This window comes from Paenibacillus sp. FW126-R14 (genome assembly GCF_058789495.1).
Genome location: NZ_JBYTBS010000006.1, coordinates 115,344 through 225,511 on the forward strand (window position 1 = coordinate 115,344; position 110,168 = coordinate 225,511).

89 protein-coding genes, 1 other RNA gene and 1 pseudogene are annotated in these 110,168 nt (G+C 49.2%); 10 read left to right on the forward strand and 81 right to left on the reverse strand.

Annotated features, from left to right (window positions below):
* Window positions 1-32: 32 nt before the first annotated feature.
* The 9 genes from AC3WRW_RS06270 to AC3WRW_RS06310 form a co-directional block, all read right to left on the reverse strand.
* Window positions 33-716 (reverse strand): TerC family protein, encoded by a 684-nt coding sequence (locus AC3WRW_RS06270; RefSeq protein ID WP_492545487.1) that lies wholly within the window; start codon window positions 714-716, stop codon window positions 33-35.
* A 17-nt stretch (window positions 717-733) separates the two neighbouring features.
* Window positions 734-1,942, reverse strand: coding sequence for a tRNA uracil 4-sulfurtransferase ThiI (gene thiI, locus AC3WRW_RS06275; protein ID WP_492545488.1), 1,209 nt, complete (start codon window positions 1,940-1,942; stop codon window positions 734-736).
* Window positions 1,939-3,165 carry a cysteine desulfurase family protein gene (locus AC3WRW_RS06280; RefSeq protein WP_492545489.1) on the reverse strand — a complete coding sequence of 409 codons (1,227 nt, stop codon included), beginning with the start codon at window positions 3,163-3,165 and terminating at the stop codon, window positions 1,939-1,941. Before AC3WRW_RS06280 ends, thiI begins: the two co-directional genes overlap by 4 nt.
* A gap of 116 nt (window positions 3,166-3,281) precedes the next feature.
* Entirely contained in the window at window positions 3,282-3,977 is a 696-nt protein-coding gene (locus AC3WRW_RS06285) for a lytic transglycosylase domain-containing protein (protein ID WP_492545490.1), read from the reverse strand.
* 151 nt (window positions 3,978-4,128) lie between these two features.
* Window positions 4,129-5,421, reverse strand: coding sequence for a hemolysin family protein (locus AC3WRW_RS06290; RefSeq protein ID WP_492545491.1), 1,293 nt, complete (start codon window positions 5,419-5,421; stop codon window positions 4,129-4,131).
* 388 nt (window positions 5,422-5,809) lie between these two features.
* A complete protein-coding gene (locus AC3WRW_RS06295) occupies window positions 5,810-6,244 on the reverse strand; it encodes a hypothetical protein (protein WP_492545492.1) in 435 nt (144 codons plus the stop codon).
* A 2-nt stretch (window positions 6,245-6,246) separates the two neighbouring features.
* Window positions 6,247-6,462, reverse strand: a complete 216-nt coding sequence (locus AC3WRW_RS06300; RefSeq protein WP_492545493.1) for a DUF1540 domain-containing protein — start codon at window positions 6,460-6,462, stop codon at window positions 6,247-6,249.
* Between the two features lie 47 nt (window positions 6,463-6,509).
* On the reverse strand, window positions 6,510-7,604 hold the full coding sequence (locus tag AC3WRW_RS06305) for a glycoside hydrolase family 15 protein (protein ID WP_492545494.1): 1,095 nt from the start codon (window positions 7,602-7,604) through the stop codon (window positions 6,510-6,512).
* Window positions 7,605-7,682: 78 nt separating this feature from the next.
* Window positions 7,683-8,183, reverse strand: coding sequence for a YpuI family protein (locus AC3WRW_RS06310; RefSeq protein ID WP_171686248.1), 501 nt, complete (start codon window positions 8,181-8,183; stop codon window positions 7,683-7,685).
* Window positions 8,184-8,354: 171 nt separating this feature from the next.
* Here AC3WRW_RS06310 and AC3WRW_RS06315 point away from each other — a divergent pair, with 171 nt between their 5' ends.
* Window positions 8,355-10,289, forward strand: a complete 1,935-nt coding sequence (locus AC3WRW_RS06315) for a S8 family peptidase (RefSeq protein ID WP_492545495.1) — start codon at window positions 8,355-8,357, stop codon at window positions 10,287-10,289.
* A 101-nt stretch (window positions 10,290-10,390) separates the two neighbouring features.
* Here the strand turns inward: AC3WRW_RS06315 and rnpB are convergent.
* The 4 genes from rnpB to AC3WRW_RS06335 all read right to left on the reverse strand — a co-directional run bounded on the left by rnpB (window position 10,391) and on the right by AC3WRW_RS06335 (window position 13,279).
* Window positions 10,391-10,808, reverse strand: an RNA gene (gene rnpB, locus AC3WRW_RS06320) — RNase P RNA component class A.
* Window positions 10,809-10,889: 81 nt separating this feature from the next.
* On the reverse strand, window positions 10,890-11,999 hold the full coding sequence (locus AC3WRW_RS06325) for a Nif3-like dinuclear metal center hexameric protein (protein ID WP_492545496.1): 1,110 nt from the start codon (window positions 11,997-11,999) through the stop codon (window positions 10,890-10,892).
* A complete protein-coding gene (locus AC3WRW_RS06330) occupies window positions 11,975-12,739 on the reverse strand; it encodes a tRNA (adenine(22)-N(1))-methyltransferase (protein WP_492545497.1) in 765 nt (254 codons plus the stop codon). The genes AC3WRW_RS06325 and AC3WRW_RS06330 overlap by 25 nt, the downstream gene beginning before the upstream one ends.
* Window positions 12,740-12,742: 3 nt before the next feature.
* Window positions 12,743-13,279 carry a hypothetical protein gene (locus AC3WRW_RS06335; protein ID WP_492545498.1) on the reverse strand — a complete coding sequence of 179 codons (537 nt, stop codon included), beginning with the start codon at window positions 13,277-13,279 and terminating at the stop codon, window positions 12,743-12,745.
* A gap of 7 nt (window positions 13,280-13,286) precedes the next feature.
* On the opposite strand from AC3WRW_RS06335, the gene AC3WRW_RS06340 reads away from it, so the two are divergent.
* A complete protein-coding gene (locus AC3WRW_RS06340) occupies window positions 13,287-13,499 on the forward strand; it encodes a hypothetical protein (RefSeq protein WP_492545499.1) in 213 nt (70 codons plus the stop codon).
* A gap of 186 nt (window positions 13,500-13,685) precedes the next feature.
* Here AC3WRW_RS06340 and rpoD read toward each other — a convergent pair whose 3' ends face one another.
* From rpoD to rsgA, 21 genes are all read right to left on the reverse strand, one after another.
* Window positions 13,686-14,801, reverse strand: coding sequence for an RNA polymerase sigma factor RpoD (rpoD, locus tag AC3WRW_RS06345; RefSeq protein WP_127451881.1), 1,116 nt, complete (start codon window positions 14,799-14,801; stop codon window positions 13,686-13,688).
* A 37-nt stretch (window positions 14,802-14,838) separates the two neighbouring features.
* Window positions 14,839-16,686, reverse strand: coding sequence for a DNA primase (dnaG, locus tag AC3WRW_RS06350; protein ID WP_492545500.1), 1,848 nt, complete (start codon window positions 16,684-16,686; stop codon window positions 14,839-14,841).
* Between the two features lie 49 nt (window positions 16,687-16,735).
* Entirely contained in the window at window positions 16,736-17,200 is a 465-nt protein-coding gene (locus AC3WRW_RS06355) for a YaiI/YqxD family protein (protein WP_492545501.1), read from the reverse strand.
* A 93-nt stretch (window positions 17,201-17,293) separates the two neighbouring features.
* Complete coding sequence (locus AC3WRW_RS06360; protein ID WP_492545502.1) at window positions 17,294-18,109, reverse strand: pyruvate, water dikinase regulatory protein; 816 nt, start codon at window positions 18,107-18,109, stop codon at window positions 17,294-17,296.
* 183 nt (window positions 18,110-18,292) lie between these two features.
* On the reverse strand, window positions 18,293-19,042 hold the full coding sequence (gene recO, locus AC3WRW_RS06365; RefSeq protein WP_492545503.1) for a DNA repair protein RecO: 750 nt from the start codon (window positions 19,040-19,042) through the stop codon (window positions 18,293-18,295).
* Window positions 19,043-19,088: 46 nt separating this feature from the next.
* Window positions 19,089-19,241, reverse strand: a complete 153-nt coding sequence (locus AC3WRW_RS06370) for a YqzL family protein (RefSeq protein WP_171686257.1) — start codon at window positions 19,239-19,241, stop codon at window positions 19,089-19,091.
* Between the two features lie 96 nt (window positions 19,242-19,337).
* Window positions 19,338-20,237: a GTPase Era gene (era, locus tag AC3WRW_RS06375; RefSeq protein WP_492545504.1), complete on the reverse strand. Its 900-nt coding sequence runs from the start codon at window positions 20,235-20,237 to the stop codon at window positions 19,338-19,340.
* Between the two features lie 6 nt (window positions 20,238-20,243).
* On the reverse strand, window positions 20,244-20,657 hold the full coding sequence (cdd, locus tag AC3WRW_RS06380) for a cytidine deaminase (protein WP_492545505.1): 414 nt from the start codon (window positions 20,655-20,657) through the stop codon (window positions 20,244-20,246).
* Between the two features lie 34 nt (window positions 20,658-20,691).
* Window positions 20,692-21,396, reverse strand: a complete 705-nt coding sequence (locus tag AC3WRW_RS06385) for a diacylglycerol kinase (RefSeq protein WP_492545506.1) — start codon at window positions 21,394-21,396, stop codon at window positions 20,692-20,694.
* Window positions 21,396-21,923, reverse strand: coding sequence for an rRNA maturation RNase YbeY (ybeY, locus tag AC3WRW_RS06390; RefSeq protein ID WP_492545571.1), 528 nt, complete (start codon window positions 21,921-21,923; stop codon window positions 21,396-21,398). Before ybeY ends, AC3WRW_RS06385 begins: the two co-directional genes overlap by 1 nt.
* A gap of 33 nt (window positions 21,924-21,956) precedes the next feature.
* Entirely contained in the window at window positions 21,957-24,185 is a 2,229-nt protein-coding gene (locus AC3WRW_RS06395; protein ID WP_492545507.1) for an HD family phosphohydrolase, read from the reverse strand.
* A gap of 40 nt (window positions 24,186-24,225) precedes the next feature.
* Window positions 24,226-25,191, reverse strand: coding sequence for a PhoH family protein (locus AC3WRW_RS06400; protein ID WP_492545508.1), 966 nt, complete (start codon window positions 25,189-25,191; stop codon window positions 24,226-24,228).
* A gap of 6 nt (window positions 25,192-25,197) precedes the next feature.
* Complete coding sequence (gene yqfD / locus AC3WRW_RS06405) at window positions 25,198-26,391, reverse strand: sporulation protein YqfD (protein WP_492545509.1); 1,194 nt, start codon at window positions 26,389-26,391, stop codon at window positions 25,198-25,200.
* Between the two features lie 36 nt (window positions 26,392-26,427).
* On the reverse strand, window positions 26,428-26,706 hold the full coding sequence (gene yqfC / locus AC3WRW_RS06410; RefSeq protein ID WP_492545510.1) for a sporulation protein YqfC: 279 nt from the start codon (window positions 26,704-26,706) through the stop codon (window positions 26,428-26,430).
* A gap of 159 nt (window positions 26,707-26,865) precedes the next feature.
* Window positions 26,866-27,324 (reverse strand): YqfB family membrane protein, encoded by a 459-nt coding sequence (locus AC3WRW_RS06415; protein ID WP_492545511.1) that lies wholly within the window; start codon window positions 27,322-27,324, stop codon window positions 26,866-26,868.
* 16 nt (window positions 27,325-27,340) lie between these two features.
* On the reverse strand, window positions 27,341-28,333 hold the full coding sequence (floA, locus tag AC3WRW_RS06420) for a flotillin-like protein FloA (protein ID WP_492545512.1): 993 nt from the start codon (window positions 28,331-28,333) through the stop codon (window positions 27,341-27,343).
* Between the two features lie 12 nt (window positions 28,334-28,345).
* Entirely contained in the window at window positions 28,346-29,008 is a 663-nt protein-coding gene (locus AC3WRW_RS06425; RefSeq protein WP_492545513.1) for an NfeD family protein, read from the reverse strand.
* A gap of 137 nt (window positions 29,009-29,145) precedes the next feature.
* Complete coding sequence (locus AC3WRW_RS06430) at window positions 29,146-29,589, reverse strand: GatB/YqeY domain-containing protein (protein WP_492545514.1); 444 nt, start codon at window positions 29,587-29,589, stop codon at window positions 29,146-29,148.
* 8 nt (window positions 29,590-29,597) lie between these two features.
* Window positions 29,598-29,771, reverse strand: a complete 174-nt coding sequence (gene rpsU / locus AC3WRW_RS06435; RefSeq protein WP_029195880.1) for a 30S ribosomal protein S21 — start codon at window positions 29,769-29,771, stop codon at window positions 29,598-29,600.
* Between the two features lie 115 nt (window positions 29,772-29,886).
* Window positions 29,887-30,273, reverse strand: a complete 387-nt coding sequence (locus tag AC3WRW_RS06440; RefSeq protein ID WP_492545515.1) for a histidine triad nucleotide-binding protein — start codon at window positions 30,271-30,273, stop codon at window positions 29,887-29,889.
* Between the two features lie 126 nt (window positions 30,274-30,399).
* Window positions 30,400-31,461 (reverse strand): ribosome small subunit-dependent GTPase A, encoded by a 1,062-nt coding sequence (gene rsgA, locus AC3WRW_RS06445; RefSeq protein ID WP_492545516.1) that lies wholly within the window; start codon window positions 31,459-31,461, stop codon window positions 30,400-30,402.
* Between the two features lie 191 nt (window positions 31,462-31,652).
* Between rsgA and AC3WRW_RS06450 the strand changes: the two genes are divergently transcribed.
* Window positions 31,653-33,575 carry an FAD-dependent oxidoreductase gene (locus AC3WRW_RS06450; RefSeq protein WP_492545517.1) on the forward strand — a complete coding sequence of 641 codons (1,923 nt, stop codon included), beginning with the start codon at window positions 31,653-31,655 and terminating at the stop codon, window positions 33,573-33,575.
* A 72-nt stretch (window positions 33,576-33,647) separates the two neighbouring features.
* Here AC3WRW_RS06450 and AC3WRW_RS06455 read toward each other — a convergent pair whose 3' ends face one another.
* The 16 genes from AC3WRW_RS06455 to AC3WRW_RS06530 all read right to left on the reverse strand — a co-directional run bounded on the left by AC3WRW_RS06455 (window position 33,648) and on the right by AC3WRW_RS06530 (window position 69,107).
* Window positions 33,648-37,493, reverse strand: a complete 3,846-nt coding sequence (locus tag AC3WRW_RS06455; protein WP_492545518.1) for a TIM-barrel domain-containing protein — start codon at window positions 37,491-37,493, stop codon at window positions 33,648-33,650.
* Window positions 37,494-37,547: 54 nt separating this feature from the next.
* Window positions 37,548-40,823, reverse strand: coding sequence for a TIM-barrel domain-containing protein (locus AC3WRW_RS06460; RefSeq protein WP_492545519.1), 3,276 nt, complete (start codon window positions 40,821-40,823; stop codon window positions 37,548-37,550).
* Between the two features lie 166 nt (window positions 40,824-40,989).
* Entirely contained in the window at window positions 40,990-41,610 is a 621-nt protein-coding gene (locus tag AC3WRW_RS06465) for a thioesterase II family protein (RefSeq protein ID WP_492545520.1), read from the reverse strand.
* Window positions 41,607-45,317 (reverse strand): glycoside hydrolase family 31 protein, encoded by a 3,711-nt coding sequence (locus AC3WRW_RS06470; protein WP_492545521.1) that lies wholly within the window; start codon window positions 45,315-45,317, stop codon window positions 41,607-41,609. Before AC3WRW_RS06470 ends, AC3WRW_RS06465 begins: the two co-directional genes overlap by 4 nt.
* Window positions 45,318-45,410: 93 nt before the next feature.
* Window positions 45,411-46,760: an ABC transporter substrate-binding protein gene (locus tag AC3WRW_RS06475; protein WP_492545522.1), complete on the reverse strand. Its 1,350-nt coding sequence runs from the start codon at window positions 46,758-46,760 to the stop codon at window positions 45,411-45,413.
* Window positions 46,761-46,848: 88 nt separating this feature from the next.
* A complete protein-coding gene (locus tag AC3WRW_RS06480) occupies window positions 46,849-47,679 on the reverse strand; it encodes a carbohydrate ABC transporter permease (protein ID WP_492545523.1) in 831 nt (276 codons plus the stop codon).
* The gene (locus AC3WRW_RS06485; protein WP_492545524.1) at window positions 47,669-48,553 is read right to left on the reverse strand and encodes a carbohydrate ABC transporter permease; all 885 of its coding nucleotides are present in this window, start codon (window positions 48,551-48,553) and stop codon (window positions 47,669-47,671) included. The genes AC3WRW_RS06480 and AC3WRW_RS06485 overlap by 11 nt, the downstream gene beginning before the upstream one ends.
* 33 nt (window positions 48,554-48,586) lie before the next feature.
* Complete coding sequence (locus AC3WRW_RS06490; protein ID WP_492545525.1) at window positions 48,587-49,612, reverse strand: LacI family DNA-binding transcriptional regulator; 1,026 nt, start codon at window positions 49,610-49,612, stop codon at window positions 48,587-48,589.
* 477 nt (window positions 49,613-50,089) lie between these two features.
* Window positions 50,090-52,036 (reverse strand): stalk domain-containing protein, encoded by a 1,947-nt coding sequence (locus tag AC3WRW_RS06495; protein ID WP_492545526.1) that lies wholly within the window; start codon window positions 52,034-52,036, stop codon window positions 50,090-50,092.
* A 150-nt stretch (window positions 52,037-52,186) separates the two neighbouring features.
* Window positions 52,187-53,236, reverse strand: a complete 1,050-nt coding sequence (locus tag AC3WRW_RS06500) for a chymotrypsin family serine protease (protein ID WP_492545527.1) — start codon at window positions 53,234-53,236, stop codon at window positions 52,187-52,189.
* A 194-nt stretch (window positions 53,237-53,430) separates the two neighbouring features.
* Entirely contained in the window at window positions 53,431-56,904 is a 3,474-nt protein-coding gene (locus AC3WRW_RS06505; protein ID WP_492545528.1) for an SbcC/MukB-like Walker B domain-containing protein, read from the reverse strand.
* A gap of 60 nt (window positions 56,905-56,964) precedes the next feature.
* Complete coding sequence (locus tag AC3WRW_RS06510; RefSeq protein ID WP_492545529.1) at window positions 56,965-58,146, reverse strand: exonuclease SbcCD subunit D; 1,182 nt, start codon at window positions 58,144-58,146, stop codon at window positions 56,965-56,967.
* A gap of 15 nt (window positions 58,147-58,161) precedes the next feature.
* A complete protein-coding gene (addA, locus tag AC3WRW_RS06515; protein WP_492545530.1) occupies window positions 58,162-62,133 on the reverse strand; it encodes a helicase-exonuclease AddAB subunit AddA in 3,972 nt (1,323 codons plus the stop codon).
* Between the two features lie 25 nt (window positions 62,134-62,158).
* Window positions 62,159-65,686, reverse strand: coding sequence for a helicase-exonuclease AddAB subunit AddB (gene addB / locus AC3WRW_RS06520; protein WP_492545531.1), 3,528 nt, complete (start codon window positions 65,684-65,686; stop codon window positions 62,159-62,161).
* 180 nt (window positions 65,687-65,866) lie between these two features.
* The gene (locus tag AC3WRW_RS06525; RefSeq protein ID WP_492545532.1) at window positions 65,867-66,985 is read right to left on the reverse strand and encodes a citrate synthase; all 1,119 of its coding nucleotides are present in this window, start codon (window positions 66,983-66,985) and stop codon (window positions 65,867-65,869) included.
* A 748-nt stretch (window positions 66,986-67,733) separates the two neighbouring features.
* Complete coding sequence (locus tag AC3WRW_RS06530; protein WP_492545533.1) at window positions 67,734-69,107, reverse strand: class I SAM-dependent rRNA methyltransferase; 1,374 nt, start codon at window positions 69,105-69,107, stop codon at window positions 67,734-67,736.
* 124 nt (window positions 69,108-69,231) lie between these two features.
* Between AC3WRW_RS06530 and AC3WRW_RS06535 the strand changes: the two genes are divergently transcribed.
* Complete coding sequence (locus AC3WRW_RS06535; protein WP_492545534.1) at window positions 69,232-70,230, forward strand: Na/Pi cotransporter family protein; 999 nt, start codon at window positions 69,232-69,234, stop codon at window positions 70,228-70,230.
* Window positions 70,231-70,326: 96 nt separating this feature from the next.
* Here the strand turns inward: AC3WRW_RS06535 and mtaB are convergent, their stop codons facing one another.
* The 4 genes from mtaB to prmA form a co-directional block, all read right to left on the reverse strand.
* The gene (gene mtaB, locus AC3WRW_RS06540; RefSeq protein ID WP_492545535.1) at window positions 70,327-71,667 is read right to left on the reverse strand and encodes a tRNA (N(6)-L-threonylcarbamoyladenosine(37)-C(2))-methylthiotransferase MtaB; all 1,341 of its coding nucleotides are present in this window, start codon (window positions 71,665-71,667) and stop codon (window positions 70,327-70,329) included.
* A 5-nt stretch (window positions 71,668-71,672) separates the two neighbouring features.
* Window positions 71,673-72,440: a 16S rRNA (uracil(1498)-N(3))-methyltransferase gene (locus AC3WRW_RS06545; protein ID WP_492545536.1), complete on the reverse strand. Its 768-nt coding sequence runs from the start codon at window positions 72,438-72,440 to the stop codon at window positions 71,673-71,675.
* 124 nt (window positions 72,441-72,564) lie between these two features.
* Entirely contained in the window at window positions 72,565-73,236 is a 672-nt protein-coding gene (locus AC3WRW_RS06550; protein WP_492545537.1) for a site-2 protease family protein, read from the reverse strand.
* Window positions 73,237-73,246: 10 nt separating this feature from the next.
* Window positions 73,247-74,221: a 50S ribosomal protein L11 methyltransferase gene (prmA, locus tag AC3WRW_RS06555; protein WP_492545538.1), complete on the reverse strand. Its 975-nt coding sequence runs from the start codon at window positions 74,219-74,221 to the stop codon at window positions 73,247-73,249.
* Between the two features lie 235 nt (window positions 74,222-74,456).
* Here prmA and AC3WRW_RS06560 point away from each other — a divergent pair, with 235 nt between their 5' ends.
* Window positions 74,457-75,263: a glycerophosphodiester phosphodiesterase gene (locus tag AC3WRW_RS06560; RefSeq protein WP_492545539.1), complete on the forward strand. Its 807-nt coding sequence runs from the start codon at window positions 74,457-74,459 to the stop codon at window positions 75,261-75,263.
* A 66-nt stretch (window positions 75,264-75,329) separates the two neighbouring features.
* On the opposite strand, the gene AC3WRW_RS06565 is transcribed toward AC3WRW_RS06560, so the two are convergent.
* The 20 genes from AC3WRW_RS06565 to gpr form a co-directional block, all read right to left on the reverse strand.
* Window positions 75,330-75,605: a hypothetical protein gene (locus AC3WRW_RS06565; protein ID WP_492545540.1), complete on the reverse strand. Its 276-nt coding sequence runs from the start codon at window positions 75,603-75,605 to the stop codon at window positions 75,330-75,332.
* A gap of 1 nt (window position 75,606) precedes the next feature.
* A complete protein-coding gene (locus AC3WRW_RS06570) occupies window positions 75,607-75,756 on the reverse strand; it encodes a YfhD family protein (protein ID WP_492545541.1) in 150 nt (49 codons plus the stop codon).
* Window positions 75,757-75,835: 79 nt separating this feature from the next.
* The gene (locus AC3WRW_RS06575) at window positions 75,836-76,633 is read right to left on the reverse strand and encodes a hypothetical protein (RefSeq protein WP_492545542.1); all 798 of its coding nucleotides are present in this window, start codon (window positions 76,631-76,633) and stop codon (window positions 75,836-75,838) included.
* Window positions 76,634-76,650: 17 nt separating this feature from the next.
* The gene (locus AC3WRW_RS06580; protein WP_492545543.1) at window positions 76,651-77,865 is read right to left on the reverse strand and encodes an ABC transporter permease; all 1,215 of its coding nucleotides are present in this window, start codon (window positions 77,863-77,865) and stop codon (window positions 76,651-76,653) included.
* Window positions 77,862-78,539 (reverse strand): ABC transporter ATP-binding protein, encoded by a 678-nt coding sequence (locus AC3WRW_RS06585; protein WP_492545544.1) that lies wholly within the window; start codon window positions 78,537-78,539, stop codon window positions 77,862-77,864. The genes AC3WRW_RS06580 and AC3WRW_RS06585 overlap by 4 nt, the downstream gene beginning before the upstream one ends.
* Window positions 78,540-78,623: 84 nt before the next feature.
* Entirely contained in the window at window positions 78,624-80,354 is a 1,731-nt protein-coding gene (locus tag AC3WRW_RS06590; RefSeq protein ID WP_492545545.1) for an alkaline phosphatase, read from the reverse strand.
* Window positions 80,355-80,596: 242 nt separating this feature from the next.
* Window positions 80,597-81,712, reverse strand: coding sequence for a molecular chaperone DnaJ (gene dnaJ / locus AC3WRW_RS06595; RefSeq protein WP_492545546.1), 1,116 nt, complete (start codon window positions 81,710-81,712; stop codon window positions 80,597-80,599).
* Between the two features lie 110 nt (window positions 81,713-81,822).
* Window positions 81,823-83,664, reverse strand: a complete 1,842-nt coding sequence (dnaK, locus tag AC3WRW_RS06600) for a molecular chaperone DnaK (protein ID WP_492545547.1) — start codon at window positions 83,662-83,664, stop codon at window positions 81,823-81,825.
* Window positions 83,665-83,732: 68 nt separating this feature from the next.
* Window positions 83,733-84,308 carry a nucleotide exchange factor GrpE gene (gene grpE, locus AC3WRW_RS06605; protein ID WP_492545548.1) on the reverse strand — a complete coding sequence of 192 codons (576 nt, stop codon included), beginning with the start codon at window positions 84,306-84,308 and terminating at the stop codon, window positions 83,733-83,735.
* A gap of 60 nt (window positions 84,309-84,368) precedes the next feature.
* Window positions 84,369-85,910, reverse strand: coding sequence for a TCP-1/cpn60 chaperonin family protein (locus AC3WRW_RS06610; RefSeq protein WP_492545549.1), 1,542 nt, complete (start codon window positions 85,908-85,910; stop codon window positions 84,369-84,371).
* Window positions 85,907-86,935: a heat-inducible transcriptional repressor HrcA gene (hrcA, locus tag AC3WRW_RS06615; RefSeq protein WP_492545550.1), complete on the reverse strand. Its 1,029-nt coding sequence runs from the start codon at window positions 86,933-86,935 to the stop codon at window positions 85,907-85,909. Before hrcA ends, AC3WRW_RS06610 begins: the two co-directional genes overlap by 4 nt.
* A gap of 112 nt (window positions 86,936-87,047) precedes the next feature.
* A complete protein-coding gene (locus tag AC3WRW_RS06620; RefSeq protein WP_492545551.1) occupies window positions 87,048-87,521 on the reverse strand; it encodes an N-acetyltransferase in 474 nt (157 codons plus the stop codon).
* A gap of 159 nt (window positions 87,522-87,680) precedes the next feature.
* The gene (hemW, locus tag AC3WRW_RS06625; RefSeq protein WP_492545552.1) at window positions 87,681-88,832 is read right to left on the reverse strand and encodes a radical SAM family heme chaperone HemW; all 1,152 of its coding nucleotides are present in this window, start codon (window positions 88,830-88,832) and stop codon (window positions 87,681-87,683) included.
* 81 nt (window positions 88,833-88,913) lie between these two features.
* Window positions 88,914-90,728 (reverse strand): translation elongation factor 4, encoded by a 1,815-nt coding sequence (gene lepA / locus AC3WRW_RS06630; protein ID WP_492545553.1) that lies wholly within the window; start codon window positions 90,726-90,728, stop codon window positions 88,914-88,916.
* 75 nt (window positions 90,729-90,803) lie between these two features.
* Window positions 90,804-91,199 carry a DUF3679 domain-containing protein gene (locus tag AC3WRW_RS06635; RefSeq protein WP_492545554.1) on the reverse strand — a complete coding sequence of 132 codons (396 nt, stop codon included), beginning with the start codon at window positions 91,197-91,199 and terminating at the stop codon, window positions 90,804-90,806.
* A gap of 24 nt (window positions 91,200-91,223) precedes the next feature.
* Window positions 91,224-92,459: a stage II sporulation protein P gene (gene spoIIP / locus AC3WRW_RS06640; RefSeq protein ID WP_492545555.1), complete on the reverse strand. Its 1,236-nt coding sequence runs from the start codon at window positions 92,457-92,459 to the stop codon at window positions 91,224-91,226.
* 306 nt (window positions 92,460-92,765) lie between these two features.
* Window positions 92,766-92,921, reverse strand: a complete 156-nt coding sequence (locus AC3WRW_RS06645; RefSeq protein WP_492545556.1) for a hypothetical protein — start codon at window positions 92,919-92,921, stop codon at window positions 92,766-92,768.
* Window positions 92,905-93,891: a TIR domain-containing protein gene (locus AC3WRW_RS06650; protein WP_492545557.1), complete on the reverse strand. Its 987-nt coding sequence runs from the start codon at window positions 93,889-93,891 to the stop codon at window positions 92,905-92,907. Before AC3WRW_RS06650 ends, AC3WRW_RS06645 begins: the two co-directional genes overlap by 17 nt.
* Complete coding sequence (locus AC3WRW_RS06655; protein WP_492545558.1) at window positions 93,888-94,361, reverse strand: TIR domain-containing protein; 474 nt, start codon at window positions 94,359-94,361, stop codon at window positions 93,888-93,890. The genes AC3WRW_RS06650 and AC3WRW_RS06655 overlap by 4 nt, the downstream gene beginning before the upstream one ends.
* Window positions 94,362-94,495: 134 nt before the next feature.
* Window positions 94,496-95,494 carry a GPR endopeptidase gene (gene gpr / locus AC3WRW_RS06660; protein ID WP_492545559.1) on the reverse strand — a complete coding sequence of 333 codons (999 nt, stop codon included), beginning with the start codon at window positions 95,492-95,494 and terminating at the stop codon, window positions 94,496-94,498.
* 196 nt (window positions 95,495-95,690) lie between these two features.
* Here gpr and rpsT point away from each other — a divergent pair, with 196 nt between their 5' ends.
* A complete protein-coding gene (gene rpsT, locus AC3WRW_RS06665) occupies window positions 95,691-95,942 on the forward strand; it encodes a 30S ribosomal protein S20 (RefSeq protein ID WP_145657043.1) in 252 nt (83 codons plus the stop codon).
* A gap of 70 nt (window positions 95,943-96,012) precedes the next feature.
* Here the strand turns inward: rpsT and holA are convergent, their stop codons facing one another.
* The 3 genes from holA to AC3WRW_RS06680 all read right to left on the reverse strand — a co-directional run bounded on the left by holA (window position 96,013) and on the right by AC3WRW_RS06680 (window position 99,040).
* Window positions 96,013-97,032: a DNA polymerase III subunit delta gene (gene holA, locus AC3WRW_RS06670; RefSeq protein ID WP_492545560.1), complete on the reverse strand. Its 1,020-nt coding sequence runs from the start codon at window positions 97,030-97,032 to the stop codon at window positions 96,013-96,015.
* A 215-nt stretch (window positions 97,033-97,247) separates the two neighbouring features.
* Window positions 97,248-98,495, reverse strand: coding sequence for an anti-sigma factor (locus tag AC3WRW_RS06675; RefSeq protein ID WP_492545561.1), 1,248 nt, complete (start codon window positions 98,493-98,495; stop codon window positions 97,248-97,250).
* Window positions 98,492-99,040: an RNA polymerase sigma factor gene (locus AC3WRW_RS06680; protein ID WP_171686313.1), complete on the reverse strand. Its 549-nt coding sequence runs from the start codon at window positions 99,038-99,040 to the stop codon at window positions 98,492-98,494. Before AC3WRW_RS06680 ends, AC3WRW_RS06675 begins: the two co-directional genes overlap by 4 nt.
* A 383-nt stretch (window positions 99,041-99,423) precedes the next feature.
* Here AC3WRW_RS06680 and AC3WRW_RS06685 point away from each other — a divergent pair, with 383 nt between their 5' ends.
* From AC3WRW_RS06685 to AC3WRW_RS06700, 4 genes are read left to right on the forward strand one after another with little or no spacing between them, the layout of a single operon-like run.
* On the forward strand, window positions 99,424-100,947 hold the full coding sequence (locus AC3WRW_RS06685; RefSeq protein WP_492545572.1) for a spore germination protein: 1,524 nt from the start codon (window positions 99,424-99,426) through the stop codon (window positions 100,945-100,947).
* Window positions 100,944-102,053, forward strand: a complete 1,110-nt coding sequence (locus tag AC3WRW_RS06690) for a GerAB/ArcD/ProY family transporter (RefSeq protein WP_492545562.1) — start codon at window positions 100,944-100,946, stop codon at window positions 102,051-102,053. The genes AC3WRW_RS06685 and AC3WRW_RS06690 overlap by 4 nt, the downstream gene beginning before the upstream one ends.
* A complete protein-coding gene (locus AC3WRW_RS06695; RefSeq protein WP_492545563.1) occupies window positions 102,043-103,233 on the forward strand; it encodes a Ger(x)C family spore germination protein in 1,191 nt (396 codons plus the stop codon). The genes AC3WRW_RS06690 and AC3WRW_RS06695 overlap by 11 nt, the downstream gene beginning before the upstream one ends.
* A gap of 7 nt (window positions 103,234-103,240) precedes the next feature.
* A complete protein-coding gene (locus AC3WRW_RS06700) occupies window positions 103,241-103,426 on the forward strand; it encodes a hypothetical protein (protein WP_492545564.1) in 186 nt (61 codons plus the stop codon).
* On the opposite strand, the pseudogene AC3WRW_RS06705 reads toward AC3WRW_RS06700, so the two are convergent.
* The 4 genes and pseudogenes from AC3WRW_RS06705 to AC3WRW_RS06720 form a co-directional block, all read right to left on the reverse strand.
* A pseudogene (locus tag AC3WRW_RS06705) lies at window positions 103,423-105,084 on the reverse strand (DNA internalization-related competence protein ComEC/Rec2); the annotation flags it as partial. The gene AC3WRW_RS06700 and the pseudogene AC3WRW_RS06705 sit on opposite strands and share 4 nt — an antisense overlap.
* 233 nt (window positions 105,085-105,317) lie before the next feature.
* A complete protein-coding gene (locus AC3WRW_RS06710; RefSeq protein ID WP_492545565.1) occupies window positions 105,318-106,274 on the reverse strand; it encodes a TniB family NTP-binding protein in 957 nt (318 codons plus the stop codon).
* On the reverse strand, window positions 106,267-108,222 hold the full coding sequence (locus tag AC3WRW_RS06715) for a transposase (protein WP_492545566.1): 1,956 nt from the start codon (window positions 108,220-108,222) through the stop codon (window positions 106,267-106,269). Before AC3WRW_RS06715 ends, AC3WRW_RS06710 begins: the two co-directional genes overlap by 8 nt.
* Window positions 108,204-110,054, reverse strand: coding sequence for a TniQ family protein (locus AC3WRW_RS06720; RefSeq protein WP_492545567.1), 1,851 nt, complete (start codon window positions 110,052-110,054; stop codon window positions 108,204-108,206). Before AC3WRW_RS06720 ends, AC3WRW_RS06715 begins: the two co-directional genes overlap by 19 nt.
* Window positions 110,055-110,168 lie beyond the last annotated feature (114 nt).

Genomic DNA, 110,168 nt, shown 5'->3' on the forward strand with positions numbered 1-110,168 from the left:
AATACTTCCAGCTTGGCGGTTTTCCCTTTTCTCTATTCGTTTCTTGTTGTTTTTAATTGCAATAATCGCAGCCATTTAACGGACAAACCGATCGCAATGACGAGCGCGGATGCCACAATCGGGATCCAAACATGCAAAAATTCATAATCGTGAAGGAACCAATCAATCATCTTCTCGTCTTTTACAAACATTTCTCCAGCCGTATAGCTGAGTATGCCTGCTCCCAATAAGACAAGAATGGGATACTTGTGAAGCAAATTCATGACAAGCGTGCTTCCCCAAATAATGATCGGGATACTGAGGCCGATCCCTAGAATAATTACCGTATTATTGCCATTGCCTTTGGCTGCGATGGCCAGCACATTGTCCAAACTCATGACGAAATCCGCCACGATGATCGTCCAGATGGCTTTGCCAAGCGTCGAAGCTTCCTTCACATTCGCATGGCTGTCATCATCCGTCAGCAGTTTGATGGCAATCCAGAATAATAAAATGGATCCGCCGGCTTGAATATAGGGGATATCGAGCAGCGTAACCGCCACTAACGTCAGCACAAGCCGCAGGGCAATGGCTCCGAATGCCCCCCACCATACGGCAAGCTTTCGTTGTTCCACGGGGAGATTTTTGCTGGCGAGCGCAATAACAACCGCATTATCGCCGCTAAGCACAATGTTGATCAACATAATTTGCAAAAACAAAATGAGCGCATCCATCATGCTCAACAACCTCCCGGTTAGAAGAAATGCTGATCGGCCACCTTTTTCATTTGTCCATGAACGATTTCAATCGTTTCCGTCTGTTCCACGGCTTTCCGGATTAAATCGGGCAAAAAGTCCATGCCGTTCTCGAGTCTCTCGACCATATTCAAGTTCGGATTCGTGCTTGGGGATGGAGGAAGAAATAGGGAACAGCAGTCCTCATACGGCAAAATAGAAATCGGGAACGTGCCGATCGTTTCGGCAATGCGTATAATTTCTTGCTTGTCCATCATCATAAGCGGCTGCAAAATCGGCAAGGATACTACGCGCCCAATCACATTCAGGCTTGGCAGCGTTTGACTCGCCACTTGACCTAAGCTTTCGCCGGTTACTAAGGCGCTTAAACCTTCACGGTCGGCGATCTGCTCCGCTATGCGATACATCGCCCTGCGAATCAGCGTGACTAATAAATTATCCTTATATTCGCGGTGAATCGAAGTCTGTACATCCGTAAACGGTACGAGATGCAGCTTGATGGAGTCCGTATACCCTGAAAGCTGGTGAGCCAGATCCATGACTTTATCCTTCGCGCGTTCGCTTGTATATGGATAACTGTGAAAGTGAATCGCTTCGAGGGTAAGTCCTTTGCGCATGCCTAACCAACCTGCAACCGGACTGTCAATTCCTCCTGAGAGCATCAACAGCGCCTTGCCGCTCGTGCCCGCCGGGAATCCCCCCGCTCCCTCAATGACTTCCGCATACAAGAGGACTTGGTCTTCACGTATTTCGACGCGCAGCTCCACTTCCGGATTGCGGACATCCACTTGCAGACCAGGACACGCTTCCAGGATGCAGCCTCCGATAAGATAATTCATTTGCTGCGAATCGAGCGGAAATGATTTATTGACTCTGCGGACGTTCACCTTAAACGTCTTTGGCTGCTTGGGGAGGTTTTGCACGATGCGCAGCGCAGTTTCTTTAATGGCTTCTGCCTCCATCGGAGCCTGATAAGCCGGACTAAACGACGCCAGTCCAAAAACGCGTTGTAAAGCTGCCGAAGCCTCCTCATACGCGGCTCCCCCTAGCTCCACATATACGCGTCCATATTCCGGAATATACCTCAAATCGGGAAATGCCCCTAAAACTTTACGAATCTGCGTAATCACGCTGTGCTCAAAACGTTTGCGATTCCTGCCTTTGAGCGTCAATTCGCCAAAACGCAATATTAAACAATCCGGTTTCATCTTTGCTTCCCCCTTTTAATTGACGATTTGCTTGCCATGGGTGAGAGTTCTCTCACGACCTCCCTCAGCGCGTGCAAAAATCGTTCCATATCTTCGATCTCCAGCTCATCCGAAAAGCTGACTCTGAGTCCGCTCACCGCCTGCTCGCGCGTGCACCCTAAAGCCAGCATCACTTCGCTTGGGTCCGTTGCGTCAGAAGCACAGGCAGATTTCGTTGAAATGTACATCTGTCTTTGTTCCAAGGCGTGAACGACGACCTCCGCTTTCATCCCGGTAAAAGCAAAATGGACGATGTGAGGCGCCATTTCTTCATGGCGTTCGGATCCCATGAGCGTAAGCTCCTGAATCGCTGCAATGCCGTCTGCCAGATATCGTCTAAGCCGATATTTATGCTCCAGCTTCGCTGCCAAATTGTGCATTGAAATCCGCAGCGCTTTGGCCATTCCGACGATAAGCGGAACGTTTTCCGTACCGGAGCGCAGGCCGTCTTCTTGTCCGCCCCCAACGAGCAGAGGCTTCAACTGTACGCCGTCTCTGCGGTACAGAAAGCCGGCGCCCTTAGGACCGCGGAACTTATGCGCCGATACGCTGCAAAGATCAACTCCCCATTCCTTAGGGGAAAATGGAAGCTTTGCCACCCCTTGCACGGCGTCTACATGAAACAGCGCTTTTGGATATTTGGCAAGCAGCCGGCCAACCGCTTGAATAGGCTGTATCGTGCCTACTTCATTATTTACATACATTACACTGACAAGGATCGTATCTTCGCACAAAGCCTCTTGCAGTGTTTCCAATTCCAAACAACCCTTTGGATTCACAGGCAAATAGGTGACGCGAAAGCCTTCACGCTCCAGCCCGAGAAAAACCTCTTTCACCGAGGGATGTTCGATTTGTGTTGTAATGAGGTGCTTGCCCCGATTCTGATAGGCATAGGCAGTGCCGCGGATGGCCAGATTGTTGCTTTCCGTTCCGCCGGACGTACAGATAATATTGGCAGGCTGAACGCCTAAAGCTCCAGCTATCACTTCTTTAGCGCTATGCAGCAGTCTTTCCGCTTGGACACCCAAACCATGGATCGAGGATGGGTTCCCATAGTGCGTTCTCATTACTTCAGCTATTGTGTCAATGACTTCATCATAAGGCGGTGTGGTCGCCGCGCAGTCCAAATATAGCATGTTCTTGCTGATTCCCCTTTTTCCACGCCCTGCTGTCGCGCTACTCATAATCATTTCCTTCCATCATTAAAGCCTAAAACAGGGCATAACTCAAGCTTGCACTGAAACGCAAAAAGCCGATCCCCGCATGATTCATGCGAAAATCAGCTCCTTGAAATCGTCACCTACAGTGAAAATTTCACCTTATGACCTAAAACCTGGGAGACATACGCTTGTGTTTCCTTAGGCAATAAATGTAGTTTGTTAGATAAATCTTGATCGTTCTTGATGCCTAAGCGGTCAACGCGTCCAGGCCCTGCATTGTATGCCGCTAGAGCAACGCCTTCGTTACCGTTGTACTTCTGAAGCAAACTACTTAGGAAGTGCGTGCCTGCATCCACATTTTGCCGCGGATCAAACGGATTCGTCACGCCATAGCCTTGCCCGGTTCCGTCCATGAGCTGCATCAAGCCTTTGGCGCCCGCTGGAGACACCGCCTGATGGTTAAAGCTGGATTCTTGTTGAATGACCGCTTTCACCAACGACTGATCTACCCCGTACTTAGCGCTAGCCTCTTGAATCAAGCTGTCAAACTGTGCTGCGGAAGCAGATTGATTCCACGTTTGGAGAGGCGTGTAGCCTTTATTCAAAGCGGCCAAGGAGCTTGGAACGCTATTCGCCGTTAGATTGCTCAAAGACTGAGCGTCAAGACCGGCTCCGGAAGCCTGTCCCATCAACGTGTTCAATATGGAGCTGAAGTCGCTGGAATCGTCCGTACTTGCCGAATCCGTATCCCCGGATAACAAACTTATTTTGTTCATCAGCTGAAGCTGCAGCAGCTCCTTCAGAACTCTAGGATCAATGCTGTTCGTACTATTCATCCGTCAGACCTCGTTTCCTATCATCATCGTTGCTTATATTGTACACGTTTTGTGCCCTGGCGACCATCCTAAATTTGTATAATCACGAAAAACGACACAAAGGGCCGCCCCATATGTCATAGTAATGACTGGGACAGCCCCTCATTCACTTTCAAGAGATATTCTGCTGCAAAATCTCGTCTTGTTCCGTCATTTTTCTAACGATCAGTCGCGAAATTCGCAAATGGTCCGTTTCTTCCACGATGAACAAAAACTCGTCATTATAGCTGACCTGCTGGTTTTTGCTTGGCGGAATCTCCGTTTGGGAGTATATCCAGCCGCCAATCGTATCATAGTCGTCGGACTCGATATCCAGCCCGAAATATTCATTCACTTCATCGATCAAAAGCAGACCGTCAATGGAATACGTATATTCATCCTTAATCTCAATCGTTGGCCGTTCTTCGTCAAACTCATCTTGAATCTCGCCTACGATTTCTTCCATGATATCTTCCAAAGTCACAAGTCCCGAGGTGCCGCCGTACTCATCGATAAGGAGGGCCATTTGGCTCTTCCTTTTCTGCATCATTTTAAGCAAATCGCTAATATGAATGGAATCCGGCACCGTCGTGATCGGGCGAATAATTTTCTTGATTCCTTTCAGGTTGGCATCCGGCTTAAGCAAATCCTTGATATGGACGAAGCCAATGATATTGTCTTTGTCCGGATCGCAGACCGGATAGCGCGTACGCATTTCTTTTATCGCAATCGCCAGATTTTCCGAAAAGGAAAGCCCTGCATACAAACATTCCATCTCGGTTCTTGGAATCATAATCTCCCGAGCTGTCGTCTCGGCAAATCCGAATATATTATCAACAAGCGTTAGCTCTGTGTTATCTATAAATCCATTTTTGTGGCTTTCTTTCATGAGGACTCGAATTTCATCCTCGGTGTGCGCCGATTCATGCTCAGTCGTCGGTTCGATGCCGGCGCGGCGGAGCATCCAGTTCGATATTCCGTTTAACAACCAAATAAAAGGGTACATGATTTTGTAAAATAAGACCATAGGGCCTGCAGAAAGCAATGTAATCTGCTCGGCTTTACGAATGGCATACGTTTTGGGGAACTGCTCACCCAATGTAATATGCAAAGTAGTCATCAAAGAAAAGGCAATAATAAAGGTAATCGTGTGGAACACCGAATCTGGTAAATGCAGCGGAGCGAATAGCGGTTCCAAAATTTTAGCGAACGTCGGCTCCCCGACATAACCAAGTCCCAACGAAGTAAGTGTAATCCCGAGCTGACAAGCACCTAAGTACGCATCGAGATTGTTCATGATTCCTTGTGCAAATTTCGCATTACGGCGGCCTTCCCCCACAAGCGAATCAATTCGACTACCTCTTACTTTAACCATCGCGAATTCAGCTGCGACAAAAAAACCATTTAACAACACCAGTCCAAACATTAACAGAAAACTGATTAACGTTTCGGGCAAAGGATCTTCCAATACCTTACCTATCCCCTGTCAAGCGCGGCATCCGCACCAAGGAGAGTAGGTACACCTCCCTTAATTTTGATTTAACTTGAAATATCACTTTTCATTATATAATAATACTGTAATCATTCAAAGGTGCGAATATGTCTCTTGAAGCCAAATAGTACGAGCAAACGGGAGTATAGGGTCCAAAATGATGCCATAATCAGATGAAACACGCTAATTATCCTGCATTAACACGAATTTCCCCGTTTTTTTCTGAGAAAAAAAGAAACAAGGCTGTCCCAGTCATTTGTATGACTTGTGGGACAACCTTCGGTACAGGCATGCTTTTGTAGTTAAATAGACGGGAGCTTGCTTAAGAAAAAGGAACAAGTAAAAAATAGGCGGCGACGGCAATAAAGCCAAGCACGACTGACCAGGTCCCAATTCCTTTGTTACCCATGAAGAATGCAATGACCCCAAGCACAATACCCGATATGCCAAGCAGCACCGGCCATACAAAGAGCGAAGCCAATGCGACGAACAAGGCCATATACCCTACTGCCTTATTGCGTGTAACAGCTTCAACTAATTCATCGATCTCCTCATCCCCGACATCCGATTGGGAGACCGATCTCTGTACATCTGCGCTTTTCACTTGATAAGGCTCGGCATAATTGATTCTCCGCGAGGGCGCTGTGATCTCAGCTGCATATTCTTCCTTGTGGTTCAGACCGCTTTCCTTCCGAAGCTGTTCCAGTTGAAACCGCTCCTGAGTGGCTTTATCCAAATTGCCTCCATGCTGGCGCATGTTTACTGTTTCTTCTTTGCTGTAAAGGTGTGGCAGCAAGTGTTCGCGGCTTTGCTCGCTGCATCTTGATGATCGGTATCGAATGATTCCCCGGCAAACTCTTCCTTGTAATTGGCATTTGCATGCTGATCGACTTCAATCATAATCGTTCCTGCGTTGCAGTTGTTACCTTGCGTCCAATATTCGCAGTTGGCAACTGAACATTTAACATCTGGCATCGTCATCACCCCACTAACAATTTGCCCGCTAACGGGGGAAGCTATGCTCAGTCTAAGCTGTCAGAAAGCACCAAGAACATGGCATGAGACCAAAGCAGCGGCAGCGCAGGCTCCCCACATTTGGCCAACCATTCCGTGTAGGCGGAAGGCTCTCTAAGCTGATCAGGGACTTGTTCGGGAAGCCGTCCAAGCTCATCAGCTTTGCTTATGATCCATTCCAGGCAGCGCTGTGCCTCCTGACGGTTCCCCAGCTCTTTCTGATACCATCCGTACCAGGCCGTTAACAACAGCCATTCTCCGCCGCCATAATAGCGGTCTTCCACATAGCGCTGGATTCCCTCATGCTTCAGATCATTTTCGATTTTTTCTACCGTTTTCAACATGACAGGATCGTGAACCTCGCACACGCCAAACGGCAGTGCCAGCCAAAGCAAACTTGCATCTATGCCATTTAAGACTGGCTTCCAAATCTCATCTATACATTGGACTGATTTCACGAACCGGCCTTCATAGACGCAATGACGGAGGATGAAGTCCTTAACCATAGACGCCTTTTCAAGCAGCTGCGGACGCTGTTCCAGTTCGCCAAGCGCATGCAAACCGCCATAGACGCAAGCAAGCGTTGCAGAATGAACATAATCGGGAAACTCTTCCCAGCAATCAAAGTTCGGATAATGCCAGAACGTCATCAAATAATCGACGGTGATCTCAATGCTTTCCCGCAGCTCTTTCAATAGTGCTCTGTTGCCGGTGATTTTTATATGCTCTGTCAATCCCCAAAGCCAAGCCCCATAACCATCCAATTGAAAATGGCCCCATTCGGATACATCGTCCCGGCCATCCAAATGATAGCGCGTTCCCAGAAATTCTGAACGGTCGATCCACTCCTTGTTCGCATGCTTATGCAGGAGAATATCGACACGAGAACGTTTGTTCGGAAGCACTCCGGCAACCCATTTATAAAATAAGGCTGCGCTCTCGTTTTGCCCGACACGATCCATCGCATTAGCGATAAACGTGCCGTCGCGCAGCCAACTGTAGGCATACGGCGGGAAAAGTGGGGATGCTATGTAACCTCCGCGGGGATGCTGATTGCTTCTAATTATCGAAATGGAGAGATTGATCAATTGTTCACGCTGCATGCACCATGTCCCCTTTGAAAAGAAAAGAGATGCGCTGAAAAACGCATCCCTTCTATCTTTTGTCATTTGGCACTACAATTATACTTTTTCGCCTTGCATACGGCGCTGCGTGATGTAATCTGTCTCATAGTAAGCCAGATCTTCGCGAAGCTCTTCAAAAACTTTGGACAGCTCAATCGTTAGGTCACGTACCTCGCGGGAAGGTTTCTTGCGGAAACGGATGGCATCTTGTCCCGTATAAGCATAACGGCCATCCTCGGAATAGCACTCGTTCTTAGGATAGAAAAATGTATTCACGCAAGTATGATATACTTCATACAAAACTTTTTCTGAAAAATCAACATTAAAAGTAGGACGTCTCAAGCTAACGCCCAATTTCTCATAAGCCACTTCACAAAAAACTAAAAGATGACGGGTATCTTGGAGATAACCACGATAAAATTCATCCATAGCTGGATCATTCTCTGCATTGAGTTGTGAAAGCGAATGTTGATTCAGAAACAGTTCCATTTTGGCAATTGTTTCTTTTAACTTTGTGCGTGTTGAATCACAAATATTTTTTACATTAAAAACAGCCATTTATGATGACCTCCTCTAATTGCGCTATTCCTATCCTACCATAAATTAGCCTGAAAAGGTATATGTAAAACTCCCTATTCCATGCATAAAAGATTCCCTCAAATCTCACTCTAATCTAAGATACTTCGTTTGCCATTAAAAGAGGGATTCGAGTAAGAAGGAGGGCTATGGATGTGGCGTTATTTATCTTCTATTAGTCTAGTTGTAGGTTTAGGTATCATTCTTTTTCCGCACCACTCAACGAATGAGAATAAACCGGGTCCGGAAGTGTACAGCGCGAAGTACGAAACGGATCAAAAGCTTTCTTTGCTGCAGCAGGATGTTGCCCTAACGGATGATTTATGCCGGACGCAATGCTCGGTTGATTATGCGAAAATGATCTCTCAAATCGAAAGCGGCGAATCCGCGGCCAAAGTTCTTGGGGATATGAAAACCCATCATGAAAAAATGGACATCCTGGTTTGGTCAAAAAACAGCCAGCCTATCGATCAAGGCGTAAAAGCCGGAGAAATACCCGCAGCTTACAAAGATCAGGCGAGCACTTATTTGCAAGAAGCTAAAGCTGCGGCAGAAGCCGGCAAGCATTATCAATCTCCTAAATTCGGCGCCGCTCAGCATGTTTATTTTGTTCAAGGCACGCCTTCAACAGATCGAAGTTCTTCGCTCATCGGCGTTATCCACCAAGATATTTTGCATCAAGTGACAGATCACCAGATGAAAAATTTGCGTCTCGAACCGTATCCTAGCGAACACCGCTGGAAAGTCGAATCCGTAGATACGGATACTTTGAAGGACAAAGTCGTTGATCATCCGGAAGACAATCAGGGAACCAGCCATTACCATCAGAATGAGGTCGTCGTGAAGTTCAAGCAGGACCCGACAGAAGCTCAGTTGGCACAAATCAAATCGGAAATCAAAGCCACTACGATGCAAAAACTCGGCTATACGTACGTATTTCGTACCGAAAGCATGGAAGCAAAAGCTTTAATGGCTTATTTTAAAAAATGGGACGTTGCCTATGTGGAGCCTCACTTCCTGTATTTAACCAATGATTACTACGATGATCAGGATAATGAAGCTGACTCAAGCGATTCAAGCGACTATATGGGCACGACATCAAGCTCCAATGAGGCGGCGAGCATCGGGCCAAATTTCAAACCAAATGATAATTTGTACGGCAAGTATCAATGGAATCTGCCGCTGATTGAAACCGAAAAAGGCTGGCAGGTGAACAGAGGAAACAAAGATGTGATTGTGGGCGTCGTTGACACCGGCGTGGACTTGAAGCATCCGGATCTTCAAGGCCAACTGCTGCCCGGGTATAATGTGATTAGCGGGGACGATAAGCCTCAGGACGATGTCGGTCATGGAACTCACGTGGCAGGTGTTATTGCCGCCTTAGTGAACAATAATTTAGGCGTTGCCGGAATGACCTGGTATAACAAAGTGCTGCCTGTTAAAGTATTGGATCAAACCGGAGCCGGCAGCACATATTCCGTTGCACAAGGCATCATTTGGGCTACGGACCATGGCGCTAAAGTCATCAATTTGAGCTTGGGGAATTATGCGGATTCCGGTTTTCTGCACGATGCCATTAAATATGCTTTCGACAAAGACGTGGCGCTGATCGCCGCGAGCGGCAACGACAACACGGATAGACCGGGCTACCCGGCCGCTTATCCGGAAGTATTCGCTGTTGCTGCCAGCGATTCGAAGAATAACAAAGCTCCCTTCTCCAATTATGGAGACTATATCGATGTAACGGCACCTGGCGTCAGCATTGCCAGTACGTATCCAAACAATCAATACGCGGCTTTATCCGGCACTTCGATGGCAAGCCCGCATGTGACGGCATTGGCTGCACTTATCCGCTCTACGAACCCGAATTTGAAAAATAAGGACGTCTATCAAATTATGAGGGATACGGCGCAGGATATCGGCGAGAAAGGTCATGACAAATATTTCGGCTACGGTCTGATCGATGTCGTGAAAGCTGTTCAAAAAGCGGAAGAAAAAACGAGCATGGGCTTTGAATGGCCTCAACGCTGGTTTCGTCAGATGAGCCTTGTTTCCAATAAATATGCCTCAGTCGCGTTAGGCAAATAACAAACAGGCTGCCCATAGGTTTCCATACCTGGGGCAGCCTGTTTTGTTGCTCTGAAAATTAAATACCCGCAAGGCCGAAGCCTTGCGGGTAACCGACAGTAATGGAAAGTTTGCCGTAAGCCGGGTTCTGTACTTCCGGTGGTCGTAACGGGCGTCTGTCCCCTGCCACCATTGAAGCGACAATCATCTATCTAGGCCATACATTGCTGCACAGCTCAAGCGACCAACCCGAACGCGTCTCAGGCGAAGACTGCCGTCTCGAAGACGGCTAGCGTTCCTCTAGGTCTTGCTCCAAGTGGGGTTTACCAGGATCTATGTCACCATAGAACCTCGTGGTCTCTTACACCACGGTTCCACCCTTGCCTGATCTCATCCGAAGATGAGCCATCGGCGGTCCATTTCTGTGGCCCTATCCTTCAACTCGCGTTGACTGGACGTTATCCAGCACCCTGCCTTATGGAGCCCGGACTTTCCTCTCGCTGTGGCTTACCCACAGCCAGCGATTGTCTGTCAAACTTTCCGACGCATAGGATAGTATACTAGGAATGCCTTCGAAATACAACTGTTGTTCGTTTCCTCAGCTGCCATTAGCCAAAAATACTACAGGAACTGGAAAGGTTCCGTATTCACTTCGGATGCCAGCACCTCTGTATCCGATTTGCTCAATTGCGCGGCGAGGTAGTCGGCCACGCCGCGCTTCATGACCTTCTCGACGTTATGCCCGACGTCGATGAGCGCAAGCCCTGCCGCCAGCGCATCGTGCGCGGTGTGGTAATCAATGTCGCCGGTGACCAGCACATCGGCGCCGGCAAACATGGCGTGCCGCATGTAGCGGCCGCCGGAACCCCCCAACACGGCCACCTTGCGGATGGACCGTGACAGATCGCCGACGACGCGCACCATCGGCACGTCGAACGCCGTCTTCGCGAGCTCCGTCAGCTCGCGGAGCGTCATCGGCGCGGGCAGCTTGCCTGCGCGCCCGAGACCGAACACTCTACCCTTGAGATCCATCGGGTAGAGGTCATAGGCCACCTCCTCATAGGGGTGGGCCTTCAGCATGGCCTGAACCGCCTTGCGCTGAACGCTGGCGGTTACGATCGTCTCTACGCGTACTTCCTGTACGCGTTCAAGCTTGCCCGCTTCCCCGATATACGGGTGCGTCCCTTCCTGCGGAAGGAACGTCCCCGTTCCGGGAATGTTGAAGGAGCAGTGGCTGTACTGCCCGATCCACCCCGCTCCCGCGGTGAAGAGGGCATCCAGCACAGCCTGGTGGTGCGTCTCAGGGACGAAGACGACCAGCTTCTGCAGCTTCTCCGTATGCACATCCTCCAGATGAGTGAGCTCCGTTAGGCCAAGGGCGTCAGCCATCATATCGTTGACTCCGCCTTCCGCCACATCCAAATTCGTGTGAGCGATATAAACGGCAATATCGTGCTTGATTAACTTTTCATACAAACGGCCCGCAGGCGTATCGGTTTGAAGATGAGCAAGCGGTCTGAAAATGATCGCATGATGAGCAATAATCAAATTGGCGTCCAAACGAATCGCTTCTTCAACAACGTCATCGTTGACATCCAGGGCAACAAGCACCTTCCGAATCTCCTGCTGCAAGGAGCCGAGCTGCAAGCCAATTTTGTCATCAGGCATCGCATAATGCTTGGGTGCCAGCTGTTCGAACAGCTGAATTACGGTTTGACCTTTTGCAAACAAGCGATGACCTCCTTTATTTCCTTCATTTCTTGCGCTATTTGCGCTGCCTTGGCCGCAGAGGCTTCGGCAGAGGAAAGTTTTAATTGACCTTCAATCATCGCCAATTTCTTTAATTCGCTTTCCCACTTGACAAACCATACTTCCGGAGCTTCCTCCACCAAGTAAGGACCCATCTGCAGCAAGCGCTCATTCGTTACCGTAACTCCTCCCGGCAGCACACGCTCGGCGTACAACGCTTCCTGAGAATTCTTATCTTCGGCAGTTCCCGCTGTCGCCGTCAAGATCTCATAAATCTTGCCGTCTTCTTCCAAAATCGCTTCCGCGTCTAGCTTCCAACCTTCCGCGAGCAGCCATCTGCGAACGTGATCTTCACCGACATTGGGCTGTAAAATCAGATGCGTGACACCTTCAAGCTTGCCTTTTCCCGCTTCCAAAATGCTCGCCATCAAGCTTCCGCCCATACCGGCAATCGTAATCACATTCACTTCTCCCGGTTCAATGACCGCCAGGCCGTCACCGGATCTTACGCTTATTTTTTGAGACAAACCGCATTCAAGCACTTGACGTGTTGCCGCTTCAAAAGGACCCGGATTGACTTCGCCGGCCACGGCAAACACAATTACGCCCTGTTGTGCCAGGTAAGTCGGCAGCAAGGCATGATCGGACCCAATATCCGCCAGCTTTGATCCCGCAGGTACACGCTCTGCGATCATTTGCAATCTTTTCGATAATTTTACCATCTGTTAAACGACCCACTCTACCCATTTTTTTCGCAGCATGAAAAACGCCGCGCCCGCCAGAAGCAATTTTCCTGTAAACGATAATTGTATGACGCGGGAACTCATATCGACATCCGTCAGGAATGTCATCGCTTCAGGAGCAAACCAAACAAGACTGCCGACCAGCAGCATAACGCCGGCCACTTGCTTATTCGTATGATGCGCAAGCCAAGCAATCCATATAAGTACAATACTAACCGGAATCCAGCTAATTTCAAGTGAGAACCAGCCCGGGCTCTGGAACTTTTGCAAGAGCAGCCAACCGTATGTTCCCACTAAGCCAAACCAACCGCATAACTGAAAAATGGCCATCCGGCCCGCTACGCCGTTTATCATCCATACTATACTACAGAAAGCCAAATAACCAATATACGTGTAGGAAGAACTCACTTCGTACAGATCCATTAAATACAGTCCAAGCAGCAGCAGAGTCAAAGAAGACACACCGCAAAGCAAGTAAGAAATGACGGGGGATTTGCTATATTGACGATAGGCAAACACATAACAAATGACGACAAAAAGCGTGGAAATTCCAATTTGCATTGGCATTCCAAAAGAGTTAAAATTAAGAGCAGATAAGGCCAGAGCGGCTATTACCGCCAAGATCATCAACCATATTTTCCAAGAACTGTTTGCGATTGAAGATGCGGAAACCCCCATGATGGAAGCAGGTTTGGGTGTGGTTTCATCCATATACAAATTCATTAGAAAATCACAATAATGCTCAGGAAGCAATTTGCTTCGCCGCCAGTGATCGATTTCCCTTACAATTACTTTTCGTTTTTCAGTATCCATGTCATCGCTCACCTTCCTACTACTTTATCGGTGATTTCATGCTTTTGTTTTAGTCATACTTTTCAACATAACAAAAGACCCCGCCGAAACTGGCAGGGCCCTCTCACAGCGCTTATTCCAAGAAATCCTTCAATCGTTTACTGCGGCTAGGGTGTCTCAGCTTACGCAAAGCTTTGGCCTCAATTTGACGAATCCGCTCGCGCGTAACGCCGAAAACTTTGCCTACTTCTTCAAGCGTGCGCGTACGGCCATCATCCAGACCAAATCGCAAACGAAGGACATTCTCTTCTCTTTCCGTCAACGTATCCAATACGTCCTCAAGCTGTTCTTTCAGAAGCTCGTATGCCGCAGCATCCGCAGGTGCAAGCGCTTCTTGATCTTCGATGAAGTCACCCAAATGCGAATCGTCTTCTTCACCGATCGGTGTTTCCAAGGAAACAGGCTCTTGTGCGATTTTCATGATTTCACGCACTTTATCCGTGCTCAAATCCATTTCTTTCGCAATTTCTTCCGGAGTGGGTTCGCGCCCAAGCTCTTGCAGCAATTGACGGGAAACACGAATCAATTTGTTAATCGTTTCGACCATATGTACAGGGATACGAATCGTTCTCGCTTGGTCTGCGATCGCGCGTGTAATCGCTTGGCGAATCCACCAAGTTGCATACGTGGAGAACTTGTAACCTTTGGTGTGGTCGAATTTCTCAACCGCTTTAATGAGTCCCATATTCCCTTCTTGGATTAAATCCAAGAACAACATGCCGCGTCCTACATACCTTTTGGCAATACTCACGACGAGTCTAAGGTTCGCTTCCGCCAAGCGCCGCTTCGCCTCTTCGTCCCCATTCTCAATCCGTTTGGCTAAGCCCACTTCATCTTCCGCAGAAAGAAGCGGCACACGACCGATTTCCTTCAAATACATCCGAACTGGATCATTAATCTTAATCCCCGGCGGTAAGGCCAGATCATCATCGAAGTTAAATTCATCGCGATCATTTTCTTCAGGATTCATGGAATCGTCGTCCGATTCATTGCCTACATCGATCCCTTGCTCTGAAAGCTGCTCAAAAAACTCATCGATTTGCTCAGGATCCTGATCGAAGGGAGCTAATTTTTCCATAATATCCTTGTAAGTAAGTGAGGACCGCTTTTTCCCTTGCTCAATGAGCTGGTCTTTCACCTGGTCCAAGGTCAACTCTGTCTCTAGTTCTGTACGCTGATCATTCGCCATAGTACGGACTCCCTCCTCCCTAGTCAATTTAGTAGCTCTACGTTGACTTTAATCGTTTTTCTAGGGCGATAATTTCAATTGCAATTTGTGCTGCTCGAAGATGGTCCCCCGCGCGCTCGGCGCGAACTCGTTCTTCTTTCTTGCGTTCAATTTCTTCTTGCATCGGAACTTTACGAATTTGGCGAATATAGTCGTCAATCACTTGTTCGTTCATTCCATGACCGGCTCCCATCATCACGATGGAACTGGCCAAGCTCTCCAGCTGTTCGTCTTGCAGCATGGCAATGTATCGGCTTGCATCCGGCTCAGCATTCTGAGCGTAGTAAGCATATAAATAAGCAGCTAAGACTGCGTGAGCTTCAACGTTGAATTGATCTCCCAACTGTTCTTCCACATGTGCGCATACATCGCGGTCATGCATCATAACAGCCAAAATCAATCGTTCAGCATTGTGATAAGCTGGCAAAAGCGAAGGCGTTTTCTTGCGTGTTCGTTCCGCTGTTCTCCCATTATTCATAACATTATTCCACAGAATTGGTTTATTATCCCCATCCGGTCGGTTTTTTTCCGATTGCAGCAAGATTTCATGAAGGTCTAACTTCATGGCCTCATAGGAGGAATCAGGGAATTCAGATGCCAATTGTTTCAAGTAATGTTCTCGTTCCATAGGAGACTGAAGATCACTAATTAGCTTCACAGCGGACTGCAGATAACGAAGTCTGTCACCGTCCTCATGCAACTTAAAATTTTTACGAATGTACAAAAGCTTATATTTCATCGATGGTACGGCAGGTTCAATGATCTCCCGTACGAATCGGTCAAAACCATAATTTTTCACATAATCGTCCGGGTCCTTGCCATCCGGCAGCATCGCTACGGTAACTCGGCTTCCCGTCTCTTCGAGAATCGGAATGCTTTTGAAAGCAGCCGATTGTCCGGCGTTGTCCCCGTCATAACATAGGACGATTTGATCAGCGTTGCGGTTCAGCAGAGCCGCGTGCTCTTTGGTAAGTGCAGTCCCCATCGTAGCGACCCCGTTGCTGATTCCTGCTTCCCAAGCTTTAATAACATCTACGTAGCCTTCAAAAAGGACCGCTTGCTGCAGTTTTCGCATATTGGGTCTTGCCAAATGAAGATTATACATCGTCCTGCTTTTATTAAAAAGAATTGATTCCGGACTATTTAAATACTTGGGCTGAGCATCGCCCATCGATCTCCCGCCGAAAGCAATGACTTTACCCGCGGCATCGCAGATCGGGAACATGATGCGTTCTCTGAACTTATCCACGTAGCCGGTTCCTTCATGTCTAGCCGATAATAAACCGCCTTTTTCCATGAGGGGCAAATCGAACTCGCGTTTCACCAGCTGCTGAACCAATGTATCCCACATGGCCGGGGCATAACCGATTTGGAACGTATCGATCAGCTTATCCGAAATGCCTCTTGAGGCTAAATATCCTTTAGCCACTTTGCCTTGCTCTGTGTTGCCTAAAATATAATGATAAAGCTTAGCTGCAAAATCATAAGCTTTCAACAGCGCTGCTTTCTCTTGCTGCTGCTCGTTCTGCTCTTCGGTCGCTTCCTCCCACGTAATGGGGATATCCGCTTCTTCCGCAAGCTTGGTCACGGCTTCTGAGAAACTAAGGCCTTCAATTTCCATCACGAAACGAATTAAATTTCCGCCGACATTACAGCCGAAGCAACGATAAATTTGTTTTTCGGGCGTGACGGTGAACGAAGGGCTTTTCTCGGAATGGAAAGGACACAGCCCCTTCATATAATGCCCTTGTTTGCTCAAATGTACATGCCTGCCAATCACATCAACGATGTCATGGCGCTTCAGTACAGCCTCAATGACCTCTTCAGGTATGCGTCCGTACCTCATGTTATTTCCACCCACAATTCAGGTCGCTTTTCCGACTAAGTACTATTCGCTACTCGTTTTCGTTTTCCTGCAAATTTCTTAAAAGTTTTGTCAAACCGTGTAGAAAATTTTTGCGATCCTCGTCTGTAAAAGGTTTTGGCCCTTTCGAATGCTTGCCGGATCTGCGCATTTTCGCTGAGGTATGACGACGATCCAATAAAAAATCAATCGAACTGTCCGTATATTCCTGCCCCCGATTGGTCAAACAAAACGAGCCTTTCGCTAACCCGAGCGCAGCGAGACCGAAATCTTGCGTCACCAAAATATCGCCTTGCTTGATCTGATTGGCGATATACAGATCGACGGACTGATCGGACCGATCCACTTGAATGACCTTAACTCCCGGGTTCTCCTTCATCCGATGGTCGAAAGAAGCAACCAGAACAACTTGTACACCAAATTGCCTTCCTGCCTGCTCGATCTCGGCTTTCACGGGACAAGCGTCGGCATCGACGATAATACTTCTGGCACTCATTTCCGTTCAGCCCACGCCCTTTTTGACGAAATCTCACCGTACTATTATATACGATGAACTTCTAAAAAATCCTGCAAGAATAAACATAAAACCTTACTGAACCCGCTCGATATGATCCATAACCAGACTTGCTGTTTCCTCTACGGCACGGTTCGAGACATCGAAGATCACGCAACCGATTTTGCTCATAATTTTGTCAGCAAAAGCCAGTTCTATTTTAATACGTTCTACATTCGCATAGGTTGCATTTTCTGCAAGACCAAGTGTACGAAGCCGTTCTTGCCGAATGACATTCAATTTATCCGGGTCGATCCTGAGCCCGATAATTTTATCTTTCGGAACCGTGTAAATCGCAGCGGGAGGCTGCATTTCCGGCACTAGCGGCACATTCGCCACTTTAAACCTTTTGTGCGCCAAGTACATGGATAACGGAGTTTTGGACGTGCGGGACACCCCGAGAAGAATAATGTCTGCCTTCTGAATACCGCTAAAATCCCGGCCATCATCATATTTAACGGCGAATTCAACCGCTTCGACTTTTTTAAAATAATCCTCATCCAGCGGATGAATCATCCCCGGCTGTCTGCGGGGTTCTTGGTGCAGCGCTTGCCCCAAGGTGTTCACAACCGGTCCGAGCAGATCGATGTGCGGGATATTGTGCTCTTGCGCTTTGGCGATAAGATCGTCCCGCAGCTCGGGTATGACCAAAGTGAAGACAACAATACCGCCATGAATGCGAATAGCATTGATCACTTTATCGATGCCTTCAATATCATGGATGAACGGAGCTCTTACAATCTCCACGGGAACAGGATGAAATTGCATCGCTGCAGCGCGTACAACCGACTCTCCTGTTTCCCCGACAGAGTCAGAAACGACATAAACCCGAGTAGGTAATGGATGATCCATTTTCCCATAGCCCCTTTCAACCTGTTCAGCAGGGACGAGGCCCTACATTAGCATTTGTATGTAAAGTAGTTTAGAACAGAACGTAAGCATAAAAAAACTCACCGATATGCGGTCAGCACAAAGGCGAGGTGATTTCCACCACATCATATCAAAGCCAACATCACATGTCAAATAAGGCCAAAATTATATATTGTACTTTTCCATTTGTTCGATAAAGTCTCTCGATTTCCATTTTACGCCAATATGTATATCCATATAAGTTCGCATACATGTCTTTAGCTGCGCTTTCGTTTCATCTTTAACCTGAACGGCGCCAAGTCTGCGCATATCCATGCGCGGGAACAGTTTGAGCAGTTTCAGAGCGCCTTCTCCAATCCCGATCGCTGCAGGATCTTTGTAGCGGCACCGATGGCATAACGTCCCTCCCATGGCAGGGCTAAAGCTGGTGATACCCGCAGTTTCTCCGCAAGAAACGCAACCATTCGTAACGGGCAAATAACCGGCCAATTCAAACATTTTCATTTCATAGAGGTGAACGACGATTTGCATGTCCTTGCCTTCTTCGATGGCCATTAAACCCGCTCGCAACTGTTCGAACAGATAAGTGCTGCCTTCTTCATCGCCAAGCATGCGGTCCGTCATTTCGGCCAAGTACGACGCATGCGCAGACATATGCAAATCTTCCCGCAAAGCGTGATGGGCTTCGATAATTTCCGCAGAATTCAAAGATCCCATTTGACCGCGCTGTTTGAAAAAAACAAAATCGCCGTACGTAAAAAGCTGCGTAACGGCGGCATGTCTGCTTTTCACTTTTTTCGCACCCCGAGCCATAACGCCAACTTTGCCCAGCTCGGGGGTGAACAAACTAATGATTTTATTCCCCTCTCCGTAATCCATACTACGGAGTACAATCCCCTGTACACTGCGCAGCAAATGATTTCCCCCATGTAGGCCGCTCAGGGCTTACGACTTCTTTCTTTTACATCGTCAGACCCTCGAGCGGCTCTTCATTACTTTGATCCTCTTCCTGTACATCCGTGTCCATGCCGGGCCCATCGGTTACTTGTTTGTACAAAAGGTAGGCATCTACATCACCGGTCTTTGAAAAATACGTCCACGAAAAGTCTTTCATGTTCAGCATCCTCCCCATCGAACGTGATGTTCATAGGATGTGCAGAGAACGCTTCTCTATGCGGAAATTTATTGGAACACTTAGGTAAAAACCGGATTAATCGTGGCGGAAGCCAAGATCTTTCAGCACTCTGTCTTGATTTCTCCAGTCTTTCTTCACTTTGACCCACAGCTCTAAAAAGGTTTTGGAGCCAAGCAGCGTCTCGATATCTCGGCGGGCTTGTTTGCCAATTTCTTTGAGCAAGCTGCCCTGTTTGCCGATAACGATGCCTTTCTGGGAATCGCGCTCAACAAAGATAACCGCTGAAATGTGAACGACGCCATTGGATTCAACGCGCATATCCTCGATTTGGACGGCAATGGAATGCGGAATTTCTTCGCGGGTCAAATGCAGTATTTTCTCGCGAACAAGCTCTGCGCATACGAACTGCTCAGGATGGTCGGTGATTTGATCGGCCGGATAGTATTGAGGTCCTTCAGGCAAATATTTAATAATTTGTTCCAAGAGGGTTGTTACATTATTTCCATTCAGCGCTGAAACCGGGACGATTTCTGCAAAATTGTACAAATCTTTGTACGTTGTAATGATCGCAAGCAGCGCTTCAGGCTGGACAAGGTCAATTTTGTTCAACACCAGAATAACAGGTGTCTCAACATGCTTCAGCTGGTCAATAATATATCTGTCTCCGCCGCCTATGCCATCAACAACATCGACCAGGAAAAGTACCGCATCGACTTCCCCCAGGGTGCCGTGCGCGACTTTACTCATATAATCGCCTAATTTGGAAGTCGGTTTATGAATTCCCGGCGTGTCCAGAAAAACGATCTGGCCGTTTGCCGACGTATATACGCCGTGTATCTTGTTTCTTGTTGTTTGCGGCTTGTCGGACATGATGGCGATCTTTTGCCCGATGATTTGGTTCATCAATGTTGATTTCCCCACATTCGGACGTCCGATGATTGCGACAAAGCCTGATTTAAATTCTTTATTAGCCACTTCTATTTATCCTCCATTTGAATGCAAATCTTTCGTTGTAAAAGCTCCTGGCAGCAAAGCGGAAACGGTCGTTTCAGCAAAATCCCCTTTGAGATTGCCAAGGTAAACGGGCATATCCGGCGCGCAAAGCTCAACTAGCACCTGACGGCAAATGCCGCATGGCGAAATCGGACCTTCCGTATCGCCCATAACGGCGATCGCTTTGAAGGAGCCTGCTTTGTGCCCGTCAGCGATTGCGCGGAAGAGAGCCGTGCGCTCAGCGCAGTTCGTAGGGCCATATGCGGCGTTCTCCACATTGCAGCCGTAATGAATATGGCCGTCCGCATCGAGAAGCGCGGCTCCAACGTTAAAATTAGAATAAGGCGTGTAGGCTCTTTTCATCGCTTCTTTTGCGTGTTGAATGAGTTCTTGTTGGTTCATGGGCCATCATCCTTCTTAATTGTTATAGTCAATGTTATAGCATGTTTAAACACGATAAAGCGAGTATTGTAACGGCGGCACCGATAAGTGCGCCAAGAAAAAGCGCCGGAAACGGGCGGGTCTTTTTGTCATACAGCATCATAAATATAAGTGCGGCAAGCGTATACGCCAGCAAGGCTACGATTGTCTGTGAAACGAATATCGCAATGACGGTTGCAATGGAAAAGGCTACGGCCGTCAGCAAGCTGGGGCGAACTAATTTCCCTTTGTCCGAAAACCGAGTCTCGATGACGATGACCGTTAAGATGACCAGGGCGATAAGCACCCAGATCGTCCCCGCTGATACTTGCGAGTCGCGAATTCTGGATTCGCGCAGAAGCTGATCGATCGGTTCATAGAAAACAATCATGCCGACGACGACGGCAAACCCGGCAGACACCAAGACGGACGCCGCGGCGACGTCCTTTGCGATTTTGGCTAACGGATGGCGGTCCGGCATTGCAAGATCCACCGTCTTTTCCACAGCCGTATTGATGAGCTCCGTAACAATCATCAAGGTTACGGCTAACAAAATAAACAGGATATCCGTTTTGGGCAAACGTGCGAACAGAGCAGCCAACAAAACAAGAAAAGCAACGCAAAAATGGAACTTCATATTGCGCTGCGTATCTAAGGCATATTTGATTCCTTCGTAGGCATACCGGAAGCTTCTGCGCCATTTACGGAAGCCGTCTGTCATTAGCGCGTCAAACCTGCCTTCTGCAAAATGTCCTCCTGCTTAGCAAACATAACCTTCTCTTCTTCTTCGCTTTGGTGATCGTACCCGATTAAGTGCAAGAATCCGTGAACGAACAGGAAGCCAAGCTCGCGTTCTACGGAATGTCCGTAGTCTTCAGCCTGGGCGATTGCGCGCGGGACCGAAATAATAATATCCCCAAGCGGTTCAATGAATCCTTCGGACACCGATTCGCCATCCTCCGATCCTTCCGCATCGTCCTGCTCATCGTCTTCATAGTTAATCCGAATTTCGTCTTCGCCAAACTCGCTCATGGCAAAAGACAGCACATCCGTCGGTTTATCCAGATCACGGTACTGCTTATTTAGCTCTTGGATCGCTTCATCGTCTACAAAAGTTAGCGCGACCTCGCCGGCTGTCACGCCTTCAAGCTCACCGGCTAACTTCAGCAGCTCCTCGATTTTCTCAATAAAGGCAGGTGTGATCTCTTTCACTTCCTGCTCGCTGCTCCATTCCAGCGTTAAATCGATACTTGCCATATTCATCACACTCCTGTCATTTCTTTAGGTCCCCGTTTTCTTCGGAGACAATTCATTCGGATACTCAATCCTCGCATGGAAGATGCCAAGCAAGGTTTCATTTAATGTTTTGGCGATCTTATCCAGTTCCTTAAGCGTGATATCACATTCATTGAATTGCCCGTCATCCAACCGGGACTTAATGATTTTGTGCACCATCGAATCGATCTGCTCCAGCGTCGGATTGCGCAGGGAGCGAACAGCGGCCTCCACGCTATCGGCAATTCCTACAATAGCCGCTTCCTTAGACTGCGCTTTAGGCCCTGAATATCGGAAATCCTCTTCGCGGATCTCCTTCTCGCTGCCTTCTTCCTCAGCTTGTTTAACGGCCTTATGATAAAAATAGTGCAGCAATGTCGTGCCGTGATGCTGTTCCGCAATATCTCTGATCGCCTTCGGCATTTTGTAATCCTTCAGCATTTCAACGCCATCGCGGGGATGGGCGATAATGATGGATTTACTTAAGTTCGGATCGATGCGGTCATGCGGATTTTCGATATTGGTCTGATTCTCGATAAAATAGCTCGGCCGTTTCGTCTTTCCGATATCGTGATAATAAGAACCGACCCGGCAGAGAAGTCCGTCTGCTCCGATGGATTCGGCGGCGGCCTCCGACAGATTGCCGACCATTACGCTGTGATGGTACGTGCCGGGAGTTTCCGTAAGCAGCTTGCGCAGCAAGGGATGATTCGGATTCGAGAGCTCCACCAATTTGAGCGGTGAAAGAATGCCGAAAGCAACCTCGAAGAAAGGCAGCAGCCCAATAACGAAAACAACCGTTAATAATCCCCCGGCAGCAGCGAACGAAAGCGACATGATCGCTTCTCTTTGCTGAAAATGATCTTCCATCAGCAGCATCGAGGTAATCGTGAGCATCGAGAAGAAGGCAATCATGAGTCCCGCTTTCAAAATGGTTGCACGCTGGCTTGCACGTTGAATCGTGAACACTGCGCTAAAACAAATAACCAAGGACACCAAGCCGTACCGGAAGTCAAAAAGAAGCGTATGCTCCGTATTAAAAATAATACTTGCCATCAAAGAGAATAAGACCGATGAAATAAAAGCCAGCGGCGCATCCAGCAAAATGGCAATTAAAATGCTTCCCAACGCAGTCGGAGCCAAATAACCGATAAACGGATAGTCCAAGTTTTGGACAAGCGAAATGATTTTCATACATGTAATATTGATGACAAAAATCAAAATCAGCATGAGCAGCTGAGAATTGTTATATTTGATGGCAAGCAAGCTTTGCCGCACAAACATAGATACGACAAAAGACAATAAGGCCGAAAGAATACTTAGACCAATCTGCGGCAAATGATTCGCTTTGCTCTTGAGCAGCTCCAGCTTGTCCAATCTGGCATAAATCTCTTCCGTGATGACGTCGCCTGCCTTGACTAGCACATCATTTTTGTTGATATATACCGGCTTAACGTTTTCTCTGGCTTGTCCTTTGGCATCATCCGTGCCCTTCTGATCAAAGAACTTATTCGGCGTGATCACCGCTCGCGCGATCTCCGTCACCATTTCACGCATCGTATTCTTCGCAAGATTCGACGTGTTTACCATCTCGGCAACTTTAGCCCTTGCCGTCTGTGCGTCAAGAATCTGGTCGTTCATCAGCTTCGCAACGATATCTTTGGTCACGGGGCGCATGGCCGTCAAGTCCTCTTTGCTCAAGCGCGGAAGCTTAAAGTAAGCTTCTTCAGGCAGCGGGTACTGCTGTTCGGCAAGCCCTTGCTGGATTTGCTCGATCAACGTCTCGTTATACTGCGCGCTGGTGCTGAGCGCTTTGACCGACTGATTCTCCGAATCGCTAATGAGCTGAGGAATGACACGGCGGAAAATGCTTACTTTATCATCGAACTTTACTTCTTCATCCGCATTAATCTGCAATAATTTATCATAAATAGCGTCGATTATCGTATCATTCTTGAGATTCACGATGCGGTATACAGGCTGCACGCGTTTGGCGGCGTCCTCTTTCGCTTGTTCCGTCGCAACGGCGTTCTCAATTTGCCTTGGCGCATAAATCGTCGTTTCACTGGTTGTCCCCAGTTCGATATCATAAACCTGAGGAACGAGTTTCGCATATAGAGAAATATAGAAAACTAAAGCCAGCAAGAGAAACAACAGTACGCGAATAACCGTACTGTACTTCCATCCGTTCAGCTGGTAATGAAATTTGCCTTTCATTTGCACTTCATTTTTCATCGCGGAAGGTCATTCCTCTCTACCTGACAAACCAGCGCAGTTACTTTTCCTTCTCCGCATTGTAGGCCACAATGATTTTCTGAACGAGCGAGTGTCTAACTACGTCCTGCTCATCAAAGTGAATAAAGCCTATCTCATCAATCCCATTGAGGATGCGAGCAGCCTCTACAAGCCCTGACGATTTGCCGCGTGGCAAATCAATTTGCGTAACGTCCCCGGTAATGACCATTTTGGAGCCGAAACCGAGCCGCGTCAAAAACATCTTCATTTGTTCAGGTGTTGTATTTTGAGCTTCATCAAGAATAATAAACGAGTCATCCAAGGTTCTGCCCCGCATATAGGCCAGAGGCGCAATTTCGATCAAACCGCGCTCCAATGATTTAGCTACCTGCTCAGGACCTAAGACATCGTTAAGAGCATCATACAATGGGCGCAAATAGGGGTCAACTTTTTCCTGCAGATCGCCTGGCAGAAAACCGAGACTCTCCCCTGCTTCGACCGCCGGGCGCGTTAAAACAATTCTTTTGACGGCACCTTCTTTAAGACGCGTAACCGCGAGTACGACTGCTAAATAGGTTTTGCCTGTTCCGGCAGGCCCTATGCCAAAAACGATATCTTTCTTTTTGATCGTCTCAACGTATTTGCGCTGTCCGATCGTTTTGACGCGAATCGGTTTGCCGCGATGCGTTGTTGTAATCTCGCCTTTGAACAGATCCAGCAGTTGATCCGCTTTCATTTGCTTAGCAAGCTCAACCGCATATAGGATATCCCGCTCCGTTAACGTATAGTTATTACGAATGAGCTGCAAGAGAACTTCAAAAAGCTGCTGAAGCGAGTTCACTTCCGCAGCCGGCCCTTGAATCGTTATTTCGGCTTCACGCGTAAAGATTTGCGCGGCAATCTCTCTTTCAATGACATGCAGAAATTTGTCCTGAGGGCCAAACAAGGCCAGCCCTTCAGCCGGATTTTTCAGTGTTAACTTTACGGATTGTGCGTTTTGTACCAACAGGTCTCATTCTCCTCGTATGACAATTGGTTGCTCTTCGGCGATATTTTCTTCGACTTCAAAATGCACGTCTATATAAATTTTACCATTCTCTGATTTTTCATGCAAAATTTTTTCGCCTACGAGTCTAGCATCGGCTCCTGAGGCCGCAAGCAATTTGGCTCTAGCCTGCTCCAGGCCTGTCTTCTTGGCTATCGCAGGATCGATCGGCTCCTCTACGATTTGAACTTCCATGACCTTTTCATGCAGCCATCCGATAGGGATCGCGAAGGAACGCCAGGCCAGCGTTTTTCGCTCAGGAATCGTCTCGAAATGTTCAAAATTAAGCTTCCCGTACCCGCTGACTTGCAAGGCTCTCGACCCGAAAACAATATAATTGCGGGTAATTGTCTCACCGGAATAAGCTTTATAGGATTTCGTAAGCGGTGACTCGATTCGCGAGGTATACCATACGATCCCCCTGACTTTGCCGCTGGCGACAACCACTTGATTATTCTGTTCATCCCCGATCGTGCCCGATATGAGCACGTCCCCTTTCTTCACATACGTATTCGGCTTTACCATCGGTTTCCCTTTATCGGATAAAATCTCGGTCACGAGCGCGTTTTTGGCAGCGACTAGATTTCTCGGATTTTTCAGATCCTTCTTATCGGGTATCGTGGCTTCCACGACTTTAATCGTAATGTGCGTACCGCGGATTTCAACCCCTACCCAGGCCGTGCCCGGAAGCAGGCTCTGTATCTCGCGTGACAGGTCCTCCGCCTTTTTCAGCCGGAATTTCCATTGGTACGTATGAATGCCCTGCTTGGCTGCCGCCTGCAAAATTTCCGCTTCCGAGATGCGGTCGTTGCCCTCCACCGTCACCTGCCAGACAAGCGAGGTCAATACGTACAGAGCGATAATAAAAGCGGCAATCCCGCTCAGGAACACTTTTCTCCGCCCCAATCTCTCCATAAAAAAAGGAAGCCCGTACCGCTCGAGGACATGCATCCGGCAGCCTGTCCGTTTGAGCAGCGGCTTAAGTTTGAAAAAGTCTTTGATCAGAATATTAAGCTCAAGTTTGCCGTCATCCCCGGCTTGAATATCCCAAATGGAGAACTCCTTCTCCATCATGGGATTAATCAGCTTTTCACATCCGTTGCCCCGTATTTGAATGCGCACATACCCGCGCAAACGGGCTATGAACATCGATTGCTTCATAACGCTTGCCTCCCCATCCTTAATCCTGACTTCCATCTATGGCATGTATTTAACGTTGTCGATCACGCCTTCGATAAAAACTTCCTCCGATAGGATCGCACGAATGACCAAGTTTTTACCGAACACTTCCAGCGTCCCTTTCGTTAACTCCAGCTTTAAGTTTTCACTGGAAAAATGGAGCACGCCCCGGTGATTCTCAACATAAAGCTGTACGTTGCCGATCATCGTAATTCGCGGCAAGTCCTGCACAACGTCCTGGGGAAGATCCAGGATTTTGGCCGTGAACTGGTTCCATTTGCGGGTCAAGCGACGCATAGCTGGGCACTACCCCCTCTAACTAGATGATCATGGCGACGGAAAAGGCGCATAGCTTTCTACCAAATTATGCGGCTGGCAACGGATTTATGTGAAAAAACTGGAAAACAAAGAGCGCCCTCCCCGATAGCCCGGGGGGACGCTCTCTGTTTTCGTTTGTTACCTGCGGTGAGGCTTTTTGGACCTGGGAGGACCCAAAATTTCGGCCCATACCACACCTTGAAGGAGCTGCTCTTGCGTAGGCGACTCCGGAAATGGATTTGCCGCCGTAAGGTCGCCTGCATAGACAGACTTGCCATCCGCTTGCGCCTGCTTAGTCGAGCCGAAAGGAGACGGCTTCGGCTTCGGGGCGGAGGCTGCCGATGGCACGCCGCTAGGACGGCCGAACTCGTCCCGTACGGCTTCTGAGGGTTGAGGTGGCCCAAACCCCTTCTGATCCGATTTACCAGCTTCAGGACGGCGCTGAGCTTGGCCAGGAGCATCGCCGAATGAGGGCATGCCCGTTCTCGGCGCATTTTGACTCGCACGACGCCCTTTGTTCTGAATTTGATACAAAAAGGTTAACCCGATAATAACGAGGTACCAGTTTTTAAATAAAAATGCAAGCAGTTGTTCCATGCTATCACCTCATGGGCTATGAGTCTTTGTCGCTCTTGCCATCGCCCATCTTGCCGAGCGTCGAACGCATTTGAGTATCTGCATCGATATTTTTGAAATTCATATAGTCCATAACGCCAAGTTTCCCGCTGCGAAGCGCTTCTGACATGGCAAGTGGCACCTGCGATTCCGATTCAACAACCTTGGCCCGCATCTCAACAACCTTCGCCTTCATCTCCTGTTCAGCTGCAACCGCCATCGCTCTTCTTTCTTCCGCTTTCGCTTGGGCGATACGCTTGTCGGCTTCCGCTTGCTCGGTTTGCAGATGGGCGCCGATGTTTTTCCCTACATCCACGTCCGCAATATCGATGGACAAGATTTCAAAAGCCGTTCCGGCATCCAAGCCTTTCCCCAAAACGGTACGGGAAATCAGATCCGGATTTTCCAAAACGTCCTTGTGCGAATCGCTGGAACCGACCGTCGTGACAATCCCTTCGCCAACACGGGCAATAATCGTTTCTTCGCCGGCGCCGCCGACTAATCGTTCAATATTGGCCCTTACCGTCACTCTGGCAATAACCTTCACTTCAATTCCGTTTTTAGCAACGGCAGAAACATTAGGCGTTTCGATAACACGCGGATTGACGCTCATTTGAACGGCCTGCAGCACATCACGGCCGGCCAAATCGATCGCTGCCGCGCGCTCGAACTCCAAATGAATTTTGGCGCGGTGCGCTGCGATCAAGGCATTCACGACTCTGTCGACGTTACCGCCGGCAAGAAAGTGGCTCTCTAATTGATTGATGCTGAGATCGATACCCGCTTTTGTCGCTTTGATCAGCGGATTAACGATCCGGCTGGGCGTTACGCGGCGCAGTCTCATGGCGATCAAAGTAATAATACTGATGCGCACCCCTGATGCAAGCGCAGAAATCCACAGCATCACTGGCACAACGCTAAGCAGTATCGATAGTGCAATAATGATGATTGCCGCAAGCAGTACCAAATATAGTCCCGGTTCGATATTCATTCTTTTTTCCTCCTAAGCATGATTAGATTCCATCTCCCGCACAACAACGCGGGCCCCTTCAACCTCAACGACAACGATTTCCTTCGCATTTGGAATAAAACTTCCGTTCGTTACGACGTCCACGCGTTCGCCCTGTATGATTGCTGTTCCGGCCGGCCGCAAGGGGGTTATCGCCTGCCCCGTCAACCCTACCAAATACGATCGGTCCGGGTTCGAGGTAAACCCCTTGTCCGTTGTCAACTGCTCCTTCAAAATAAACCGGTTCCATACTCCGCGATGTTTAAATGTTTTGATGGCAAAAGCAATGACGACAATGGCAACGAGAAGCGCTATCCCTAGCATGATCGCGGCATCCGCCGGATTCGGAGAGGCGAGCAGCACACCGCCGAAGAGACATATGGCCCCCAAAACACTTAGTATGCCGAAACTGGGCACGACCAATTCCAATATGAGGAGCACTAACCCTATGCCGAAGACGGCCAAATCACCAAACCCGGCAAAACCAGCCAAGTAAAACCCGAGAAAATAGAGCGCGAATCCGGCAACACCCGCTAACGCAAGTAAACCGCTGCTCAAAAAAAGAAGTTCTAAAGCGATCCCGATAATCCCGACCATCAATAGCACAGTCGCTGTAATCGGATGCGTCAGAAAGGCTGATAAGTTTTCTGCAAACATCGTCTTTCACTCCTTTCCTGATTCTTCCTTATCATTAATATGTACGTCGCTGGGAAGAAACTGTTTCGTTTCCAAACAAAATAAAAAGATCGAGTGGATGAAACATCCGCTCGATCTTGTCACAAACATATTAAGTATTATCCCAATAATTGTTGGACCAACTGATTTATAAGCTTACCATCAGCGCGTCCTTTGACCTGAGGCATCAATGCCGTCATCACTTTGCCCATATCCGCTTTGGAAGAAGCACCAATTTGCTGGATGGTCTGCTGTACAATGGCTTTCACTTCTTCCTCAGAAAGCTGTTGCGGCATGTACTCAGCTAGAATAACAAGTTCTGCCTTCAGGTTCTCGGCCAAATCATCTCTGCCGGCCTTCGTAAATTCTTGGAGGGAATCCTTACGCTGTTTGATTTCACGAGTTAGTACGTCAAGCACTTCATTGTCATCTAGAGCTCTTTTCAGATCAATCTCAGAATTCTTAATCGTAGATCTTACCATTCGAATTACAGAGAGTTTGAACTTGTCCTGACTCTTCATCGCTTGCTTCATATCTTCGTTCAATCGATCGCTTAAGCTCATGTTGCCTCCTAGAACTTTCTCTTGCGAGCAGCCTCAGATTTAAGCTTACGCTTAACGCTAGGCTTGTCATAATGTTTACGTTTCTTAACTTCTGCTAGAATGCCATCCTTTGCGATGGAACGCTTAAAGCGACGAAGTGCAGCATCTATAGTTTCGTTCTTACGAACTCGAGTTTCTGACAACAGATTTCCCTCCCTCCGAACAGACCATCTAGGATCAAACGGTTCATCAAATCTCATTATAGGTGATAGTAATTAGGGTGTCAATCGAATACTTAGGATTCCAAAAAGTTGTTTCTTAATTATGAACCCCTAAAGGAGACAAGCGCGCCCCTGCCATCAGGTGATAATGGATATGGTGAACGATCTGACCGGCATTTGCGCCAATATTCGTAATAACGCGGTAACCGGACTCTTCCACTTCCAATTCTCTGGCAATTTGCGCCGCCGCGGCTTGAACCCGCCCCATCAAAGGCCAATCCTCCGCCTTGGCATCCGCCAAAGAAGCGATATGCTTCTTAGGAATAATAAGGACATGGATCGGCGAGGCCGGCTGGATATCATGAAAAGCCAGAACCTCGTCATCTTCGTACACTTTTTTCGAGGGAAGTTCCCCTGCAACAATTTTGCAAAAAATACAATCGCTCATAATCGGGCTTGTCCCTCCGCTTTCTTTGGCTCTCATCTTTTAATTTTATCGGAAACGCGTGAAAAAATCCAATCCAATCTGTCCTATTACAAGGAACACTAGCAAAAAAAAGAAACGCCTCAGCGAAGTGTCTGAGAGGTTTCTTAACAGAAACAGATTTGACTAACGATTATGCTGGCTTTTCAACGATTGATGAATCTTCTTCCACTTCGCTTTTTCGGCGGCCTGAAGCCCTTTATCTTCTTTGCGCGCCAAATAAGCAAGCTCCTTCTGCAATTTTATATAATTGTAGAATCGCTCCTGCGGGAGACTGCCTTCTGCCAAGGCGCTTTTGACCGCGCATTTCGGTTCATTCTCATGTTTGCAATCTTGGAAATAGCACTGCTCTGCCAGATCCTCAATGTCCTGAAAAGACGTGCTCAAACCCTCCGAAGCGTCCCACAGCTGCAGCTCGCGCATCCCTGGCGTATCGATGAGGATGCCTCCTCCGGGGAGCGCAATCAACTCGCGGTGTGTCGTCGTATGCTTCCCTTTATCGTCCCCATGGCGGATATCCCCCGTTTCCAAAATATCCTTCCCGTAGATGCGGTTTACAATGGTTGATTTGCCCACCCCCGATGATCCGAGCAGCGCGACGGTTTGGCCCGGAGTTATATACGGAGCCAGTTCTTCGAGTCCGCGGTTCTCGGCGGAGGAGATGACATGTATGGGCACGCCGACCGCAACAGCCGCGACCTCCGCAGCAAGCGCCTCCGGATCGTCACACAGATCCGCTTTGCTGAGCACTATGACCGGCGTAGCCCCGCTCTCCCATGCCAGCACCAAATACCGTTCAAGCCGCCGCACATTAAAATCCAAATTCAGCGCAGTGACCAGAAATACGGTATCCACGTTTGTGGCTACAATTTGCTCTTCAGTGACTTGGCCGGCCACTTTCCGGGAAAACTTACTTTTGCGCGGAAGCACGGCATGAATTGTTGCCCGCTGCTCCTCTTGCCGGACGGACACAACCACCCAATCGCCTACAGCGGGATAATCTTCACGGCGTACAGCCAGGTGGCGCATCTTGCCGGAGACCTCCGCCAAGGCTTCGCCGGATTCCGTGAGTACGCGGTACATATGTTTATGTTCCAAGGATACCCGGCCAACCAGGTACCCTTCTTCCAGATAAGGTTCGAACGCTTTTGCAAAAAACGAATTCCATCCTAATTCTTCTTTTATCAAGTGTTAATTTCATCCTCTCATGTGTTTCTAATGAGAAGTATAGACTACGATTATCGCCATCACACGGTAAATAATCATTTAGATTATTTTTTCCTCCGAACATTTTGTACATCGGTCAATTCACTTATAGACTACGGGTCTAATTTTGCTTATAATAGGGATAAATCGATGGTTGGGAATGGAGTGTGCGGATGAGCCAATTCATGAGAGCCACCACCCGAAAAAAGCGTGATGTCATGATGGACGTCGCTTTATCGATGTTTATGGAAAAAGGCTACGAGAATGTGTCTGTCGACGACATTATCACGGCAACGCGAACGTCGAAGGGAACTTTTTACCATTATTTCAAAAGCAAAGACGCCATCATCGCAGACCTTTACAGCAAACAAATCGAATTGATTCAAGAATGGGTGAAGCAGCCTCCGTCCAAAGTGCAATCCCTGGAAGGACACATCAACCGCTTGTTTTTAGACTTAGCGTCTAACATTCGCGTTTCACCGCGTCTTATTCGAAGCTTGCAAGCCTTATCCTTACAAAATGAAACCGTTAAAATCGAGGAGCAGCACCAACTAAATGTGCTCTCCGAAAGCTTGCTGCATTGGCTGCCCGAACCTAACAAAGTCGAACTGCTCGTATGCATGTATACCGGCACGATTCGCACTTGGTGCAATCAAGAGCAAACTGATTTACTCTCCATGATGAAAAACAACTTAGCTTGGATGTGGGCAGGCCTTCGGTCGAACGAGCCGCACGCACCGCTTCAGGTAGAACCAGTCCCCAAGGAGGAACACAAAATGAAAGTAGCAATTATCGGCGGAGGCTTAGCCGGATTAACCGCGGCCGCTTATTTATCGGAAAACCCGCATATTGAAGGTATTCTTTTTGAACGCAGTCCGCAGCTTGGCGGCCGTGCATTTACTTACGAAAAAGCAGGCTTCACGCTGAACTTTGGCGCACACGCCATCTATGGGATAGATCGTCATACGATAACGAACATGGAGCGGGAATTGGGACTTTCCTTCTCTTCCAAGCAAGTCGATAAACGGAAGGTTGTTTATGCGAAACATAATCAGCTTACAACCGCTCCGCTCGATGCGATCAACCTGCTCAAAACCGATTTGCTCAGCACCGCTCAAAAAGTCCGGTTCGTCGGTGAAATCGCCGCGATTATTGCAAATATTCATAACTTGAAAAATTACGCGACCTTAGCCGAATATCTTGCAGAGTCCAATGCGGACGAAGATGTGAAAGAACTATGGGAACATCTTGTTTGTTCCAACTTCTTCATCACGCCTGAAGATGCCCGCAACGTATCCGGCGCAGTGATCAGCGAGTACTACCACAACCTGTTCCTTTCCACCAAACCGGTTAATTATATTCTTGGAAGCTGGGCGGTCATTACCAATCAACTCAAGCAAAAACTAACCACATCCGGCAGATGGGAAGTCGCCATCCAAGAGGGCGTGGAAAGTTTGAGCTATGCGGACCGGAAATTCGTGCTTCAAACGAAAAACCGCGAAGTCGCTTTCGATAAAGTCATCTTCGCAATGCCTGTCCAACAAGTCGTCAAACTGCTGAAAGGCACGGCATGGGAGCCATTCTTGGCCCCATATGAATCCAACACCGCTACGGAAGTAATGGTGTATGACGTTGGGTTAAGCAAAGTGGTAGCTAGACCGTTTAGTTATATTAGCGACATGGACAATAAAATGTTCATCAGCGACGTCTCCGCAACAGATCACACGTTAGTACCTGAAGGCGGACAGCTGCTGCAAGGTATCGCCTACTTAAGCGATCATTTCGAAAGCGACGAACAGCGCAAATCGTATCTTGAAAATAAAAATACACAGTTGGAAGCTCTATTCGACAAGCATTATCCGGGCTGGCGCGATGTCACCGCTGTAAAACGGGTTTCGAAGAAAGCGATGGTCTCCAGCGTGAAGAACATTTCTACCAACAACCTTCTGCCAATCCGCGTGGAAAATGTGCCTTTCTACTTCTGCGGCGACGGATGCACAGGTAAAGGGGAGCTTGCAGAACGTGCATTCTCAAGCGCCCGCACAGCGGCACTCGCCATTGTGCAAGAGGTTCAACAAGCGCTGCAAAGCGTCTAAGGCTTCTAACCCACGGAAACTAAGCAAGGCTGTCCCACAAGTCATAGAAATGACTGGGGACAGCCTCTTTTTTTATTGCTTAGTTACGCGCACATCATCAATGTGCAGCGTCGTGCCGCCAGGTGAATCCACATAGAAGCCAACATCAATTTGGCCATTCGTTACCATCACATCACTGACGCTGATATATTTCCAAACGCCGCTGTTGCTGATATTCGTATAAATCGCCGATCCGCCATAATTCTGAACTTCCATACGCGCTGTTGTCGGTGTCGTATTTTTCATACGGACCCAAGCCTCGACTTTGTACTTCACATTGTTCACAGGAACGGCAATCGTTTGATGCAGGCTCTGCTGATAAGCGCCCGCCGCGAAGAAGTAGGCTCGCTTATCGCCTGACCACGGCGATTCCGGCGGGTTCGTCGTCGAACCGCTATCAATGCCATAAGCGACCGCTTGGGTGCTTGGATGCCACTCCACCCAATTGTTGCTCTGACTCGTGTCGCGTTCAAAATCAGGATTATCGAGCAGGTTTTGCTCGGAGACAGGCGTCCCTGCCGCGGCAGTCGAAATCAGCAGCCGATCCAGATTGATATTTCCGCTATCGCCTGAATCATATTTATAAGCGACCGTATTGGCTCCGGCGTTTAGTGTTACAGTTTGAACATTGTCCTGCCAAACGTTCCAGTTGCCGCCTGGACTTGTAAAGCTGGTTTGGCCCAATTTTGATCCATTAATGTAAGTACTTAATGTTTTCGATACACTATTTCCATTTGCGTAACGCAGTGCAACTTGATAGCTTCCCGCGCTCGGCACATTGACATTGAATTTCACTTGTCCGCCTACGGCGTTTATCCCTTCAACAAATGAAGTGCCGCTATAGTACCAATGATTCGAGTTCTGCCCTGCGCCGCCAGACAACTCCGCGCTTTCCGCCTCATACTTGCCGACCACCGGGGAGAAAGGAACCGTGATATTATCCAAGTTAACATTCCCCGTGTCCCCTGCGTCGCTATAGTACTTATACGTCACAATATTCACGCCGGCCGTCAGTGGCAGCGTCTCCGACTGCGTTGCCCACGTATCCCAGTTCGCTAAACTATTCAGTACCGTGGACTTCACTCTTTTCCCATTTACGAAAATACTGACGGACTTTGCCGCTCCCGACCCGTTCGCATAGCGCAGCGAGACGTTGTAATCGCCACCCGTTTTCACCTTCGGATAGAAGGTGACTCCTGCACCTGCATTACTCAAGCCGTCAACAAATCCGGTGCCCGTATAGCCGGTATGATTCGTGTTCACCGTAGCTTTAGTTGCACCCGTGCTGCCGGAAAGCGATGCATCCTCGGCTTCATACTGGGCGGATGTCGCACTCACAACGGCCGATCCGGAAATAGCAATCGCTTTGGCGGAAGCGGCTCCTGCTGCGACTTTCACATAGGTCACATCGCCATAGATATCCTTCCCTGTCGTCCACCCTTCGCCCGCTGCCGCCTTCAGAGCTTGCAAGCTCGCATAGGACGTCATCGCACTGCCGTTATTCGTGACGGACGTAGCCGCAGAACCATGCAGCTTGACGATGTAGGATTGAAGAGCCGGCGTATAGCTTCCGCTTTTCGCCCCAAGCGTAAAGCTTTGCGAGCCTGAACCGTTATCCTGCGCAGTCATTGCTTGCTTGAAATAGGCGCTGCCTTCATAGTTATAGCTGGCCCCATCGTCATCATAGTACGTGAAACTGGACGATGCCGTATTTGCAAAAACGTCCACATCAACCGATGTGACAGCGCTCTGTCCCACGTAATCCTGAACCTTTTGGGAAGGAATGATTGCGCCTTTTTTAATAAACAGCGGGATGTCCGTTAACGTTTCGGGGTTCACCGGATATTGAATCGTCTGGCCTCCGGCAATCGTGCCTCCCCTTGCATAATCTATCCATGTCCCTGCAGGCAAATAAATAGCTTTGCTTGTCTGTTGTTTATCCACGACCGGGGCGGCCAGCAGCCAATCGCCGAACATCCAGGCATCTGTATAATTTTTCGCATTCGCGTCCGTCGGATACGCTTGCATGAGCGGTTGAACTAATCCGTTCCCGTTCTCATAAGCGCTTCTTTCATACGCATACATATAGGGGATCAACGAATAGCGAAGTTGAATGGCTTCTTTGGAAGCTTCCTCAGCCGTAGAGCCGAAATACCAAGGCTGCCGCTGCTGATGATTGTTCCCATGCACCCGGAAAACAGGCGTTAGCGCACTAAACTGCATCCATCTCGCGTATAAATCGGGATTCGGATTGTTGGTCGTGCCATCCTGTTGATTGAAGCCGCCGGTGTCCATTCCCCATTTCACTTGTCCGTTATTGATCGAAGACAGCATAACAGCCCGCTGCTCTTTCATCCCGGCAGCCCAGCTGATCCGCTCCCCTTTGTTGTACTGGATGCCGATATCGCCCGACCACAGCGTCGTCGCGTAGCGCTGCGCACCCGGATAGAATGTTCTCGCTGTTTGCCAAACACGCTGCGCACCGCTTGTGTACGCACGTTGGCCTTCGTACATCGTTTGAGACATGTGGCCGGTTGTGAAGTTGCCAAACCAATACGAGGCGCCTCCGGAGGATACTTTATCCGTTTCATCGTTCCACCAGCCGACTATGCCTTTATCGAAAGCATCTTTGGAATGATTCCAAAACCAGCTGCGCTCACTGGCATTATAAGGATCGATACTGCGCACCGTTACTGGAATGAAATAGTCTTGATACTCGTTATGCCCCGGATAGAAATACCCGCCGTTCGCTGCGTCAGTCCCTTGCGTGGTGGCGCTGCCGGAAGCATCCTTCGTGACGATCCGGGGCTTGGTAATCCCGATCATTTTCACGCCTTTTGCATCCATCGCCGACTTCAGTGCGGTCGAGGAGGCAGAAGGGAAATTCGTCGTATTCCACGCGAATTCGCCGTAGTTGGTTTCTCCGTATTTTTTCCAGTCATAATCAAAGGCATAGGCATCTATCGGGATATTTTTGGCCCGGTACGTATCCACGTTAGTCATAACTTCCGTTTGATTCGTATCCCACTCAAAGTTCATGAAGCCAAGCGACCACTTCGGAAGCATCGGCGGTTTTCCCGTGATCTCGCCTACGCTGCTCATAATTTCCTTCGGTGTGCCGAGCATGATGTAGTATTCGACGTTTTGCTTCGTATAGCGCCGGCCTTCCGCAGGGATACCGCCATAATAAAATTCCATTTTCCCCGTTGCGCTATCTGTATACGGATAACCGCCGTCGCTGTCAACCAAGATGCCGTAACCCGCCGTACTCCAAATCAGCGGTCCGCCGGAATCGCCTTGCTCGCCGGCATGAGCGGGTTCCGAGGATGTATTCCGCAGCAAGTCTCCCCCGTTATCAAATGCGTTGAAGCTGCGGATACCGTACATGCTGTCTGCCGTATTATGTACGAAACGGACACCGTCGGAAAATACGCCGCCACCTGACGGCTCCCAGAATAAAGTTGTGCCGTCCGCCTTTTTTACCGTCATCCGCACCGGATTTTTGGTAATCTCAATCTTCATGGCCGAAGTCGAGATCATCATCGGATTCGACGCCGTGTTAATCGTAGCGCCTACGGAAGCCCATGTCTTATTCGGATCCAGCATCGGCGTTTTAGCGCTTGACGCTATGCCATTCGGTCGATAATCCACTTTCAAGATGCCGTTTTGCACAGCTTGTATAACCAAAAGATCATCGTTAGGCTCAGCGCCGTTATCAATGGTAAGCGTCAGCGTATCCCCTGTCACGTTCGAACTCAGAAGATTGCCCAGACTGCTTACGTAGGCGTTTGCAGGAGAAGCTGGAAGCAGAACAGGAGTTGAAATCACTAGCGTACTGGCGGTGAGCATGGAAATAATTCTTTTGTTGAGCAGCTTCATCACGGGTACTCCCTTTCGTTAAGGAAATAAGGGAGGGCCAGGCCCTCCCAGCTTTTAGTGCTCTACGATCGCTATGTTATCGAGATTGATGCCGAGGGTGCTTGTGTTGTCATAACTAACTTTCACCGTGTTGAGACCGGCGGCTAAAGTAACGTTAACGGTTGCGGTTCCCCATGTATCCCAGTTCGCCGTTTGCGGTAAAGCAAGGTCCGTCACTTTGACGTTGTTGACATAGATGGCGCGCGACCCATTGCCTCCACCGGAGGAATAACGAACTTTCAGCGTATACGTGCCTGCGGCTTTAACGGAAACATCAAAGGAAACATTGTCTCCTACGGCATCGAAGCCATCCACAAAACCAGTGCCCATATAACCGGTATGATTTGTATTCGTCGTAACGCTGTTTTGTGTGGCAAACTCAGCTTCATACTCCACTTTATTAACGCCGTTCAGCACAACCGTTTGCGCAGAAGCGCTTGCGCCAAGCTTCACATACGTGAATTTCTGCACCGTATCGTAGAACCATCCTGTCGAGGCGCCGATTAAGGCAGACAGCGTACTGTATTCCGTCATCGTAGAACCTCCGACAGTAACGGAAGACGGCTTGGTCGTGAACACCTGCAAAGTTTTCGTAGAGTTAATAGCCGGAACAGTCACTGTCTCTTTACTCGAACCATATTGTTCGGTCGACGTGATTGTTTTGACTGAACCGCCAATATCGTCGTTCCAGTCATATGTGGTTGTCCCAAGCGGATAAATGCGGAAAGCAAGATTCGTGTAGCTTGTCAAACTGTTCCCGATCGTCCCTCCGACTTGATATTGCGCATTCAAATTCAGCGGTATAATGCTGCCCGATTTCACAAAGACAGGAAGATCATCGACGCCGGCATAGTAGTTGATCGTACGTCCGCCAGGGCGCTGCGCGCCGAACCAGAAATCGATCCAATCACCTTGCGGGAGATAGATGCTCTTGTTCGTTTCTCCTTGATTCAACACAGGAGCAACAAGCAAATTGCTGCCGAACATATACTGCTGATTTAATCCGTATGTGTTCGTGTCCGTCGGGTTGTCAAGCACCATGGCCCGCATCATCGGCACACCCGTGTCGCTTGATTTCTTGGCTTCGCTATAAATATAAGGAAGCAGATTCATACGAGTATTCGTGTACTTGGCAAAATGGTTAACGATCGTGTTATCTCCCGTACGGGCCTGCGCATTCCACGGGGAGCGCTCTTCGTTAATGCCCGAGGAGCCGTTAGACTCCGAATGGAACTGCATGATTGGAGCAAATGCAGCCATTTCGGTTGCCCGTTTGTACAATTCAGCCGATGGATAGGAGCCAGTGAAGCCTGCCAAATCCCAACTCCAATACGGAACGCCTGACATGCCCGCAGTTAGCCCGGCAGTGACGGCCTGCTGGAAGGCGCCAAATGTCGATTCTTGGTCGCCGGACCAGAAAATTTGGTTCGCCTGAGCGCCTTGTGTGCCCGAGCGGCTGAACGACACTGCATTGCTTTTCTTCGAGCGCGCATACTCGTTATAAGCTTTTACATACTCATTGGGGTATTGATTGCGCATTTCATCGCCTTTTTTGCCGTTGAAAAACGTATTCGAGCGGCCCCATACCATTTCGCCGCCATCCGTTTTAAAGCCATCGATGCCAACGCCGTCAAATAAATAGGCGCGTTTGGACATCCACCAGTTTTTCGCTGACGGGTTCGTAAAATCAAGCAGCAAACTATTTTCGAACCATTGGCCTGACGGAATCCGGTATTGACCTCCGCTGCCGTTGCCGACGGCATAATTTTGTGCAACCATATAAGCTTCGTCATTATCTTTCTGGGTGTAAGCACTTGACGTCCATTTCTGGATCGGAACCTGCCATAACACAAGCTTCATCCCGTTATTATGCACGTTGTCGGCCATGCCCTTCGGATCCGTCCATCTTCCGTTAAACGTGAAGTCCGTGTAGGCATGAGCAGCGCTGCCTGTTTTGGGCGTATAGGTAGCATCGTTAAAAATGTAAAAGGTGTTCTCATCGCTCCATTGTTCAAGAACAACAGCCGTAGCAGGAATATTGTTTGTATTCGCGTTCGTAATCGCCGTTGACACTTTGGATTGCCGATCCCACTCGTTGGCTGACATCCATAAGCCGAAAGCCCATTTCGGCAAAGACGTCGGTTTGCCTGTAATATTGGCATAATTGCCGATTACATTATTCAAATCATTGCCGTAAATGAAATAGTAGTCCAGCGTAGAGGCAGCGCTGCCCCCTGTATCGGCCGTGAAGCTGAACATGTCGGTTCGTTCGGTGGCTAAGCGGAATTTGGAATAATACGTAGAGTTCACGAAGATGCCGTAACCGCTGCTGTTCAGCATAAAAGGAATGGCCATGTACGTACGGTCATTTTGGTTTTTGTATTGATTGTATACATAGGTATCAACATCTTTGCCACGTTTGCGGAAGTTGTTATAATGCTCTCCGAAGCCAAAAAACTCCTCGCTCGCCGGAGAATAGAAATGATCCTCCACTTTGTTGATCAGCGTGCTTCCGTTGGTCAACCATGCGATGTTGCGATTCGTCGTGCTGTCATATTGACGCGCAATCAGCGTTGTTCCATCCGGTTTATATACACTTAGCTTGAAAGGATTCTTATCTACCTTGACTTTCAATTTGGAGGTTGTCAGCCAAGTCGTTGACGCCGTATCCGAAACCGTGTAATTGCTAAGGCCCGTGCTCAAAGTTCCGGTACCTGTCGGAGAAACCTGCACACGCAGGACATCATCCGCTGCAAAGGAAAGATTGATCTTCGGCGTCAGCGTCCCCGTATTGGCTACCGCATTCAGCACAACACGATTCGTATTGTTCGTAATGGAGCTGACGCTGCTGACGGATTCCCAACCGGTCACAGTAAAGGTGAAGGGCCCAGTCGTCTTTTCATTCGCGCCATCCTTATTGCCATGAACGGTATAACTGATCACATCCCCTTTGGCAAAAGAGCCGAGATTCGCCTCCCAATATGTATTGTTGCCGCTGTTGTATTTATATGCCGCTCCGACCGCCGTTTGATTAACCCCGTTTTTGGTCCATGTCACCCACGCCGTCTGGCCTGACTCAATGGGCCAAGTGGTGATTTTGATATACACCGCTTCGCCTGCAACGGGATCTCTCGGGCTTCGTTCGGTCGCTTGAATCTCATACAGATCATCAATGCCATACGGAGCATGATACACGCCATCGATCGCGTAAATGTTAGGAACGACCAAGAAGAAGCAAAGCAAAAACGAAACCGAAAACCGTAAAAGCGCAGGAAGCTTTTTTACGTGCATAAATGTTTCCCCTTTCGTACTCAAATTTTGTTCGTCTGAACCGGCACTGCGATAAGTCACCCACATACTAACTTACTAACCTGCTCTTCCTCTAACGCAGCTCTAGGCATCACCCCTTTCAATTGCACGGCGGTTCCCAGTCCTGATGCTTAGAACCGCCGGTTTCTTAAATGGCATATTCTCTTTCCACAATCGTTTGAGCGACCTGCAACCATCTGATGACATCCGCCTGCCAAAAAGCATGATTCCCTTCGCAGACATGCACATCGCAGATTTTGGACGTATAACGGCTCCACTCCGCTAATTGATCAATCATCGCGTGCTCATCCTTATTTCCTGTAAACACGCTAATCCTTGAACGAAGCTGCTGGCGATCGACCCGCGGGCGGTATTCCCCCATTGGTTGGCAGCCGCAATCGCTCCCCTGCAGTCCGCTGGCTTCACTCCGGGATCGCAGCAAATGCGGGGCGCTGCAGCCCGACAGAAACAAGTGGCTCGGCTCCGCCAGACCAGCCCCCCTCATGCGATGGCTAGCCTCAAAGGCTAGCAAGCTGCCCCAGCAATGGCCGATGAGGACATATTGTTCATCAGGCACCAAATGCCGTTCAATGAATGAGCAGGCTTCCTGCAGCCCTTGTTCCCAGCGATCAGAATGAACCTCGCGCATGGACAATCCGGTTTGCAGCAGCTCCACACCATGGAATCTCATGCTCGCAGGCAATCCGTCGCTCCAAGCCTGATACGACTCAGAGAAGCCGCCACAGTGAGGAAAACCGAACAAAATCACCCTTCGATCACCAGACTTCCTGCCGATTCCCCAGCGGCGACGAGAACATCTTTCCGGGAAATGACATACTCACCTGTTTGGAGTTGTTCGACACCAGCCCCTGGGGATAACTTAGTGCCGGAGGAAGTCACGATCGAGGCGCCTTCCGGTTGGTACACAATGAAGGTAATTCCTTGCTTCAGATTGCCGGACCATTGCAAGTGAACTTGAGCTCCTTCCCTTTTGGCGGCAATTACCAAGCGATTCCCTAGATCATCTTCAAATTCCGTTTCCAACTCGGAAACAACATAGACCCGCAAGCACAAATGCTCATAGCCATCGACGCGATTACCGACATGATCGCCCAGTGTGTATTTGTCTGCCAAATTAAGAGCGATAACGCTATTCTGCTTCTGATACACAGGTATGCTGGCCAGAGGAGCAGCCACTTTCGTCAGACAAGGACCTTGAACCTCATCCTGGTCCTCCAGGGAAAGCCACGCGCCTTCCGGGAAATAAATTTCCTTGGAGAAATGCCCTTCATCCATCACAGGCGCCACCAGCAAGCTTTCGCCAAACAGATATTGACTGATCATTTCCGTGCAGTGCGGGTCCGCCGGATACTGCAGCGACATCGCACGCATCATCGGCAATCCTGTTCGACTCGTACGAATTGCCTGGTCGTAAATATAAGGCAAAATATTCATGCGAATATCGGCATACTTTTTGTACAACTCAATAACGACCGGCTGCCCTGTACGTTCTGCAATGTTCCATGGCGTCCTGTCCTGGTTGAATTCTCCCTTCGTCTCGGCATGATACTGCATCACCGGGCAAAACGCAGCCATTTGTGCCGATCGCACAAACAGTTCAGCCGTCGGAATATCGCCGTGAAACCCGCCCAAATCCCAGCCCCAGAACGGAATCCCCGACATGCTGCTGGATAAGCCGGCAATCATCGAAGAACGGAAGGCTTGAAACGTCGAACGCTCATCTCCAGCCCAGTGCAGCGGGTACCGCTGTGCGCCGGTGTAGCCCGCCCGGCTAAACGTAATGCCGCCATCCTTGGCATACTTCCCAATAAAATCGTAATAGCTGCCCACATATAAATTAGGATATAAATTACGCATTTCGCGACCCGTCGAACCGTCGTAGAACTGCAAATCGTGACCGAAAACAAATTCGCCGCCGTCGGTTTTAAAGCCGTCCACACCGATTTCATCTGCCAAGTATTGGCGTTTGTCAAACCACCATTTCGATGCTTCAGGGTTCGTAAAGTCGATAATGTGACTGTCCTTAAACCAATTGTATGGCAATGTGTATGGCGTGCCCTCCGCTGTCTTGACTTCATACCCTTGGTTCAGCAAGGTTATTTCATCTTGATCGCGCTGAGCGTGCGCCACGCCATACATATGTTTGTGGATCGGAATTTGCCATAACAGCACTTTCAAGCCCTGATCGTGCAGCTCTTCCACCATCGATTTGGGATTCGGCCAACGTCCCCATTCGGGGAACTGGAAGTCCGCATAACGGAAAGGTTCGCTGCCTTCTTTGACCTCGTACTGCGCATCGTTGAAAATATAAAATGTTGCCTCATCGCTCCACTGCTCAATGACTAGCACTGTAGAAGGAATTTCATACCGGGCTGTCAGCTCCGCCTGCTTCAGAACCTCTTCCTGCGAGTCCCAGTTATTGCTGGACATCCATGGTCCGAACGACCATTTGGGCGGAAGCATGGGCTTGCCGGACAACTGCGTAAATTGGCCAACCATAGCAAGCGGCTCATCGGCAAATAAGTAAGCAAGAACTTGCTGCGTTGCACTTGATACATCGACTTCCACTTCAACCAGATCGGACAACCGTGTATGAAAACGGAAAGTCGAGTAAAGCGGCGTATCCACGAACAGGGCATAACCGCCGGACGAGATCGCAAAAGGAACCGGCATATATGTTTTCAGGCCTTGATCCCGGTACTGATTATAGACATATTGATCCACTTCTTGCCCGGAATAATCATAATGGGAAAACCGTTCCCCCATCCCGAACCAGCGATGCTCCGGCTTCGTCCGCAGGTTCAGCCGCAGCTTATGGAGCAAGCCCGAGCCGTCCGTGAGCGCCTCAACGAGGGGCTTCCCTTCGGCGGCGAATCCCTCCATGAGCACGCCCTCGGCGCTGCGAAGCGTCAGCGCGAGCTTGCCCTCGCGTACGTCGGCCTCCAGCCGTGCGCGCCCAACCGCAACAGCCGCCTGCTGCGCCGGCTGGCCATTCGTCCGTTCGCCCGCTGCGGCGAACGTCAACTGCACGGCGCCGCTCGCGTCGGCGCGGAAGGCCAGTTGGGCGGTGCGCGAAGCGTCCGCACCATAGCTTAGCCGAGCGACGAAGCCGTCCTCCGTCGTCTCCAAAGCCTGAACGTGCGCAAGCGGTATCCACGACCGCACGTTAAAGCGATAAGTCGCGGAATGCTGCGACTTGCCGCCATTTTGAAGCGCGAAGACATAGCTCACCTCGTCACCGGCGAGGTAAGGGCCCAGCTGCGCTTCCCAGACCTTCTCGCCGCCGTCCGTCACTCTCATGACGGCGGGAACTTCCGCTGCCGGAATCCCATTCACGGCTGCATGCACGGTAACGACCTGACTCATCTGGAACGGCTGAGTCAGCAAGCGCACGATGACCGTATCCCCCGCTTCGGGTTCCCGGGGGAAGCGCTCATAGGGCAGAATCACATAAGGATCATCGAACCCGGTAGGCTGATGGATCAATCGAACGCTGTCCACTCCCTCTTTGCTCACCTCGCCTGAAAGCAATGAGCTCTGCACAAGTGCGGTCAGCACCGTGCTCCAAACACTGATCGGAGGCACTGGCGACCGCTCTATGGAATAAGCAAGCAGCAGAGGTTCTTTGGCTGTTGCGGTATCTACTTCATACAGCGCCCCCTGCGTTTCGAGAAGCTTTTCCACATGCAGAAGCAGTTCTTTGGCCCTTACTGTTTCCCCTTTCTTCGCGTAGTACCAGGCAAGCAAACAGGTCAGATCCGGCCGCTCACAGCCGCCGAACGACGTGTCGCCGATTTTAAGCCTCACACCTTGACCGACAAGCGTTTCTTCCAATTTGTACAAAGCTTCGATTAAAATCCTGTCTTCGATACCGAGTAAACCGAATGGAATGGCTGCAGTGAGGATATCGCCATGAATCGCTGTATCTCCTAATTGACTGATAACCCGCCCGTCTTTGATCATCCCGGCAAACACGAGTTCACGGATCGCTTTGAGCATACGCACACCGCGTTCGCCAACGCCGTTTTGAACATTAGCTTGCAGCGCTGCGAAATACATCGCCAGATGGCTTAAATAAATGCCCTCTTGTTCACCTGTTAACCAATGAAGCTGCGGCTTCTGCCAGTTCGCCTCCAGATAGAGCGTTGTTTCTTCTACATAAGCGCCCAGTTCCTCTATAAAAGCCACATCTTCCGTCGCCTTCACATATTCTCCGATTACCCAGAGAACGAGCGCAGCGTCTGTCAGATGAGCTCCATCTCCATTTTCATGCTCCAATCCCCTTTGCAACAACCGAAGCAAGGGCAATGCGCGATCAGTCTCCCCCCGCTGAATAAGGGCATAGCCCAAAAACACAATATCTCGATTGACAGCCATTTGCCCGCCAATGGTCACTTGACCCGTATGTTCATCCAGAATGAAATCCAGATAGGAATTTGTAAGTTGTGTTTGCACCGTAAACCTCCTGCTTCTCTTAATGATTAAAAAATAAAGGGGCCGTTGTCGTAACAATGCCCCTTTTTTTTGCTGACCCTACATCTGCCTTTGTTATTTGGCTACCAATTTCTCAATTTTGGCTTGCGCTTCGTTCAGCGCTTTTTCTGCTGTGTAATCGGATTTCAGCTTCGCTTTATCCAGCTCGTCGCCGATCGCTTTCGTCAGATCGTTCCATTTGTCCGGAATTGGCCCTACAGGCGTCAGCACAAGGGAATTCAAAGCATCTAGAACGACTTTTTTCGATTGTGGCGGCGTTTGTTTGAAATAAGCGTCCATCACTTTTTCATCCGAAACAGCCGGCACACTCCAGCCTTTCTCAATCCGTTTGCTGACAACCGCTGGATCGGAGGACATGAATTTAATAAATTTCCATGCCGCTTCCGCATTTTTCGTTTTGTCAGATACGACTAAGCCATCCGCGAAGAAATGATGAGCTTTCTTCGTATTGCCTGGCTCCAGTGCAATATCCCATTTGAAAGGAGCGTCCGCGAAACGGCCGAAGTTCCAGATGCCTCCGCGAAGCATCGCGATTTTGCCTGCTTTGAAAGCATTCAAATCCGCATCAGGCTGGTTAAACGTATCATCGTTAAGAGCAGGAGATACTTTATATTTTCTCGCTTTATCCAGCATCCAGTTCAGAGCTTCAATATTTTCTTTGCTGTTTACGGTAGGTTTGCCATCGGCGCTCCAAATTCCGCCGCCATTCTGAGCAATCGTTTTGTAGAACTCATAGAATTGAATCGGCGAATACGTTCCCCATACACCGCTTTTGGCGTCTGTCAGCTTCTCAGCCGCTTCCAGCTCTTGTTTCCACGTCCAATCGGCCTTCGGGTACTCAACTTGCTTTTTGTCAAACAAGTCCTTATTATAAAAAAGAACTACGTCCGAAAAAGACTCTACAACGCCATATTGCTTGTTTTGGTATTTAAAAGAGTCATAAGCAAGACCTTTGTAGATTTCCGGCTTGAACGTCGTGTCCTTCGCAATGATCGGCGTCAAGTCTTTCAATGTATTTTTGGCAGCATAAGAGACAAAGTTTTCGTATCCGACCTCAAACACGTCAGGCGCATCCCCCGATGCAAGCTGCGTATTGAGTTTCGTGTAGTAGTTGTTGTAGTCGACGATATCCACCTTGACCTTCACGTCAGGATTGGCCGTCTCGAACGCTTTCACCATGTCAGCCAGCGTTTGCTCTTGCGAGCCGCTTGCGGTGTACTGCATGAACTTGAGTGTTACCGGTTCTTTCTTTGTCTCCGGCGTTGCCGCTGATGTTGCTGCGGCCGTAGGCTCTTGCTTGGGAGCTGACGACGCCTCCGGCTTTTTATCTGACCCACACCCTGTTGCCGCAAGAGAAACAACAACGCTTAAAGCTACGACCCAACCCGTTTTTTTCACTACCATCGTATAACCCTCTTTTCATCTCAATTTTTCTTCAGCAATTCCTTAGACTATGGCAGTTCCCCTTTGATGCAGCCTATCACCCCTCTCATTAGCCTTTGACACCGCTCATTGTCATTCCCTTAATGAAATATCTGGATGCAAACAGAAACACAATGAAAATCGGAATAAAACTGATCACATTGCCCGCCATCAAAATGTTCCACTCCGTCGCCCATCTGCCCTGCAGTTTACTGAGCCCGATTGGCAGCGTCATCAACTCCTTATCGCTTGTAATAATCAACGGCCACAAAAAATTGTTCCACGAAGCCATGAAAGCAAAGATTGCCAGAGTCGCAATCGCAGGTTTGCTGAGCGGTAGAATGACACTTAGAAACACTCTCACATACGAAGCTCCATCCATTCTGGCAGCCTCAATCAGCGGATCGGGAATCGTCATGATATGCTGCCGCAGCAGGAAAGTCCCATAAGCGCTGAAGATACCGGGTAAAATGAGACCCAAATACGTATTGGTCAGATGCAGCTTCTGAAACACGATAAATAGCGGCGTCATCGTAACTTGCATCGGAATCATCATCGTAATGAGATACAGAACGAATAACGTCTCTCTCCCTCGAAAAGGGATTTTCGCAAAAACAAACGCAGCCATCGCACATACAATGATTTGCGCAATCGTCGTTACGATTGAAACAGCAACACTATTTCCCAGAAATCGATATATCGGAAAATATTTGGTAATTTCCACATAGTTGCTGAATTTAAACGTGTCGGGAATCAGATTCGGCGGCATCCTGACGACTTCCAAGTTATCTTTGAAAGATCCGGAGAGCATCCAAACAAAGGGAAACATGAGGACAATGGCAGCCGCAATCAAGATCAGATGTGAAAGCAGGTTGCGATACGGCATATATTTATCGGTCATAAGTCACCCACCTTTTCTGAAGCTGCTGCTGAATGATCGTCACGGCGAAAATAATCACAAACAAGATCCAGGACTGTGCGGACGCAAAGCCCATTTTATAGCTCTGAAAAGCGTTTCCGTAAATTTGCTGCACGAGCGTGCTCGTTTGCCCCGCCGGTCCGCCGCCGGTCATGACAAGCACTTGATCGAAAAGCTGGAAGCCATTGATCAGCGAGATCACGAGTACGAAAAAAATACTTGGTGTCAGCAGCGGCAGCGTAACCCGGAAAAATTGTTGAAAACCGCCAGCGCCGTCAATCGTCGCCGCTTCGTAATAGTCTTCTGAAATATCCTGCAGCCCGGCGAGAAGGATGACCGTCACATAGCCGATATCTTTCCACACACTCACCGCTATGATCGAAGGCATTGCCCATACAAAATCTTGCAGCCACACGGGACCCTGAACGCCAACGAGGGACAATAAGTAGTTAATAAGTCCGTTCTGCCCGTTCAACAACCAGCGCCAAACGATGGAAACAGCTACCCAGGAGGTGATCACCGGCACGAAGATAAATATGCGGTACAGCTTTATTCCTGTTAGTTTGCGATTCAATAAGACAGCAAACAATAAACCGAAGATGAGGACAGAAGGAATATAACCAATGATATACTGCAAAATGTTCAGTAATGATGTAAGCGTTTTCTCATCTTGCAAAGCTTCCGTATAATTATCGAGACCAACGAACTTCGCCGGGGTCAGCAAATCCCAATTCGTAAAGCTGATGACGGCCGACGAAAGCATCGGTACGAGTTGAAAGAGCAGCAGACCCGCTAAACTAGGAAGCAAAAACCCGATGATGACAACTATTTTGGATAGTTTATTTTGTCCTACCATGTCAATCTCCTTTTCCGGTTCCCCACATGTTGGTTACTCCTTGACTCTCACTGTAGCTCTTTCCACGATTGTAAGCGGCAGCATAATTTCATTCGCCTCTTGCTCCACACCGCCTTGAATCATATGAATCAGATGTTCAGCGGCAATTGCGCCTTTTTCCGTAATATTTTGGCGGATCGTCGTGAGAGGAGGAATGAACATTTTGGACATGGTGATATCGTCAAAACCGATAACCGATATATCTTCAGGAACCTTTTTCCCTTGATCCATCAAGCTTCGAATCGCTCCGAATGCGACCATATCCCCCGTTGCGAACACAGCTGTAATTTCCGGGAATTTCTTCGCTATTAATTGGCCCGCAGCCAAGCCGTGCTCATAGCTCATAGATTCCTCGAATACGTAGTCCGAGTTATAAAAGAAATTCGCTTCACGAATCGCCCGCTTGTATCCGAGAAAGCGTTTCTCGACGACGCCATCCTTGCGAATCGCCCCTGTCACCAGCCCAATGTTCGAATGTCCCTTATCGATCAAATACTTCGTCGCCAAATACCCGCCGTATTCGTCATCGATGCCAATGCGCTTGAAGTAACTGTCGTTGATGTAGCTATCGATCAGCACAATCGGAATATTGATTTTCTTAAAGCCGTCATAAAATTGCTCCGGATAGATCCCCATCATAATCGCGCCATCCAAATTCCGCTGCACGGACAAATCCAGATAACTCTCGCCCTGGTTCACCCCGGATAACAAGAGATGATAACCGTACTCCCGCAGCTTGCTTTCAATGCCGCTGATCATTTCACTATAGAAAGGGTTTTCAAGGATAAGCTGCTTATGAGACTCCGTTTGTGGAATCACAATCCCAATCAACTTGGATTGGTTCTTGACCAAGCTTCTCGCAGAAAAATCCGGTACGTAGTTCATCGTGTCAATAATTTTCTTGATGCGCTCGATCGTTTCATTGGAAACTTTATCTGTCCTGCCATTCAATGCGTAGGAAACTGCGGCTGCTGAAACCCCTGCAACTTTGGCCACATCTTTAATTGTTGGTTTTTTCATGTGTTCCCCTCTTTAATTCTTAGTTACACGTTTAACTAGATTATAAGGTGTATTTTTGCAAAATACAATATGATAACGTTATCTTTTTCTAATTAAATTCATTTATAAGTTATGCGTTTAACTAAATAATGTTTGATGTCTACTTCATCCATCTGCGAGCAGACAAGGATAAACGACTTTGTCGTCCTTTCAGGACGAACGCGTTTGTCAAGGTAGATGCGAAGCAAAAGTATAAAACTTATCCTTTCTTATCTACCCAAAAAGACTGTCCGCCAGGTCATTTCTAACCTTTTGAGACAGTCTTCTAAGCGTAACGGTTTGCCAATGTAAATTTCATTTCAATTTCTTTACTAAATAAACAGTAAAATAGCCTAGTGCCAATACTCCTGCACTTACCACTCCTTAAAACGCTAAATCAAACATACTGCTGTCCCCCTAACAAGGCGTCAGAAGATATATCATTCTCTCTCGCTTGCCTTATTTCGTAGAAATCGTCACGGTTCTGCTGGAACCATCCCAGCCTACCTTGCCACCGAAGGTTTCACCGACAAACCTGGCAGGAGCCAGCGTATATCCGTTAACTAACTGGGCGGGTTCTTCCAACTGGACGGCTTTGCCATTTACATACACGGTCTTCTGATCAAGAGTCAACCGCACTGTCGTGCTGCCCTTTGTGACCGTTACCGACCTTGTTGCCGCCTCATATTCAACCTTCGCCCCCATCGCTTCAAAAATGGCCCGAAGCGGTGTCAACGTCGAACCGTTGCTGATGACCGGCACTTGTTCAAACGGCAAGGCTTTGCCGTCCAATTCAACGGATACTTGCGACGAGATGCCATACGTGCGGAGAGCCGCTTGAGATCCCGATTTGTTATACACTTTAATCTGCATGACAGAACCTTCGGGAACTTCTCCCGCTTTCAGCGTGAGCCCGTATGGCAAGTCAGCCTGCGAGGCAATCACCTTTCCGTTCAAGACATAGTCCACTTTACCGATGTAGACGTCGGGGATTTTGACGAATGGAATGAATTTCGTTTGTTTGGCAAAAGTTTGGTGATTGGCATCGACAGGCACGTAACCAATTTTGTCGGACGGCTGTGCGCCATCGGAAACTTTGGACAGCAGGTAAGGATTCGCAATAAGCTTGCTATAGTAAGTTTGAATCTCCGAGGAGTCCGACAGCGAGTAGTCGTTTTTCGCGTTCGCCATTTTTTGGTCCACATTAAAATAAGTAATCGCCTTTAATCGCGGGTATTTGTAAGGCATGATTTCATATAGACGCTGGAGATTGAGCTTGGCCCATTCCGTAAAATCCTCACCGGCAGCATGGGAATAATGAGGAACACCCGTTTCACTGAGCATCAAAGGCTTGCGGTCCGAATACGTGTTATACAGTCTCGTCAATCTTTCAACATTGCTCGTAGAAATCATGGACGGCAGCGACGGGTCCCCGTTTTCGTACGGTTCTATGTACAGACTCACCCCGACCCAGTCCACATAAGCGTCTCCGGGATAGTAAGGGTCAATATCATTCGCAGGCACATCGCCCGGACTCCAAACCATGGCCACATTGGGCGCTTCTGCGGCAAATACGTCATGCAGCATGCGGAATTTGGCAATATACTGCGAGGGGTTGCCGTGCCATTTGACCCAAGCGCCGTTCATTTCACCTGCAAAACGCAAAAAAATCGGGATACCTGCGGCTTTGGCTTCCTGTGCCCATTTGCGTAAATACGTTCCGTCTACAACGGGGTCCAATCCTTCGTCCGGTTCCCACGCGATCTGCAAAGCGCTGCCAGCTTCTTTCGCCCGTTTGGCATACATGGCAGGGAAGTTTTGTCCCCAATGGGCGTAAGCCAAGTAAATGGCATGATTTTTGCCATAAACGGATTCCGTTTTCGTAAAAAGGTTCCCTACCTTAGGATCTTGCTCCGAATACATCCCCAGGTAGGTCCCGTAGGCAGGCTCGAATTTCGCGAGTTGACCATTTTTGGGCAGAGCTTGCCTTTTGAGTTCGTATTGATCACGTTCCGTTCGATATAATTCAACCGTGGTTCGGATTTGATCCGCCCGCTGCAGCTTGACAGCTCCCCAGTCCCGTCCTGCGTTCACCCAGTATTGATTCTCTAATTCATAATAATAAATCGCTTGCTCATAGCTGCCGATCGCATCATAATAAGCATCCAGTTTCCCGCAAAAGAGCGCAGCATTTTCCCATTCCCCTAATCCCGCATAATGATTGGCCAGAAACTGCCAGTGGGGAACGGCCTCACCTTGCTTGCCTCCTGAAGCAAGCGACTCCGCTTTCTGCCAATGATCCCACACGATGTCGGCGTGAGCCGGCGTCGGCGAACCTGCCACACCGGCCGCCAATAAACCAACAGCCAATGTAAGAATACTTAATTTTCTTGCCCCTCTTTTCAAGTCAGTCGACTCCCCTTCTCTAAGCTCTCTGCAATGTCTTTAAGTGAATACGTCAAAAATGCCGGAAAGTAGCACCTTTAATGAAAAATTACAAATGAAAAAGCTGCCTCAAGGTATTAAAAAACCTAGAGAACAGCCGCATTGTATCGTCTATTTGGATCTCACAAGAATAGCGCGGATCCTTTTTCGCTGAAGCTCCGTTAATGGCTGGACGTAAGCATGATTTCCCGCCGGAGCCTTTCCTCTAATCAAGCCGCTCTTAAAGGCATTGCCTGCTGCCGGAATTGCAACTCGCAAATTGTAGGTCGACATGACCAAGCCAATCGGATTGCTGATCGAGCGCATCCCATCGGACGAGCCTGCAAAATTAAGGGCTGCTGCAAAACGATCGCTCTCCCTCAGCCATGCAGAGCCGGAATCGCCGGGAAGTGATACAGGCCCGCTGTTACCGCGAATAATGGATTGATTGCGGAATAATAGATCTCCTAAAGTCCCTCCGTACGAGACGCGAATATCCACATTATTGGCTTCAACGGTTCCTCTGACGAACCCGGTTGTTCGTCCTGACTTCATCACTTGCAGCCCAACGGGGTAGCTAAGGAGATGGCCCGGAACTGTGATCAGTTGTCCGGAATCGTTAAGGAGATAACGTGGATTTAACAGGCTGTTGGCATTCGGAATCGCAATGGCAGAATCCTGGAAATTGACGCCGCCCGGAACTAACCGGACGAATTGAAACGCTCTGCCAATTGTATCTCTGCTGGCGATGCCGCCATCTGCCGGACCAGGCTGCAGCGTTGCTGAAAAAGCTGGGGAATTGTCTTTGATCAGCACATGGTTGTTGCTGAGCACATACAGCTGGTTATTTCTGATCACGATGAGACCTGCTGTTCCTGTAGCGTCAGGATTCACTCTACCAATACTTACGCCACCTGGAACAGGACGTATTCGGCTTGTAAACGGTGCGGCTTTCATCCCCCGACCCCGAGGTTTTGACCGCTGCGCATGCGAACGAAATTTACCGGCATGCACGAAACGCACAGGCACCGCGTTCCCTGCTTTGGCGAGCACGCCTTTGAGGGTGTTCAGACTTGAAGGAGCGAACTTCTGATGGGTATAGACGATTACACCTGCCCCCAAGGCCGGTTTATTAGGATCTGCGTAACCGACTCCTACTGCCGTTACCCCTGATCTTCTCAATAGGACTGGCGAGATCCTGTTCTTATGCTTGAGAGCCTCGTGAAAAGTAGCCATTTCCATTCTCCTCTTCCGTAAAGTTGTTGCAGTGTATGCCAACTTGTACGAAACGGAATGATGCGATCACCTAAAAGAAGAATGAGAGAAACGAAAAAAGGCTAACGACGCTGACGCGACGCTAACCTTGATATAGTAAGCTATAATTCTTCTAAAACAATGCGGCTGCCGCGGCCGGAAGGCTCGGCAGGATGCACGATCAATTTGCGGGTCAAACGCGCCCGCAGTTCAGGGACGTGGGAAATCACGCCTACGGCCAAGCTGTCCATATGCAGTTTCTCCAACGCTCCGATCACCATATCCAGCAAATCTTGATCCAGCGTGCCGAAGCCTTCGTCCAGAAAGAAGAATTCAAGCGGATATTCCCCTTTCAGCTGAATCTGCGCGGAGAGCGCGAGCGCCAGCGCCAGCGAGGTGAGAAAGGTTTCCCCTCCGGACAATGTGCTGACCGGCCGTTTCACCCCGCCGTTGGCATCATCGCGGATGACGAAGCCACCGCCGGAGTCGACTTCGATCGCATAGCGCCGGCGTGTCAGTTCACCCAGCCGCTCCGAAGCCGCGCGGCTGACCTGCATGAGCTGCTCTTCGGCGAGATATTCGACGAAGGCATTGGCTTTGAGCACGGCTTGCAGCTTGCCAAGCCGTTCCAACTGCGCCGCCTGCTCGATACGGCGCGATTCAAGCTCGCGCCAGCGCGTGTGCCGCACCGCAAGCTCGCTGGCCCCCTGGGCCGCTTTGGCCCGCGCTTCCAGCGCAGCCTCCGCCGCGGCCTTGGCTGCGCTCAGCTGCGCCTGCGTGAGCGCCCACTCGGCCGCGCTTAGCACGCGGCCCTGCAGCTTCGCTGCCAGCTGCGCCAGCTGGGCGCGCAGCGCCTGCTCGCGCTCGCGGTGCTCCGCCGCGAGCTGAGCCCACAGGCGGCGCTGCTCAGGCGCCAGCGCCGCAGCCGCTGCGGCTTCGCGCGACGCGAAGCCGTTCTCTTCGAGCGCGCTGTGCAGCGCGCGCTCGGTTTGGGCGAGCTGCCGCGCCGCGGCGGCAGCGGCTTCGGCGGCGGCGCTGTAGCGCTGCGCCGCCTGAAGCTGCTCGCGCTGCGCCTGCGCATGCGCGAGCTTGGTTTGCTGCGCGAGCTGCCGCAGCCGCTCAAGCGCGGAGGTCGCCTCCGCGATGAGCTGCGGCACAGCCGCGCCGGGCGCGCTGGGTGCGAGCTGCCGCGACTTGTCGGCGGCGAGCTGCGCCAAGCCCTGCAGCCGTTCGTGCAGCTGCAGGGCCGTGCGATCCTGCTCCAGCAGCTCGCGCTGGAGCCCCTCGATGTTCCTCGTCAGCTCCTCGAGGAAAGGGACGCTCTTCTCAATCCGGCTGCGAAGCTCATCCGCAAGACGCTCGCTCGCAAGCAAGGAGTCAAGCTGCTGCTCAACTTGCTCCCAAAGCAGCTCAGCAAATGTCTCCTGCCAGCTCTGTCGCTTTTCATCCAAGGACATCTGCAAAAGCTTGAACTTGCTTTCCGCTTCCTGCCGCAGCTGGTCGGCTGCCTCCAGCTGAGCGTTCGCCTGCACGAGCTGCTGGCTGCAACGCGCTTGTTCTTTTTGCAAGCGATTATATGCATTTTCTAAAGCTTCAAAAGCGTTCTGCTGGCTTTGCGCGAGAGATACCGTATTTTCCCATATTGACGTTAGACCCTCTATGGTGATCTCCGTTTGCCCTTCAGCCCTGCTTATTGCCGATTCCTCGGCCGTACCGGCTGCAACTTGCCGCCACGCAAGATAAGCTTGACCTTCCGCCTCTGACTGCGATGAAACAGACAACTCCAATGCTTGTTGATGAAGTGCGCCCCATTTGCGAAGCAGTTGATTGTGCGTAAACACATATTCTTTCGCTACCTGCAGCAGCTGTTCGCCTTGATGAATATGATCTTCGGCGTTATCGGGCTTGTTCAGCCCCTCGGCAGCAGCGTGCCCTTCCTTGGAATGGCGGAAAGGATGCTCGGTGGAACCGCAAACAGGACACTGCTCCCCATCTTGCAAATCATTTGCCAAAAGGGCAGCCAAGGCATGACGTTCTTCCATTTTCCAACGTCTTTTCTGCTCGTCCAGATAAGCTTGCAGCTCTGGAACGAACGCTGAAAAACCGCTGATTTGGCTTTGAATTCCGGCTCCTGTATCATCCGATTGCTTCAACCATGCCGCTATCTCGCTTTGCAATTCCCCCTGCATCGCAAGCCATTGCTGCTTGTTCCGTTCCACAGCTACATAAGCTGCGGCTTTATCCGCTTTGCTTTTTTGAGCTTCTTCGCCTTGTAGTTGAAGCTGCTCGAACGTCTTTTTCTCATGAACCGCTTTTTGCAGCAGTTGTCTGCTCGCCGCACTCGTTTCTACGGCTTTCAACTGCTCTTTGAGAGCGGTTTGCTTAAGGATCGCCTTTTGCTTCGTTTCTTCTTGCTTCGTTATTTCGGCCTGCAGCCTCGTGACGTGCGACTTAGCTACAGCTTCTTGCTCCTGGGCCGTTTGAATCTGCGCTTGAACCTGATGCAATTCCTGTTGAATGACAAGAGCTTGCTCCAGTTGATCAAGCCGAAGCATTAGCGGACCTTCCTCGCGCGCCAATTCTTGCTGCGCTAGGTCAGCTTTGTCCGCAGCCGTGCGATGTGCGTTTTCCGCCGCCTGCTGATAGGCTGTCGCTTGCTCCAGCTGGGTCTGGCTTGTGCGAACGTCATTTACAGCTAAACCATGCTGTTCCAGATAAGGCTTAACGCGATCCGCTTGCTCATCTTTTTGGAGCAACAGCTCTTTCTCACGAATGTCTGCTTCTTGTTCTTGCTGCTTGCGAGCGTCAAGTTCGAACTTCTCTTTCTCCTGCTGCCACGCAAACACCTGTTTCTGTTCCTCATAGTTCTTTTCCTGCCGGGCAAGCAGGAGGCGGCTTTGAACCGATTCTTCCTCCGCTTGCGCAAGCCTTGCATTCGCTTCCCGCAGCGCTTGCTCCGATGCATCCCCAAGGCCCGCCTGTTCGGCAGCAAGCTGCTTCACGAAGCTATCCGTTTCCTTCACTTTGGCACTCACTTTAGCGCTGAGCTGATCACCGTATTGTTCGAGATGAAAAAGACGCTGCAGCATTTGCCGGCGATCTTTCCCCGTCAAGGTTAGAAATTCAGCGAATTTCCCCTGCGGAAGCACAACCGCCCTCGTAAAATCCTGCATGGACAGCCCCAAAATCTGCTGCACCTGCTGATTGACTTCGCCCGCTTTGTCGGCAAGCACAATCGTTTCGTTCTCTTTAATATGTAAAAGGCGCGTTATCGTGCTGTTAATGGAGGTTTCCGTCCCTCGCTTGAACTGCCGCTCTACCTGATAACGTTCGGTGCCGGCTGCGTTCGTTAGCTCGAACGTAAAGGAAACGAATAGCGTTTGTTCGGCATGATTCATAATGGCTTGCGTGCCGCCGCTGGCTCTCTCCACCTTGCCGTACAAGGCCAGAGTGATCGCATCCAAGATCGATGATTTCCCGCTCCCGGTTGGCCCGAAGATGCCAAAAACGCCTGCGTCCACTAATTGGCCGAACTGAATCGTCTGCATTTCACGATAACTTTGAAGCCCCGACATCTGCAACTGAATAGGACGCAAATCGAAGATCTCCTTTCTTCCTTAAATTATCCACAGGCATTACTCGGGAATAAAAAAGGTCTATTCCCCCAATGAGTCAGCCGTCTCTTTCTCCTGCACCAATTCCAAAAATAGCCGGACCAGCTCAGGTTCAGGCTGCGCTCCACCGGTTTGACGCGCATAGAAGCGGGTAAAATGCTCCTCCATGGATAAATCCGCTTTCGCTACAGCTGCGCGAGCCCCTTCCATTTCCGGATAGATCGGGCGAATGTGAATGAAGCCCTCATAGGCTTTGCGCAGACCTTGAATCTGCTCAATGGACATGGCTGCCGTCATCGTGACTTCCAAATCGATCCATGCCGAAGCGTCCCGCCCTTCTTCCAACCATTGATGCACCTGTCCGATGCCTTCTTTGGCTTTCCAGCTTACCAGCGGCCTTCCGGAAGTGAGGTAAATCTCTTTGGGCTCAGCGGATTGTCCGGGAGCTAAATCCAAGACCGTAACGGACTTCGCTTGTCCGGCTTCCGAGAAGCTGTAGGCCAGAGGCGATCCGCAATAGCGGATTGGGGAAGCCGCCTTGACGTTCTGGGGCCGGTGCAAATGTCCTAGCGCTACATACTGCGCTCCTGCCGTTAACGCATTTGTATCCACTGTATAGGCTCCGCCTACTTGAATCGGACGTTCGGATTCCGTAGATTCTTGGCCGCCCAGCACATACAAATGACTCATGATTAAATTTACCGTATCCGGCTGGAAAAATTGGGCCTGCTTGCGAATTAGCGCACCAACCCGCTCCGAATATTTGCTGCGCAGCACTTCCTCTTCCGCGACATCGGACAGCAGCTCCTTCAAACGGGATTCCGAAGGATACGGCAGCGCGATTAAGCGAGCCATCTCCCCCGTTCTGGCAATACCGATCGACTGAATATCCGGCACAGGCAGTCCTATGATCGTAATCCCCTGCTTCGCAGCAAGCGGGCCTGATGCGGCTAAACGATCCGGGTGATCGTGATTCCCCGAAATAATGGCAACGTGCCGCTTCCCGCCTTCGGCCAAGCGGGCGATGCCTTCGTAGAAGAGCTGCTCCGCTGCCGCAGGCGGATTCACACTGTCGTAAATGTCTCCTGCAATCAAAACGAGATCGATGTCCTCTTCCTTGACAATACGCACAAGCTCATCGACGAAAGCGGTCTGTTCCTCCAACCGGCTCCGGCCTTCCAGGGATCGGCCGAAATGCCAATCCCCTGTGTGTAAAATCCGCATACTTCAACCTCCGCTCTACATTTCCAGCAATCTCGCCCCGTCAAAGAAATACAGAAACTTGCCGCTGATCGGCCGCTTCCAAATATGTTCCACAGCCCGTGAATACAGCGATATTTGCTTCTCGTAACGCAACTGAAGCTCGGCATCGCTGCTGCCCTTCACGGCATCTGTTTTATAATCCACAAGAACGAGCCCAAGCTCGTCTTCAAATAAACAATCGATAACACCTTGAATCAGCACCGTCTCACCGGTCGTGGAACGATCGATTCCTGCATACACTTCTTCCGCAGGCAAACCATAGCTGAACGGCACCTCACGCTGCACATTTGCGGCCTGTATCATCCGCCTGCCAATCTCCGTCGCGAAAAATTGCAGAATCACAGGAATGTCCACAACGGCGCTTTGCTCCACGGTAAGGGTTTGCTTCTCCAGCATCCCGTTTAACGTGGCTTGAACGCTGGCTTCCGTAGGTATTTCCTGCAAGCTGAGGTTCTGCATCACCGCATGCACAATCGTTCCTTTTTCGGCAGCGGTTAATTTCTTTTCTTCCATAAATCTAGGTCTGCGCCATACGGTAGAAGCGGTCTTCTCAGTAGCTGCTGCTGCGCCGGCTGATCCCTCTAAAGCCACAGCAGCACTGCCAATAGGAAGCTCCATTTCATCCGCAATGCGATTCATCTCCGACAATCGTTTGATTTCGGATACGGTCGTTTTGGCAAAAAGCTTTGGCGCATCCGGGTACATATAGTCCCAAGCAAGCCTGTCATCCAACCAGCTTTGCCAGTCGCCTGATGCCGCAACAGCTTGCAGATGACGAATATTTTCCATCCGGCCTGCATCCGGCGTATAAGTTTCCTCTTCCAGCGATTCAGCCCCTTGCAAGCTCTCAGGCAAAATAACCGTCAGCTTCCACTTGGAATCATCGTGCAGCAGCCGCACGCCAGAGGAGGCCTCGCTGATCCCCAGCCGCTCTCTCCATAACGTGCTGTCCGGGTGACGAAGCAGCGCAGGGCCTACCCAATCGAGATAGCTCTTGGCTTTGGCCAGTTCAAAGTCCGGCAAATACCAGTCGCTTCTGGAGAGATGGCGTCCCCAGGCACGCAGCAATTTTTCCAGCGATTTCACCGTTCCCAGTAAATAAAGCTTCTCTCTGGCCCGTGTCAAAGCGACGTACAAAACCCGCATTTCCTCGGCTAGAAGCTCCAGCTTCATGCGTCTTTTGATCGCCAGCGACGGCAAGGTCGGATAGCTGACGCGCAGCGCCGTATCTACAAATCGCGGTCCGAAGCCAAGCTCCTTGTGAAGCAGGAACGCTTCGTTCAAATCCCGTTGATTAAACATTTTGGCCATGCCCGCCACGAAAACGACAGGGAATTCCAGACCTTTACTTTTGTGAATGGACATAATCCGCACAACATCCTCTTGCTCGCCGAGCGCACGCGCAGTTCCCAGATCGCCGCCGCTTTCTTTCATGCGCTCAATAAAACGAAGGAACCGGAACAGTCCGCGCAAGGACGTGCTTTCATATTGCCGGGCCCGGTCATACAAAGCCCGCAAATTCGCTTGTCTTTGCATGCCTCCCGGCAAACCTCCGGCGAAATCATAGTAGCCCGTCTGGCGGTAAATTTGCCAAATTAAATCGGCCAATGAGCCCTGTCTCGCTTCATTTCGCCACGCTTCCAGCAGCGTTAAGAAATAGCGAAGCTTCTGGCATAGTGCTTCATTGTCTGGCGAACTTTCACCATTAACGAGCTCTAGCACAGACTCATAGAAAGGCACCGATTTATCCGCAACGCGAATTTGCGCAAGGTCTTCCGCCGAGAGCTGAACGACTGGCGATCGCAGCACCGCAGCCAGCGGGACATCCTGATACGGATTGTCGATAATCTTCAATAACGAAAGCATCACTTCCACTTCCGTTGCGGAAAAGTACCCCGTGCTTAGCTCTGCATAGGCAGGTATTCCCTGCTTTTTAAGCTCCTCGATGAGGATTGGCGACCATTGCTGGGTAGCCCGCAGCAGGATCACGATATCCCGGTATGTGGCAGGCCGGTCCCCGCCCGTTCTTTTATCAAAAACCTGAAAAACTTCCTGTCCGTCCGCACCTAACAAACCTCTGATTTGACTCGCGATCGCCCGCGCCTCCAGCTGCGCTGTTTCGAGTTCTTGCGCTTCCAGAACAGGATCGGCAGGAGTCACTTCCCCCTGACCCGAAGAGTCCGAAAACTCTTCCTCCTCATCTCCCGAAGCCGAAGAATCCGCCTTATCCGAAGCATCGCTGCCACGGTCGATAATCATCATTTCTACCGAGCAATCCGAAGCCGATGGCGGGTATCCCGCTCCATACACAAGTTCAGCCCGCTCATCGTAGGCGATTTCACCGACAGATTCATTCATGATTTGTTTGAACACAAAATTCACGGCATGCACAACTTCAAGGCGGCTCCGGAAATTCCGCGCCAAATCGATACGACCGCCGGGAGAAGCGTTTAACGCCGTTTCATCTTTATTGGAACGGTAAGCCTTGTACTTTTCCAGAAAAAGTCCCGGCTCTGCAAGGCGAAACCGGTAAATACTTTGCTTCACGTCACCAACCATAAACCGGTTCCCGGGCTTCGTATTCGAAATCAATTCGACAATAGCCTCTTGTACGCGATTGGTGTCTTGATATTCATCCAAAAGCACTTCCGCAAATTGATGTCGGTAAGCAGCTGCTGCTTCAGAAGGCACCAATTCACCCGGAATCGAACCCGGGGCGCTCAAAATTTGCAGACAGTAATGCTCCAAGTCGGCAAAATCGATCAAACCTTTCGCTTGCTTGCCAGCTTGGTATCGCTCTCCGAAATCGACGACCATATCGACCAATGTATGCAGCAGCGGCGCCATCTCAGCGATCTCCTGATGAAACTGTTCCGGCGTTCGGCCGAACAGCTCTTCCTGAATCGTTTTGATTTGGTCCTTGGCTTTATTGCGAAGCTCCTTGACTTCTTCCTGCATATCTTTGTCGTAGTCATCGCCCCGGCAAGCCTTAAGCTTGCCAAACTCGACGGTTTGAAACCCCAGATACAAAACGGACCAGGGATAAGTGGTCGTTTCCAACAAATTGTTCACAAGCAGAAGGTCCTCGTGCAAATTGTCCAAATACGGTGCTGGCCCGCCGGGCGCTTCCGCGATGTCTATCGCTTGGCGCAGCAAGTCCGCTGCACCTTCCAAATCCAGCGTCAAGTCGCGAATCAAACTCTGCTCCCAGAGCGAATAATTGGCTGGCGCAGCGGCAGCCGCAACGTAGGGCAAGGCCTCCAAAGCGAGGGGAGCCGCTTCTTCCGTCCCCTCCAGCGCAGCAGGCGCCGGCGGCCCGAACATCGAAGCCGTCGCTCTCAGCCAGTGCTCCGGCCACGGATGACTGCGCGACACATCATACAGCTTCTGAATCAGCTGCATGATCGCGTCGTCGTTGCGCTCGCCGCTGAACGAATCAACGAGCCGCCAGAAGGCGCTGTTCTCTCCGCTTGCGGCGTAATATTCCTCGAGCATGCCGCCTAGCAGGTCTTGGCGAAGCAGCTCGGCTTCCGTTTCATTCGCGATCCGGAAACCAGGATCCAACCGAATGACGCTGAAGTAGCGCTGCACGACTTCCAAACAGAAGGAGTGCAGCGTCGTAATTGAAGCGCGTCCCATTAACGCGAGCTGCTTCCGCAGATGCTGTGAATGCGGCTGCTTCATCAATTCTTTTTCCAGCGCATCGCGAATCCGGTGCTTCATCTCGGAGGCGGCCGCTTTGGTGAACGTGGCGACAAGCAGCCGATCCACGTCCACCGGTTCCCACTCATCCGAAATTCTGCGGATAATCCGTTCTACGAGGACCGCCGTTTTGCCTGAACCCGCAGCTGCAGCGACAAGCATATTTTGCCCCTTAAGTGTAATCGCGTCCCATTGATCGTCCGTCCATGTACTTCCGGGAGGCTTAGGCTGCTGTTGTTTATTCATGAAGGGTGTCTCCTTTCCGGCTTGATTAGGCCTTGACATTTTGCTCCAATTCGGACCAAAGCTGATCTTTCGCCCGCTGTTTCAATAGGTGTACTTCATTGCCTTCAAACAAGGGATCAAACTGGCAAATCGATTTATAGGAGCAGTGCAAGCAGGCGGTTTTTTTGCCTAAACGGTAAGGACTGATGTCCACGTGACCATCTGTAATATCGGTTCCGATCTGCTTGACTTGTTTGCGTACATATTTGCGAAGCGTGTCCCACTGCTCGTCGGTTGCTACAGAGGAGCTTGCGTAGAAGCTGCCGTCTTTCTTCAAGGCTACCGGAATCAGCTGGGAATGACCCGCGCTTTTCAGCAGCTCGTCATCCATCAAACCGGCCACTTCCGCATCAGCGGTAATCAAGCCTTTCATTTTATAACGTTTGCGCAGTTCTTTCTCAATTTGATCAAGATCCAACGCATTTTTCTGCTGAAGCATCGGGTTATGTACATGGAAATACAGCACGCCCGCCGGCTTAGCCGCAATGCCCAGCCACTGCTCGGCATGCGTAATAATGACGTCCAGATACGTCAGCATTTGGAGCGACAGCCCGTAGTACACTTCGGATAACTGCAAAGAAGTCGAGCTCGATTTATAATCAATGACGCGTAAAAGAACGCCCTGCTCACCTTCTGCGCGATCGACCCGGTCGATTCGGCCGATAATTTCCATCGTACAGCCATTTTCAAGCTCAAAGGTCAGAGGCGGCAATTCCTTTCCAGGTCCAAAATCAATTTCCAAACCCAGCGGTTCAAACTGCCCGTGCTTCGCATGTTCGCCAAGCACGACAGCTGCCCGGCCTACGACCTGCTTCAATTTGCGCGCAATATAGGCATACCGGCTTGAACTGAGCAAAATTTCGCCCTGCAGCCTTGGCGCAAGCTCATCGACAACCTGTGCGGAACGCTCCATGCACTGTTCAGCCGTCAGGGAGCCCCAGTCGAGTTGATCCTGCTGCAGCTTTTGGACAAACTGGTTCAAAGCCGCATGGAACAGCTGCCCGATATCCGGGGCATCCAGCCGGTACACCCGTCTTTCCTGCAGTCTTAAACCGTGGGAAACAAAGTGGGAAAAAGGACACGCCACATACTTCTCCATTCGGGAGACGCTCGCCCGCAAATTTTGACCGTATAACAGCTTGCTTGTCCGGGGGCTAAGCCCCTTTTCTTGATTCGTATATAACAAAGCCTGAACGACCGATTGCAGCTTCATCTGCCAAATGGGCTTATTCGCAAACCAGTTGTACGTTTCCCACCACAGGTTATCGATCCGTCCTCCCAGCATCCAATGCTTCATGCGGACAGCCAGATAAGAAATCGCTTGATTCGGGTGGGCGATGTAAGATGACTGCTCCTGTGCGGAAGCTTCATTGGACGGCTCTGCCAGCATAAGCGGCGCTTCTGTCCCCGGGAAAAGCTGACGCATTTGTTTAATCAGCTCGGAGGGCAGAAGCGATTTCCCTTCTTCATCAGCTAACGGGTAGCTCATCCACAACCTCTTGCCCGGCACCGTTAAGGAGGTGTACACAATAAACTGCTCATCGAGCAGCTTGCGGCGGCTGCCGTCCGCCATCGGTAAACCCGAATCGGTCAGAACGGTTCTTTCCGCTTCCGTCAGCACCCCTTTTTCCACCATTTGCGCCGGGATAACGCCATCGTTCACACCCAATATGTAAGCATAACGGATACCGCTGGAGCGCGTACGGTCCATGCTCCCGATGAGCAATTGATCCATCGACGGCGGGACCAGGCCAAGCTTCATGCTTTCCATCCCCGTCTCTATCAGACCGTTAAACAATTCCAAAGATAGTTCGTCTTCTCCCATCGTCTCGACCAGTTGATCCAGCATGTCCATCACACTGTCCCACATTTGACCATGCTCTCTCGCTTTTTCAGGTTTGCCTTCGGAGATCGCCTGCTGGCTCCATGCTTCCAGTTTGTCCGGCGCTTGTACCGTTACCAGCAGCTCGTACAACGCTGTGACTTGATCTTTGACCGATTTGGCCTGCTGCAAAGATTTGGCAAAAGCAAGCAAAGGTCTGACAACCCAATCTTTGCTCGTATTCAGCGCATCCAGCTCCGCCGTTTGCTCCTGAACCTGGCTATCCGCTTGCTCCAAATTGGCCCGGAACTTAAACGTCCATGGCTTGCCATCCGTCCAACGATAGCCTTGAATACCGAATGCAAGCACATAATTCTCTAATTTATCCAGCTCTGTCCGCTGATCGGCAGCTTCTGCCGGGATCAACAGATCGGTCTTAATGCAGCGGAATACAGCATCGTAATGCCAATTATGCTGTACGACTTCCAGTGCCGAACGAATAAACTCAACCAGCGGGTGATGCAAAACGGAACGTTTTTGGTCAAAAAAGTGCGGAATCTCATAATCCGTCAAAATGGCCTTCAGCAAATCCTGATACCCTTCCATATTCCGTACCATAACCGCAATTTCCCGCCATCGCACGCCCTGCTCGCGAACGAGGTGCAGCATATCGCGAATCGCGCCCTCTACTTCCGCACGGCGATGAACAGCTTCCTTGATAACGAGTTGATCGCTCAACTTCTCGCCAGGTGCCGGTTGGTAACGCCGTGCCGTTCCGCCAATACGGCGATCGAAATGGCGCTCCAAATAGCCAAGAGCCGGACTATCCTCATAGCGCGGAGAACGCTCGGGCGCTAGCAGATGGACTTCCGCCTCCTTTAGCCCCAACTGCCAAATCATATCCTGCATGCGGACCATCGTCGTTGCCGTAGGGTGAAATAAATCGAGCTCATCCGGCTTATCGCCGGCCTGCAGCTCTCGATCCAAGCAAAGCGTCACGGTCACCTGCTTGCAATGGGCAAATAACGCGCCAAGTACGGCAAATTCCTGCGGTGTGAATCCGTGGAAGCCGTCGATCCATATGGAAGCTGACTTCAAATAGGCAGAGTTCGGAATTTGCTCCGCCAGCAGCGTCAAATAATCCTCGCCGTCCAAATATTGGCGTGCCAACTCCGCTTCAAACTGGCGATAAACCAGTTGAATATCGTGCATCTTATCGCGCAGCAAACCGCTTTCCCCAAGCGAAGCTGCGCGCTTATTTTCATGCTCCGCAAGCCGCTCGGCTGTTACGCAATACCGCTTCATTTCCGTAAACAGCTGATTGAGCCGATCCACAAACCCCATCTGTTCAGCCGAATGGCCAAACAGTCGAAGCTTCTCTTTGTATTTATGTAAGATGCTGGTTAACAGCAGTTTTTTGCCTGTATCGTCAATCGGCAATCTCGCGGTGCCGCCTTCTTCCTGCATGACCCGCCATGCCAAACGGTGAAAACTAAGCACTTGCGCGCGAATCATCCCGCGAATGCCGGGATCCGAGACCAGCGCATGCTCCGCTTGGAAGGTTGCCTGCTCAGGCACCAATAAAACCAGCGGGTGGCCTTCCGGCTCCTCGGCCAAATGCTGCTTCATTTCCGCCAAACAACGTTCGCTCTTGCCACTACCGGCTCTGCCGATCACGAATCGAATAGACATACAGGGCCTCCTTCAAGCTGCTCAAAAGATATCAATCTCATCTATTCTATCATACTTTTGGTAGAAAAGAGGGGTGGCAGATGATGGGCCTAGAGGAGACATGACAAAAAAGCCGCCCCCCGATACCCATGAATAATCATGACAGGGAGGACGGCTTTTTATGTGAAATTTTGGCGGGGGTTAAGGACGATCCAAAAGCGAAGCCGGCAGCTCGCCGACATACACCGATTGCGGCCTGAAAATCCGGTTGCAGCCGGCCTGCTCCAATACATGCGCCGTCCATCCGACGATCCGGCTCAGCGTGAAGCTTGGCGTAAACAGGGATGTCGGTAGCGCAATGGCCCGCATTACCGCTGCGGCATAAAATTCCACATTCACATACAAGTTTCGTCCTGGCTTATATTCACGCAGCAGCTCGACAGCCATCTTCTCTACATGGACGGCCAAATCAAACCATGGATCTTCAGAAGCCAGCTCCTGCATAAGTTGTCTAAGCGCTTCCGCTCTGGGATCGCTTGTTTTGTAGATGCGGTGACCGAAGCCCATAAGCTTTTTGCCGGCTCCGAGCTCTTCCCGCAACCAAGCTTCCGCCTGCTCTTTAGTTCCGATTTCATCCAGCATCTGCAGCACCTCCGATGGCGCTCCTCCATGCAGCGGCCCTTTCATCGCGCCAATAGAAGCACATAGTGCAGACGTGATATCGGATTGCGTAGAAAGCACGACACGACCTGCGAATGTGGAAGCATTCATCCCGTGTTCCATCGCTAAGATGAAATACGCCGTTAACACCTTCACATGAACGGTCTGCGGCTTGGAACCTGTCAACATGTACAAGTAATTCGCAACATGATCTAACTGCGGATCGGGCTCAACCGGCTGAAGCCCTTGCGAGCGCCGGTAGTGATACGCAATAATCGTTGGCAGCAAAGCCGTATTCGCCAGTATGCCTTCAAATTGCGGCGGCCAAGCAGACTCCTGCCCGCTGCATGTTCCCAAGACGGAAATGGCTGTCCGAAGGACGCTCATCATTTCGCTTTCTTTCGGCAGCAGGTCCAGCACAGCCTTCAATTCGGCAGGCATCGTGCGATGTTCGGCCCATTGCTTTTGGAATGTATGAAGCGCTTCCGCAGAGGGCAGCTCCCCGTGCCACAGCAAGTATGCGACCTCCTCAAAGCTCATTTTCAGTGCCAACTCTTTCGCTTCATACCCGCGATAAACCAGATACCCGTTCTGTCCATCGACCAAAGACAATTCTGTTTCTGCTGCTACAACGCCGTCCAAACCGGTTACGGATGCCATATCGTCATTTTCCTTTCGATGTGAAGTGTGAACCTGCTTTACTTCATCATATTCGAAGGGGACTGCTTCATCCAATTGGCGTTTTCTTTCGTTTCGATAAACAAAAAGATTCAGCCAAAATAAGATGATCACATTTGTTTATGTAACTTCCGCTGGCGCATGGCGTCGATCAAGCCCCACCCTTGCTCGTAGAATCGGCTTGTGAACCCGCCTGCCCACTATCCCGCCTACGCTGCATTTTGTGCAATGAAAACTACCGATTAACCCAGTTCGCATGTCGTATCGTGTACAAAATACAACCAAATGACTCCAGAACTAGGCCATTCTCGCATATTCACGTGAAATCGTTGCATTTTGTACAACGAAACGCGCCTCTTGGTGAAAAAGAGGATGAAATCGTTGTACAAAATACAACATACGCGGGATTTGAGCAAGCAGCAGTGGCTATCAACAGCCATTTCTATGACCTGTGAGGCAGCCCTTTGTGCAGATATACTTCTGCGGTCAAAATATCGGAAAATCTCCCTATAATAGGACTGCAGAAGCTTATCAGACTCTTTTAACAGGAAAAACTCCCACTGTTTGCGCCGATTTCATGAGATTTCTCTGAATCCGGTCACATTAACGGGAGTTTTTCCTACAATATTCCCTACGAGGTCATCTTCCGATCCATTTAGAAGGATTTTCCAGTTATTTTTTATAATGCGCGCCCCGTTAAAAATCTGCTTATGAGACAGCTCAGCTCAGCTTATTTGCTCCGCACTTCAAAAATAGCGAATTTCAAGTAATGCCCCTCGTCCACGCCGAGAATGCGCGGATGATCCATGCCGGCTCCGCGGAATTCAACCAAGCGCAGAAGCTTGCCAGCGTCCGTCGCCGCCGCATGAATCGTCTCTAGAAACAGCTCCGGATGCATGTGATACGAACAGCTCGCGGTTACAAGGTACCCGCCTTCGTTCACGAGCTTCATCCCGTGCAGGTTGATGTCTTTATAGCCGCGGCATGCGCCTTCAACCGCACTTTTGGTTTTGGCAAAAGCAGGGGGATCGAGAATGACGACATCCCACGTCCTTCCGCCTTCGGCAACCGGTTTGGAGGTATCGACCTTCGCCTGACCGCCGCTTCCGGCGTTGGCACGCAATTTACGCTCATCCAAGCCTTTGACTTGGGTCCGCAAATACTCGAACGCATCGGCAACGACAAACTCTACGCGGTCTTGAAAACCGTTCAAAGCGACATTCGTTCGTGCGCTTTCGATGGCATGCTCGGAAATATCCAGGCAGGTCACTTTTTTAGCGCCAAACTTGCACGCATTGAGAGTAAAGCTGCCTGTATGCGAGAAACATTCCAGCACGGAAGCGCCGTCCCAATAGGGGAAAGTGACGACTTTGCCGTTGGCATTGACGGGCAGCGTTTGCATCGAGCCTTCATGCTCTACTTCTTTCCGCTCAATCCCGCTGCGATGTCCCCAGCCTGTCATCAGCGGAGCGATAGCTGCGCGATTTTCTCTCTGGTCGAAAAAGTAGCCCGTTTTCTGCCCTTCCTCAATGTCCACTCGGATGCGCAAGCCGTTTTCCAAAATGTCCACATGCTTCGGACACTGTCCGTATAGTAAGCCCTTCGTTTGCTTTAAGCCTTCCAACTCGCGAATCGGCACGTCGCTGCGCTCATAAATGCCTGTCGGCTGCACAACTTGCGCTAATGCGGCAACAATTTGCTCACGGCAGCGATCCATACCCATGGTGAGAATTTGCACAACGAGCGTATTCTCAAACTTGTCGACAATGAGCCCCGGCAAAAAGTCCGCTTCGCCATAGACCAAGCGGTACGATTGCGCATCTTTCACAAAACGGCTGCGATGCTGCAAGCAGCGTGTGAAGCGCTCGACGAAAAAGTCCGTCGTCATTGCCTCAAGAGGCTTGTAGGATACGATTCGGACCGTAATTTGCGATGCCTCATTGTAATACCCCGTCGCCAAATATTGACCGAGATGCGATTGCACTGGAACAAGCTGGCCCGGCACAATTTCCCCTTCAACCCGCTCTATTTCACTTTTGTACACCCATGGGTGACCTTGCTCCAAACGCGCTTTCCGTTTCTTCTGTAAAAATACTGATGCCATATTTATTTTAGCCGTCCTTTGTGTGAAACCGTTCCTTCGCCCTGCTGCTTGTCATGCTTGTCTGTACGGTCACATATATTGATTTGATAGTAAAAAAAGTGCGCTTACGAGGGAGAACGAAATCATGATACATACGATTATTCTGCCTGTGGTCACAGGCTTAGTGTTATTTCTGTTCGGCATGAAGCTGATGGAAACGTCGCTTCAGATGTGGGCCGGCCCCCGCCTTCAGCTATGGCTGGAGCGGTTTACCCGCACCCCGGTACGCGGCCTCGTCACCGGCACGGTCCTAACGGCAGCGCTGCAGAGCAGCACAGCCATCACCGTGATCGCCATCGGCCTTGTCAGCGCCGGCGTCCTGACCTTCCCGAGAACGCTGGGCGTCATTCTCGGCAGCAACATCGGCACCTGCCTCACCACCGAGCTGATCGGACTCAGCCTCGGGGGGATCGGCGTGCCGATCCTGATTGTATGCGCCAGCATCTGGATGGCGAGCTGGCTGGCCGGGCCTTTGCCGTCCTTTGCGGCGCTGCGGCAACATGCTCCCTCGCCGTCCGCCGGCCGCGAGTGGCTGCGCAGCGTCCGCTTCGGGTCGCTGGCGGGCGCCGGGTTCGCTCTCGTGCTGCTCGGCATCGAGATCATGCAGACGATCGGGCCTGCGCTGCAGTCCCGCGGGCTTTTCGCCTGGTTTGTCCAGGAAGCCCAGCAGAGCCTGCTGTGGGGCATTATCGCCGGCGCAGCCGTCACGGCGCTGGTACACAGCAGCGCTGCCGTCATCGGCATGGCGATGGGCCTCGCCGCGATCCAAGGCATCCCCGTCGAGCTGGGCATTGCCATCACGATCGGCGCCAATGTCGGCACCTGCGTGACGGCATTGATCGCCGGGATGAGCTCCTCCCGCGCCGGGCGTTACGTCGCCTGGTCGCATATCCTTCTCAACGTCGGGGGCGCCCTCCTCTTTTACCCCTTCATCCACCAGCTTGTCAGCGTTTCAGCCATGCTGGCGGATGACGCATCGGCGCAAATCGCCCGCTCGCAGACGATTTTCAACGTTGCCTGCTCGCTGCTCGCTTTGCCTTTTTGTTATCTGCAGGTGTGGAAGCGCCTTGAGTTCCGTTCCTAACTTGCACCGCTGCGGTTAATAGAGAAAACCTCTAGCGCGGTCATTCAAAGATGAGCGACCACGCGTAGAGGTAGGGGTTACCGCCAAAAAATGCGACTACAGATTTACGACGGATGCTGTTTCTAGGACACGAACCAATTGGCCTTTGCTTTCATTCACGCCGGCTTCCGTTACTTTGACGCGGCAAACTTGGCCGATCATGTCCTCAGAGCCTTCGAAAACAAGCTGTACATAGTTATCGGAGTAACCCATGTACAATCCGCTGTCAGGAGCGCCTTTGTAAGCACGTTCCGGAATAACTTCCAGCACTTGACCGACAAACTGCTGCGCATACGCCAGCTGCATTTTCTCGGAGAGATCGATCAGCTCGTGCACGCGCGTATTTTTGATTTCCTCATCCACTTGATCCTCCATCCGCGCAGCAGGCGTGCCTGTCCGTTTGGAATAAGGGAAAACGTGCATTTCAGAAAATTTCATGCGTTCCATAAATTCAACGCCGTTACGGAACATTTCCTCGGTTTCGCCAGGGAAACCTACAATCACGTCCGTCGTAATGGCAACATCCGGCATAATTTCATGCAGGCGCTCAATTTTGCTGGCAAATTCGGCTGTCGTATATTTTCTGCGCATGCGCGCTAATACACGATCGTCTCCCGCCTGCAAAGGAATGTGCAGATGACGGCACATTTTGTCCGAGGATTTCAAAACCTCGATGACTTCGTCGGTAATTTGGCTGGCTTCGATCGAAGAAATACGGATACGTTTCAAACCTTCGACTTTGTCCAGATCCCACAGCAGCTTAGCCAAGCTGTAATCTTCAATATCTTCGCCATAACCGCCGGTATGAATACCCGTCAGAACGATTTCTTGATAGCCGGCAGCTACCAGCTGCTCCGCCTGCGCAATAACGCTTTGCGGCTCACGGCTGCGCATCAGTCCGCGCGACCAAGGGATAATGCAGAACGTGCAGAAGTTGTTGCAGCCCTCTTGGATTTTCAAGAAAGCTCTGGTCCGATCCGCGAAGTCAGGTACATCCAGTTCCTCGAACTGGCGTGTTTTCATGATGTTACGCACCGCATTGATCGGTTGGCGATCCTGCTCAAACTGTTTCACAATCGGAATAATTTTGTCACGGTCCTGCGTCCCGATAACCATATCGACACCCGGAATCGCCATAATTTCCGCAGGTGAAGTTTGCGCATAGCAGCCTGTCACCGCAACAATCGCTTCCGGATTGCGGCGAATTGCCCGGCGAATCATTTGGCGGCTCTTTTTATCCCCCGTATTCGTCACCGTGCACGTATTAATGACGTAGACATCAGCCGTTTGCTCGAAATCGACCTGCTCGTATCCCTCATTTTTGAAAAGCTGCCAAATGGCTTCTGTATCATAGAAATTAACTTTACAACCTAGTGTATGAAACGCTACCGTTGCCATAACGCTTATCCTCCCATCTCTCCGGTTTCATAGAAAAGACACGTAAGACCTACCATAGCAGCAGTCTCCGTGCGTAAAATGCGTGCCCCCAGCGACACGGAACGAAAGCCCGCCTCTTCGGCCTGCTTGATTTCCTGCTCCGTAAATCCGCCTTCCGGCCCGACTGCAATAACGACTTTGCTTCCTTGTCCCAATTTGCCGGCGGCTAGCGCGCCCTGAATGGCAGGCCTCAATTGCTGCCCGTCTTCCTTCTCGTAGCAAATCCAAGCCACGTCAGCTTCCTTGGCTCGCTGCAGCAGCTGCTTCCAAGAATAAACGGCTTCCACCTGCGGCACACGATTCCTGTGCGCTTGCTCCGCGGCTTCTTTGGCAATTTTCTGCCAGCGTTCCGTCCGCTTCGCTTCTTTCTTGGCATCATACTGCACAATCGTACGTTCCGATAAAAAAGGAAGAAACCGGGCTGCCCCGATCTCGGTCCCTTTTTGAATAATCGTTTCCATCTTGTCGCCTTTGGGCAGGCTTTGGGCAATCCACACCTGAACAGCCGATTCGGCGTCCATAGGCAGTTCCTCTACAATTTCCGCGGTAACCAGCCCTTTATCTAATTGGGAGATCCGTACGAGTACTTCGCGGTCTACGCCATTACTGCAAATAACTTTGTCTCCGATGTCTGCCCGCATCACTCGCATCAGATGATGTGCGTCGTCTCCTTCGATGGTGACGGTCTGATTGCCGGAGTGAAACTGCTCTGCCGGAAGAAAATAACGCTGCATAGTCAAAGCCTCTCTATCTTCGTTCATTTCAATGTGTCGTGTATCGTAAGTGAATTCGTGAATCTTCCACTCACCATCATACCTTTTTTGCACCAGAAAAGCTACAAAGGGATGAACTTGGCAGTTACATGCCGAGAATCCATGCAATTGGTCTAGAGAAGAGCTTGAGAATGTCATAGCCTAAGCCTAAATATGGATCTAAAGTTACTCGTCTTAACGGCCCAACAAAAACAATTAACAAAAAGATCACAGATGCCCATTGCTCAAATTTAATTAAAGCTTCACTATGTCGTAGATTAACTACGTCTTGAATAATCCGATAACCATCTAATGGTGGAATAGGAATCAAATTAAATAAAAATAGCCTAATATTAATAGTTAACATTAATTCAAGAAACAGCGAGATTGCGTCGCCGGTTCCCTTGTCCATTCCTTTAATCCAACCGTATTTCTGAAAAAGCGCTATGACAAATAAACTAATAAATGCCAGAATCAAGTTGCTTATCGGTCCTGCCGCCGTTACGATAATCCCCATCAAACGGGGATTTTTGAAATTTCCACGGTTTACAGGCACAGGCTTCGCCCAACCGAAACCGGCAATGAGCAGCATGATCGTCCCGAAGAGATCCAAGTGAACCATAGGATTAAGGGAGACCCTGCCGAATTGATAGGCCGTAGAGTCTCCTAATTTATAAGCGCTATACGCGTGAGCGAATTCATGAATGGTAAACGAAAGCACAAGCACCAGAATGACAAAAGGCAGCGTGCTCCAGTCATAAAACAATAATCCTCCCATAGATGGACACCTACAGCTTTCTAGCTACGATCACAACCCAATTCGAATCATAGTTTTTCTCTACAATTGTGAATTTGGCGTCAACCAGCGCTTTTTCGACTAGCTCTTCCTTAGCGGTAATAATACCGGACGTAATGTAATAGCCACCTTGCTGCAGCACCTCATAGACATCGTCAACAAAGGTTACAATAACTTCAGCCAAAATGTTCGCGACAACGAGCTGCACCGGAACCGAGACGCCAAGCTTGTCAGCGCCTTCTGTTGCGCTTTCCTTCAGAACGCCGAGCAAGTCGCTCAATTTGACCGTAATTTTGTCTTCAAGTCCATTTTGCTTCGTATTGTCTTCGGCACTTGTTACAGCGACAGGGTCCAAATCCACAGCCAGCACATGCTTGGCTCCGAGCTTGGCGGCGGCAACGGATAAAATACCGGAACCGGTTCCTACGTCAATCACATCGTCCCCCGGCTGGAGCACGCTCTCGAGTGTTTTCAAGCACAGCGACGTCGTCGCGTGTGTGCCTGTTCCGAACGCCATGCCTGGATCAAGCTCCAAAATCAGCTCATCCGGCGAAGGTGTGTAATCTTCCCATGTCGGTTTAATCGTTAGACGGTCTGTAATGCGGATCGGTTTGAAATATTGCTTCCAAGCATGCGCCCAATCCTCGTCATCCACTTCTCTTAATTCATAAGTCGGATTGCCCGTATCGATATCATAATCGCTCAGTTGTTCAACGGAAGCCTTCAGATTAACCATAATAGGTTCCATGTCTGTTCCATGATAAAAATAACCTTTGATCACGGCTCTTCCTTCCGGAATATCATTAAACGGCGTTTCGTACAATTGGCCGAACGACGTATCCCGCTCCTTGTTTAATGTCCCCGATTCTTCAATGGAGACGCCCCCAGCGCCCAATTCATGAACAAAGTTCGTAATCATTTCTATTGCTTCTTCTGTCGTATGTACAGTTAATTCTTGCCAAAGCATCGGTATTGCTCCTCCTGTCGGTTATTCCCTTCGCAAAATAAGCCCATCGGGGCTATTTTCACAGATCATTGTACTACACTTCGCTTCTTGGGTAAAATAGGCTGCATGAAAGCGCTATATTTTATTGTTTTCTTAATATCTTCCTAATACATTCATGCTACTTTTGAATAAAGGTGGATAGCAGTTAGCAATGGCCATTACCGCCCTCATACTATGCTGGAATGGAGTCTTCCCTATGGTCAGAACACTACTTATTTTTCTTATTATTGTCGGGCTGGAGCTCTCGACACCTTTTGCTAGCGCCACTTTACTGGCTAACAACTACAGCCAAGTTACCGCTCACCGCGGCAGCTCCCAAAAAGCGCCTGAGAACACGCTCAGCGCCTTCCGCCAAGCTATTGCGGATAAAGCCGGCTTTGCCGAGCTTGACGTGCAAGAAACGTCGGACGGTGTCGTTATGGTTATGCACGATGACAATGCGCGCCGCACGACAGGAATTAATAAAAACATGTGGGAAGTCACCTCGTCTGAGCTGCTTGCAGCCAGCGCAGGCAGTTGGTTCAGCCCTAAATTTAAGAATGAACGCGTCCCGACCCTCGATGAAGTGATCGATCTGGCCAAGGACCGTATTAAACTAAATATCGAATTGAAAAATAACGGGCATGTCAAGCAGCTCGCTGAAAAAACCGTTGATATCATTAATGCCCACGGATTTGAAAAGCAATGCACGGTAACATCCTTTGATCCCGGCTTGCTGCATAAAGTAAGGAAACTGAATCCGCACATTAAAACGGGTCTTCTTATCGGTCAGAAAACCGATATGGCCGCGATTTGGGAGAGTCCCGATTATGATGTGATTTCCGCAGCTTATCCGATGATTAACGAACAGTTTATGAAGGAAGCCGCTGCGCACAATAAAGAAGTTTACGCTTGGACTGTCAACGATGAAGACGTGATGAAGCGTATGCTCAAGCTTGGCGTCACAAGCATCATTACGAATGTTCCGGATGTCCTGGTTCGATTAATGAACGTGCTGATTTAAACGGTTCATACAAACAAAAGCATCTATGGCTCGCGGCATTCGCGGGAAATAGATGCTTTTTGCAGCTTATATGGAGCCGCCGGCGTCCTCAATGACACGGCATGCTTGCTCATACACGGAATCGTCAATAACCGCAGCCAGTATGATATCCAGGCCAACTGCATTGACATCTCCGTCTACGCTCAACATGCTGTCCGCCATCGCGGATTCGAATCCGCGTCCGATATCGTTGTCAAACCGGTCCACCTGCACATCGGCGGCTCTAAGTGCTTTCAGCTTGGCTGCCGCGCCTTCGGCTTGCTCAGGAGAATGAAAATAAGCAAGAATGGCTCTCTCTGCCATGTTAACTTTCTTCCTGTCTGTGATCTGCGGCTTTCGCCCGCTCTGCAGCCTCGAAATCGTCCCTGTCTGCAACCTCAGCCGCAAATTCTACGTCCTCGTTCTTGGCAACCGGCAATTGACTTTGCTTGTCTTGGCTTTGCTTCGGACTCATCTTTGAACCTCCTAAAAGCTATCATAGTAAAATCCAGTTTTTAGTTTGCCAAAGACCGTTCTTTTTATACAAAAGCCAGCTATTCCTTTATTTTCTCGAAGGATGCATCGTAAAGACGGAACATCGTCTTATAGCCCGATTCATCGAGCTTTACTCCGACATCGAGCTTGCCTTTAATGAGCAGAGGGCCGGAGGTGTACCGGAGCTTCACATCGTCAGGCACAAATACGATCATAATTTTGTTCCAATAGGTTTCATCTCCGTTGTCAAAAGGACATTCGGCTCCCGGTTTCGGTATGAGCAGAAACCAATGCTTGTCAAAGGAAAGCACTTCCCCCATAAACCCTTTGATTTGAACGCTTTTGCCGCTCATATCCCAGAAGCGCTCAGACGGCCTATCCTGCTTGTCATTATCAAAAAATTGATCCCAGTTTATTTCGTTCGGCGATGAAGCCGCCGGCTTCGCAGGCTTACCCGTCTCATCCGCCTTAGGCTTCGGCTGGGCGCCAGGTGCCGGAGCTGCATCAGCTTTGACCGCCGCAGGTTCAGCTGCGGGAGCTGAGCTAGGCACGGCTTTTGGCGCATCCGCAGCCTTGGGAGACGGAGGCGCCGCTGACTGCGCAGCTTTCATTGATGCTGCCTCTGCAGCTTCCGCAGTTGGCTGGGGCGCTGCAGTTGGAACCGCAATTTCCGGCGCAGCCGAAGATGCGGGCTTGGCGGCTGCCGTTTCCTCGGCACGCAAAGCGGGCGCGGTGGTTGCTAGCGCCGCCGTTTCCGAGCTGCCAAAAGCTTGACCGGCGGTGACCGCTTGCTTTTGACCGCATCCTGCAACGAGCATGACTGCGGCTAAGCTCAGTAGATATAACCTTTTTTTCATCCATCTCACCTCAAACTTCATGACTTAAACAATTGCAAAGGGTCAACACGATAGGCTTGCAGCGCCGGTCCTATGGACGCAACTACGCCAATAGCTAACGTTCCTGCAATAAGCAGCCATTCTCCCTGCATGAACTGCCAGGATTGCAGCTGCAGGCCTGTAAATTCAAACACAATGTCACGGCTCAAATAACCGCCTATATGGCCTGCGAGAATCCCGCACACAAGTCCAATCAACGTAAGCAGCAAACCTTCTCCGATCAGCGAAGACCAAATAAATCCTTTTGATTTTCCGATTAAACGCAGTAAAGCCACGTCTTTTTTACGCTCATTGACAGCTGCAACAAGAGAAAGCAAGATGGAAACCGCCGCCAAGAAAATACAAATCACGGTTACGACGCTTAGCGCGCTTGTCCCTTTATCTACGACGTTTACGACATCAGCCACCGCTTTGCTTGTATAAATCGCTTGAACGTTGCTCATTTGCCCGTACTTCGTCTTAATGGATTGAGCTCCGATCAGCGTCTTAGGCTTAATTAAAATAGAAGTAACTTCCCTATGCTCCCCGTCCTGGCCCCCGTGAACAGCCCAAGCATAATCCAGCGTCGTAAAAACAGCTCGATCGTCAGACGTAAACAGAGGAGGCAAAATGCCAACTACCGTATAGCTAAAGTTGTGATGATGCTCCTCTTCCTCCGTCCCTTCTTCCTCTTCCGCTTCCTCCAAACCTTTCACCAACCCGTGCGCGCCTTGAAACTTATCCCCAATATGCAGCCCTAAGGTGCTCGCGACATGAGAACCGACAATCGTTTCGCCAAGCTTTCCATACATGTTCCCTTGAGCCAATTGTTTGTCCGAACCATAGCGGGTTGCAAAATAGCCGGGTTCCATCCCTACAATGGGAAATCCATTATAGTTATCCCCTGTCGTCATCGCGAACGCGCGATCAACAGACTCATCTTTACGCAATTCATCCAGCAAAGCGTAAGGCACATTCCCTGTCGGAGCGCCGACATGATAATACGTGTTCAGCGCAAGCTGCGATGCGCTTCCCTTGGCACCGATCGTTACTTCGAAAGGGCCGTAGCCCTTCTCAGCTCCTTGCTCCAGCCCTTCGCTGCAAAGCAGCAAAAAGACGACCAAAGCAGCTGTAACCGTTACCGATATAACAGTAAGAAGAGAGAGCGTTTTCCGGTGAAGCATGTTTCTCCAGACTAACCCGATTATTTTCATACGGCATTTCTCCTTGACACCTCGTTAATCTCTCCGATATGCACACGCTTCGGATACATTTCCGCTAAATGCAAATCATGAGTAACCGTTACAAGCGTAAGCTTCTCTGACTCACAGATGTTCAGCAGCAAAGACATGACCTCGCCTGCCGTCTCCCAGTCTAAGCTCCCTGTAGGCTCATCGGCCAAAACAAGCTGCGGCTTGGCGATCAGCGCGCGAATGATCGCAGCTCTCTGCTGCTGCCCTCTTGACAGCTCATACGGCATATGATGTTGGCGATCCTTCAGCCCGACTCTGTCAAACCAATTATCCAGCTGCTCTTTCGCTTGCTTCTTGGACCATTCTCGCGGAATGATTAGCTCCACATTTTGTCTGGCGGTCAAGGACGATAGCAAATGAAAATCTTGAAAAATGTAACCGACATGCTCCGCCCGAAAACGGTCTCTCTTGCTTTGCGAATACCCGTGAAGAGGCAAACCGTTCACCCATATTTCGCCTTCGTCCGGAATCATAACGCCGCTCAACAGATGCAGCAGCGTGCTTTTGCCGCTGCCGCTCGGACCGAGCAGAGCTATTCGTTCACCTTGCCGGATCTTCCACTGAGGAACGTTAAGAATCGATAAGCGCTGTCCATGCATCGTGAACGATTTGGAAATATTGTTCATCTCAATCATAGATGTCCTCCATATTCATAGGTCAAAGATAGGAAAAGAGGACAAGGGAAGCGTGTTCCCCTGTCCTTTATTCCTTACTATCCTCTAGTTTTTCACGATGCGCTCGTTAACGGAATCCCATGTCATCGTTTTGCCAGTCAACGTGTTGAAAGCTTCCAGCGGCAGATACAGCTTGCCATTGTCTACTTGGCCAACCAGTGTGCTAGCCGTTCCGTTTTCCGTGATCGCGCCGGTTTCAACAAGCACCGAGAGCTTCTGGCTGCCTTTGGACAGCGTAACTGTTTTCGTCGCTTCGTCCCATGCCACTTGAATGTCTAAAGCTTCAGCCAGTGATTTCGCCGTAAACAACGTCTTGTTGTCACGCGTCACTTTGAAGAGCGGATACAAGTATTTGTCTTGCAGTTCTTTCGTCGCAGCGGCCAGGTCAACGCCAATTACTTTCGCACCGCTTTTTGCGATATCTGTATTATCGACATCACCTTTGACCAAGGAAGCGATAGGTCCATAAGCCCATACGCCAACGTCTACGCCAGTATGACCATGTCCTGTCCAGCCAACAGCCAATCGTTTGGAAACAACGGCATTGTAGCCGCCAGCGCGTCCGTAAGAGGAACCGTCACCTTTCAAAATCAACGCAATTTCCTCGTCAGACAAATCTGTGAAACCAATGTTATCGGCAACGATTTTACGCACGTCATCCGCGGTTTGCGCAGTTTTCAAAATAGCGTCCAAATACTCATAAGAGTGCTTTTGTTTATTGAACAAATCTACATTCAACTCGTACACGTTGTTGATCCCTAAGGACAAACCGCCTGTTTCATGGTCAGCCGTTACAACAACGGAAGTGTTGCCGTCTTTTTTGGCGAAATCAACCAATGTTTTGAACGTGGCGTCAAGCTCCAGCATTTCTTGAATGTTGGCAGGAAGATCATTGGCGTGGCCAGCGTGATCGATACGGCCTTGCTCAACCATCAGCACGAAACCATCTTTGTTTTGCGATAAAATATCAAGCGCTTTTTGCGTTAATTGCGGCAAGCTCGGCGTATTCGCATCACGATCAAGTACATAAGGAATCTCATTCATGGCAAAAAGTCCGAGCGCATGATCCGCTGTTGCAGGGATTGCGTCCAATCCTTTTTTATCAAACGCCGTTGTGTAGCCTTTAGCTTCGAAGTCAGGAATAATATTTTTATCCGTACGTTTACCTTTTTCGTCTTTCGTCACAAAGTTCACTTTACCGCCGCCGAAAAATACATTGACACCGCTAGCGAGGTATTGGGAAGCGATGGCATTCTGGTTGCTGCGTTGACGAACATGGGATGCCCAAACCGCAGGAGTAGCGCCGACAATGCTGTCTGTTGTAACAAGGCCGGTTGCTTTACCTTGCTTCATCGCGGCTTCAATGATCGAACCAAAAGGCTTGGCGACGTCGCCGTTGGAAACGCTGATTGCGTTATTGTATGTTTTATTTCCTGTAGAAAAAGCTGTTGCAGCTGCAGCTGAGTCCGTGACAGCACCGGATTCCGATGTGTATGGACCTGCTTGCGAGTATGTAGTTGCTTTACCGACATAATATCCGCCATCAAGCTCTAAGCGGTCTTTATTTAAAAACTTTTTGGAGTAATATCTTGCTGCCGTTACTTCAGCCGGCCCCATGCCGTCACCGATCAATACAATCAAATTCTTCGATTGCGCCGGCGCCGCAGGTACGGAAGACGGAGTCGTTTCAGCTGCTGTTGCTACGCCTGCTACGTTTAAGGCCAGTAAGGAAAGCGTAAGACCGGAACCCATGATTTGTTTCAAGCTTTTTTTCAAGTTGTATTCCCTCCAAATATTAAGAATCTCACGTTATCTATCATATCGTTCATAGATTAAGAGGACGTTATCCGGAAGTATTCGCTATGTAAAAGATTCCATATAATATTTGCTGAATGTAAACAAACCTAAAAAAGGGGATTCTTTCCTAAATGCCAAAAAACACTCCGCCTGGTATTTTCAACAGATCCGAGATCTGCGAAAACTCCAAGGGAGTGTTCATATTCTGGGAGAAGCCCCTTCTAGTCGCCTAAGAAGGCTCTTTTCATACGCTCGAAAATCGATTGATTTTGCTCATGCGTATGCTCGCCGCTTTGTTTGCCGAACTGGCGCAGCAAATCTTTTTGATCTTCGCTCAAATTCGTCGGCGTTACGACGATCACTTTCACGTGCTGGTCCCCTTGACCGAAGCCGCGCAAGTGAGGAACCCCTTTTCCTTTTAAACGGAAATACGTGTCGGTTTGCGTGCCTGCCGGAATCTTGAGCTTCACTTTCTCCGTCAGCGTAGGAATTTCGATTTCATCGCCAAGCGCCGCCTGCATGAACGTTAAAGGCACTTCGCAGTAAACGTCATTGCCTTCGCGTTCGAAGAATTCATGGGACTTCACGCGAATAACAACGTAAAGATCCCCTGACGGGCCTCCGCGCGTGCCGCTTTCACCTTCGCCGGATACGCGAAGCTGTGCGCCGTCATCCACACCTGCTGGAATCTTGATGTGAATAGTGCGCTGTTTTTTCACTTTGCCGGCGCCATGACAAGTTCCGCATTTTTCTTTGATGATTTTGCCCGTGCCGTTACATTGATTACATACGCGGCGGTTAACAATACGGCCAAACGCCGTATTTTGTACGACTTCCTGCTGACCGCTGCCGTGACAGCCGCCGCAAGTTTCAGGCTTCGTTCCCGGCTTAGCGCCAGATCCTTGACACGTATCGCAATTTTCCGTTCGCGGAATGTGAATGTCGGTTTCTTTGCCGAAAACAGCTTCCTTGAACTCAATCGTCATCGTGTACTGCAAATCGTTTCCGCGCTGCGGAGCGTTCGGATTACGACGGTTCCCACCGCCGCCACCGCCAAAGAACATATCGAAAATATCGCCAAAACCGCCGCTGAAGTCCTGGCCGCCCATACCTTGGTTCGGATCAACGTGGCCAAAACGGTCATATTGGGCTTTCTTCTGATCATCGCTTAGCACATCGTAAGCGTCTTTTGCTTCTTTGAATTTATCTTCCGCATCAGCAGCTTTATTCACGTCAGGGTGATACTGACGCGCCATTTTACGGTAAGCCTTCTTGATGTCTTCTTGCGAAGCATCCTTGCCGACCCCAAGCACCTCGTAATAATCACGTTTACTCATTGTTCCACTCCCATGTTCAAGACTACAAACGGAAAGTCAAAGCCACGGAGAACCCCCCGCTGGCTTTGACTCATTCGTTTCTGCACATCCAGTATTACTATAGGATATGTTTATTTTTTTTGTTCGTCAACAACTTCGTAATCCGCATCTACAACATTTTCTCTGCCTTTAGGAGCTTCGCCAGCGCCAGCCGCGCCGCCTTCAGGACCTTGAGCGGCAGAAGCTTGCTCATACAGCTTCACGGAAAGCTGTTGAATCACTTCTGTAAGCTCTGCAGTTGCTGCTTTGATCGTTTCAAGATCGTTGCCTGCCAGAGCAGCTGTTACCTTCTCTTTGGCAGCATTGGCTTTATCGATCTCGCCTTGGTCAACTTTGTCGCCAAGATCTTTGATCGTTTTGTCAACGGAATATACAAGTTGGTCCGCTTCGTTGCGAGCTTCTACAAGCTCTTTGCGAGCGCGGTCTTCCTCAGCATGCGCTTCCGCGTCTTTCACCATTTGCTCAACTTCCGCATCGCTCAAGCCGCTGGAAGAAGTGATAGTGATTTTTTGGCTTTTGCCTGTTCCTTTATCCAAAGCGGATACGTTAACGATACCGTTGGCATCGATATCGAAGCTAACTTCGATTTGCGGCACGCCGCGCGGAGCCGGAGGAATATCGCCAAGCATGAAACGGCCCAGTGTTTTGTTGCCGCTAGCCATGGAGCGCTCACCTTGAAGTACGTGAATCTCAACGCTAGTTTGATTATCTGCATAAGTGGAGTACACTTGTGATTTCGTTGTAGGGATCGTCGTGTTGCGGTCGATCATTTTCGTGAACACGCCGCCTGCTGTTTCGATACCAAGGGAAAGCGGAGTTACGTCTAGAAGTACAACGTCTTTCACTTCACCTGTCAAAACGCCAGCTTGAACAGCTGCGCCAAGAGCAACGACTTCGTCCGGGTTAACGCCTTTGTGCGGATCTTTGCCTGTCAATTTTTTGATGGCTTCTACAACCGCAGGAATACGTGTGGATCCGCCGACAAGAACAACTTTGTCGATTTGGCTAGTGGAAAGCCCGGAATCCTGCAGCGCTTGACGTGTTGGTCCAAGTGTTCTTTCTACCAAATGAGCGGAAATCTCTTCGAATTTCGCGCGAGTCAAGTTAAGCTCCAAATGCTGAGGAACGCCGTCAGCTACCGTAATGAACGGAAGGGAAACCGTCGTTGTCAGTACGCCGGAAAGTTCTTTTTTCGCTTTTTCAGCAGCATCTTTCAAACGTTGGACAGCTGCTTTATCTTTGCTTAGGTCGATGCCTTGCTCTTTTTTGAACTCAGCTACGAGGTAATCAATGATGACTTGGTCAAAATCATCTCCGCCAAGCTTGTTGTCACCGCTTGTTGCTTTAACTTCGAAGAAGCCATCGCCAAGTTCAAGGATGGATACGTCAAACGTACCGCCCCCAAGGTCATAAACAAGAATCGTTTGATCTTCTGTTTTCTCCAAGCCGTAAGCAAGCGCTGCGGCAGTTGGCTCATTGACGATACGAAGTACTTCCAGACCAGCAATTTTACCAGCATCTTTAGTCGCTTGACGTTGGCTGTCGTTGAAGTAAGCTGGAACCGTGATAACCGCTTGTGTCACTGATTGACCAAGGTAAGCTTCTGCGTCAGCTTTCAGCTTTTGCAGGATAATCGCGGAAATCTCTTGCGGCGTGTAGTCTTTGCCGTCGATGTGTTCTTTGTGGTTCGTACCGATATGACGTTTGATCGAACTGATTGTTTTGTCAGGGTTTGTGATCGCTTGACGCTTAGCGGTTTCACCGACTACGCGCTCGCCGTCTTTTTTGAAACCGACAACGGAAGGCGTCGTACGGTTACCTTCAGGGTTAGGAATAACGACGGCTTCGCCGCCTTCCATTACTGCTACGCAAGAGTTTGTTGTACCTAAGTCAATACCAATAACTTTACTCATGTTAAAGCTTCCTCCTTTGTGCTCCTAGGGAACTGTGAATTCATTGGATATTTATCTAATAATAAATTCTAAACGCTAACTTTCACCATCGCCGGGCGAATGACTTTATCTTTGAGAATGTAGCCTTTTTGAAGCTCCTCAACGACAATGCCTTCTTCGTGCTCGTCGGATTCAACTTGCATCACAGCTTGGTGGAATTCCGGGTTAAACGGCTGACCTACAGCTTCGATCGGCTTAAGACCTTCGGTCGTCAGCACTTGATACATACCGCGGTACGTCATGTCCAAGCCTTTCGCCAATGCGTCGAAATCCTTCGCCTCTTTGCTTGATGCCAGCGCGCGATCGAAGTTGTCTACAATCGGCAGAAGCTGCTCAATCAATTTAAGCGAAGCGTATTTAGCGAAATCTTCCTTCTCCGCTCTGGCGCGGCGGCGGAAGTTGTCGAAGTCCGCTTGAACGCGTAATAAACGCTGATAGTTTTCTTCGGCTTGCATACGAGCCTTTTCCAGTTCGCCAGCTTCCTGGGAAGCGTCAGCTTGGGAGTCTTGAGCAACCGCATCTTCTTGGTTTTCAGCGATTTGCTCGTTATCGGCTGCGTATGTAGTGTTCACGTCTTGCTCATCTGTTTTGTTATCAGTACTCAATTGTCCTTCACCTCCTAAACATAATACACCAAAATTTCTATATCGTCAGTTTACCCAGCTTCAGCCTTCTTCAAAAGGCTGCTTCATCTTAATAACCGTATGAATACGCAGTACGGCGGCAGCAACCTCTCCTGCAGCCTGCAGCGCATGAATTTTCACATCCGCTGGGTCTACAATGCCGGCTTCGACGAAGTCCGTAACCTGCCCGGTGTCACAATCGATTCCGAGGCTGTCGGTTTCCAGCGCGATTTGCGCGGCTTTCAGCTCTTCCACCTTCTCAAGCGGATTGTAGCCCGCATTGACGACGATTTGAGCAAGCGGCTTGCGCAGTGCTCCCGCGACAGCGGCTACGCCGAAGCCCTCCATGCCCTTCATCGTTTCGCGAAGGCGCTCCAGATCGTGCGCAACCGCCATCTCCGCGGCGCCGCCTCCCGGCAAGTACCCGCCGCGCACGGCGGCTTGCACGGCCGAGGCGGCATCCTTCGCGATGCGCGACCGTTCATGCGCCGCTTCGCGCGTCGCCGCGCCAACGATCACGGTCACGTGCTGCTCGCCGTGACCGCCGGCTACGCGCACGCGCCCCAGCGCTTCGTCGTACGCGGCATAGCCCGCGCGGCCTAGCGCCGCGCCAAGCTCCGGCGCGCTCTTGCGCAGCGCCGTGCGCCGCACCGGCCGGGCGCCGGTGTGCTCGCTCAGGAGCTGCAAGTCCCTGCGGGACAAGCGCTGCAGCACGATAATGCCGTGGTCGGAGCAGAACTGCTCCGCCTCGGGGTCAACCCCGCGGTCGGAGGCAATCAGCCCGACGCCTAGCTCCAGCAGCGAGTCGAGCGAGCTGCGGAAGTGCTCTCTGAGCTGCATGTAGCGTCCGAAGCCTGCTTCCGTGACCAGCGATTCCTCGCTGACCGATTCAGGCTCCAAAGCGTCATGCAGCACAAGAATGCGGGCATCCCGGCGCTCCTGCTCGAGATGCAGGTTCATCGGCTTCTGGTTCAGCAGAATGCCGGTCCATACTTCGCTGTTCGCCTCTTCATGGGCGATCACGCTGTCAGCGAAGCGGTAGCCGTCTTCGCGAAGCTTCGCCTCGCCGACCGCTTCGGCGGCTTGAACGATGAGCCTAGCGATATCTCGCTGCTCTCGGCCCGCCGTGATGGCGATGCGCTTTAGCGCGGCATCACCCAAACCCGAGATCGTGCGGCTCCGGCGCTCCAAGCTTTCTACTGCCAGCTCGATGCCTTGCAGCATGCCGCTGACGACTTTGGCAACCGGAACGCCGCGCGTGACTTGGGCGACGCCTTCTTGCACCAGCGCGCCGGCAAGAACCGTTGCCGTCGTCGTTCCGTCGCCGATTTGCCGCTGCTGGCTTCGCGCAACCTGAATCATCAGTCTGGCTGCGGGATGGGTGACGTCCATCTTTTCCAAGATCGTGACACCGTCATTCGTGATGATCACTTCGCCCTGTCCGCCTACCAGCATGGTGTCAAGCCCTTTAGGGCCCAGGGTGCCCTCAACCGCAGAACAAATGGCTCTGACGGCTGATGCATTATTAACTAAGGTAGAGTAGCGTTCTTCGCCTTCGCTGTGTACCGTCTTCATACCGCTCATTTGCCGTACCAACGTCCCAGCACGTCTTCCATATGCTTAGATAAATGGTTCATTAAATTAATGACCCTGCCATATTCCATCCGCGTTGGCCCTAGAATGCCTATCGTACCCAGAGGCTGGCCGCCGATCGAATAGGAGGCCGTGATCAAGCTGCAATTATTGATCGCTTCAATACTATTTTCAGCACCGATTTTAATCTCAATGCCTTCATTGGATGGTGTAAATAATTTGATAAGCGTTGGCGCTTCCTCCAATAGATCAAAAATGCTTTTCACCTTGTCAACATCTTTAAACTCAGGCTGTGTCAGCATATTGGTCATACCGCTAAGGAATACACGGTCCTTATCATCGCTTTGCAGCACGCTTTCCACGACGGAAAGCAGCTCCTGATAGCCATTCACATATTTGCTCAGCTCGGTTGAAACTTCATTATACAGCCGGGACTTAAACTGAATCAGCGGCACATTTTTGAGTCTGGAGTTTAAAATATTAACGACCTTCTCAATTTCAGACATCCGTATGCCTTCAGGGATCGTCACTGTTTTATTCTCGACATGGCCCGTATTCAAAACGATAATCGCAACGGCTGTCGTTTCCGAGAGCGGGATAATTTGTAAATGCTTCAAGGTTGTGCTAAAAACTTCGGGACCGAGCACGATCGACGTGTAATTCGTCAGTGAGGAAAGCATTCCCGCGACGTGCTGAATGACCCCTTCCATCTCATGAATTCTTTCGGCGAAAGCGCCTTTCATCGAATTCAGATCGTTGTCAGCCAAAGTTCCGTGCTGCAGCAAGTGATCGACATAGTAACGATAACCTTTGTGCGAGGGAATACGTCCAGCGGACGTATGGGGCTGCTCCAAGTAACCCATCTCTTCGAGATCGGACATTTCATTACGGATTGTCGCCGGACTGAAACCGACATTCCCCCGCTTCGAAATACTTCTTGAACCGATTGGCTCTGCTGAACGAACATAATCATCTATGATAGCACTTAAAATCATGCGCTGGCGTTCCGTCAACATCAAGTACCCCTCCTCTTCACAAATCGCTCTATGATCACTTTCGTTAGCACTCGTATTTAGTGAGTGCTAAATCCTAATACAAAAATAACAGACCCTAAGGTCTGTTGTCAAGTCAATCCAATCGTTTAAGTACGGCGATTTCGTCGCAGCAATACTGTTTTTTGCAATGCATGCAATCTTTCCAAACCTTCTCCGGAAAAATCTCTTTTGGCACTAAGGAAAATCCGTTTTTTTGGAAAAAAGCAACCTCATACGTCAGGGCCATCACTTTCACAATTCCTTGGCTTCTTGCTTCTTCAACCAGGAAATTCACAAGCTTGCCGCCGATCCCTTGCCCTTTGTAACCAGGCGTCATCCCCAGCGAGCGGATCTCGACTAGATCCGGCCCAAGCTTCGTCAGGGAGCCGCAGCCAATGAGAAGGCCGTCGTGCTCGGCCACGACGAAGGAGTCGATCTGTTCCTCGAGCATCTCTTTGGTGCGCGGCAGCATAATGCCCTGCTTCGCATACCCTTGTATAATTTCATAAAGCTTATCGATATCGTTAATCGACGCTTTCCTCACGGACACTGTAGTTGATGAATTCACTGTCACCCCACCAATCGCAACAAAAATGCATAAAACCCACGCTAGCGTCCTCACGGCTTCACCGCTGAACAGCTTGTGGATTCATGTATAAATATACAACATCACGTATATTTGCACAAGGGATTTTTTGTATGATTCGGACAGCTCCTCATGAGTGGCCTAGGTGAGGAATGAAGCAAACACTTCATTGCCCAGCAGGATGCCGTGTTTGGACAATCGATACCCTTCCGGCGTTCGTTCCAGCAGCTTTTTCTGCTCCCAACCCTTTATGGTTTGACCAAAATGCGATTCAATGGTTTCCCCGAACTGTTCCTGGAAATCGGCTTTCCGAACGCCTTCCAACAGACGCAAGCCAACCATCATGAAATCTTCCATCGCTTCCTGCCGTGTGACTTCGAATTGCTCCATAATAGGCAAGCCCGTTTTTGTCGCCTCGATGTAAGGCTGAATCCCTTTCACATTCACATGGCGCTGTCTGTTCATATAGCCATGCGCCCCTGCACCTAGCCCGTAATAAGAGCGATTCCGCCAATACATCGTATTGTGCCTGCTCTCCCGGCCGGGCTTGGCAAAGTTGCTTATTTCATATTGTTTGTAACCCGCGGCTTCCAAACGCTTCATAATGAGCTCGTACATATCGACCTCTTCGTCTTCGCTTGGCAGCGGCAGCTGATTTTTGTTGAAGAGCGTATGAAACAGCGTGTTTTCTTCTACTTTTAAACTATAAATGGAATAATGCTGAAGATCGAGCGACAATGCCTCATCTAAGGTGGCATTCATAATATCGACGGTTTGTTTCGGCAGGCCGAACATTAAATCGATGGATAAGTTGTCAAATCCGAGCTTCTTGGCATTCGCAATGCTGCGATGCACATCGTCCGTATTATGAATGCGGCCGATCGCCGCCAGCAGCTCATTGTTAAAAGATTGCACGCCGAAGCTGATGCGGTTGACGCCGCCTTCTTTCATCACGGCAAGCTTATCTTCATCCGTCGTTCCCGGATTGGCCTCCATCGAGAATTCAACCTCGGCCGGATCTGCCGGGAAATAGGTGCGGACCATCCGCAAAAACCGCTCCATTTGATCGGGAAGCAGCACCGTCGGCGTGCCTCCGCCCACGAAAATCGTTTCTACTTTGGCCGGCGGGTTATTCCTTACGGTAAGCTCCATCTCCCGTTCCAGCGCATCTAAATATTCCATCACAGGCTGGCCTTTGAGCACATAGGAGTTAAAATCGCAATAATGGCATTTATTCGTGCAAAACGGGATATGAATATACACCGCTGTTGGAGCCGCATAAGTAACTAGCATAGGGGTATTTCCTTTCTATCAACTGATAAAAAGCCAAGGGACAGAGCACTCTGCCACCCCAGCTTCTTATTCATTCACTAACTATTCGTCTATTTTGAGAACCGCCATGAACGCTTCTTGCGGCACTTCAACGCTGCCGACCTGCTTCATGCGCTTTTTACCTTCTTTTTGCTTATCGAGCAATTTACGCTTACGCGAAATGTCACCGCCATAACACTTGGCAAGGACGTTTTTCCGCATCGCTTTTACCGTTTCACGGGCTACAATCTTTTGTCCGATTGCCGCTTGAATCGGCACTTCGAACATTTGGCGCGGAATCAAATCCTTCAGCTTATCGCAAATGATTTTGCCGCGGTTGTACGCCGAATCTTTGTGAACGATGAAGGACAAGGCATCAACCTGTTCGGAGTTGAGCAAAATGTCCATTTTCACGAGACTGGATCGCTTGTACCCGGATAACTCGTAATCAAAGGACGCGTAGCCCTTCGTTCTGGATTTCAGCATGTCGAAGAAATCATAAACGATTTCGGACAATGGGATGTCGTAAGTCAATGTGACGCGATTGGAATCCAAATACTCCATGTTCAAGTATTCGCCGCGCTTGCCTTGGCACAAGTCCATAATCGTCCCTACATAATCGTTCGGCACAATGACGGAAGCTTTGACGTAAGGCTCTTCAACGAAATCAATGCGCTGTGGATCCGGGTAATTCGATGGATTATCGATGTCCATGACATCCCCGTTCGTTAGGGTAATGCGATAAATAACGCTTGGCGCCGTTGTGATCAACGGAATGTTGAACTCACGTTCGATTCGTTCCTGAATGATTTCCATGTGGAGCAGTCCCAGGAATCCGCAGCGGAAGCCAAAACCTAGAGCTGTCGACGTTTCAGGCTCGAAACGTAGCGATGCGTCATTGAGCTCCAGTTTCTGCAGCGCTTCACGCAAATCATTGTAGTCGGTCGTTTCAATCGGATACAGTCCGCAGAATACCATCGGGTTGATCCGGCGGTAACCCGGCAGCGGTTCAGGCGCTTGGCGGTCCGCTTCGGTAACCGTGTCCCCGACGCGCGTATCTCCGACATTTTTGATGCCCGCTACGATAAAACCAACATCTCCGACCTCAAGCGACGGAACCGAGGACATTCTTGGCTTGAAAGCTCCAACCTCGATAACTTCAAAGGTTTTGTTCGTCGCCATCATTTTGATTTTGGAGCCTGCCTTGATCGAGCCGTCCACGACACGCACATAAACGATAACACCTTTGTATGCGTCGTAATGGGAGTCGAAAATCAGCGCTTTCAGCGGGTTGTCAGGATTGCCTTGCGGTGCGGGCACCTTCTGGCAAACTTGCTCGATGATCTCCTTGATTCCGATGCCGGCTTTGGCAGAGGCCAGAACCGCTTCGCTGGCATCAAGGCCGATCACGTCCTCAACTTCCTGCTTCACTTTATCCGGATCCGCACTCGGCAAATCGATTTTATTAATAACAGGTAAAATTTCTAAATTGTTTTCCAGAGCCAGATACACGTTAGCCAGCGTTTGCGCTTCAATCCCCTGCGCCGCATCGACGACCAGCAAAGCTCCTTCGCACGCCGCAAGACTTCGGGATACCTCATACGTAAAGTCGACGTGTCCCGGTGTATCGATCAGGTTGAGAATATAATCTACGCCGTCATCCGCACGGTAATTCAGCCTTACCGCCTGCAGCTTAATCGTAATTCCGCGTTCCCGCTCCAGATCCATTTGGTCAAGCACTTGCTCCTGCATCTCACGCGTCGACAAAGCTCCTGTATATTCCAAAATACGGTCGGCCAGTGTCGATTTACCGTGATCGATATGAGCGATAATTGAAAAGTTTCGAATTCTTGATTGTCTTTCGCGAATGTCAGTCATGCTAACGTATTAACCCCCACAACATGCAAATAATTTTCATTATAGCAGTTGTGGGAAGTTGCAGCAATGTACCCGCTATCCTTTCCCTAGTATAGCGTCAAATATTGACACAAACAGCTTGATGCCATGATGCGCAATAATTTGCAGCAGATCCCCGAGCTTGTTGCCCACATGATTCAGCGAATTGTCGTGGTCGGCTACGGGATCCGCTTTCTTTTCGGCCTCGGGCTTTGCGGTTGCCGCGGCTTTGGCTGCCGCATCGCCTTTCGGGGCCGGCGATGGCTTCGTAACGGTAGTGGCTGTGATATTGGCAGCAGCCGGCTTCACAGTTTCTTGAGCCGCTTTTCCTGAAGGCTGAGGACCTTGTATCCGTTCCATCCCGCTGGATGCCAAGCTGACACCGAACAAAATACAGAACAGCAGCAGCAATCCGAACAAGCCCACTTTGATATAAAACTGCCTCAGCTTCATGGAAAGGCCTCCTTCAATTCGCTTTTAAGATTGCTTCGGGTTTGCAACCGGCGCATCCACTTTTTTGGCGTTCAAAATCACTTCCGAAATGGCTTCCGCCAGCCAGTCCGTTGTCCGGTAGCACTCCTCCAGTGAGTTGTACGGACCGCCTACCTCGATCAATATGCTGTTTGGCGAAAAGTTCTGATTATATAGCCCGTTGCCTTCGCTTGCTTCCTTCGCATGAATCCCTTTGGAAATTCCAGGATGCTTGGCTTCCAGCACTTGATGAATCTTATTGGCGAATTCCTCATTCTTCTTCCAATTCGGATTTTTCCCGCCGACGATGAAATACACCTGTGCGTAATCCTTGCCGTCAATCGTGGCGGTTGTTTTATTTCGCGCAGCAGAATCGCGGTGGATATCGAAGTAATATTGTAAATCCGGATGTTGGGCTGCGGCTTCCTGGAGTGTTTTCAACGAGTACTTGTAGGAGTAAGGATATTCGAAGTTTTTAACCGTGCTCGGATACACCGTTTGGGAATGAACCGCGCCTATGCCGTCTTTCTCTAGATTTTGCGCTAAGCGCTGGCCGACTGAGATGATATTAACGGTATCGCTGTAAGCCTTGTCCGGGTTCGTAACCCCCTTAAGCTCTGGCAGGAAGGATTCATTGCTGTGCGTTTGGTAAATGAAAGCGACATTGTCACCTGCCGTTTTGGGCGGTTGTCCTACCGGATTTGCGATAGGCGCTGTCGTGCCTACGGGTGACGGCTCCAACGATGGTGAAGGAAGCGGATTTTTGGCCTCTGCTTCCAGATCGGAGGGATTGGGACTGTAATCGATCGGGTCGCTCGGATTGATGGCGCTCCCGCTTCCTTTGACCAAGACCGTCGTCTTATTGGCATCCATCCCAGGGACTTCGCTAGCTACCAAACTCTTTGGATCGCTCGGATTGATGTCCGTCAAGAATTGGAAAGCGAAATGAAAGACATTATGTTGAGAGAATGTGAATTTCTTCTGGTCTTTATTCAGATGAGGCACTTCCATGCCAAGCATATCGATAAAAAATTGATTCGTGACGGATGCGGCCAAGCTTTTCATAGACGAAACCGGCGAGGTGGTTTTGGCTTTGTTCTGAAAGTAGCCGCCGACGCCAATTAAAACGAAGATGGCTAAGGTTGCCGTGCTGAGAATAAAAAACGTTTTTCCGACGGAACTGGCGCTCTGAAACGTTTTTCGAACATGGCTGAGATTGAGTGTGGCTGATGTCCATTTCATAGTTTGATTCCTCCTAAACTATCTTAATTCAATCTATGAAACGGGCTTCGTCGATAGAACCTGAAACGATAGATTTTTTATGATAGAGGGAAGGTTGGGGATGAGAGTGTTGTTGCGGGGCCGATTCTATGGGTTAGTTGTACTGAGACGTCCTTTTTGGGCGTCTCGCTGTGATTCTCGCTTCTGCAAGGGAGGCTGGAATAAGTGACTGATATCCTTCAACGCCTGCTCAGGAAAACAAAAAAAAGAACCCCATCAGGGGTTCTCGGTCAATCAGATAGAGCTTTCTCGGTCAATCAGATAGAACTATGCCAGCGATTCGAAATCGAACGAGCCTTTGGCTACGATCGTGACTCCGCTTGTTTTGTTAAGAACAGTGGGACCGTTATATAGTTTGAGCAAGCTCTTGTCGCTCGATTTCTGTGCATTCTTGGCGGTTAGTCGGTTATGAACTTTCTTCATGTGCTTCAGCATAAAGAATCCTTCCTTTCACAATGGACTTGAGTGAAGACACGAGCTTCGCGTTTCGTTCCGATAACGCCATCATGACTTGATGATGGTGGCGCGGCGGAATATCCGTCCTTGTTTTGAAATGTATGGAGGAAACGATCGTCGGATGCAGCTTAACGCAATAAATATATTCGAATTCGCCGTCTTCTTTATCCTTGGCTCGGCCGAGGTAGATGTTCGTATTCTCGCCACGGTAGCATTCCGCTAAGTAGCTGGTAGGATCATTCACGTTGAAGCTGTGGTTGCTGCTCACCTGACCGGCGCGGCCAAACTGTTGCAAAGTGACACCGTCATCCAGCAGTTCGAACAGTGTAGCAGCGGTCACTTCTTGAAGCTCAATTATACCACAATTGGTATCAAATGTCTTATGGAATTTATCCAACACGCGGTCATAATCGACACTGGAGACGCTAAGCGAATCCAACGCATCGAACAGGAAACTGCGTATCGCATCGTTCTTTTTCATATCGGATAGTTTATAGCGTTTCTTATGTGCGGCAATGGAGCTCTTGATGGGATATAAATGAGGGCCTGCCAACTCTGCCAACTCCGCAACCTCTCTATCGTTCGACCGGTCATCGATGCGCAGCGCATGATAGCCTTCCAAGTAGTCCGGCAGCTCACCAACTATCGACAGGATAAGAAATGTCCTGCTGTGCCCTAACTCTCCTATGCAGAGTCCGATGAGCACTAAGAGATTCGCATAGGTCTGAGGGTGCTGAAAGTCCTCCCGCGTCAAAATGAGAAGGGCAAAATCCGCTTCCTCCAAATGTTCTTTGAGCATTTTCAATTTATGCTGGGATGCCGTTAGAACCCCCTGATTAATGACTGTGACATCGGCTGTGGATGTGAGTTGCGTTTGATAGAATTCAGCCCATAGCAAACTATCAAATGAACAGCCTATAAATATTTTCGGTTTCATTTGTCTCTCAGTCCTAACTCCTTCAGCATCCGTTTCACCGTATACGTGGCCGGTCCCAGTCCCGCCATCAAGCCCGAGGGATGATCCGCTTTATACGTAAGGGGTGTCAAGCCAAGCAGATCCGTGGCAATATGCAAGTCTTCTTTTTCCGGAATGAGAAAATAAGTTCTCTCCAGACCGATCTGCCCGATAAACAGACCCAGCTCCAGAATCACATTATCGCGAACTGTGCTGACGACCGCATCTCTTAACAGCGTTAAATCATTCGGTTGAAAAACAAAGATGGCAAAATCGCTTGCTCGAGCCTGCTTAATTAGCGGAGCTAGCGTCGTATGTGAAGGGGGGAATAACAGTTGGCTCCAAACCGTGACATCACAGGCATAATGGAGATTAGCTTGCAAAGCCTCTGCAACGTCAACGCTTTCAGCAGATGATCCGATAAACAGTCTTGCCAGAGGCGATCCGTTCACAGAATCACTCCCTTCATTAAGGATAGTCGTCAGTAACTTCGACGCCTCCCATCTTTTTCCTCCCAATCGCTGCTAAAATACGGCAAAAAAAAGAACTGTTCCCACGTATCGCCGCGGATCCAGTTCCCGATCAATTAATGTGTATATGCGGCCACGTTCTCCACGCTAACCGCATCGTGTAAAGCCGCATTCAAGCCGCTGGCAATAATATTGGCGATGTCCTCGATAAACTGATCGATTTCCTTCGGGGTGACCAGCAAATCGTGACCGACCGGGTTCAGCACTTCTTTGACGAGCTGCAGGCGCTCCTCCTCATGAATATTGTCCAGCAGTCCAAGTATTTGCCCGGTATTGCTCGTCTGCTCGCTGAAATGCTTATGCATCAGATCGAACGCATTATTCACAATCGTCGAGGCATACACGACGGTGGGAACCCCAATGGCGATTACAGGGATGCCAAGATTCTCTTTCGTTAAGCCTTTGCGCTTGTTCCCGATGCCAGAGCCCGGATGGATGCCTGTATCCGCTATTTGAATGGTTGTGTTTACCCGGTCCAAGGATCGGGAAGCCAAAGCATCGACGGCAATGATGAAATCCGGTTTGGATTGTTCGACAATCCCCAGTACGATATCGCTGCTCTCAATTCCCGTCGTCCCCAGAACGCCTGGCGCTACCGCACTGACCGGCCGATAACCGGGACTCACATCCTCAGGCATTAGTTCAAAGAAATGACGGGTAACCATCACATTGTCCACGACGAGGGGACCGAGCGCATCGGGTGTGACATTGGAATTGCCGAGCCCGATAATGAGCGCTTTCGCATGTTGCGGGATGCCGATCTCCCGCAGAAACAGCTCGAATTCTTGAGCCAGCTTCGTGGCTACACGGTCTTGCAGCTGGCTGTCTTTTTCCCGCAGAGCAGGAACTTCAATCGTTATATAATGTCCGAGAAGTTTGCCAAGGGCTCTTGAGCCTTCTTCGTTTTTCACATTGATTTTGGTAACGCGTATCCCGTTTTCACGGGTGGACTCCTGTTCAATGCCAGGAATCGGCTGCCCCTGATTAGCTGCATGAGCCATATCCCTAGCATCAAGCGCAAGATCCGTATGTGTTGTAAAAGAGCTTAAGTCCATAGAAGTTCCCCTTTCTCAGGTGCATTGCATCTCATAGTGTGTGTCGATTTAGAAGCCGTTATGCAAAAACGAAGACCACTGAAAACCTATTGACAGGTCTTGCATTTTCAATAGTTGCATGGTAGAATACTTAAAGTTGTCAGCAAACATACAAATGTAACGTTGAACCGTGTTTTGTAAGTAGGAGGTGAATTTCATGCCAAACATTAAATCCGCTATTAAACGAGTAAAAGTTAGCGAAAAGCGCCGTCTTCGTAACGCTTCCCAAAAGTCCGCTCTGCGTACTGCTGTGAAAGCTTTCGAAACAGCTGCAAGCCCAGAAGCTCTAATTAACGCTTCCAAGAAATTAGACAAAGCAGCTTCTAAAGGTTTAATCCATAAAAATGCCGCTAACCGCAAGAAGTCCCGTCTGGCTAAAAAGCTGAACGCTCTTACGGCTCAAGCGTAATACAGGACATAAAAGCAAAAGTCCAGTTCTCTTCGGAGAGCCGGGCTTTTTTCCAATATAAAAAACCTTCTTAAGCAGCAAGCCTAAGAAGGAACATTTCCAGTCCTAACACTTTATCGATTTTCCCCGTCTTCATCTGGAAATCCAGATCGGCCAACTGGGCCATGATCTCGCTCAGCTTCTCGATCTTATATTTCCGCGCCTGCCCCTCGGCTACCTTCACGGCGAAAGGATGCAAACCGATCTGCGAAGCCATTTGCTGCTGCGAATACCCCTGTTTGCTAAGCTCTTTGACCTGCAGCATGATGCGAAACTGCCTGGCGATAAGAGCGGCTATTTTGATCGGCTCCTCCCGCTGTTTCAGCAGCTCCTCCAAGATGACGAAAGCGCGCTCCAGCCTTACATTCACAATGTCCTCAATCAGTATAAAAACATTTTGCTCCGTGCTCCTGGCGACGAGCTGGTCGATGACATCGACTGACGCTTCGTTGCCAGCGCCCACATAGAGGGAAATCTTCTCAATCTCAGCCGATAAGGCTTGTAAATTCCCGCCTGTGTAGAGGATTAATTGATCCGCGGCTTCACTGGTAAATGAAAACCCGCGCTGCCGCGCCCCGGCCGCCACCCACTGCTGCAGCTCATCCGGGCTGAGCGACAGGAAAGGAACTGCCGCCTCCATGTCTTTGAGCGCTTTAACGATCTTCTTGCGCTCGTCTAATTTATCCGCGTCCACCGTAAAAACAACGACGGTATGCTCCGCGGGCGATTTTAAATAGTCGGTCAATCGATCCAAGTGATGTTCAATCTTTGTGCTTTCCTTGGCCCCTGTAAAAAACAGCGCATTCTTGGCGATGACAAGCTTCTTCGGCACCATGAAGGGAAGTGTCTCGGCATCCTCCAGCACAGACGAGAGCGAGATCTCGCTTAAATCGAATTTGCTTACGGCAAATTCCTTATGTTCCGGCTCAATGAGCGAATCCGTCAATACTTGGATAAACTCTCTCATTTTATATTTCTCGGGACCGTAGCACAAGTACACGGGTGCCTGCCGCCCTGCTTGTATATCTTTCAATGCTCTCTTTGCGTCCATAGCTGATCTCCACTCCTCGCTCTCATTTTACCAACAACAAAGGGATTACGTCAAAGTCCTAAGACCTTGCCGTAATCCCTTTGTCTGTCTATTTAAACACCGGTTAAAGGCCCTAGAAACCTTAGACCGTGTGGGCGAACCCCCTATTTGCTTTAGCTTCCGTATAATTTAACATACGCAGGAGCCGCTATATTGGTGCGTTCGTTTCAACAATTTCAGGGCGTTTCTTCCTTTTTCTGATTCACGTCAACGCGAATCGTATGGAGCGTGCCCCCGCTTTGAACTTGATAAAATAACTTGTCATCCTTGGACCATTCCACCAGTGTGACTACGTCCTCCGGCTGCCAAACTTGCTTGGACGCAAATACAATTTCCAGCGTATCGCTATTACGGATCACAACGTGGTGATCTTCAACAGCTGCTGTCAACGTCCCCGAAGCTGATTTCAGAAAATTATCCGTGACCGGTACGGTCAACGAAAACATATTGGCGCCCGGCTCTCTCTCAATCCCTTTTTTCGCAACTGGGGTAGATGTGGGCTGAGTTGTCGGAGTTGCTGGAGCTGTTAAACCCAAGCTATTCGCAATATCTTTTTGCTCTGCGACAACCGGGGCAGGCGGATTCGATTGCTTCGGCTCCGCGCCCTTCAAGCTGCCGCCAACCGTGGCGGACGGATCTTGCATGCGCTCCGGTGCCGAAGTGGAAGGATCCATGCGCGCTGCATCATTAGCATCCTTCGGCGGAGACGGCTTGATCGTATCCGGTTTTTCGAGCGGTGCGTTCGTTGTCGCTTGCGGTGCCGTTCCACCCGTCTCCGATGATTGCGGCTGCTGCTTCAGATCGGCTTTCGGATCGGCTGCGGGTGCGGCATCATGGTTCTGATTCGCGGAAAACTCGCTAGCGTCAGGAGTACCGGAGATTTTCATCTTGTCGGCAGCTTCCGGATTTCCTTCCGAATTTCGTTTGGAATCCGAGGCTGCCATACTGCGCTGTTCAGCATTTTGGTTAGCCCCTGCCATCGGCAGCAGGCTGTCAGCATTATCCAACACAGGATGCTTTAAATTAAAAGCAAAGAATCCGAGAATGAGACCTGCGGCAACAACACCACTTGCAAATTTCCATGAGAACTGCGATCCAAGCCGGCGTGTCCAAGGGAGTCTAGAAGGCTGTCCTTGTTCGATCTGTTTACTTTCTGTGCGGTAGACAGCTGCTTTGTCGGTAATGGACGCCGCGGCTACTTTATCAATTTCATCCAGCTGCGGCAAAATGGCATCGACCAAACTGTATGGAGGAACAACCTTGGGCAATTGGGCTAATTCGCCCGAAATTCTTTGTAAACGTTCAAACATTTGCGCACATTCCAAACAATAGGCCAAATGAGCGTGAAGCTCATCTTCCTCTTGCGAATCCAGATCTCCATCCAGGTGCCGCTGCATAAGTTCCATCACCTCTTGACAATTCATCCCCGAACACCTCCTTTCTGATATTCTTGGAGCAGCGATTGTAACTGCTGTCTGGCGCGAAATAAGTAAGACTTCACCGTATTCAGCGGTAAATTCAACGATTCGGCAATTTCATGATACGAAAAGTCTTGCAAATAACGGAGAACAACAACAGATCGATGGTGCTCGGGAAGCTTATCGATTGCTTCTCGAATATCTTTGGCTAGATAGCCGGTCATGATTTCATATTCAACATTGTGCTCTGCAGTAAAGGTCATATCATGCTCATCAATAGAAACCGTCGGTTTCGCCTTGCGAAATTTATCGATGCAGATGTTTGTCACAATCCGCTGTACCCACGTCTTGAACAACGCTTTTTCTTCATATGAATTAATTTTCGTATAAATCCGAAGGAGCGCCTCCTGCGAAGCATCAAGGGCATCTTGTTCATTATTCAAAATATAATAAGCGGTTCGATAGACGTGAGACTCAATTTCTCGCAATAGGGTAATGAGTGCATCACGATCACCGGCCTGAGCTCTTTTAACCAGTTCGGGTGCTACCACTGGGATCCCTCCCTCTTGCAATCTTACAGACGCAGCAGCGTCTCATAATGTTGCAATGGTTTTAGAATAAAAAATAATAAGGCGATTCGCAACTACCAGAATAACAAAATTTCATGAATAAATACACTTCTTAGACGTAAAAGAACCGGATTAGTTTAATCCATAACGGATGAATCCGTCCATCCCCTTTCTTATTTCGGTCAAATTACTCTTCATTGTAAGCCTTTTTGAACGTTAGGATAGTACTATGTTTGTGTAGTACCTCATTATTAAGCCGTTTAATTCTGACTAAAGTGGTAAATATTACAGAGAAGCTATTCATAAGCGGAGGGCTTACCGTGTTCAAACAATTATTCGGAAGAAGACGTTTGTATGGCAGCAGCATGGCGAACAACCGGGAAAACAAGGCGGGCTCTGAGCACAATAAAACCATACTGCCATCCTTGCAAGAGAACCTGAACACCATACAAACACTCCTCCATCATCCGGGCGACCTTATGATCAGACAGTTCACAGTCGGTCTGGAGCAGCACCGGTGCGCCATCGTGAGTATAGACGGACTGGTGGATACTACGCTTATCAATGATCAGCTCATAAATCCAATGCTCCATTCCTTTGATCAGCCTGCCGATTCACCTCGCGATGTCATGACAATTTTGACGGAGCAGGTTTTGACGACGCATGATTTGGAAAATGGCGATCTGCTGCAGGACGCTTTGCTTGCGATTCTGTCCGGCAACACGCTGATATTACTGGACGATCTTGCACAATACATCATCGTTTCCAGCAACGGTTGGAAAAGCCGGGCCGTTGAAGAGCCGCAAACGGAATCCATCATCAGAGGCCCCAGGGTAGGCTTTACGGAAGATTTGCGCACGAACACGGCGCTGCTGCGAAGACGCATTAGAGAAACCAACCTTGTATTCGACACCTATCAAATCGGGCGCAGAGCTAAACGGAAAGTCATCCTCACTTACATTGCCGACATTGTACACCCGGATCTCGTTAAAGAAGTCGACCGGCGTATCAAGAGTGTAGACATTGATGATATTGAAGGTTCGGGGTATTTGGAACAGTGGATTGCGGACAGCTTTTTAAGTCCGTTTCCTGTCATTTTAAATACGGAGCGGCCCGATAAAGTGTCTGGCGCTCTGCTTCAAGGCCGCGTTGCGATCCTAGTCGATGGCGACCCTTTTGCGCTTATTCTGCCGATTACCTTTTCCTCAAGCTTACAATCGCCCGAGGATTATTATCAAAATTGGCTGATCTCTACGCTAACCCGGATTCTTCGATTAATCTCGGCCTTTATCGCCACATTTTTGCCTGCGCTGTATATCTCGCTGCTGGAGTTTCATCATGGCATGATCCCGTCCAAGCTCGCTTTCTCCATCGCCGGAGCGCGAGAAGGCGTACCGTTTCCGGCAGTGATCGAAGCCTTTGTGATGGAGTTCACGTTAGAGCTGCTCAGGGAAGCAGGGCTGCGGCTGCCCAAGCCCATAGGTCAAACGATTGGAATTGTAGGCGGTTTGGTCATTGGAGAATCGGCAGTGGCTGCCGGTATCGTGAGCCCCGTTATGGTGATCGTCGTGGCCGTCACGGCCATCGCATCCTTCTCGCTGCCTTCGTATTCGTTCGCCATTTCTCTGCGCGTCATGCGGTTTGGCATCATGTTGTTCGCTGCTTTTCTTGGACTGTATGGGGTCATTCTGGCCTATATCATGATCAACATCCATATCGTTAATCTAAAAAGCTTCGGGATTCCGTACTCTACTCCCTTTGCCCCGATGTTCATTCATGATTGGAAAGATCTTGTGCTGCGGGCTCCTCTGCATTTCCTGAAAAAACGGCCGCAAATGCTTCAAACGAAAAATGAAGACAGAATGAATGTAAGGAGAAAGAAAGAATGAAATCTTTTGAATACGGAGATAAAGAAATCAGCAATTTGGATATGAGCATAACGGTGTCATCCATGATTATCGGCGTCGGTATCCTCTTGCTGCCGCGGGAGCTGGCGAAAGCTGTGCAGGGCTCAGACGGCTGGATGTCCATGATCGCCGCAGGCATACTTGCCCTCGGAGTGGCCTGGCTGCTGGCCAAAATATCGACGCACTTCAGCACGCAAGGCTATTATGCCTATGCTTCCGCTGCGGTAACGAAACCGGTTGCCTTTATTGCCGTACTCGCTCTTTCTCTGTACTTTATCTCTTTTTGCGCGTATGAAGTCAGGGCCATTGCCAATATTGCCAAGCAATATTTATTTGAAACGACACCTGTGGAAATCATTGCGTTCTCGTTCTTAATGATTAACGTGTATGCCGTGTCAGGCAGCCGCGTGGGACTGATCCGTTTAAACATCTTATTTCTGCCCATTGTGCTCCTGATCACAGCGGGTGTTCTGTTGTTTAGTCTTGGCATGGTTGATATCAAGGAACTGAAGCCATTTTTCACAACGGATTGGAAATCATTAGCGTCCTCCATCAAAACGACAGCCTTCTCGCTGCTGGGATTCGAAGTTGTTTTATTTTATATCACGATGATGAATCGTCCCAAAGAGGCTCCTAAAGCCGTGGTGATCGGTGTTTTTATACCGGTCATTTTGTATACGTGCATCTATATGGTCTGCATAGGCGTATTTTCTCAACTGGCACTGCAGGAAATTACATATCCCGCCGTAGAGCTTGCGAAGGAAATGACGATCCCCGGCGAATTTTTCGAGCGGTTTGAATCCATCTTCTTTACGATTTGGATTATGGCCGTTTTTACAACAACCATGATGGCCTACGATTGCACGATCTATGCGCTTAGTTCGCTATTCACCAAACCTAAGCATCGAACATGGGTTTTTGGGCTCAGCCCTTTCATTTATCTGCTGTGCATGTATCCCAAAAACTTGTCCGACTTCAATAAAATGAGCACAGGCATCAGTTATTTCGGCCTTGTGGTGAGCATTTTTTTGCCGGTTCTTATCCATATTGTCGCCAAGTTTCGAGGAGTGAAAAGCGATGTTTCCTAAAAGGATTTTATGTGCAATTTGTATTGGTTGCACGTTATGTATCCTTACAGGCTGCTGGGATCGGGTCGAAATTAATCAACGCGGCTTCGTTGTCGGAGTTGCCATCGATAAACCGGAAGACAGCTCGAAAAATAGATATAAAGGCACCTATCAAATGATTGTGCCCGGCGGCCTGAAGCTTAACAGCGCAAACAGCCCGGGCAGCAATAATAATCCGCATGCCGGACAAGCGTATTTTAATATGACGGCTAGTGAAAACTCGATGCTGTCCATAGCTTCCAAAATAGCCAGCAAAACAAGCCGTTCTCCTTATTTCGAACACCTGAAAATGATCATCATCTCGGGCGATTCCGTGAAACATAAAGCCAACCTCCCCGATATACTGGATTTTTTTCTGCGGAACAGCGAAATGCGAAGAAGCGTCCAAATTTTAATCGCCGACGGGAAAGCCTCGGATATTCTTAACATATTTCCAAACAATGAAACTACGCCGATTGACTACATCTCTTCGATTGCCAAAAATACGCAGAAAACGAATTTCATGCTGTCGGAATCGCGAATTGGCGATGTACACGAATATTTAATTAAACATGAAAGCTTTGTCCTTCAAACAATTAAGAAAGAGGATGGAGGCGTTACGCTGAACGGAAGCGCCTTATTTGACGGAACAACCAAGCAGTTTCTCGGCTTCCTGAACGGCGAAGAAACACAAGGGCTAAATTTTATTACGAAACGGGTTAAAGGGGGAATCGTTGAATCCAAAGTAGACAATCAAATCGTCGGCTTAAAGGTCGAACGGTCCAATCGAAAAATTTATGTACGCCAGACAAGTCCCGAGCAGGTGAACTTCACGATTAAAATCATTGTGGAAGGCATACTGGATAAATCCATTGCCAATCTTGACCCTTCCGAAGGAACGCTCGTGGAATCACTGGAGAAAAGCTTCGAAGATACGATTGTTTCCACGACCCGTCAAGTCATTAAAAAGCTGCAGCAAACCTATAAAAAAGATGCGTTAGGATTGGGGACCTATCTTTTTCAAAACGATAATAAAATGTGGAAGCCTCTTGCAAATAATTGGGAATCCGGCGCGAAGTTATTTACGCAAGCGGGCATTGATGTACAAGTCGAAGTTATTGTACGGCGTGTAGGCAACATTTTTGAATCAACAAAGGAGTAGAACTTTTATGTGGTCGTCGTTTATAGGTTTTATGCCGCCAAGATTGGTCCTGCTGTGTACGATCCTTTCGTTTATAGTCCCTCTTGGCGTCTATTCGGTCAATCAACTTTTTCACAAATACGGAGATCCGCCTTGGAAGCAGCCGCAAGAAGATGAGACTGAGCACCCGACACCTCCTCAGGGCCAATCCTAAGGGGTTTGTTGCTGCGGAGATAATTTCATACGGGAGAATACGCCTTCCTTGCGGACTTCCATCTGCACTTCTCCCATCCGGTCCGTTCGGAAAATGTGAACGCCGCTCATCTGCAGCCGCTCTACAACATCTGCCGACGGATGCCCGTACCGGTTGCCGTCTCCCACAGAAATCACAGCCGTCCCGGGCTGCCAGAAGTCCAGCCATTCCTGTGAAGATGAGGATTTGCTGCCATGATGAGCAATTTTCATCACATCAATGGGGTAGGAAGGATCGTCCTTCAAACGGCCCAAGAGAGCAAGCTCAGATTCTTTCCCTATATCTCCCGTAAAAAGCCACTTCGTTCCCAGCATCTCCAGAAGGATGACGATGGAATATTCATTCTGCTCCTTAACAATCACGGCATCCCGCACAGTTTCCTCAAAAGGATAAAGCACCCGCAGTCTTGTCGCAGCATCCAATTGAATCCATTCGCTTCGTTCGCCCGAAAGCATCGGAATTTTACGAAGGATGGCTGTACGGAACAGCTTCTCCATTCCCGCGTTCGGGTGATAGGTACCGTTGAACAAAAATTGCTTCACGGGAATTTGCTCGATCACAGCTTGCAAACCTCCGCTATGGTCGGCATCTTCGTGGGTGAGCACAAGCAAATCCAACTGATGAATGCCCCGTTTCTTCAGCAGAGGAACGAGCAGTTTCCGCCCTACTTCATAGGGGTCTTTGCGGGCTTTCCATGCGTCTCCCGCCTTGCTGAATGCGAGGGTCCCGCCACCATCGATGAGGAGGTTCCGTCCATATGGCGTACGGATGAGAATGGCATCGCCTTGCCCCACATCAATAAATTGCACAAGACCTGAACGGTTGAAACGTTCTGGAGAATACCCTATCCACAAGAGCAAGAGGAAGCCGCCTGCAGCAAGGCATAGACACACCTGCAGATTCACGCTCCGTCTGCTTTGCACACGCTCTAGCATGATCGGAAACTCATCCGTTTTGCCTAACGACAATCGCCGCCAGAGCCCATAGATGACAACGAGAAGGAAGTAATACAAAGCAATCCACAACAAGCCAGGCGATGGCCAAATCAATTTGAAGGCATGCAGCTGCTGCAGCTTGTCTGTCGTCCAAAAGATCCCTTCATTGAGCCAAGCAATGAGCCAGCCAAGCGCTCTTCCTGCCGGTAGATAAAGAAGTCCTGCAAAGACCGCCGCAAGTCCCGCCGGGAACACAGCTAAAGAGATGACAGGCACTAGAACGGCATTTGCCAGCCACGAAATTAAGGAAAACTGATTGAAATAGTAAATCGAAACCGGAAAAGATACACATTGAGAAACGAGGGTTATGGACGCTGTATTTCGCAGCATAGAGGAGGGAATCGACGTTTGGAGCAAAGCGCTCACATTCTGTACACCCAAAATAAGCCCAAGCGTTACCAAAAAAGACAGCTGAAAGCTGACATCCAGCAGGAAATACGGATTCCAGATCAGCATGATCCAAGCGACGATCGCGATACTATGCAAAACATCCTTCGCTATCCCCCGCCTGGCTGCGTAAAGGGCGACCATCGTCATCAGCCCGGCCCTTACAATGGAAGGCGAAGCCCCTGTCAGCAAGATATAAAATGGCAGCAGCCAAAAGCAAACGCGCAAAGCAGTTTCCTGAGATCTTGCATTAAATTCTGAATAGCCCCCTTTGAAAAAACCTGTATTATCAAGCTTTTCGTAATTACATTTGCATTAATTTCTGAACAGGTTTTGCATTTAAATCTGAATTAAGCTCAATTTTTGTATTTAATTCTGAATAGAGATAAAATTTTTATTGCACTTGACTCTGAACACGTAATTCATTGCACTAAAAAAACCAGCCTTCGGCAGAGCCTCAGCTGGTTAAATTATGCTTGTTTCTTCGTGGAAATTTGATCCAAAAAGTCCAATTTGAATGGATTAATATATTGCTTCCCTGACAGATAGCCATTCATAAGATAAGCTTTTTCGAAATGGTACAATTTAATGAATTCCGAATCATCTTCAATTGCTAACTCCGCTGCCCGTGTTATAAGGGACATAATAGAATGCATAAGTCCGCCCGTAGCATTAAAAATCCGTATTGACAACTCATGACTTTCTAAAGACGAACGTTCAGGAAACGGAAGTAATTTATCTATTTTCTCCAATAAATTAGAGAAATTCTTTTGCTCATCCATGGACCAGTATCCATATCTCTTCATAACGTGAAAATTCTCAACTCTACGTTGAAGCTGACCTTCATTGGCATCAAGAATGTCAACAGACTTTGGGGTACCAAAAAATACAAATGGAAGTTTCGTGTCATTGATAAGATTTTTAATCCATTCAGCTGCTCCTCGAAGTGTCTTTTGCTTGTCTTTATCAACCATGTTTTGAAACTCATCAATCATGATTAATTCAACCCCGCACTTCTGGATAAGCTGTACAAGCCTTCGGGTCTTTCCTTCTGTAGACTTAACAGAGTCTGGAAACTTATCTCCAAGCGCTATTAGCATCTGCGCGATCGTCCCCTGTATAGTAGCAGGATAAGGGAGCCGGAGTGATAGTATTTTTCTAGTTAGTATCATACCGTTGAAAGTTTCTTTATGGTACACCAAATCATTTTTTTTAATAAAATAACTAAACAGAATTGTTTTACCAGTACCAGCTTCTCCGGTAATAATAAGCGATTGTGGTTCAGTCGTTATCTTAGTCCGGGAAAGAACCTCTTCGATTTTTTTCTCGCCTTCTAACATTAGACTGTGCAGAATTCGTATCTTGTGCAATTTTTGCTTCCGCTCGATTTTGCTCTTTTGGGCGTTAAATTCTTCTTCACTATTCATCATAAAAGCCCTCCTCATGATCATAAATTTCATACGATTCCATAACAACGTACTTTTCCTGCTCCATTTTCTTCACTTTTTCAGCAATTATTTCTGTCTGATCTATAGTGTTGGAAGAATTGATGTCCATACGGTTTGCTAGTTCCGCAGATAAGGCTTTATGACGTGCTTTTTCCTCCTCTGCTTCTTCCATAATCTCCACAAATGCTTCTGCGATGATCCCGTCAGATATTTCACGTTTTTCGTTAAGTGCTTTATTTTTAATAAGCGCATAGATATACGCATTAACGCCCTTCAGCGCTTTCGCATTATCACAAAGCACTTCAAGATAGCGATCATGAACGAAATCATAAACATAAATATGGGACACATCATCTGGATCATGTTTTACAACGACTTCCTGATCAGGACAATGAGCAGCAATGTGTCTAAACAGGTCATATATCTCAGGTGAGCGATACTGAAGTCGATTTGTTCTGATGACCCCACGTGTAACCTTTCTTTTCTCCGAAGGCAAGAGGATAATTTGCAACCTTTCCATAGAAGAAAACGTTCTAGGTGCATGCAGCTCCACTCCGGCTTGCCAATAATCCATTGGTGTATCTGTTATGCGATCCAAAACTCTGTTATTGAATGCATCTAGGAGCCATTTATAAAAGAGTTTTACATACTTTTCAAATCCAATACATGCTTCATCGGCTGGATTGTAGTTGTCCCTTTTCTTCACTTCTTGGTTATTGGCATGCGTGGTGCCAAATAGCAAATGATCGAACTGATGGTTCTTCGTTAAGAAAAAGTTCTCAACAACTGGTTTATGCCAAGGCTGTTTTACTTTGCAATGAACAAGTTCGATTCCAAGCTCGAAGCATGCATTTTTTAGTGCGTGGGAGTGGAACTCCTTACCATTGTCAACAAACAAGACCTCTGGTAGCCCATAGCTGTACCAATCATTTTTAAGATCAGGATACTGTTCTTTCATGTTTTTATTGGGCGTATAGGTATTTAATAGTGCAAGCATCACTGACCTATAGCTCGGTTTTCGAAAGGTTACATGAAAACCTACGACATAACCTGAAAACACATCAATTAGCACAGTTAGATACGCTCTGGGAAGACGCTTACGTGTTTTATCATCCACAAGTAGCACATCTATCGGCGAGTGATCAGCTTGTACAAATTGCATAGGGCGCGTTGCCTTCTCAGTTTCGCCTACATACCCGTACTTCGTAAATGCTTCCAGATAACCGTATTGCGCTTTTGCTTTCTCGAATGCGTCAAGCGAATTTATCATTCGATAAATAGTGCTATTATCTGGAACCTTAAGGTGCGAGTTTGGTTCTCTACCTCTGTTTTCGCGAATTATTTCCCCACGAGCAAGTTTACAAATAGTAGCCGCTCTAACTCCCCGTTTTCCAAGAAAATGCTTTTGTATCACATCTTCTAGGATTTCAACGACTCTTTCTTTTAATTTACTTTTTCCTGTGCCTTTCCCCCTAGGATAACTCGTTCCAAGTGATAACTTATCCCCATCATTTTGTAGCAAAGTCTTACGCCATTCGTATAAATTCGTCCGGCAAACGCGATTGTTGGTATCTTTGAACTCCTCCTGAAGCTCCAATACTCGAGCATCTACGACGGGCTTCAAAGGATCCGCTTGTAGCAGTGGTTTAACGCAATAATAACGAAACTCGATTATATCTCGTTCGGCTTCTGGTAAACTTTCAAACGTCTTTACATTTTTTATTTCAGACTTCTTATCCCACTTACTTGGAAATACAACATTCTTATCACCATGTTCAGCGAGAATACGCTCGTGAGACCATTCTTCCTTTGTGTTATAGTCTTCATCAATGACAATGAACACATTTGGGTCGTCTTCTTTTCGACGATCAATTTTCAAATTTCGCCCAGCATAGAGAAATTCAGTGCCTACACCAATACGCGGCATCTGTCGCGCCTCCTTAAAAAATCGTCAATCTGCTCTTTTGAGATGTAACAGGTATTTCCGCCATGGAGTAAACGATGCTTATCCCATTCGGTGAAAAAACGAAATTTAATTGTGTATGCACTCATTTCCAAAAGTTCAGCTGCTTGCACGAATGTGTAGCCAAAAACAAATACATACGCATCTTCCAATAACGCTATCAGTTCTTCTTCGAGGAGATACATCTGTGAAAAATCCCCCTTTGGATCTTTTATATACAACCTGATTTTGTGATGCTTAGCTAACTTTAATATGTTAACCATGTGCAGTTTCATACGGTTTTCAAATAATTGTTCAACTGCTTGCCTGAGTCCGACCAAGGGAAGAGAAGTTTCAACACATGGTTTCGCCAGCGTTTGATACGATGACATGAATGCCTCGACATCTTTGCGTTGGAATTCCCAATCGTTGTAAAATTTAACCTTCTTACCTGTGAGAACGTCGCTATCACAAAGAGAGGTAACTTCATGTGCCCGTAATCCCAAGAATTCAGCGGTTTCGTTCTCATCAAGCACAGGTTTTTTCTTCTCTTCAAGTTTCAGTTTCATCTGCTGAGCGGTGTAGACATCAAAGTAATATTCTACGACTTCTTTGTTTAATAACTTATCCGTCCACTTATCTATCCGACGGTTTGCGTAAGTCATAACATTAGAAAACTCGGTCACATACGATTGCGGATCTCTCAGAAAGTGATATGCTGAACTTGAAATCACAGCATCAGATTTACTGGTCGTTATGAGTTGACCTTTTTTACTCTTAACCTCTTTCATGCTTAATTCTGTATAACCTGAATTAATCAAACTATCGAATATTTTTTCGCATCCTCGGCTAAACACATACAATAGATAAAAAAATTGTTTTTTCGTAACCTTCCCTGCAGGAATTTTAATATCAGCGTGACCCTGTAACAGATCTTGTAATACTTTTTGAGCTGTCAGTACAAAATCATTTGGTTTTGAAGTGTTTGTGCTGCGCAAATCGTGCCCACATGAGCAAACCCCGTGCGTGATATTATAAACGTAAACGCGAGAATTACACGATGAACAAACGTCTACTAGATACACTTGATGTTTTAAACAGACGCAGAAAAAGTTGATATCCCATAGCAGGCGGTGATACATTTCCTCACTTAGACAAATCGGACAAAACTTGGAATGAGTCATTCGAAAAATATAATCTCTTTCCAAATTCGAATGTGTTTCTGTCACTATCTCCTTTGCGATTGAGTTAAGCGTTAACTTTTCAAAATCTTCCTGGGTCGCAAACAAGTCTTTTATTTGACTCTCGTATAGCTCCCTACTTGCATAATTTATATTAGCCTCTGTATATCTTATCGGAAGTTTCAAATGTGGAGCATACACTCTCTTAATCGCATATAAATCGACAAAGTTTTCAGCAGCTAATCTCTCCAGCACGCTTTGAAAACTTTCATCTGGATACGGCTTTATGCCGACAATGCATCCGTCTGTGATCATATCATGTGAAAATTTTTCCAATTCCATACATGAAGCATCTTGCAGTAATGTTCCCGAACCATCACCTTCGTAGGAAGATATGTCAGTGCAGACTTCCTCTAGTGGTGCATTCTGCTCAAAAAGTTTTATTTCCTTTCTTTGAAAAGCATTGCACAAGCTTTCGGTCGTTAAACAAATTACAACCTGGAAAAAGCCATGTAGTACAATCAGTGCTGAATCCTTTTGGCTATCAAAATCTTCTTGAACAGTATACAAAGTGCCTACATTCGTAATTAATTTTGCACCGCTTTTTAAAATGATACGTTCGTAATTTGTATTCATGGAAGTTCCGCCTTCGTCTATGTAAGTTAGTTGTTACTAGTATAAACCATGAATTCACGTATTTTCGGCTGTCAGATCCACCCAGTTTTTCTGATCATATAAGCAAAAAAAAGA

Bases quoted from the DNA above. Each gene is read 5' to 3' on its own strand.
- thiI (WP_492545488.1), bottom strand. From the start codon at position 1,942: ATGAAACCGGATTGTTTAATATTGCGTTTTGGCGAATTGACGCTCAAA.
- AC3WRW_RS06315 (WP_492545495.1), top strand. From the start codon at position 8,355: ATGTGGCGTTATTTATCTTCTATTAGTCTAGTTGTAGGTTTAGGTATC.
- AC3WRW_RS06530 (WP_492545533.1), bottom strand. From the start codon at position 69,107: ATGGCATCAGTATTTTTACAGAAGAAACGGAAAGCGCGTTTGGAGCAA.
- yqfD (WP_492545509.1), bottom strand. From the start codon at position 26,391: ATGAAGCAATCGATGTTCATAGCCCGTTTGCGCGGGTATGTGCGCATT.
- AC3WRW_RS06455 (WP_492545518.1), bottom strand. From the start codon at position 37,493: ATGAAGCTGCTCAACAAAAGAATTATTTCCATGCTCACCGCCAGTACG.
- AC3WRW_RS06480 (WP_492545523.1), bottom strand. From the start codon at position 47,679: ATGACCGATAAATATATGCCGTATCGCAACCTGCTTTCACATCTGATC.
- AC3WRW_RS06295 (WP_492545492.1), bottom strand. From the start codon at position 6,244: ATGCGCCAGCATGGAGGCAATTTGGATAAAGCCACTCAGGAGCGGTTT.
- AC3WRW_RS06690 (WP_492545562.1), top strand. From the start codon at position 100,944: ATGAAATCTTTTGAATACGGAGATAAAGAAATCAGCAATTTGGATATG.
- AC3WRW_RS06280 (WP_492545489.1), bottom strand. From the start codon at position 3,165: ATGAGTAGCGCGACAGCAGGGCGTGGAAAAAGGGGAATCAGCAAGAAC.
- AC3WRW_RS06585 (WP_492545544.1), bottom strand. From the start codon at position 78,539: ATGATTGAGATGAACAATATTTCCAAATCGTTCACGATGCATGGACAG.
- floA (WP_492545512.1), bottom strand. From the start codon at position 28,333: ATGAATATCGAACCGGGACTATATTTGGTACTGCTTGCGGCAATCATC.
- AC3WRW_RS06475 (WP_492545522.1), bottom strand. From the start codon at position 46,760: ATGGTAGTGAAAAAAACGGGTTGGGTCGTAGCTTTAAGCGTTGTTGTT.
- AC3WRW_RS06700 (WP_492545564.1), top strand. From the start codon at position 103,241: ATGTGGTCGTCGTTTATAGGTTTTATGCCGCCAAGATTGGTCCTGCTG.
- AC3WRW_RS06645 (WP_492545556.1), bottom strand. From the start codon at position 92,921: ATGAAGAAAGTTCATAACCGACTAACCGCCAAGAATGCACAGAAATCG.
- AC3WRW_RS06720 (WP_492545567.1), bottom strand. From the start codon at position 110,054: ATGAATACAAATTACGAACGTATCATTTTAAAAAGCGGTGCAAAATTA.
- AC3WRW_RS06330 (WP_492545497.1), bottom strand. From the start codon at position 12,739: ATGGTAAAATTATCGAAAAGATTGCAAATGATCGCAGAGCGTGTACCT.
- AC3WRW_RS06675 (WP_492545561.1), bottom strand. From the start codon at position 98,495: ATGAATTGTCAAGAGGTGATGGAACTTATGCAGCGGCACCTGGATGGA.
- AC3WRW_RS06580 (WP_492545543.1), bottom strand. From the start codon at position 77,865: ATGAAAATAATCGGGTTAGTCTGGAGAAACATGCTTCACCGGAAAACG.
- AC3WRW_RS06425 (WP_492545513.1), bottom strand. From the start codon at position 29,008: ATGTTTGCAGAAAACTTATCAGCCTTTCTGACGCATCCGATTACAGCG.
- AC3WRW_RS06525 (WP_492545532.1), bottom strand. From the start codon at position 66,985: ATGGCATCCGTAACCGGTTTGGACGGCGTTGTAGCAGCAGAAACAGAA.
- AC3WRW_RS06535 (WP_492545534.1), top strand. From the start codon at position 69,232: ATGATACATACGATTATTCTGCCTGTGGTCACAGGCTTAGTGTTATTT.
- AC3WRW_RS06460 (WP_492545519.1), bottom strand. From the start codon at position 40,823: ATGCACGTAAAAAAGCTTCCTGCGCTTTTACGGTTTTCGGTTTCGTTT.
- cdd (WP_492545505.1), bottom strand. From the start codon at position 20,657: ATGAACCAACAAGAACTCATTCAACACGCAAAAGAAGCGATGAAAAGA.
- hrcA (WP_492545550.1), bottom strand. From the start codon at position 86,935: ATGTTGACGGAACGCCAGCGCATGATTTTAAGTGCTATCATAGATGAT.
- AC3WRW_RS06385 (WP_492545506.1), bottom strand. From the start codon at position 21,396: ATGACAGACGGCTTCCGTAAATGGCGCAGAAGCTTCCGGTATGCCTAC.
- AC3WRW_RS06340 (WP_492545499.1), top strand. From the start codon at position 13,287: ATGACGACAAAAAGCGTGGAAATTCCAATTTGCATTGGCATTCCAAAA.
- yqfC (WP_492545510.1), bottom strand. From the start codon at position 26,706: ATGCGTCGCTTGACCCGCAAATGGAACCAGTTCACGGCCAAAATCCTG.
- AC3WRW_RS06285 (WP_492545490.1), bottom strand. From the start codon at position 3,977: ATGAATAGTACGAACAGCATTGATCCTAGAGTTCTGAAGGAGCTGCTG.
- addA (WP_492545530.1), bottom strand. From the start codon at position 62,133: ATGAATAAACAACAGCAGCCTAAGCCTCCCGGAAGTACATGGACGGAC.
- AC3WRW_RS06635 (WP_492545554.1), bottom strand. From the start codon at position 91,199: ATGAAGCTGAGGCAGTTTTATATCAAAGTGGGCTTGTTCGGATTGCTG.
- AC3WRW_RS06695 (WP_492545563.1), top strand. From the start codon at position 102,043: ATGTTTCCTAAAAGGATTTTATGTGCAATTTGTATTGGTTGCACGTTA.
- AC3WRW_RS06545 (WP_492545536.1), bottom strand. From the start codon at position 72,440: ATGCAGCGTTATTTTCTTCCGGCAGAGCAGTTTCACTCCGGCAATCAG.
- AC3WRW_RS06570 (WP_492545541.1), bottom strand. From the start codon at position 75,756: ATGAGTCCGAAGCAAAGCCAAGACAAGCAAAGTCAATTGCCGGTTGCC.
- AC3WRW_RS06550 (WP_492545537.1), bottom strand. From the start codon at position 73,236: ATGGGAGGATTATTGTTTTATGACTGGAGCACGCTGCCTTTTGTCATT.
- dnaJ (WP_492545546.1), bottom strand. From the start codon at position 81,712: ATGAGTAAACGTGATTATTACGAGGTGCTTGGGGTCGGCAAGGATGCT.
- AC3WRW_RS06270 (WP_492545487.1), bottom strand. From the start codon at position 716: ATGATGGATGCGCTCATTTTGTTTTTGCAAATTATGTTGATCAACATT.
- AC3WRW_RS06440 (WP_492545515.1), bottom strand. From the start codon at position 30,273: ATGAGAGCCAAAGAAAGCGGAGGGACAAGCCCGATTATGAGCGATTGT.
- addB (WP_492545531.1), bottom strand. From the start codon at position 65,686: ATGTCTATTCGATTCGTGATCGGCAGAGCCGGTAGTGGCAAGAGCGAA.
- AC3WRW_RS06610 (WP_492545549.1), bottom strand. From the start codon at position 85,910: ATGAGCGGTATGAAGACGGTACACAGCGAAGGCGAAGAACGCTACTCT.
- dnaK (WP_492545547.1), bottom strand. From the start codon at position 83,664: ATGAGTAAAGTTATTGGTATTGACTTAGGTACAACAAACTCTTGCGTA.
- AC3WRW_RS06430 (WP_492545514.1), bottom strand. From the start codon at position 29,589: ATGAGCTTAAGCGATCGATTGAACGAAGATATGAAGCAAGCGATGAAG.
- AC3WRW_RS06290 (WP_492545491.1), bottom strand. From the start codon at position 5,421: ATGTTTGGACTGGTGTTGTTAAATGGTTTTTTTGTCGCAGCTGAATTC.
- AC3WRW_RS06565 (WP_492545540.1), bottom strand. From the start codon at position 75,605: ATGGCAGAGAGAGCCATTCTTGCTTATTTTCATTCTCCTGAGCAAGCC.
- AC3WRW_RS06490 (WP_492545525.1), bottom strand. From the start codon at position 49,612: ATGAAAAAACCAACAATTAAAGATGTGGCCAAAGTTGCAGGGGTTTCA.
- mtaB (WP_492545535.1), bottom strand. From the start codon at position 71,667: ATGGCAACGGTAGCGTTTCATACACTAGGTTGTAAAGTTAATTTCTAT.
- AC3WRW_RS06310 (WP_171686248.1), bottom strand. From the start codon at position 8,183: ATGGCTGTTTTTAATGTAAAAAATATTTGTGATTCAACACGCACAAAG.
- spoIIP (WP_492545555.1), bottom strand. From the start codon at position 92,459: ATGAAATGGACATCAGCCACACTCAATCTCAGCCATGTTCGAAAAACG.
- AC3WRW_RS06560 (WP_492545539.1), top strand. From the start codon at position 74,457: ATGGTCAGAACACTACTTATTTTTCTTATTATTGTCGGGCTGGAGCTC.
- AC3WRW_RS06575 (WP_492545542.1), bottom strand. From the start codon at position 76,633: ATGAAAAAAAGGTTATATCTACTGAGCTTAGCCGCAGTCATGCTCGTT.
- rpsT (WP_145657043.1), top strand. From the start codon at position 95,691: ATGCCAAACATTAAATCCGCTATTAAACGAGTAAAAGTTAGCGAAAAG.
- AC3WRW_RS06485 (WP_492545524.1), bottom strand. From the start codon at position 48,553: ATGGTAGGACAAAATAAACTATCCAAAATAGTTGTCATCATCGGGTTT.
- dnaG (WP_492545500.1), bottom strand. From the start codon at position 16,686: ATGAGGTACGGACGCATACCTGAAGAGGTCATTGAGGCTGTACTGAAG.
- hemW (WP_492545552.1), bottom strand. From the start codon at position 88,832: ATGCTAGTTACTTATGCGGCTCCAACAGCGGTGTATATTCATATCCCG.
- AC3WRW_RS06395 (WP_492545507.1), bottom strand. From the start codon at position 24,185: ATGAAAAATGAAGTGCAAATGAAAGGCAAATTTCATTACCAGCTGAAC.
- AC3WRW_RS06685 (WP_492545572.1), top strand. From the start codon at position 99,424: ATGGCGAACAACCGGGAAAACAAGGCGGGCTCTGAGCACAATAAAACC.
- AC3WRW_RS06305 (WP_492545494.1), bottom strand. From the start codon at position 7,604: ATGCAGCGTGAACAATTGATCAATCTCTCCATTTCGATAATTAGAAGC.
- prmA (WP_492545538.1), bottom strand. From the start codon at position 74,221: ATGCTTTGGCAAGAATTAACTGTACATACGACAGAAGAAGCAATAGAA.
- AC3WRW_RS06510 (WP_492545529.1), bottom strand. From the start codon at position 58,146: ATGCGGATTTTACACACAGGGGATTGGCATTTCGGCCGATCCCTGGAA.
- gpr (WP_492545559.1), bottom strand. From the start codon at position 95,494: ATGGACTTAAGCTCTTTTACAACACATACGGATCTTGCGCTTGATGCT.
- AC3WRW_RS06650 (WP_492545557.1), bottom strand. From the start codon at position 93,891: ATGAAACCGAAAATATTTATAGGCTGTTCATTTGATAGTTTGCTATGG.
- lepA (WP_492545553.1), bottom strand. From the start codon at position 90,728: ATGACTGACATTCGCGAAAGACAATCAAGAATTCGAAACTTTTCAATT.
- AC3WRW_RS06450 (WP_492545517.1), top strand. From the start codon at position 31,653: ATGAGCCAATTCATGAGAGCCACCACCCGAAAAAAGCGTGATGTCATG.
- holA (WP_492545560.1), bottom strand. From the start codon at position 97,032: ATGGACGCAAAGAGAGCATTGAAAGATATACAAGCAGGGCGGCAGGCA.
- AC3WRW_RS06355 (WP_492545501.1), bottom strand. From the start codon at position 17,200: ATGAGTGCCAGAAGTATTATCGTCGATGCCGACGCTTGTCCCGTGAAA.
- rpoD (WP_127451881.1), bottom strand. From the start codon at position 14,801: ATGGCGAATGATCAGCGTACAGAACTAGAGACAGAGTTGACCTTGGAC.
- AC3WRW_RS06715 (WP_492545566.1), bottom strand. From the start codon at position 108,222: ATGCCGCGTATTGGTGTAGGCACTGAATTTCTCTATGCTGGGCGAAAT.
- AC3WRW_RS06370 (WP_171686257.1), bottom strand. From the start codon at position 19,241: ATGAAAGACTTTTCGTGGACGTATTTTTCAAAGACCGGTGATGTAGAT.
- AC3WRW_RS06710 (WP_492545565.1), bottom strand. From the start codon at position 106,274: ATGAATAGTGAAGAAGAATTTAACGCCCAAAAGAGCAAAATCGAGCGG.
- AC3WRW_RS06300 (WP_492545493.1), bottom strand. From the start codon at position 6,462: ATGCCAGATGTTAAATGTTCAGTTGCCAACTGCGAATATTGGACGCAA.
- AC3WRW_RS06415 (WP_492545511.1), bottom strand. From the start codon at position 27,324: ATGGAACAACTGCTTGCATTTTTATTTAAAAACTGGTACCTCGTTATT.
- AC3WRW_RS06360 (WP_492545502.1), bottom strand. From the start codon at position 18,109: ATGGATCATCCATTACCTACTCGGGTTTATGTCGTTTCTGACTCTGTC.